At 62.7% G+C, this 114,234-nt stretch carries 102 protein-coding genes and 1 tRNA gene; 50 read left to right on the top strand and 53 right to left on the bottom strand.

Annotated elements, in window-relative coordinates; genetic code table 11:
* Positions 1–11: 11 nt before the first annotated feature.
* A complete protein-coding gene (locus M2368_RS09520; RefSeq protein WP_498724399.1) occupies positions 12–812 on the top strand; it encodes an oxygenase MpaB family protein in 801 nt (266 codons plus the stop codon).
* Between the two features lie 12 nt (positions 813–824).
* Here M2368_RS09520 and M2368_RS09515 read toward each other — a convergent pair whose 3' ends face one another.
* Positions 825–1,310 carry a DUF6328 family protein gene (locus M2368_RS09515; protein ID WP_105656337.1) on the bottom strand — a complete coding sequence of 162 codons (486 nt, stop codon included), beginning with the start codon at positions 1,308–1,310 and terminating at the stop codon, positions 825–827.
* A 152-nt stretch (positions 1,311–1,462) separates the two neighbouring features.
* Between M2368_RS09515 and M2368_RS09510 the strand changes: the two genes are divergently transcribed.
* Complete coding sequence (locus M2368_RS09510; RefSeq protein WP_498724398.1) at positions 1,463–1,843, top strand: hypothetical protein; 381 nt, start codon at positions 1,463–1,465, stop codon at positions 1,841–1,843.
* A 53-nt stretch (positions 1,844–1,896) separates the two neighbouring features.
* Positions 1,897–4,353 (top strand): excinuclease ABC subunit UvrA, encoded by a 2,457-nt coding sequence (locus tag M2368_RS09505; RefSeq protein WP_332730763.1) that lies wholly within the window; start codon positions 1,897–1,899, stop codon positions 4,351–4,353.
* 7 nt (positions 4,354–4,360) lie between these two features.
* On the opposite strand, the gene panD is transcribed toward M2368_RS09505, so the two are convergent.
* The 4 genes from panD to M2368_RS09485 form a co-directional block, all read right to left on the bottom strand.
* Positions 4,361–4,783 (bottom strand): aspartate 1-decarboxylase, encoded by a 423-nt coding sequence (gene panD, locus M2368_RS09500; RefSeq protein WP_332503325.1) that lies wholly within the window; start codon positions 4,781–4,783, stop codon positions 4,361–4,363.
* Positions 4,784–4,893: 110 nt separating this feature from the next.
* On the bottom strand, positions 4,894–6,435 hold the full coding sequence (gene hutH, locus M2368_RS09495) for a histidine ammonia-lyase (RefSeq protein ID WP_133834003.1): 1,542 nt from the start codon (positions 6,433–6,435) through the stop codon (positions 4,894–4,896).
* Positions 6,436–6,604: 169 nt separating this feature from the next.
* Entirely contained in the window at positions 6,605–7,183 is a 579-nt protein-coding gene (locus M2368_RS09490; protein ID WP_498724397.1) for a DUF3060 domain-containing protein, read from the bottom strand.
* A 273-nt stretch (positions 7,184–7,456) separates the two neighbouring features.
* Complete coding sequence (locus tag M2368_RS09485; RefSeq protein WP_133834002.1) at positions 7,457–7,870, bottom strand: hypothetical protein; 414 nt, start codon at positions 7,868–7,870, stop codon at positions 7,457–7,459.
* Between the two features lie 379 nt (positions 7,871–8,249).
* On the opposite strand from M2368_RS09485, the gene M2368_RS09480 reads away from it, so the two are divergent.
* Complete coding sequence (locus M2368_RS09480) at positions 8,250–8,759, top strand: Dps family protein (protein ID WP_133834001.1); 510 nt, start codon at positions 8,250–8,252, stop codon at positions 8,757–8,759.
* A gap of 78 nt (positions 8,760–8,837) precedes the next feature.
* On the opposite strand, the gene hutU is transcribed toward M2368_RS09480, so the two are convergent.
* Both hutU and M2368_RS09470 read right to left on the bottom strand, forming a co-directional pair.
* The gene (gene hutU, locus M2368_RS09475) at positions 8,838–10,514 is read right to left on the bottom strand and encodes a urocanate hydratase (protein ID WP_105661944.1); all 1,677 of its coding nucleotides are present in this window, start codon (positions 10,512–10,514) and stop codon (positions 8,838–8,840) included.
* 130 nt (positions 10,515–10,644) lie between these two features.
* Positions 10,645–11,859, bottom strand: a complete 1,215-nt coding sequence (locus M2368_RS09470; RefSeq protein WP_332487599.1) for an ROK family transcriptional regulator — start codon at positions 11,857–11,859, stop codon at positions 10,645–10,647.
* A gap of 158 nt (positions 11,860–12,017) precedes the next feature.
* Here M2368_RS09470 and M2368_RS09465 point away from each other — a divergent pair, with 158 nt between their 5' ends.
* From M2368_RS09465 to M2368_RS09435, 7 genes are all read left to right on the top strand, one after another.
* On the top strand, positions 12,018–12,758 hold the full coding sequence (locus M2368_RS09465) for a sugar phosphate isomerase/epimerase family protein (RefSeq protein WP_332503319.1): 741 nt from the start codon (positions 12,018–12,020) through the stop codon (positions 12,756–12,758).
* A 5-nt stretch (positions 12,759–12,763) separates the two neighbouring features.
* A complete protein-coding gene (locus tag M2368_RS09460) occupies positions 12,764–13,876 on the top strand; it encodes a Gfo/Idh/MocA family protein (RefSeq protein WP_332487602.1) in 1,113 nt (370 codons plus the stop codon).
* Positions 13,877–13,922: 46 nt separating this feature from the next.
* Entirely contained in the window at positions 13,923–15,275 is a 1,353-nt protein-coding gene (locus M2368_RS09455; RefSeq protein WP_498724396.1) for an ABC transporter substrate-binding protein, read from the top strand.
* Between the two features lie 95 nt (positions 15,276–15,370).
* Entirely contained in the window at positions 15,371–16,363 is a 993-nt protein-coding gene (locus M2368_RS09450) for a carbohydrate ABC transporter permease (protein WP_105656350.1), read from the top strand.
* Positions 16,356–17,195 carry a carbohydrate ABC transporter permease gene (locus M2368_RS09445; protein WP_105656351.1) on the top strand — a complete coding sequence of 280 codons (840 nt, stop codon included), beginning with the start codon at positions 16,356–16,358 and terminating at the stop codon, positions 17,193–17,195. The genes M2368_RS09450 and M2368_RS09445 overlap by 8 nt, the downstream gene beginning before the upstream one ends.
* 18 nt (positions 17,196–17,213) lie before the next feature.
* Complete coding sequence (locus tag M2368_RS09440; protein WP_498724395.1) at positions 17,214–18,320, top strand: Gfo/Idh/MocA family protein; 1,107 nt, start codon at positions 17,214–17,216, stop codon at positions 18,318–18,320.
* A 13-nt stretch (positions 18,321–18,333) separates the two neighbouring features.
* Complete coding sequence (locus M2368_RS09435) at positions 18,334–19,344, top strand: sugar phosphate isomerase/epimerase family protein (protein ID WP_498724394.1); 1,011 nt, start codon at positions 18,334–18,336, stop codon at positions 19,342–19,344.
* 7 nt (positions 19,345–19,351) lie between these two features.
* Here the strand turns inward: M2368_RS09435 and M2368_RS09430 are convergent, their stop codons facing one another.
* The 4 genes from M2368_RS09430 to cobA all read right to left on the bottom strand — a co-directional run bounded on the left by M2368_RS09430 (position 19,352) and on the right by cobA (position 23,401).
* Entirely contained in the window at positions 19,352–20,125 is a 774-nt protein-coding gene (locus M2368_RS09430; RefSeq protein ID WP_498724393.1) for an IclR family transcriptional regulator, read from the bottom strand.
* Positions 20,126–20,326: 201 nt separating this feature from the next.
* Positions 20,327–21,235, bottom strand: a complete 909-nt coding sequence (locus M2368_RS09425; RefSeq protein ID WP_105656354.1) for a carbohydrate kinase family protein — start codon at positions 21,233–21,235, stop codon at positions 20,327–20,329.
* Between the two features lie 46 nt (positions 21,236–21,281).
* A complete protein-coding gene (locus tag M2368_RS09420) occupies positions 21,282–22,382 on the bottom strand; it encodes a uroporphyrinogen-III synthase (RefSeq protein ID WP_498724392.1) in 1,101 nt (366 codons plus the stop codon).
* A complete protein-coding gene (gene cobA / locus M2368_RS09415; RefSeq protein WP_498724391.1) occupies positions 22,382–23,401 on the bottom strand; it encodes a uroporphyrinogen-III C-methyltransferase in 1,020 nt (339 codons plus the stop codon). The genes M2368_RS09420 and cobA overlap by 1 nt, the downstream gene beginning before the upstream one ends.
* A gap of 290 nt (positions 23,402–23,691) precedes the next feature.
* On the opposite strand from cobA, the gene M2368_RS09410 reads away from it, so the two are divergent.
* Entirely contained in the window at positions 23,692–24,366 is a 675-nt protein-coding gene (locus tag M2368_RS09410; RefSeq protein WP_105661935.1) for an alpha-ketoglutarate-dependent dioxygenase AlkB family protein, read from the top strand.
* On the opposite strand, the gene M2368_RS09405 is transcribed toward M2368_RS09410, so the two are convergent.
* Positions 24,363–25,241: an endonuclease/exonuclease/phosphatase family protein gene (locus tag M2368_RS09405; RefSeq protein ID WP_498724390.1), complete on the bottom strand. Its 879-nt coding sequence runs from the start codon at positions 25,239–25,241 to the stop codon at positions 24,363–24,365. The two genes, M2368_RS09410 and M2368_RS09405, sit on opposite strands and share 4 nt — an antisense overlap.
* Positions 25,242–25,449: 208 nt before the next feature.
* Here M2368_RS09405 and M2368_RS09400 point away from each other — a divergent pair, with 208 nt between their 5' ends.
* A complete protein-coding gene (locus M2368_RS09400) occupies positions 25,450–26,676 on the top strand; it encodes an MFS transporter (RefSeq protein ID WP_105656358.1) in 1,227 nt (408 codons plus the stop codon).
* Between the two features lie 8 nt (positions 26,677–26,684).
* Here the strand turns inward: M2368_RS09400 and M2368_RS09395 are convergent, their stop codons facing one another.
* Entirely contained in the window at positions 26,685–27,110 is a 426-nt protein-coding gene (locus tag M2368_RS09395) for a VOC family protein (RefSeq protein WP_105656359.1), read from the bottom strand.
* A gap of 190 nt (positions 27,111–27,300) precedes the next feature.
* On the opposite strand from M2368_RS09395, the gene M2368_RS09390 reads away from it, so the two are divergent.
* Positions 27,301–27,376 (top strand) — tRNA-Ala (locus M2368_RS09390).
* A gap of 134 nt (positions 27,377–27,510) precedes the next feature.
* The gene (locus M2368_RS09385; RefSeq protein WP_105656360.1) at positions 27,511–28,083 is read left to right on the top strand and encodes a dihydrofolate reductase family protein; all 573 of its coding nucleotides are present in this window, start codon (positions 27,511–27,513) and stop codon (positions 28,081–28,083) included.
* Between the two features lie 16 nt (positions 28,084–28,099).
* Here the strand turns inward: M2368_RS09385 and M2368_RS09380 are convergent, their stop codons facing one another.
* The 9 genes from M2368_RS09380 to M2368_RS09340 all read right to left on the bottom strand — a co-directional run bounded on the left by M2368_RS09380 (position 28,100) and on the right by M2368_RS09340 (position 38,218).
* Positions 28,100–28,687: an NADPH-dependent FMN reductase gene (locus M2368_RS09380; RefSeq protein ID WP_105656361.1), complete on the bottom strand. Its 588-nt coding sequence runs from the start codon at positions 28,685–28,687 to the stop codon at positions 28,100–28,102.
* Positions 28,688–28,744: 57 nt separating this feature from the next.
* Complete coding sequence (locus M2368_RS09375; protein WP_105656362.1) at positions 28,745–29,161, bottom strand: cupin domain-containing protein; 417 nt, start codon at positions 29,159–29,161, stop codon at positions 28,745–28,747.
* A gap of 2 nt (positions 29,162–29,163) precedes the next feature.
* Entirely contained in the window at positions 29,164–29,937 is a 774-nt protein-coding gene (locus tag M2368_RS09370; RefSeq protein ID WP_498724389.1) for an IclR family transcriptional regulator, read from the bottom strand.
* Between the two features lie 31 nt (positions 29,938–29,968).
* Positions 29,969–31,321: an MFS transporter gene (locus M2368_RS09365; RefSeq protein WP_498724388.1), complete on the bottom strand. Its 1,353-nt coding sequence runs from the start codon at positions 31,319–31,321 to the stop codon at positions 29,969–29,971.
* A gap of 193 nt (positions 31,322–31,514) precedes the next feature.
* Positions 31,515–32,768 (bottom strand): aminopeptidase P family protein, encoded by a 1,254-nt coding sequence (locus M2368_RS09360; RefSeq protein WP_498724387.1) that lies wholly within the window; start codon positions 32,766–32,768, stop codon positions 31,515–31,517.
* Between the two features lie 295 nt (positions 32,769–33,063).
* Positions 33,064–34,689, bottom strand: a complete 1,626-nt coding sequence (locus M2368_RS09355) for a BCCT family transporter (RefSeq protein WP_286134063.1) — start codon at positions 34,687–34,689, stop codon at positions 33,064–33,066.
* A gap of 121 nt (positions 34,690–34,810) precedes the next feature.
* The gene (locus M2368_RS09350; RefSeq protein WP_332487631.1) at positions 34,811–35,605 is read right to left on the bottom strand and encodes a creatininase; all 795 of its coding nucleotides are present in this window, start codon (positions 35,603–35,605) and stop codon (positions 34,811–34,813) included.
* 371 nt (positions 35,606–35,976) lie between these two features.
* Entirely contained in the window at positions 35,977–37,431 is a 1,455-nt protein-coding gene (locus M2368_RS09345) for an HNH endonuclease (RefSeq protein ID WP_498724386.1), read from the bottom strand.
* A 127-nt stretch (positions 37,432–37,558) separates the two neighbouring features.
* Complete coding sequence (locus M2368_RS09340; RefSeq protein ID WP_105656368.1) at positions 37,559–38,218, bottom strand: GntR family transcriptional regulator; 660 nt, start codon at positions 38,216–38,218, stop codon at positions 37,559–37,561.
* Between the two features lie 151 nt (positions 38,219–38,369).
* Between M2368_RS09340 and glyA the strand changes: the two genes are divergently transcribed.
* The 6 genes from glyA (at position 38,370) to purU (ending at position 45,747) form a co-directional block, all read left to right on the top strand.
* Positions 38,370–39,686, top strand: a complete 1,317-nt coding sequence (glyA, locus tag M2368_RS09335; protein WP_498724385.1) for a serine hydroxymethyltransferase — start codon at positions 38,370–38,372, stop codon at positions 39,684–39,686.
* 2 nt (positions 39,687–39,688) lie between these two features.
* Positions 39,689–40,906, top strand: coding sequence for a sarcosine oxidase subunit beta family protein (locus M2368_RS09330; protein WP_038991586.1), 1,218 nt, complete (start codon positions 39,689–39,691; stop codon positions 40,904–40,906).
* Between the two features lie 11 nt (positions 40,907–40,917).
* On the top strand, positions 40,918–41,217 hold the full coding sequence (locus M2368_RS09325; RefSeq protein ID WP_105658900.1) for a sarcosine oxidase subunit delta: 300 nt from the start codon (positions 40,918–40,920) through the stop codon (positions 41,215–41,217).
* Positions 41,214–44,111, top strand: a complete 2,898-nt coding sequence (locus tag M2368_RS09320; protein WP_498724384.1) for a sarcosine oxidase subunit alpha family protein — start codon at positions 41,214–41,216, stop codon at positions 44,109–44,111. The genes M2368_RS09325 and M2368_RS09320 overlap by 4 nt, the downstream gene beginning before the upstream one ends.
* Positions 44,104–44,712 (top strand): sarcosine oxidase subunit gamma, encoded by a 609-nt coding sequence (locus M2368_RS09315; protein ID WP_498724383.1) that lies wholly within the window; start codon positions 44,104–44,106, stop codon positions 44,710–44,712. Before M2368_RS09320 ends, M2368_RS09315 begins: the two co-directional genes overlap by 8 nt.
* Positions 44,713–44,886: 174 nt before the next feature.
* A complete protein-coding gene (purU, locus tag M2368_RS09310) occupies positions 44,887–45,747 on the top strand; it encodes a formyltetrahydrofolate deformylase (protein WP_332488049.1) in 861 nt (286 codons plus the stop codon).
* 4 nt (positions 45,748–45,751) lie between these two features.
* Here the strand turns inward: purU and M2368_RS09305 are convergent, their stop codons facing one another.
* Positions 45,752–45,985, bottom strand: coding sequence for a hypothetical protein (locus M2368_RS09305; protein WP_332488047.1), 234 nt, complete (start codon positions 45,983–45,985; stop codon positions 45,752–45,754).
* 1 nt (position 45,986) lies between these two features.
* Positions 45,987–47,177 (bottom strand): S8 family serine peptidase, encoded by a 1,191-nt coding sequence (locus tag M2368_RS09300; RefSeq protein WP_332488045.1) that lies wholly within the window; start codon positions 47,175–47,177, stop codon positions 45,987–45,989.
* Between the two features lie 186 nt (positions 47,178–47,363).
* Here M2368_RS09300 and M2368_RS09295 point away from each other — a divergent pair, with 186 nt between their 5' ends.
* Positions 47,364–48,569 (top strand): NAD(P)/FAD-dependent oxidoreductase, encoded by a 1,206-nt coding sequence (locus tag M2368_RS09295; protein WP_498724382.1) that lies wholly within the window; start codon positions 47,364–47,366, stop codon positions 48,567–48,569.
* Between the two features lie 50 nt (positions 48,570–48,619).
* Entirely contained in the window at positions 48,620–49,069 is a 450-nt protein-coding gene (locus M2368_RS09290) for a universal stress protein (RefSeq protein ID WP_332488041.1), read from the top strand.
* Here the strand turns inward: M2368_RS09290 and M2368_RS09285 are convergent.
* Positions 49,066–49,419: a CHY zinc finger protein gene (locus tag M2368_RS09285; RefSeq protein WP_332488039.1), complete on the bottom strand. Its 354-nt coding sequence runs from the start codon at positions 49,417–49,419 to the stop codon at positions 49,066–49,068. The two genes, M2368_RS09290 and M2368_RS09285, sit on opposite strands and share 4 nt — an antisense overlap.
* Positions 49,420–49,590: 171 nt before the next feature.
* Here M2368_RS09285 and M2368_RS09280 point away from each other — a divergent pair, with 171 nt between their 5' ends.
* Positions 49,591–50,970, top strand: a complete 1,380-nt coding sequence (locus tag M2368_RS09280; protein WP_498724381.1) for an MFS transporter — start codon at positions 49,591–49,593, stop codon at positions 50,968–50,970.
* Positions 50,971–51,291: 321 nt separating this feature from the next.
* Positions 51,292–51,834 (top strand): P-loop NTPase family protein, encoded by a 543-nt coding sequence (locus tag M2368_RS09275; protein ID WP_483561844.1) that lies wholly within the window; start codon positions 51,292–51,294, stop codon positions 51,832–51,834.
* Positions 51,835–51,841: 7 nt separating this feature from the next.
* Here M2368_RS09275 and M2368_RS09270 read toward each other — a convergent pair whose 3' ends face one another.
* Positions 51,842–52,771 (bottom strand): LysR family transcriptional regulator, encoded by a 930-nt coding sequence (locus M2368_RS09270; protein WP_105658889.1) that lies wholly within the window; start codon positions 52,769–52,771, stop codon positions 51,842–51,844.
* Between the two features lie 141 nt (positions 52,772–52,912).
* Between M2368_RS09270 and mmsB the strand changes: the two genes are divergently transcribed.
* The 6 genes from mmsB to M2368_RS09240 all read left to right on the top strand — a co-directional run bounded on the left by mmsB (position 52,913) and on the right by M2368_RS09240 (position 57,755).
* Positions 52,913–53,857, top strand: a complete 945-nt coding sequence (gene mmsB, locus M2368_RS09265) for a 3-hydroxyisobutyrate dehydrogenase (protein ID WP_483561846.1) — start codon at positions 52,913–52,915, stop codon at positions 53,855–53,857.
* Positions 53,812–54,222: an alcohol dehydrogenase catalytic domain-containing protein gene (locus tag M2368_RS09260; RefSeq protein WP_498724380.1), complete on the top strand. Its 411-nt coding sequence runs from the start codon at positions 53,812–53,814 to the stop codon at positions 54,220–54,222. Before mmsB ends, M2368_RS09260 begins: the two co-directional genes overlap by 46 nt.
* A 30-nt stretch (positions 54,223–54,252) precedes the next feature.
* Positions 54,253–54,957: a zinc-binding dehydrogenase gene (locus tag M2368_RS09255; RefSeq protein ID WP_498724379.1), complete on the top strand. Its 705-nt coding sequence runs from the start codon at positions 54,253–54,255 to the stop codon at positions 54,955–54,957.
* 31 nt (positions 54,958–54,988) lie between these two features.
* Positions 54,989–56,053, top strand: coding sequence for an ROK family transcriptional regulator (locus tag M2368_RS09250; protein ID WP_332499328.1), 1,065 nt, complete (start codon positions 54,989–54,991; stop codon positions 56,051–56,053).
* A 70-nt stretch (positions 56,054–56,123) separates the two neighbouring features.
* On the top strand, positions 56,124–56,933 hold the full coding sequence (ppgK, locus tag M2368_RS09245; RefSeq protein WP_426733607.1) for a polyphosphate--glucose phosphotransferase: 810 nt from the start codon (positions 56,124–56,126) through the stop codon (positions 56,931–56,933).
* A gap of 6 nt (positions 56,934–56,939) precedes the next feature.
* A complete protein-coding gene (locus tag M2368_RS09240; protein ID WP_133834900.1) occupies positions 56,940–57,755 on the top strand; it encodes a Cof-type HAD-IIB family hydrolase in 816 nt (271 codons plus the stop codon).
* Between the two features lie 104 nt (positions 57,756–57,859).
* Here M2368_RS09240 and M2368_RS09235 read toward each other — a convergent pair whose 3' ends face one another.
* The 3 genes from M2368_RS09235 to M2368_RS09225 all read right to left on the bottom strand — a co-directional run bounded on the left by M2368_RS09235 (position 57,860) and on the right by M2368_RS09225 (position 60,579).
* A complete protein-coding gene (locus M2368_RS09235) occupies positions 57,860–59,026 on the bottom strand; it encodes an amidohydrolase (protein ID WP_105658906.1) in 1,167 nt (388 codons plus the stop codon).
* 70 nt (positions 59,027–59,096) lie between these two features.
* Positions 59,097–59,816 (bottom strand): hypothetical protein, encoded by a 720-nt coding sequence (locus tag M2368_RS09230; protein ID WP_105658885.1) that lies wholly within the window; start codon positions 59,814–59,816, stop codon positions 59,097–59,099.
* Between the two features lie 22 nt (positions 59,817–59,838).
* Positions 59,839–60,579, bottom strand: coding sequence for a DUF5058 family protein (locus tag M2368_RS09225; RefSeq protein WP_105658905.1), 741 nt, complete (start codon positions 60,577–60,579; stop codon positions 59,839–59,841).
* 223 nt (positions 60,580–60,802) lie between these two features.
* Here M2368_RS09225 and M2368_RS09220 point away from each other — a divergent pair, with 223 nt between their 5' ends.
* The 5 genes from M2368_RS09220 to M2368_RS09200 all read left to right on the top strand — a co-directional run bounded on the left by M2368_RS09220 (position 60,803) and on the right by M2368_RS09200 (position 68,992).
* Positions 60,803–62,257: an amidase gene (locus tag M2368_RS09220; protein WP_105658884.1), complete on the top strand. Its 1,455-nt coding sequence runs from the start codon at positions 60,803–60,805 to the stop codon at positions 62,255–62,257.
* A 24-nt stretch (positions 62,258–62,281) separates the two neighbouring features.
* Positions 62,282–63,478 (top strand): CaiB/BaiF CoA transferase family protein, encoded by a 1,197-nt coding sequence (locus tag M2368_RS09215; protein WP_105658883.1) that lies wholly within the window; start codon positions 62,282–62,284, stop codon positions 63,476–63,478.
* Positions 63,442–65,037 carry a carboxyl transferase domain-containing protein gene (locus tag M2368_RS09210; RefSeq protein ID WP_498724378.1) on the top strand — a complete coding sequence of 532 codons (1,596 nt, stop codon included), beginning with the start codon at positions 63,442–63,444 and terminating at the stop codon, positions 65,035–65,037. Before M2368_RS09215 ends, M2368_RS09210 begins: the two co-directional genes overlap by 37 nt.
* Positions 65,034–65,996, top strand: a complete 963-nt coding sequence (locus M2368_RS09205) for an Lrp/AsnC family transcriptional regulator (protein ID WP_286134385.1) — start codon at positions 65,034–65,036, stop codon at positions 65,994–65,996. The genes M2368_RS09210 and M2368_RS09205 overlap by 4 nt, the downstream gene beginning before the upstream one ends.
* Positions 65,997–66,256: 260 nt before the next feature.
* Positions 66,257–68,992 (top strand): aminotransferase class I/II-fold pyridoxal phosphate-dependent enzyme, encoded by a 2,736-nt coding sequence (locus M2368_RS09200; RefSeq protein WP_426733612.1) that lies wholly within the window; start codon positions 66,257–66,259, stop codon positions 68,990–68,992.
* Positions 68,993–69,164: 172 nt separating this feature from the next.
* Here the strand turns inward: M2368_RS09200 and M2368_RS09195 are convergent, their stop codons facing one another.
* From M2368_RS09195 to M2368_RS09175, 5 genes are all read right to left on the bottom strand, one after another.
* Positions 69,165–70,406 (bottom strand): serine hydrolase domain-containing protein, encoded by a 1,242-nt coding sequence (locus M2368_RS09195; RefSeq protein WP_400343777.1) that lies wholly within the window; start codon positions 70,404–70,406, stop codon positions 69,165–69,167.
* Positions 70,396–72,021 (bottom strand): biotin carboxylase, encoded by a 1,626-nt coding sequence (locus M2368_RS09190; RefSeq protein ID WP_105658878.1) that lies wholly within the window; start codon positions 72,019–72,021, stop codon positions 70,396–70,398. The genes M2368_RS09195 and M2368_RS09190 overlap by 11 nt, the downstream gene beginning before the upstream one ends.
* 226 nt (positions 72,022–72,247) lie before the next feature.
* Entirely contained in the window at positions 72,248–73,651 is a 1,404-nt protein-coding gene (locus M2368_RS09185) for an NAD-dependent epimerase/dehydratase family protein (protein WP_498724377.1), read from the bottom strand.
* A gap of 174 nt (positions 73,652–73,825) precedes the next feature.
* Positions 73,826–75,331 (bottom strand): sodium/proline symporter PutP, encoded by a 1,506-nt coding sequence (putP, locus tag M2368_RS09180; protein WP_498724376.1) that lies wholly within the window; start codon positions 75,329–75,331, stop codon positions 73,826–73,828.
* A 136-nt stretch (positions 75,332–75,467) separates the two neighbouring features.
* Positions 75,468–76,430 carry a LysR family transcriptional regulator gene (locus tag M2368_RS09175; protein WP_133834891.1) on the bottom strand — a complete coding sequence of 321 codons (963 nt, stop codon included), beginning with the start codon at positions 76,428–76,430 and terminating at the stop codon, positions 75,468–75,470.
* Between the two features lie 233 nt (positions 76,431–76,663).
* Here M2368_RS09175 and M2368_RS09170 point away from each other — a divergent pair, with 233 nt between their 5' ends.
* On the top strand, positions 76,664–80,182 hold the full coding sequence (locus M2368_RS09170; protein ID WP_332488009.1) for a proline dehydrogenase family protein: 3,519 nt from the start codon (positions 76,664–76,666) through the stop codon (positions 80,180–80,182).
* 73 nt (positions 80,183–80,255) lie between these two features.
* Here M2368_RS09170 and M2368_RS09165 read toward each other — a convergent pair whose 3' ends face one another.
* The 5 genes from M2368_RS09165 to M2368_RS09145 form a co-directional block, all read right to left on the bottom strand.
* Positions 80,256–80,855: a hypothetical protein gene (locus M2368_RS09165; protein WP_332488007.1), complete on the bottom strand. Its 600-nt coding sequence runs from the start codon at positions 80,853–80,855 to the stop codon at positions 80,256–80,258.
* 59 nt (positions 80,856–80,914) lie between these two features.
* The gene (locus M2368_RS09160; RefSeq protein WP_332488005.1) at positions 80,915–82,087 is read right to left on the bottom strand and encodes an ABC transporter permease; all 1,173 of its coding nucleotides are present in this window, start codon (positions 82,085–82,087) and stop codon (positions 80,915–80,917) included.
* Entirely contained in the window at positions 82,084–82,965 is an 882-nt protein-coding gene (locus tag M2368_RS09155) for an ABC transporter ATP-binding protein (protein ID WP_332488003.1), read from the bottom strand. Before M2368_RS09155 ends, M2368_RS09160 begins: the two co-directional genes overlap by 4 nt.
* Positions 82,966–83,044: 79 nt before the next feature.
* Positions 83,045–83,710, bottom strand: a complete 666-nt coding sequence (locus M2368_RS09150) for a response regulator (protein ID WP_105658871.1) — start codon at positions 83,708–83,710, stop codon at positions 83,045–83,047.
* On the bottom strand, positions 83,707–85,077 hold the full coding sequence (locus M2368_RS09145; protein WP_332502674.1) for a sensor histidine kinase: 1,371 nt from the start codon (positions 85,075–85,077) through the stop codon (positions 83,707–83,709). The genes M2368_RS09150 and M2368_RS09145 overlap by 4 nt, the downstream gene beginning before the upstream one ends.
* Positions 85,078–85,226: 149 nt before the next feature.
* Between M2368_RS09145 and M2368_RS09140 the strand changes: the two genes are divergently transcribed.
* Positions 85,227–85,778, top strand: coding sequence for an acyl-CoA thioesterase (locus M2368_RS09140; protein ID WP_332487999.1), 552 nt, complete (start codon positions 85,227–85,229; stop codon positions 85,776–85,778).
* Between the two features lie 44 nt (positions 85,779–85,822).
* Here M2368_RS09140 and M2368_RS09135 read toward each other — a convergent pair whose 3' ends face one another.
* Positions 85,823–86,449, bottom strand: a complete 627-nt coding sequence (locus M2368_RS09135) for a phosphoribosylanthranilate isomerase (protein ID WP_332487997.1) — start codon at positions 86,447–86,449, stop codon at positions 85,823–85,825.
* Positions 86,446–87,432, bottom strand: a complete 987-nt coding sequence (locus M2368_RS09130; protein WP_400343805.1) for an acyl-CoA thioesterase — start codon at positions 87,430–87,432, stop codon at positions 86,446–86,448. Before M2368_RS09130 ends, M2368_RS09135 begins: the two co-directional genes overlap by 4 nt.
* 118 nt (positions 87,433–87,550) lie before the next feature.
* Here M2368_RS09130 and M2368_RS09125 point away from each other — a divergent pair, with 118 nt between their 5' ends.
* Genes M2368_RS09125 through M2368_RS09115 form a run of 3 tightly spaced genes read left to right on the top strand, consistent with a single transcriptional unit; the run spans position 87,551 to position 92,877 of the window.
* Positions 87,551–89,290, top strand: coding sequence for an ABC transporter ATP-binding protein/permease (locus M2368_RS09125; RefSeq protein ID WP_498724375.1), 1,740 nt, complete (start codon positions 87,551–87,553; stop codon positions 89,288–89,290).
* The gene (locus M2368_RS09120) at positions 89,290–91,050 is read left to right on the top strand and encodes an amino acid ABC transporter ATP-binding/permease protein (RefSeq protein WP_498724374.1); all 1,761 of its coding nucleotides are present in this window, start codon (positions 89,290–89,292) and stop codon (positions 91,048–91,050) included. The genes M2368_RS09125 and M2368_RS09120 overlap by 1 nt, the downstream gene beginning before the upstream one ends.
* A 60-nt stretch (positions 91,051–91,110) precedes the next feature.
* Positions 91,111–92,877: an FMN-binding glutamate synthase family protein gene (locus tag M2368_RS09115; protein WP_105658864.1), complete on the top strand. Its 1,767-nt coding sequence runs from the start codon at positions 91,111–91,113 to the stop codon at positions 92,875–92,877.
* Here the strand turns inward: M2368_RS09115 and M2368_RS09110 are convergent.
* The 4 genes from M2368_RS09110 to M2368_RS09095 all read right to left on the bottom strand — a co-directional run bounded on the left by M2368_RS09110 (position 92,874) and on the right by M2368_RS09095 (position 95,822).
* Positions 92,874–93,938 carry an enoyl-CoA hydratase/isomerase family protein gene (locus M2368_RS09110; RefSeq protein WP_332728263.1) on the bottom strand — a complete coding sequence of 355 codons (1,065 nt, stop codon included), beginning with the start codon at positions 93,936–93,938 and terminating at the stop codon, positions 92,874–92,876. The genes M2368_RS09115 and M2368_RS09110 overlap by 4 nt on opposite strands.
* A 59-nt stretch (positions 93,939–93,997) precedes the next feature.
* On the bottom strand, positions 93,998–94,903 hold the full coding sequence (locus tag M2368_RS09105) for a LysR family transcriptional regulator (protein WP_105658862.1): 906 nt from the start codon (positions 94,901–94,903) through the stop codon (positions 93,998–94,000).
* 46 nt (positions 94,904–94,949) lie between these two features.
* Positions 94,950–95,210 (bottom strand): hypothetical protein, encoded by a 261-nt coding sequence (locus M2368_RS09100; protein ID WP_332487986.1) that lies wholly within the window; start codon positions 95,208–95,210, stop codon positions 94,950–94,952.
* A 135-nt stretch (positions 95,211–95,345) separates the two neighbouring features.
* Positions 95,346–95,822 carry an Lrp/AsnC family transcriptional regulator gene (locus M2368_RS09095; RefSeq protein WP_133834920.1) on the bottom strand — a complete coding sequence of 159 codons (477 nt, stop codon included), beginning with the start codon at positions 95,820–95,822 and terminating at the stop codon, positions 95,346–95,348.
* 243 nt (positions 95,823–96,065) lie between these two features.
* Here M2368_RS09095 and M2368_RS09090 point away from each other — a divergent pair, with 243 nt between their 5' ends.
* Both M2368_RS09090 and M2368_RS09085 read left to right on the top strand, forming a co-directional pair.
* Positions 96,066–97,304, top strand: coding sequence for an MFS transporter (locus M2368_RS09090; protein WP_332498725.1), 1,239 nt, complete (start codon positions 96,066–96,068; stop codon positions 97,302–97,304).
* Between the two features lie 21 nt (positions 97,305–97,325).
* Positions 97,326–97,808 carry a hypothetical protein gene (locus tag M2368_RS09085; RefSeq protein ID WP_332487982.1) on the top strand — a complete coding sequence of 161 codons (483 nt, stop codon included), beginning with the start codon at positions 97,326–97,328 and terminating at the stop codon, positions 97,806–97,808.
* Here M2368_RS09085 and M2368_RS09080 read toward each other — a convergent pair.
* The 3 genes from M2368_RS09080 to M2368_RS09070 form a co-directional block, all read right to left on the bottom strand.
* Positions 97,795–98,787, bottom strand: a complete 993-nt coding sequence (locus M2368_RS09080) for an LLM class flavin-dependent oxidoreductase (RefSeq protein WP_332487981.1) — start codon at positions 98,785–98,787, stop codon at positions 97,795–97,797. The genes M2368_RS09085 and M2368_RS09080 overlap by 14 nt on opposite strands.
* Before the next feature lie 126 nt (positions 98,788–98,913).
* Positions 98,914–99,117: a cold-shock protein gene (locus M2368_RS09075; protein WP_013349999.1), complete on the bottom strand. Its 204-nt coding sequence runs from the start codon at positions 99,115–99,117 to the stop codon at positions 98,914–98,916.
* A 294-nt stretch (positions 99,118–99,411) separates the two neighbouring features.
* A complete protein-coding gene (locus tag M2368_RS09070; protein ID WP_332487976.1) occupies positions 99,412–100,929 on the bottom strand; it encodes an MFS transporter in 1,518 nt (505 codons plus the stop codon).
* 134 nt (positions 100,930–101,063) lie between these two features.
* On the opposite strand from M2368_RS09070, the gene M2368_RS09065 reads away from it, so the two are divergent.
* Together M2368_RS09065 and M2368_RS09060 are read left to right on the top strand one after the other, a co-directional pair.
* Entirely contained in the window at positions 101,064–101,618 is a 555-nt protein-coding gene (locus tag M2368_RS09065; RefSeq protein WP_105658857.1) for a TetR/AcrR family transcriptional regulator, read from the top strand.
* A 17-nt stretch (positions 101,619–101,635) separates the two neighbouring features.
* Positions 101,636–102,892 carry an MFS transporter gene (locus M2368_RS09060; protein ID WP_105658856.1) on the top strand — a complete coding sequence of 419 codons (1,257 nt, stop codon included), beginning with the start codon at positions 101,636–101,638 and terminating at the stop codon, positions 102,890–102,892.
* Here the strand turns inward: M2368_RS09060 and M2368_RS09055 are convergent.
* Entirely contained in the window at positions 102,889–103,545 is a 657-nt protein-coding gene (locus tag M2368_RS09055) for a trimeric intracellular cation channel family protein (RefSeq protein ID WP_105658855.1), read from the bottom strand. The two genes, M2368_RS09060 and M2368_RS09055, sit on opposite strands and share 4 nt — an antisense overlap.
* A 59-nt stretch (positions 103,546–103,604) precedes the next feature.
* Positions 103,605–104,144: a DUF1697 domain-containing protein gene (locus M2368_RS09050; protein ID WP_332487973.1), complete on the bottom strand. Its 540-nt coding sequence runs from the start codon at positions 104,142–104,144 to the stop codon at positions 103,605–103,607.
* Positions 104,145–104,219: 75 nt separating this feature from the next.
* On the opposite strand from M2368_RS09050, the gene M2368_RS09045 reads away from it, so the two are divergent.
* Positions 104,220–106,169, top strand: a complete 1,950-nt coding sequence (locus tag M2368_RS09045) for a S9 family peptidase (protein WP_498724373.1) — start codon at positions 104,220–104,222, stop codon at positions 106,167–106,169.
* Here the strand turns inward: M2368_RS09045 and M2368_RS09040 are convergent.
* Positions 106,166–106,576 carry an RNA-binding S4 domain-containing protein gene (locus M2368_RS09040; RefSeq protein WP_133834871.1) on the bottom strand — a complete coding sequence of 137 codons (411 nt, stop codon included), beginning with the start codon at positions 106,574–106,576 and terminating at the stop codon, positions 106,166–106,168. The genes M2368_RS09045 and M2368_RS09040 overlap by 4 nt on opposite strands.
* A 43-nt stretch (positions 106,577–106,619) precedes the next feature.
* Positions 106,620–106,916: a hypothetical protein gene (locus M2368_RS09035; protein WP_286172318.1), complete on the bottom strand. Its 297-nt coding sequence runs from the start codon at positions 106,914–106,916 to the stop codon at positions 106,620–106,622.
* Between the two features lie 129 nt (positions 106,917–107,045).
* Between M2368_RS09035 and M2368_RS09030 the strand changes: the two genes are divergently transcribed.
* The 3 genes from M2368_RS09030 to M2368_RS09020 all read left to right on the top strand — a co-directional run bounded on the left by M2368_RS09030 (position 107,046) and on the right by M2368_RS09020 (position 110,950).
* Positions 107,046–109,490 (top strand): Tex family protein, encoded by a 2,445-nt coding sequence (locus M2368_RS09030; protein WP_498724520.1) that lies wholly within the window; start codon positions 107,046–107,048, stop codon positions 109,488–109,490.
* Positions 109,491–109,635: 145 nt separating this feature from the next.
* A complete protein-coding gene (locus M2368_RS09025) occupies positions 109,636–110,136 on the top strand; it encodes a ferritin (protein WP_133834868.1) in 501 nt (166 codons plus the stop codon).
* A gap of 100 nt (positions 110,137–110,236) precedes the next feature.
* Entirely contained in the window at positions 110,237–110,950 is a 714-nt protein-coding gene (locus M2368_RS09020) for an SH3 domain-containing protein (RefSeq protein WP_133834867.1), read from the top strand.
* Positions 110,951–110,967: 17 nt separating this feature from the next.
* Here the strand turns inward: M2368_RS09020 and M2368_RS09015 are convergent, their stop codons facing one another.
* Positions 110,968–111,633: a LuxR C-terminal-related transcriptional regulator gene (locus M2368_RS09015; protein WP_166650865.1), complete on the bottom strand. Its 666-nt coding sequence runs from the start codon at positions 111,631–111,633 to the stop codon at positions 110,968–110,970.
* 406 nt (positions 111,634–112,039) lie between these two features.
* Here M2368_RS09015 and M2368_RS09010 point away from each other — a divergent pair.
* Positions 112,040–114,234: choice-of-anchor G family protein (locus M2368_RS09010; protein ID WP_498724372.1), on the top strand; the 2,195-nt coding region annotated here is incomplete at its 3' end.

Below are 114,234 nucleotides of genomic sequence, written 5' to 3'. Positions count from 1 at the left end.
GAATGGGGGTCATGACGCAAAGGAACCTGGCCGCAGAGAACGGCGAGCCCTTCTCCCGCATCGCGCCGGAAGCCGGGCTGCTGCTCGGAGCGGGCCGAGCCATCTTGCTTCAGCTGGCCCACCCGCAGATTGGCCGGGCCATTGCCGAGCACTCTGATTTCGCCGCCAACCCGCTCAGCCGGCTGATTCATACCCTCGGCTATATCTATGCATTGAGCAATGGCACAGCAGAACAGCAGCGCAAGATCATCGCCCATGTGGACGCGGCGCACCGGCCCATTCGCGCAACGCGTGACGAGGGCAGGCCCGCGTATTCTGCGCTGGATCCCAGGCTGCAGTTGTGGGTGGCGGCCACGCTCTATGATTCGGCCCGCGTGATTGCCGGCCAGATCCTGGATGAAATCAAGGCCGACCAGGAAGAGCTCTACCTGCAGTACGCACGGCTCGGTGAGGCCTTGCAGATGCCGGTCGACTACTGGCCGCAGGACCTCGGCGGCTTCGAGCAGTACTTTGCGCAGAATCAAGCGAAGCTGGAAGTCACCAACCAGACCCGGGCGCTGGCCCGCGAACTTTTCGAAGCACGCAATGCCCCATGGTGGGTCCGGATCGGCATGCCGTTGATGCGCGACGTGACCATCGCCCAGCTGCCGGCCCCGGTGCGCGAAGGCTTCGGCTATCGCCTCACCGGGAAAGCCGCGCAGCGCAACGCCCGCGTCATCGCCGTCGCCAGGGCCGCCACGCGGCTGCTGCCGCGAGCCCTCAGGCATGCGCCAATGCGGCTGATATTGCGCCGCGTCGACAAGATGGCCTAGCCGGCCCGAAGCCTAGTGCCCCGAGCCGTTCTCGGGTCCAACCCGGATCAGGATCCGTGGCAGCGCCACCAGCAGGAACAAGGCCACCAGGATCAGTGGCCCTCCGATCCAGGCCCCGATTTGCCAGCCGAAGAGCACCTGCAGCACAAACCAGACGCATCCCGAGACCAGCAACCCCACGCCGATGCCCACGATCTTCACGATGGCGTGGCCCAAGCTGACCGTCTGCTCCTTGAGCCGCTGTCCGAAGAGATACCGGTGCACGGCCACGGGGGTGATCAGCAGCAGAATCAGCACAGTGGCCGCCACCAGCAAGATGATGTAGACCACCTCGTCGGTTCGGCTGAGCATCTCGAACCTCGCCTGGAAGGGCAGGACGACCAGGAAAGCAGCCAGGATCTGCACACCAGTTTGCATCACCCGCATTTCCTGCAGCAGCTCGTTCCACTGCCGGTGCGGTGCGCCATCGCTGGTATCGGGGTGGGAACGCTTGATCATCACTGTTCTCCTCGGCCTCAATCCGCCAGCTGGTTGAACCCCGCCGGCTCAAACGACTATGCCAAGCAATGCCGGTGCAGGCAAGAGCTTGCTGGCCCGCCGGGCCAAACTGTAGGTCGCGGCCGGTACATTCGGGAGCCAAGCAGAATTCGATGATGGAGGAGCAGATGGAACCCGATGGCGCCGCCGGGAGCAGCATTGATGTGTGGTCGATGCCCAGCCAGGGCCTGGCCTGGTGCGATTGCGGCAAAGGCCATGAACTCACGGAGGAGATCGTGCTCCAGGCTATGGCGGCAGCCGGATTCGGACCCGGCCGGCCGCTGGCCCATGGACAGCTGGCCGAGCTGATTGCGGATCTCTGGCACTACTCACAGGTCTGCCGGTTCTTCCACCTGGCCGTGGAGCAGGCGGCGATGCGTATCCACGGGAAGGTCGATGAAATCTACCCGTGGGAACACGGTACCGATATCGTTGGATACTTCTCGAAGACCTGGCAAGGATGCCCCGACGCGGCCTGCCAATCAGAAGGGTGAGCGCGCGAGGTGCGAATTGAGTTCGCCCCGTGCAGGCGCATAGTGTGGGAAAGATGAAGAGCTTTGCATCCTTCCGGGCACCTGCCGACCATGACGGATTCATCCATGTGCGGGGTGCCAACGAGAACAACCTGGACAATGTCGAAGTGCGCATTCCGCGCGATTCCATTGTCGCCTTCACCGGGGTCTCCGGTTCCGGGAAATCTTCCCTGGCCTTCGGAACCATCTTCGCTGAATCCCAGCGCCGATTCCTGGAATCGGTGGCTCCCTACGCGCGGCGCCTGATCGCCCAGGGGCACACTCCCAAGGTGGAATTCATCTCCGGGCTGCCACCGGCCGTGGCCCTGCAGCAACGGCGTGGTGCTGCCAGTTCCCGTTCCACCGTCGGGACCCTGACTACGCTGTCCAACTCCGTGCGCATGCTGTTCTCCCGCGCAGGAACCTACCCCCAGGGTGCGGCGAGGCTGGATTCGGATGCCTTTTCCACCAACACCGCGGCCGGCGCCTGCGCGCAATGCCACGGTGCGGGAACGGTGCATTCGGTCAGCGAGGAATCGCTGGTCCCGGATTCCTCCCTGAGCATCAGGGACGGCGCGATTGCGGCTTGGCCCGGCGCCTGGCAGGGCAAGAACCTGCGGGACATCACCACGCACCTGGGCTACGACATCGACGTTCCGTTCCAGCAGCTGCCCGCGGAAACACGGAAGTGGCTGCTGTTCACCGAAGACCAGCCAGTCGTGGAAGTCACCCCGGAACGGGATCGCGTCGCCAAACCGTACAAGGGCCGGTTCTGGAGTGCCGAACGCTACGTACGGCACACGGTTGCGACCTCGAAGAGCGAGAACCTGCGGTCCAAGGCGCTGGCTTTCATGCATTCGCAGGATTGCCCGGCGTGCTCGGGGACGGGATTGCGCCCCGATGCGCTCCAGGTCACCTTCGACGGCCTGGATATCGCGGAATTCAACGGCAAGCCGCTCAGCTCCCTGGCCGAGCTCTTGCGCCCCTTCGCGGCTGATGCCCAGGCAGAGGCGCAGGCCGAAGTCGCGAGCATCATCAGCGCCGACCTGCTGGGCCGAATCCAGGTGCTGGTCGAGCTCGGGCTGGGATACCTGAGCCTGGACCGCGCCACCCCGACGCTGTCGCCGGGGGAAATGCAGCGCCTGCGCATCGCCACCCAGCTGCGCGCGGGACTGTTCGGCGTCATCTACGTGCTCGATGAGCCATCGGCCGGACTGCACCCGGCCGATGTGCAGCCGCTGATCGAGGTGCTCGATGCGCTCAAGGCCGAAGGCAACTCGGTGTTCGTGGTGGAGCACAATATGGATGTGGTCAGCCGTGCGCAATGGATTGTCGATGTCGGCCCGGGCGCGGGCAGCAACGGCGGGCAGGTGCTCTACAGCGGAGAAGTTTCCGGGCTGTCCGGAATTGAGGGATCCGTGACCCGGCGCTTCCTCGATCCCGGGCCTGCGCCGCGCCGCGAGCCGCGCGAAGCCCAAGGATGGGTGCAGCTGCGCGGGGTGAACCTGCACAACCTGGACGACGTGGACGCCGCGTTCCCGCTGGGGGTCTTCTGTTCGGTCACCGGCGTGTCGGGATCGGGCAAGTCCAGCCTGGTCTGCGGTGCCCTGGCCCAGGCTGCGGGCGGCCCGGTGCTTGCCGGGCCGGAGGATCCGGAGGCGGCGGCGGACCGCGCGGTGATCGCCGAGGTCACCGGCGCAGACCAGCTAAGCCGCGTAGTGCTCATGGACCAGAAGCCCATCGGGCGCACGCCCAGATCCAATGTCGCAACCTACACGGGCCTGTTCGATGCGGTCCGCAAGGCTTTCTCCGAGCTGCCGCTGTCCAGGCAACGCGGCTACAGTGCCGGACGCTTCTCCTTCAACGTTGCCGGCGGGCGGTGCGAGAACTGCCAGGGCGAAGGCTACCTGGAAATCGAGCTGCTCTTCTTGCCAGGGACCTACGGGCCATGTCCCGAATGCCGCGGAACCCGGTACAACCAGCAGACCCTGGACGTCGAATACCAGGGCAAGAACATTGCCCAGATCCTGGAACTGGACGTCAGCCAAGCCGAAGAATTCCTCTCCGGAATCCCTTCCGCGGCACGGGCCCTGGCGACCCTGCGCGAAGTCGGACTGGGGTATCTGCAGCTGGGCCAGCCAGCTACCGAAATGTCCGGCGGCGAAGCCCAGCGCATCAAGCTGGCCACCGAACTCCAGCGCCAGCGCCGCGGGCACACGCTCTATCTTCTCGATGAGCCCACCACCGGACTGCACCCTGCCGACGTGCAGCTGCTGGTATCGCAGCTGCAGCAGCTGGTCGACCAGGACAACACCGTCATCGTGGTGGAACACCAGATGGATGTGGTTGCCGCAAGCGACTGGGTGATCGATTTGGGGCCGGCCGGCGGGGATGGCGGCGGGCGCATCGTTGCCGAGGGGACCCCAACGGCGGTGGCGCAAGACAAGGCCAGCAGAACCGCGCAATACCTTGCGCGCCGGCTGGCCTTGTGAAGCTGGACTAGTTGCTGTTCAGCAGTGCGTACGGCGGGGTCTGCACCCCGTCGGCCACCGCTTCGGCAGGATCATCGCCGAGGTGGATGATCTTGTTATCGGCATCCACATGCACCACGCTCGGCACATAGCCACGAGCCTCGGCGTCTTCCATCTGCGCATAGCTGATCAGGATGACCAGGTCCCCGGGGTGCACCAGATGCGCTGCCGCACCATTGATGCCGATGACCCCGCTGCCCGGCTCGCCGGCGATGGTGTAGGTTTCCAGGCGGGCGCCGTTGGTGATGTCTACGATGCTGACCAGTTCGCCGGGCAGGATATCCGAGGCTTCGAGCAGCTCGGAGTCAACGGTGACCGAGCCTACGTAGTGCAGGTCTGCCTGGGTGACAGTTGCCCGGTGGATCTTGGACTTGAACATGGTGCGTTGCATTAGACGATTCTTTCACGCGAGGTAAGTGGTTTCCCGGTATCCAAGCTTACGCCTCTTGCGCGCAGATGCCCGGGCATTGTCCGGCACCCCACACAGTTGGCCGCGAACGGCTACTTTGGCAGATGGGTTTCCAGCACGCGATGCACTTCCCCGGAGGCCAGCAACTGGCAAGCAGCTTCCAGCTCGGCAGAGAGGAAACGGTCCTCGCCCGGACCTGCGACCTTGGTGCGCAGCAGCTCCAATACGGCGCCGGTAGCCGGGCCAGGCTGCAATGGCTGGCGCAGATCCAGGGCTCGACCGGCAATCAGCATTTCAATTGCCAGGATGCGGCGCAGGTTGGCGACCGAGGTGCGCAATTTGCGCGCCGCGTGCCAACCCAGGGAAACATGGTCTTCCTGCATCGCTGATGACGGGATGGAATCCACGCTGGCCGGTACGGCCAGACGCTTGTTCTCCGCGACCAGTCCGGCCTGCGTGTACTGGGCGATCATCATGCCCGAGTCCACGCCCGGGTCATCGGCAAGGAACGCTGGCAGGTCGCGGGAACGAGCCGGGTCGAGCATGCGATCGGTCCGGCGTTCTGCAATGGATCCCAGGTCAGCTACGGCAATGGCCAAGAAGTCCAAGACGTACGCCACGGGCGCACCGTGGAAGTTGCCGTTGGAAGTGACTTCACCCGATGGCAGCACGACAGGGTTATCGATGGCTGCTGCCAATTCGCGGGTGGCGACCAGGCGGGCATGGGCGATGGTGTCGCGTACTGCGCCGGTAACCTGCGGGGAGCAGCGCAGCGAGTAGGCATCCTGCACGCGGCCGTCGCCTTCGCGGTGCGAAGCGACAATGGGGGAGCCCGAAAGGAAACTGAACATGTTTGCAGCACTGCGGCCCTGGCCCGGATGCGGGCGCAGCGGTTCGTGCAGTTCAGCACGGAAGACCTGGTCGGTGCCCAGCTGGGCTTCGACGCTCATGGCCGCGGTGGCATCGGCAATGTCTGCGAGCTCTTCCAGGTCTGCCAGTGCCATCAGCAGCTGGCCGAGCATGCCGTCGGTGCCGTTGACCAGCGCCAGGCCTTCCTTCTCCGCCAGTTCGACAGGTTCCAGTCCTGCTTCAGCAAAGAGCTCCGGCACGGGGCGCTTCACGCCTTCGCGGTCAGTGGCTTCGCCTTCGCCCATCAGGACCAGTGCGCAGTGGGAGAGCGGAGCAAGGTCTCCTGAGCAACCCAGCGAACCGTACTCACGCACCACCGGGGTGATGCCGGCATTAAGCAGTCCAACCATGGTTTCCAGCACTACCGGGCGCACGCCGGTGCGGCCCGAGGCCAGGGTCTTGGCGCGCAGGAACATCAGCGCGCGCACCACTTCGCGCTCAACTGGGTCGCCCATGCCGGCTGCATGCGAGCGGATCAGCGAACGCTGCAGTTTAGCGCGGTCCTCGGGAGCGATGTGGCGCGTTGCCAGGGCGCCGAACCCGGTGGAAATGCCATAGACCGGGGTGTCGGCTGAAGCCAGGGCATCAATGTGGGCGCGGACTGCTGCCAGTTCTTCAAGAACCTGAGGCGCGAGGCTAATCTGCGCGTTGTGCCGGGCTACCGCAATCACGTCATCGGCGGTGGCGCCAGCTAGGTCCAGGGTTACGTGCGGGGAAGTAGCCATGATTTTCAATCCGTTCTCTACGCTGCAATGAGGTCTCTAATCTCCATTGTTCGGCAGAACGAGTTTGCACGGCACTGATATTCGGGTCATCTGTCCGAAATGCCAGACAGTGCCCTGGAGGGAGAAAAGAACGGACCTCCAATTGGAGGCCCGTTCAGGGGTTCCGGTTTCAGAAGATGATGCCTTCGAAGGCTTCCTCGCCAAATTTGTTGGACGAGCCGTTGTCCGTGACCTTGGCGTTCTCGTTAAGGGATGCGGCAGAATTGCCGATGCCGCTAAAGGTTACGTGCTTGATGTTCTTGACCGCTGCGATATTACCGCTGCCGTCCAGCTCAAGATTCTTGATGTGCGGAGCGACGATCATGTTTCCGGAACCAGAGACGGTGACGTTCTGGCAATCGCCGATGAGCTTCAGCATTTGACCCATTTCAGAGATATCCATGCCGCCCGTGCACCTGATTTCGGTCGCTTGCGCATCGAGGAAATCATAGACGGACTGGAAGGTGCTGTCCGCAGGTGCCTTCGGAACATTGGGAGTACCAGTAGAAGCGCCTTCTGGGGCTTTGGAGCTTGGGGTGACGCTGCCTTCGATAGGCCCGGCGTTCTCCGGTGCCATGCTTTCTTCTGCTGGTGCGCTTGTCTCTTCGCTGGAGGGTTGGATGCTCACGCAACCTGCCAGTGCGACTGCAAGGATTCCAACCGCCAGCGGCCCAGCGAGGCGTTTGGTAATTTTCGAGAACATAACCATCCTGTCAATCGAACCGGCCAGCGCATTTGGACACGCGGTATAGATACATTCTGCGTTGAATGACGATAAATGACCAACGCGAACGGCTCAGGAACGAATGAGTTCTCGTGCCCCGGGAGCACGCAACCATGCAATTTGCTGACGATTCCGTGCGGGGACAAAAGTAATCGCTTCACCGCTTGCCCAGTGCAAGCAGTGAAGCGATTACTAGTGCCCAGGGGGAGAAGGGGCACGATTTGAGCCGGCAGGCGAACCTACCGGGCTATTTGGTTCCTAGAATCCTTCATTCCGCTCTTCGGAACCAAACTGGCTTTCATCGTTTCCATACGATTGGCCATCGGACTGCTGTCCGGACTGGCTTTCGCCGCCAAACGATTCCTCACCGGATTCGTTGCTATCGCCGTAGGACTGCTGCTCCGACTGCTGTCCGGACTGGCTGTCGCTGCCGTAGGACTGCTGTTCTGACTGCTGGCTTTCGCCGCCACCGTAGGACTGCTGTTCCGACTGGCTGTCATTGCCGTAGGACTGCTGGCTTTCGCCACCGCCATAGGACTGCTGTTCTGACTGCTGGCTTTCGAATCCGCCATTGTCATTTGATCCGAAATCTGAATTGGACTGGCTTTCGAAGCCTTCAGATTCGTTGTTGTCGAAGTTCCCGAACTGCTCGTTTGCATCCTGCTCAGACATGCTGTCCTCCGTGGGTCGGTGGTTCCTGACTTGCCCTACGCTATGCGTAGAAAAAGCCCGGTTCAAGGATTTCGGGGAAGCTCAGGGCCGCTGGAAACCCGCAGTTAAGCCAATACCCATGGTGTTCAGAGACTTCGGCCAATATTCACTACTGCGTGCTAAAGGAATCGCCATTCCCGGGAACCCGAGGGACAAGGAGGATTTTCCGCAGCTGCCATGGCGGCTTCTGGAATTGCTCAACAGGCGCGAAGAGAAAGCTGAACGTTCTCCGAAAGAATTGTCCATCCGGTCGGAATCTGCCCGGTAAATCGATAGTGTCCAGACTGGGACACCGAGAAAGGTCTTGCCCCAAGCGTCCATGACAACGTAAGGAGAAGCATTGGCTAATTCGAAGAAGACTCCAGCAAAGAAAACTGATCGCGAAAACGCAGAAAACGGGTTCGTGGCTCCGGAAGTGCTGCGCGAGTCCTTGCAGACCGTGCTGATCCAGCTGCTGGACCTGCAATTGGTGGGCAAGCAAATCCACTGGAACGTCGTTGGTCCCAACTTCCGCGACCTGCACCAGAACCTCGACGAAATCGTTGACATCGCGCGCCGCGGCTCGGATGAAATCGCCGAGCGGATGCGAGCTTTGCATGCCACTCCGGACGGGCTGGCAGCAACGGTCACGAAGTACACGAAGCTGGAACAACCCGTGAATACCGAAATCCTGACCACCAATGCAGTGGACATGGTAGTCAAGGCACTGCAGACCACTGTGGGAGTCATGCGAGAGGTCCATGACCCGGTGGATGAAGCGGATCCGACCACCGCCGATATCCTGCACCAGTACATTGCGGATCTGGAGCAGCAAGCCTGGTTTATCAGCGCGGAAACCCGCAAGCCGTAAACCGGGCCGCGTGGTCCTGGAATTGAATAAATAGCCTGAGGCACCACAATCAGTGGTGCCTCAGGCTATGTGCGCGTCCTACTTCTCCTGTGCGGCCATCGGGATGCGCACGCCGCGCTCAGCGGCAACTTCGGCGGCGCGTTCGTATCCGGCATCGACGTGGCGGATGACGCCCATGCCCGGGTCATTGGTCAGCAGTGCCTCCAGCTTCGCGGCGGCCATTTCGCTGCCGTCAGCCAAGGAGACCTGGCCGGCGTGGATGGAACGGCCCATGCCCACGCCACCGCCATGGTGGATCGAAACCCAGGTGGCACCCGAACTGGTTGCGGTCAAGGCGTTCAGCAGCGGCCAGTCGGCCACGGCATCGGTGCCATCCTTCATGGCCTCGGTCTCGCGGTACGGCGAAGCTACCGAACCCGAATCCAGATGGTCGCGGCCGATCACGATAGGTGCAGAGACCTTGCCTTCGGCGACCAGCTGGTTGAACAGCAAGCCGGCCTTGTGGCGCTCGCCGTAGCCCAGCCAGCAGATGCGCGCCGGCAGGCCCTCGAACTCCACGTGCTTCTGTGCGGCATCCAGCCAGCGATGCAGGTGCTGGTTTTCCGGGAACAGGTCCTTCAGCGCCTGGTCGGTGACCTTGATGTCCTCGGGATCCCCGGACAGCGCTACCCAGCGGAACGGGCCCAGGCCTTCGCAGAACAGCGGACGGATGTAGGCCGGGACGAAGCCCGGGAATTCGAAGGCGCGGGTGAAACCGCCCTTGCGTGCCTCGTCGCGGATCGAGTTGCCGTAGTCGAAGACCTCCGCGCCGGCGTCCTGGAATCCCACCATCGCCTCGACCTGCGCGGCCATGGCGGCCTGGGCTTTCTTGGTGAAGCCGGCCGGATCGGCTTCGGCTTCGGCGTGCCATTGGTCCATGGTGTATTCCACCGGCAGGTAGCTGAGCGGATCGTGGGCACTGGTCTGGTCGGTGACGATGTCGAAGGAGAATTCTCCAGCTTCGTGGCGCTTGAGCAGCGCCGGGAAGACCTCGGCGGCGTTGCCGACGTAGCCCACCGACAGCGGGCGGCCTTCGGACTTGGCTGCCAGGACTTTGCCCAGCGCCTTGTCCAGATCCAGCTCGACCTCATCGAGGTAGCGCTTGGAGGCACGGCGGCGCAGTCGGGTTTCATCCACGTCAACGATCAGCACGGCACCGCCGTTGAGGGTCACGGCCAGCGGCTGGGCGCCGCCCATGCCGCCGCAGCCGCCGGTCAAGGTCAAGGTTCCGGCCAGCGAGCCCTTGAAGCGCTTCTCGGCGATCGCGGCGAAGGTTTCGTAGGTGCCCTGCAAGATGCCCTGGGTGCCGATGTAGATCCACGAACCGGCGGTCATCTGGCCGTACATCATCAGGCCTTCGGCTTCGAGCTTGCGGAAGTGCTCCCAGTTGGCCCAGTCGCCAACGAGGTTGGAGTTGGCAATCAGCACCCGTGGTGCCCACTTGTTGGTCTTGAAGACGCCGACCGGCTTGCCGGACTGCACCAGCAGCGTCTCGTTCTCTTCCAGGTCCTTGAGCGTCTGGACGATCGCATCGAATGCCTCCCATGAGCGGGCTGCCTTGCCGGTGCCGCCGTAGACCACGAGATCCTCGGGGCGTTCGGCAACTTCCGGATCCAAGTTGTTCATCAGCATGCGCAATGGGGCTTCGGTGGCCCAGGACTTGGCGGTCAGTTCGGTACCGCGCGGGGCGCGGACAACACGTGGTTCGTGGCTCATGGCAATTCCTTACGATGTAACGTAGCTAACTGATTCCATCATTGGCTATCGGCCATGGCTTGGGTACCGGGGAATAGGCAGAGCTGTCCGGTATTTCAGAATCGGAGGAATTTCCGGTTGCCTCCAGCTCCTAGGTGGCGGGGATCAGCGCCAGCGCGCTGCGTTCGATGGCCTCCGGGCTCAGGGCCTGGCTGATGGCGATCATGCTGGCTCCGCGCAGGGCTCCAACTTCCCAGCTGCGCGAGGTGCGGATCTGCAGGTGCTGGGTGGACAGTGGCGCTCCGCGCTGGTAGACCACCTCGCGGATGCCTGCCAGCAGGTGCTCTCCGGCGGCGGAGATCCGTCCGCCGACCACGATCAGCGACGGGTTCAGCAAGCTCACGCTGGCAGCCAATACCTCGCCCAAGTCGCGGCCGGCTTGGCGCACTGCATGGATCGCTTGGATGTTCCCCGAGTTCACCAGGGCGACCACATCGGTGTTGCTGTGCGCTTCGATGCCCTGCGCCCGCAACGCGGTGGCAATTTTGGGTCCGGCAGCTACGGCTTCCAGGCAGCCTTCATTGCCGCAATGGCAGTAGATGCCATCGCCGCGGCGGATGCGCACGTGCCCGATATCGCCGGCTGTACCCTGCGCTCCGCGTTGCAGCAGTCCTCCGGAAATGATGCCCGAGCCGATGCCGGTGGCCAGCTTGACGAAAATGAAGTCCTCGCTGCCGGTCTCCAGCTGGTCCTTCTCGCCAATGGCCATGAGGTTGACGTCATTGTCCACGACTACCAAGGCGTCCAGCTGCTGCTGGAACCAAGCGGGGATGTCGAAGTCGTCCCATCCGGGCATGATGGGCGGATTGGCGGGACGGCCGGTCTCGAAATTCACCGGCCCTGGCACTCCCATGCCTATGGCAATGACATCGTCACGGGTGCGGCCCAGCGAATCGAGCAAGCCATCGGCCAGATCCATCGCGGTCTGCAAGATCGCCACCGGGCCGTCGGCGAAGGAAATGGGAGCCTGGGATTGCACTAGGGGAGTGGGGGCCAGATCGGTCAGGGCAACGCGCAGGTGGCTGGCTCCCAGATCGACGGCCAGCACCAGGCGGGCATCGGGGAGCAGGGCAAGCCGCTGGGGAGGGCGGCCTCCGGTGGACGCGCCATCCGCGATGGTGCCAACCAGGCCCAGCTGGATGAGCACGTCGAGGCGCTCTTGCAGGGTGGAGCGAGCCATGCCGGTCAGGGCGGCAAGGTCCGTGCGGCTGTGCGCGGCACCGTCCATGAACAGTTGCAAGACGTCGCCTGCCCCACTGGCGCCGCGGGCGAATTGCATGCTTTGGGGGCTCGAAGGATTGGCCATGAACCCAGTAAAACACAGCAATGGACGCGAAGCCGAAACACTTTATGAGAATGTCGACATACTTCTATTGACTATCGACAAAAGTAAAACTAGTCTCAAGGTGTGATGCAAGTCATGAGCATCTGGATCGCACCCACCACTTCTTTCAGGAGACGCCTTTGCCTGCCCACGACCTATCAATCCAGCTGTACACGCTGCGCGAGCACATCGCAGAGAACCTGGCCGCGACGCTCGAACGCGTAGCTGGCATCGGCTACACGCAAGTCGAGCCGTACAACTTCGTGGCCCGCGCTGACGAGTATGCACTGGCGCTGGCCGAGAACGAACTCAGCGCGCCAACGGCGCACGCACCGCTGCTCTCCTCGGACTACGACGAGGTCTTCGCCGCGGCCGGCAAACTCGGCATCAGCACCGTCATCGATCCGTTCATCCCGGCGGAGCAGTGGCAGGATGCCGAGTCCATCGGTGCCATCGCGCAGAAGCTCAACGCCGCCTCCCGGCGCGGGGCCGAATACGGCATCAGGGTCGGCTACCACAACCACGACTGGGAGATCTCCAGCAAGATCAATTCCAAGACGGCCCTGGAATACCTGGCTAGCCTGCTGGACCCGGAAGTCGTCCTGGAAGTGGACACCTACTGGGTTGCCGTGGGCGGCGCCGATGTGCTCCAGCTGCTTGAAGCGCTGGCACCCCGCGTCGTAGCCCTGCACATCAAGGACGGGCCGAAGTCCAAGAACCACAAGGAACAGGTTCCAGTGGGCAGCGGATCCATGCCGATCGACCAGATCATCGACGCCACCAACGGCATGCTGCATGTAGTGGAACTCGATGACTTCGCAGGCGACATCTTCCAGGCCGTGTCCGAAAGCCGCGCCTACCTCGTAGCAGAAAAGAACTAGGGACTATGGAATTTCAGAATCAGCCCATGGGCGTGGGCATTGTCGGAGCCGGCACCATCAGCGACCAGTACCTGGAGAACCTCACCGCATTCCCGGACCTCGCCGTGCGGTTCATCGCCGACCTGGATACCGAACGCGCAGCAAGCCAAGCGCGCAAATGGTCCGTGGAAGCCTCGGGAACCTACGCCGAATTGCTGGCCCGCGAAGACATCCAGATCGTCGTGAACCTGACGATCCCGGCAGTGCATGTCGAGGTAGCCCTGCAGGCGGTGGCCGCCGGCAAGCACGTCTGGGGCGAGAAGCCCTACGCGCTGGACCGCGAATCCGGACGGCAGCTGGTCGAAGCCGCCAAGGCAGCAGGAGTCCGCGTCGCCGTGGCCCCGGATACCATCCTGGGTGCGGGCCTGCAGACCGGCCTGCGGCAGATTGAAGCAGGCGCCATCGGCACCCCGCTTTCGGGCCTGGCCATCTTCCAGGGCCCCGGCCCGGAATCCTGGCACCACAGCCCGGAATTCCTCTTCGCCCACGGCGCGGGACCGCTCTTCGACCTCGGGCCCTACTACCTGACCACCCTGGTGCGGGTCTTCGGCCCGGTAGCCAAGGTTGCCGCCCTGGGTTCGCAGGCCCGCGCGCAGCGGGTCATCGGTGCAGGCCCCAAGGCCGGAACCAGCTTCCCGGTCGAGGTCCCAACCCACGTCGGAGCGCTGCTCTCCTTCGAATCCGGGGCCAGTGCGCAGTGCATCTTCAGCTTCGACTCCAAGCTCAAGCGTGCAGGGTTCGTGGAGATCTCCGGAACGGAAGGCACCGCGCAGCTGCCGGATCCGAACGAATTCACCGGAGACACCATCCTGCACCTGGAGGACCAGGAGCCGAGCGTTGTCACCGCCCAAGGATCCACCTACGGGCGCGGCACCGGCGTTGCCGAACTCGCCCAAGCCATCCGCGAGGGACGCAAGGAACGCGTGCCCGGCGAACTGGCGTTCCACGTCCTGGACATCATGGTCTGCGCCGCGGAAGCAATGGAATCGGGAGCATTCATCGACGTGGCCTCGACGATCGAGCCCATCGCGCTGCTGGACCCAGCCTGGGATCCTTCGGCTCCCGGCATCCTTGCCTGAAGCACCACCCCTTGACAGCATCACCCGCACCTGAAAAGGAATAAACATGTCTGCACCACATTTCAAGAGCAAGCTGGGGCGCTTCACGGCGATTACCTCCATCGCAGCGTTGTCGCTCAGCGGCCTGGCCGCCTGTTCCGGCTCGGCTTCCGGCTCCGGCTCGGAAGAAGCCGGCGGGACCATCACCTACTGGGCTTCGAACCAGGGCAGCTCAGTCACCCAGGACGAGGAGATCCTGGGCGAATCCATCAAGCGGTTCACCGAGGAAACCGGCATCGAGGTCGAGCTGGAAGTCGTTCCCTGGGCCGACCTGTACAACCGCATCCTCACCGCCGTTTCCAGCGGCGAAGGGCCGGACGTGCTGAACATCGGCAACACCTGGGCCACCACCTTGCAGGCCAGCGGCGCCTTCGTCCCCTTTGAAGGCGAGGCGCTGGAAGCCATAGGCGGAGCCGAGAAGTTCGTGCCGGTAGCCCTGGCCACCGGCGGCGCCGAGGGCCAGGCCCCAACCTCGCTGCCGTTGTATTCCATGGCCTACGGCCTGTACTACAACACCAAGATGTTCGAGGAAGCCGGCATCAAGCAGGCTCCGAAGACCTGGGATGAATTCTTGGCCACCGCCAAGAAGCTGACCAAGGATACCGACGACGACGGCAAGGTCGACCAGTACGGCTTCACCTTGGCCGGACAGCGTACCGCCAATAATGCCCACTCCGCATTCATCCTGGGCATGCAGAACGGCGGCGAGCTGTACACCACGGACGGCAAGCCGGACTTCACCAATGATGGCGTCGTCAGCGGCGTCAACGACTGGATCCAGCTGATGGGCGAGGACGGCGTGGTCTCCAAGTCCAACGCCGAGATCAATGACGGTTCGGTGCTGCCAGGGGAAATCATGGACGGCAACGCCGCCATGTTCTTCGACCAGGCCCCGGGCAAGTCCTTCAATGCCGCGGACTTCAAGGACTACGCCATGGCGCCCATCCCGCTGAAGAACGCCGATGCCACCGGGCTGGAAGCCACCCAGTCGCTGGTTGCCGGCATCAACGTGAGCGTCTTCGAGAACTCGGATAACAAGGATGCCGCCCTTGAATTCGTGAACCACCTGCTCAGCGTCGATGAGCAGAAGAAGCTGAACGCCAAGTACACCTCGCTGCCATCGGTCACCGAAGCTTTCGACGACCCGGCCTTCGACACCCCCGAGCAGCAGGCCAAGAAGGAGATCCTGGCCAATAACGCTGCCCCGATGCCGCTGTTCCCCACCGAAGGGCAGATGGAATCCCTCGTAGGCGAGGCCATCGCCAAGCAATTCGCCAGGATTGCCCAGGGCGAAAAAATCACCGAGGCCGATGTCCGCAAGGCATTGGAAGACGCGCAGAAGCAGATGCCGGCTAGCTAGCGGCCCGACACGTTGCACTGGCCGCGGGAGCGGACCTCCTTGCGCCCCCGCGGCCAGTTGCAGCACCCAAATTCGTTTTCATGAAAGGAGACCGAATGTCGGCGCCAGCCCAGACACCGCCTCGAATCAGCGAACCGCTCAAGCCCCGCGACGCTTCAAGGGCGATCAAGCGCAGTTCAATCAAGCGCGACCGGTTCTTCCCCTATGCGCTCTCAGCTCCCGCGGCATTCCTGGAACTGCTGATCCACATCATCCCGATGCTGCTCGGCGTATGGATCGCCTTCCTCTCGTTGACCCAGTTCTCCATTGCCAACTGGGTCAAGGCCCCGTTCGTGGGACTGCAGAACTTCACCACCGCGCTGGACCCCAACGGTCCGATCGGTTCCCAATTCTTCGACGCCCTCGGGCGCACCTTCCTGTTCACCTTCCTGGTAGTGGCAATCGCCTGGAGCCTTGGCATCTTCGCCGCGGTCTTGCTGGCATCCAAATTCCGCAGCAACGGATTCTTCCGCACCCTGTTCCTGGTGCCCTACGCACTGCCAAGCTACGTCACCACCATCGCCTGGGCGTTCATGTTCAACCAGCGCGATGGCATGGTCAACCGCTTCCTGGTCGAAGACCTCGGGATCCTGGAGGAAGGGCCGTTCTGGCTATTGGGCGGGAATTCCTTCTTTGTCATGGTGGTTGTCGCCGTCTGGCAATTCTGGCCTTTCGCTTTCCTGATGCTGCTGGCCGCCCTGCAATCCATCCCGAACGAAGTCTATGAAGCCGCTTCCCTGGATGGAGCCAGCCTGTGGAAGCAGTTCACCAGGATCACCCTGCCAATGATCAAGCACGCCAACGTGGTGCTGCTTTTGATGCTGGGACTGTGGGTGTTCAACCAGTTCGACATCCCCTACCTGCTCTTCGGCCCGGTGTCCCCGGAAGAAGCAACCCTGATTTCCCCGTTGATCTACCAGCAGTCCTTCAACAACTGGAACTTCGGCGTGGGTGGCGCCTTGAGCGTCGTCCTGCTGATTGCCCTGCTGATCGTCTCAGCGTTCTACATCCGACTTGTCATGCCGAAGGGAAAGAGCATCGATGATTGAGACCCGCGGCTTCCGCATCCTGCGAGTTTTCGGACTGGCCTTCATCACCCTGATCATCGTGCTGCCGCTCTACGTGGTGCTCACGACCTCCATCAAGCCCCTCAAGGATGTGCGCGGCGCCTTCGAGTGGATTCCCTCGGAAATCACGCTGGCCCCGTACCTGGATATCTGGACCACGGTGCCGCTGGGCAAGTACTTCGCCAACTCGTTGATCGTGACCATCAGCGCCACCATCCTCTCGGTTTCCATCGCGATCCTGGCCGCCTATGCGCTCTCGCGCTTCGACTTCCGCGGGGCACGGTCCTTCCGGCTGATCGTGCTCTCCACCCAGATGTTCCCCGGCATCCTGTTCCTGCTGCCGCTCTTCTTGATCTTCACCCAGCTGGAGCGTGCCGTGGGACTGCAGCTGAACGGAACCTACCTGGGGCTGATCGTCACCTACATGACGTTCTCCCTGCCATTCTCCATCTGGATGCTCACCGGCTTCTTTGCCGCCATGCCCAAGGAACTGGAAGAGGCGGCCATGGTCGATGGACTTGGCCGGCTCGGCGCACTGCTCAAGGTGGTCTTGCCGGTAGCACGCCCGGGGATCATCGCGGTGTCGGTCTACTGCTTCATCACTTCCTGGAGCGAAGTGCTCTTCGCCAGTGTGCTCACCAATTCGGACACCAGGACGCTGTCCATCGGCTTGCAGGCCTACGCTTCGCAGACCGATGTGTACTGGAACCAGATGATGGCCGCCTCGGTGGTGGTATCGATTCCGGTGCTGGTCGGTTTCCTCTTCGCGCAACGGCACCTGGTCGCAGGCTTGTCCTCCGGCGCGGTCAAGTAAGAAAAGACAAGGAATTACATGTCCCAGTTGAACAGCCAGCAGGCTGCACCGGCCATGCAGGAACTGAAGGTCGGCGTCATCGGCGGCGGCTTCATGGCCCGGACCCACGCCGATGCGATCCGCCGGGCAGGCGCCCAGCTCATCGGGGTGCGGTCCAACGGCGAGCAATCCACCCGCCAAGCGTCGGCCGCCCTGGGCGTGCCCGGTTTCGGCAGCGTCGAAGCGCTGCTCGCCCAATGCGACGCCGTGCATGTCACCTCGCCCAATGCGTTGCATGCCGAGCAGGCAGCCTCCGCACTGGCAGCTGGCCTGTCCGTTGTTTGCGAGAAGCCGCTGGCGACCAGCGCCCGGGAAGCCGGCGAGCTGGCCTTGCTGGCATCGCGTTCCCGGGCCGTGGCTTCGGTGCCGTTCGTCTACCGCTACCACCCCATGGTGCGGCAGGCCCGGGCCCACGTGCAGGAAGGGAAACTTGGCCGGCTGCTGACCGTGCGTGGCCAGTACCTGCAAGATTGGATGCATACGGTCAGCGACAGCAACTGGCGGGTAGAACCAGCCAAAGGCGGGCCTTCGCGGGCCTTCGCGGACATCGGTTCGCATCTGGTGGACCTGCTGGAATTCATTGCGGGGGAGCGGATCGTTCGGCTGAACGCGACCACCTCCATTGCCCATAAGCAGCGGGGCGCCGTGGACGTCGATACCGAGGATGCTGCTGCCTTGATTGTGCAGATGGCTTCGGGAGCCATCGGCACGCTGATGGTGTCACAGGTCAACGCAGGCCGGAAGAACGCCTTGACCATCGAGTTGTCCGGAGACCGGTCGGCGCTGGAATTCAAGCAGGAAAAGCCGGAAGAACTGTGGATCGGCAAACCCGACATGTCCTCGATCCTGTCCCGCCAGGCCGCTGATCTCAGTCCCGACGCCGCACGCTTGTCGGTGGTACCCGCAGGACACCCGATGGGCTACCTTGATGCTTTCGCCGCTTTCGTGGCCGACACCTACGCGGCGATCCGTGGCGAAGCACCCGATGGGCTTCCAACTTTTGCCGATGGCGCCCGCGCCTGCCGTTTGACCGATGCCGTTCTGGAATCGGCTGATTCCGGGGACTGGATCGACACCGATGACTAGAGGAGAAACCACCATGAACGCGACGCATCCAGTGACGCTTTTCACCGGCCAGTGGGCTGATATGCCCTTCGAAGAAGTCGCCCGGCTGGCTTCCGAATGGGGTTATGACGGATTGGAAATCGCAGCCAGCGGTGACCACCTGGACCTCAAGCGTGCCGACGAGGATCCGGCCTACCTCCAGTCGCGGCTGGAAATCCTGGACAAGTACGGGCTGAAAGCCTGGGCGATCTCCAACCACCTGGGCGGCCAGGCTGTCTGCGATGATCCAATCGACTTCCGCCACCAGGCCATCCTGCGCGACTATGTCTGGGGCGATGGGGATGGGGAAGGCGTCCGCCGGCGGGCCGCCGAGGACATGAAGCGCTCGGCCCGCGTCGCCCGCAAGCTCGGTGCCGATGTAGTGGTTGGCTTTACCGGCTCGAGGATTTGGCAGTACGTCGCGATGTTCCCGCCGGTTCCGGGCGAGGTCATCGATGCAGGCTACGAGGACTTCGCGGATCGCTGGAATCCGATCATGGACGAATTCGATGAGCAGGGGGTGAAGTTCGCGCTGGAGGTGCACCCATCCGAGATCGCCTACGATCACTGGACCACCGTGCGCACCATGGAAGCAATCGGCCACCGCGAAGCGTTCGGGCTGAACTGGGATCCAAGCCATATGTTCTGGCAGGGCATCGACCCGGTCGCATTCATCACCGACTTCGCCGACCGCATCTACCACGTGGATTGCAAGGACACCCGGATGCATCATCCCAACGGGCGCAATGGCATCCTGGGTTCCCATCTCCCGTGGGGCGATCCCCGCCGGCGCTGGGACTTCGTCTCCACCGGCCACGGAGACATCAACTGGGAAGATGCCTTCCGCGCACTGGACTTCCACGGGTACAAGGGCCCCATCTCCATTGAATGGGAAGACGCGGGAATGGACCGCTTGCACGGTGCGAAGGAAGCTGTGGGCTACATCCGCAGCCTCCTGTTCAAGCGCCCCGAAGCGTCCTTCGACGCGGCATTCTCGAACCAGTAGCACCTGGCTAGGAAGGACGCTTGCCCTGCACCCGCGAGGTAATCACCGAAGCGGTGGCGCGGATCTGCAGCAGGAGAGTCTCCCACTGCTCTTCGGGGACACGATCGGCCAGGAAGGTGACAGCAACGGCGGCCACCGGCCAATCGCTGGAATCCCGGATTTCTACCGCGAGCGAGTGGAAATCCGGGGTGACATCCCCGCGCTCTACGGCATAGCCGCGCTGCGTGCTCTGGTCCAGCTCGCGGCGCAACTGCGAGTAGCTGGAGATCGATGACTCGGCCACTCGCTCCGTGAAGCTGGCAGCACCGGGGTAGAGCGCACGCACCTGGGATTTGGGCAGCGCGGCGAGAATTGCCCTGCCGGATGCGGTCAGGTGCGAAGGCAGGCGAACACCCACGTCGGTGACCAAGGATGGCCGGCCCTTGGCGCGTTCTTCGACAATGTAGAGAACATCGGAACCATGCAGCACGGCCAGGTGGGCGCTTTCCTCGACCTTGTCGACCAGCTGGGCAATCAGCGGGGCACCCAGCCGTGCCAGCGGTTCCTGGCGGGTATAGGCGCTGGAAAGCTCAAAAGCGGAGACACCCAGACCATAGGATTTGTCCTCTGGATAGTGGGTGATGAATCCGTGCTCCAGCATCACGTTCAGCAGCTGGTAGACACTGGATCGAGGAAGCTCCAGCAACGTGGCGATCATTGCCGCCGGAGTCGGGGTCTTCCTGCTGGCCAGCAACCTGAGGATCCGCAAGGTGTTATCGGCCGCTGGAACCTTGCTGCCCATGGGGCCTCCTCAATGAATCGTGCATAGTGCTCTGCAAGGAACTCTAGCAACCTGGTCAGCGGTTTCCTTCGATAGTCCAGGCTGCTGGGCTGGCTGCCGGCGGATAATGCTAGTCACCCACAACGAATGAAATAAATAGTCGCTGGGACCAACGCCATTCCAGGCGGAGATCCCAGCGACTATCGGCCAGAAATGAAAGGTCTAGCGCGTCGTGGAACTGAGGAAATGATTCAGCTCGTCAAGGGTTGGAGGATTCGCCCCGGCGCGGGACACGGTGATTCCCGCGCACACCGAAGCGATCTGCATGACCTTCTCCAGCTCGACGCTGTCCAGCTGCGTGCCATCGCGAAGGGACTTGGCCAGCGAGCTGTCCAAGATGGCGTGGAGCAGCCCGGCCATGAACGCATCACCGGCGCCGACCGTATCTACGGTACGCACCGAAATCGAGGGAACCATGACCTCGCTTTGCCTGGTCCGGGCCTCGGCTCCGCGTGCGCCGAAGGTAATGATCGCTAGCGATGCCCCGCGCTCCAAGAAGTGCTCCAGGATGCGATTGGTGTCCCATCCCGGATAGAGCCACAGGGCGTCTTCGTCACTGAGCTTGACGATATCCGCCAACCCGGCCAGCTTCTCGATCTGCTTGACCGATTCTGCCCGGTCCTCGACCAGCTCCGGGCGCAGGTTCGGATCGAAGCTCAGGATCTGGCCCGGTGGGGAAGCCTCGAAAGCCTCATGGATTCGAGCGGCACTCGGACCCTGGAATGCTGCAACGGATCCTGAATGGAACAAGGTGGCTTGGGTCGAAGCCATGCTCTGCAATTTGCAGTTCAGCTGGAACTCGTAGTTGGCATCTCCGGACTCGTCCAGCACGACGGTGGCGCTGGAAGTCTGCGCATCGGTGTGTGATCCGGCTGCGAGCTGAACGCCTGAGGCCGCCACATGTTCGGCGATCAGCCGGCCATGCTCGTCATCGCCGATGTCCGTCTGGAGCAGGACTTCGTGGCCCAATCGGCCCAGTCCAACAGCAACATTCATCGGGGAACCGCCGGGATGCGCCACACCATCGACGATATCGACGAGGGCTTCACCGGCAACCTGAATATTAACCATGACATCGATCCTACGTAACCCGGAGGGAAAAAGCCCATCGGGGCGATCATACGTTCAGCCTGTACCCACGTTTGATGACCGTGGCGATGATTTCCGGTTGCGGCAACGCCTTGCGCAGCCGGCTCAGAGTCATATCCAAGGCATGCTTGGAACTGGCTTCCGGAAGTGCGGCCCCTAGTTCGTCGCGGGAGAGGACGCTGCCGCCCGCCTCGATCAGCGCGCGCACCAATTCGGCCTGCCCGGGCGTCAATTCGCAGTTTTCGTCCTGGACTGAGAGGGTGCGACCGCGCAGCTGCACCTGGCCGTGGACTGTTTGCGCCTGCAACGTGCCCAGCGAGGCCAGATGCACCACGAGCTGGCCGATCATGGCACCCATGCGATGGCGCTCGGGAACCAGCGGGCAGATGCCCGCCTCGATCAGCGGGGCAGCAGTCACCGGTCCAACGGTGGCCACCGCGACGCGCTCGGCCAGTGAGCGCAGCAGAGCGGGCAAGCGATTGCGCGCCTTGGCAGCGGCGAACAGCGCGTGCACGCTCGGCGCGCTGGTGAAGGTCACCGCGTCGAAGTGGGCGGCGCACAGGCCCTCCACCAAAGCAGAAATCCCGCTATCGCTGCTGGTGTCCTGCCAGCGGTAGGGCTCCACCTTCAGCACCCGGCGAGCGCCCAGCTCGCGCAGGCTCTGGGGCATTCCATGGTCGGAATCGGCATGAAGCTGCAAGGCGACGGTGGCGCCCTGGAGCTTGCCCTCCAACAGTTCCAGCATGGAGGCGCTGCGCCCGTCCTTGGCCACGGCGGCCGGCTCCAGGCCCAGCGCCTTGACGGCGCCATGGGCTTTGGCCCCGCGGACGTAGAGCTGTGCCTGCCCGAGCGCTGCCAGCAGCTCGTCGCCAATGCCGGCAGCCTCGGAGGTATCAACCCAGCGGCGCAGTCCGTAGGCGGTCGTAATGACGGCTACCTGCGGACGGACCTCAATCAGCTTTTGCGTTTGCGCGATCAGTTGCTGCTCATCGTCCAGCGGGGCGAGCTGGAGCAGCGGAGTATGGGTCACCTCGGCGCCGCGGCGTTCGAAGGCTTCGATGAGTTCTGCGGAACGGCGGTCGCTGGTGACGGCCAGCCGGAAGCCGGCCAAGGGTTTGGGGCTGCTCATCAGGCCACTTCCAATTGCGCTGCCAGCGTGGCTGGCTCTTCTTGCGCTGCCGCGTTCACCAGGGTGGCCGGCAGTCCAGCGACTTCACCGATGACAATGACTGCAGGGTTGGAATGGCCGCGGGCTGTTTCGGCGAGATGGGCTAGCCGGGTGCAGCTGGTGCGCTGGATGTCGGTGGTGCCGGATTCGACGATGGCGCATGGCATTTGCGGGTCCATGCCGACCCGGTGCAACCCGGCGACGGTCTGCTCGATGGTGCCCATGCCCATCAGGATCACGATGCTTCCGCCCAGCTTGGCCAGATGGTCAAGCTGCGCATCGCTGAGTGGATCGTGGGCCGAGACCACGGTGAACATGGTGTTCACCCCGCGGGCGGTGACCGGGATGCCGGCTGCTGCCGGCACGGTGATGCACGAGCTCAGTCCCGGGATGACGCTGATCGGGATGCCCGCAGCGGTAGCGGCCGCGATTTCTTCGAAGCCGCGGCCGAAGACGAAGGGATCTCCGCCCTTGAGCCGGACTACGGCAGCGCCACCGCGGGCCGCTTCGATCATCAGGGCTTCGATATCCCGTTGGGTGAGCTTGTGGTGTCCAGGAAGCTTGCCGACGTCCACGATTTGAGCTTGCGGTGCGAGAGCGGGCAGGTGCGCTGCGGGACCGAGCCTGTCGGCGAAGACGACTTCTGCTTCGGCCAGGGCCCGCACGCCGCGCAGGGTCAGCAGGTCCAATGCGCCGGGGCCGCCACCGAGCAGGGTGATGGATCCGGCCCGGGTCGCTGGTCCAAGGTGCATGACGGGAATGCGCGCGGCCTGCACCACCGAGGCGAAGCGCAGCGGTTCGGCATCGCAGATCACCAGCAGGCCGGCTTGTTCCAGCAACTGTACTGCCTGGAAGGGCCCGTCGGCGGTGAGCACCGTGGCGCCCTCCGCCCGGAAGCGCAGCGCAGTATTTTTGCTCCCGGATTTACTTCCAGCGATCAGCACAGTGCATCCGCGCAGTTCGAGGTCGATGCCAATCATGGTTTCCTTGATTCTGCTCGAGTTTCTAGGGGTGACATGGGATTCTCCTTGAACTAGTGGATGCACCCAGCTTAGGCGCCCAGGTTTTCCCGGAGGTATCGCAAATGTTTCAAGCGCAATAATTCGAGTAAAGGTTAACCTTTTCGAAATGTTCGCGAGGGTAAGACGAAACACAAAGTCTCTAATGTAAATATTGTTGCGAGGCACCGGCCTGGCTGATCCTGCAAAGTTCAGTGAGCGAATACGCGGGAGACTTGCCGAGTTCTGCCTGCAACGGGCACGCTGGGAACATGGAATCCCTGTTCGACGACAGTGCACTGCCCCGTAGCGGGGGAGCCTTGCGCCCAGGAGCCTGGCACTTGCCGGGGTGGCTGGACGCGCCCGCGCAGCAGTGGATCGTCCGGCGCTTCTTCGAATGGGGCAGCGGGCCTGTTCCGCCGCACCGCACAGCCGTCAACGGCCATCCGATGAGCGTGCAGAGCTTGTGCCTGGGGTGGCATTGGAGCCCGAACCGCTACTCCAAGACCGCTGACGACCTGGACGGGCAATCAGTGGCGCCCATGGAAGACTGGCTGGTCCGCTTGGGCAAGCAGGCGGTCGCAGAAGCTACGGGGGACCTGCAGCGCGCGCAGGACTACCAGCCCGATGCGGCTATCGTGAACTACTACGACGTGCAGGCCGCCATGGGCATGCACCAGGATGCGCAAGAGCGCATCAACGCCCCGGTGGTTTCGCTGTCCATCGGCGATTCGGCAACATTCCGCCTGGGCAATACCGAGAACCGCAACCGGCCATGGCAAGAGATCCGGCTGGCTTCGGGGGACCTGTTCGTCTTCGACGGCCCCTCACGCTTCGCCTATCACGGGGTGAGCAAGATCCATGCCGGGACCGCACCTGCAGGCCTGGGCCTTGGCGGCGGACGCATTAACATCACGCTGCGCCAGACCGGGCTGGAAAGGAACTAGTTCCCCAGATCGATCGTGGCAGCGAGCGCGTAATGATCGGAATCGGCGATTTCCAGCCGCTCCAGGCCTGCTGATTCGACGCCGCGTAGCATCACATGATCGATGCCGAGCATCGGGAACAGGGACCGCGGCCAGGTCAGGGCCAAGCCCCAGTCGCTGTAGTGGGCTTCCTCCAACTGGTTAGCGACCGGCGCGAAGTGGCGGTCGGAGCTGGTGGCGTTGAAGTCTCCGGCGGCAACGATCTTCGGAGATTCGTCATCGGCGAGGTAGCCGGCCAAGGAAGCAAGCATCATGTCCCGCTCGTGATGGCCGGTAGGCCTGGCCGACGCCGCATGCACAGCGTACAGGCGGACATCCCCTTTTTCGCTGGCCACGTCCACCCGCAACGCGCGGTCCCAACCCAGCCCCAGATCCAGGGGCTCTGGATTCTTCAGCGGAGAGGCGCTCCACACGCCTACGGTGCTGACCATGTAGCTGTAAGGATGGGATTGGGCGAGCTCGGCGGTGATTCCCGGCTCCTGGCCTTCACCGATTTCCTGCAGGGTGATGACCTGCGCGCCGTTGGCTGCCAATTCGCGGGCAGCCTGCACGCCCGCAGACTCGTGGACGTTTTGCGTGGCAACCAGCAGGGAAGCTTCTGGTGCGCGCCGGTCCGAAGGCAGGAACGCCGGCCCGAAGAGCACAGCCCAAACAACGACCGGTACGAGCAGGCCGATGAAGCTGATGCGTCCGCGCACCACCAAGGCCATCAGCAAGAGCACTGGAATTCCGAGGCCCATCCACGGGGCCAGGTTATCGACGATCAATCCGAGACCCAGGACATCGGGGATCTGCTGGTGGAACACCATTAGCCCGGCCAGCGCGAGACAGAGCATGACAAAGAAGAACCTCGCGATTATTCGCGAGGCCGACAGGCGATGGTGCGATGAATGAGGCATAGGACTTAATACAGTGGCACAAAATACTGTGGGATTCGTAATTTTCCGCTCGGGGATTGCCACTGTCGCCCGATGCAGTCACTACGATGGATAAGAGCGCCGAGGGAGCCGCTTCCCAAGACCCTGCCATGAATTGAGAAATTGAATGACTGCCTATGTATCTGGCGGAAAACTACTGCTGGCAATTGTTGCCTTGGCCATGGGCGGCGTCGGCATCGGTGTCACTGAGTTTGCCATGATGGGCTTGCTCCAGGAAGGTGCCGCCGATCTGGAAGTGGGCTATGCGCAGATGGGCCTGATGATCAGCGCCTACGCAATCGGCGTGGTGGTGGGCGCCCCGGTGCTCACTGCGCTGGCTGCCAAGATCCCGCGCAAGCGTGCGGTGCAGCTGCTGATTCTCTTCTTCACGCTCGCCAACCTCTCCTCATTCTTCGCTCCGGACTACAACACCATGCTGGTGACCCGCTTCCTTGCAGGCCTGCCGCATGGGGCCTACTTCGGACTGGCCGGTGTGCTTGCCGGCAGCTTGGTTCCGGCCACGATGCGCGGACGCGCCATTGCCTGGGTGATGCTCGGGCTCTCGGTGGCCAACGTTGCCGGTGTCCCGTTGGTGACCCGGCTCGGCCAGGAATACGGCTGGCGTTCGATGTTCCTGGTCGTCACTGCGATCGGCGTGTTGACCGCTGTGCTGATTAGCTTGTTCGTCCCATGGCGCAAGACCGATGCCGGGGCGAGCATCCGCCGCGAGCTGACCGCCTTGAAGAGTGCCCAGGTGTGGCTGGCGATGCTCACCGGCATTGTCGGCTTCGGCGGATTCTTCGCGGTGTACTCGTACATTTCGCCCACGCTGACCGAAGAAGCAGGACTGCCAATTGAGCTGGTGCCGCTGGCTTTGGCGCTCTATGGCGTAGGCATGGTCGTTGGTTCGCTGGCCGGTGGCAGGCTTGCCGACTGGTCGATCTTCGGCGCGATCAAGCTTTCTTCCGTTTTCATGATCGCCACCATGCTGATTTTCGCTGCCGTGACCAGCTGGGTGGTTCCGACGATGATCATGGTCTTCGTGATGGGCGCAGTGGGTTCCCTGCTGATCCCTGCGTTGCAGACGCTGCTGATGGATTCGGCCCCGCATGCGCAGTCGCTGGCTGCTTCGCTGAACCACTCGGCGCTGAATGTTGCCAACGCGCTGGGCGCTGCCCTGGGTGCCGCGGTGATTGCCGCCGGTTACGGCTTCCGCGCCCCATCTGTGGTTGGCGCTGGGCTGGCCGCCTTGGGCCTGCTGATCGCGTGGATAACCCAGATCCGCGCGAAGAAGGTGGGCCTGCTCGTAGGCCGCGAGGCTTTGGAAGCCCGCGAGCAGGCGCGCACCCACTAGCGCTTCGGCTAGCTGGCCAACGCGGTGATGTTGAACATCCAGACCACGCCGAACTTGTCGCGCAGCTCGCCGAAGGAGTCGCCCCACGGGGCCCGCTCCAATGGCATGTTGATCTGGCCGCCTTCGCCCAATCCTTCCCACCACCGGGTCAGGGTCTCCGCGTCGGCTCCGGCCGTCCCGTCGCTGCTTAGCGCGATCACGCCATTGCCCCGGACGTCCATTTCGGGCGGGGTGTCCGAGGCCATGAAGTGCAGGCCGCGTTCAACGAATAGCGAGGAGTGCATAATCTGGTCGGCAACGGCCGGATTATTGTCATTCATGCCTTCTTGGAAGGTCATCATGGAAAGCTCGCCACCGAGTACCTGGTGGTAGAACTCCATAGCTTCTTTGGCATCTCCGGCGAAACGCAGGTATGGGGTCAGTCCGATGGTCATGGGATTGCGCCTTTCGAAGGAATGGGTGGGGCCGGCAGGTCCCGACCCATATTCTTCCACTTGGGGAGCACCGTGTGAATAGAGGATTGTGACCAGCGTCTCGAACAGCCGATTTGGAGTTTTCGGCAGTGCTCCGGTAAAGTTTTATCTCGGTTCAGGGGTTGTGCAAGCCACTGGAATCACCTCGTTTGGGGGTATGGCGCAGTTGGTAGCGCGTCTGCATGGCATGCAGAAGGTCAGGGGTTCGAATCCCCTTACCTCCACCAAATGGAAAAAAACCGGGAAACATCAGAAATGATGTTTCCCGGTTTTTTCGCATTCTCCCAAGTTCCCAACAGGCCATGCTGTAGGGTTGGCTCAATTTCCCAGACGATTCCGTCTTCGAGCCAAGGGAGAATCAATGAGAGAACTAACCTACTTCGTTGCAGTGAGCTTGGACGGGTACATTGCCGGTCCTCACGGCGAATTCGATGCATTCGCGGTGGCTGGCGACCACGCGGCGCCCATCTGGGACCGCTACCGCGGCACCGCGCCGACCCAGCTGGCAGAGTCGGCTGGACTGCCTATCGAGGGGTGCCCTTTCGATACGGTGCTGATGGGATGGAATACCTACGCGGTCGGCTTGCCAGCACTGCCCAGCCCGTACTCGCATCTGAGACAGATTGTTTTCACGCGCGAGCACTCTTCACCTCCAGGAAGCCAAGAGGTGCAGTTCACCAGTGCGGATCCGCGAGAGGTCATCGGGGAACTCAAATCCCAACCGGGTGACGGCATCTGGCTGTGCGGCGGAGGGCAATTGGCCGCCAGGCTCCGGCCGGACATCGACAGGTTGGCCCTGAAGGTGCAGCCGGTGATGTTCGGGTCGGGTATCAAGCTCTTCGGGGACACAGGGTATGCCCCGGATCGCTGGAGGCTGGAGAACATGCAGTCTTTTGCCTCCGGAGTCTGTCTTGCCGAGTACTCGCGCGGCTAGTGGACGTTGGAGGCGGCTACATTCCTTCGTCTCCGATATGACCCGCAGCTGTCGCATCGAGCACACGCTCAACGAACGCCGCGTATTCGCCCATGTAGTGGGCCAGGAACTTCTCGGTGTCCGGGTTGCTGATGCTCCCGTCCTCGCCGAAGTCTTCGGGACGGTACTGCAGGTAGACCTCGGGGGAGTTCAGCTGCGGGGCATCCAGGAAGCTGAGGACGCTGCGCATGCTGGACTGCATGACCGCGGTACCGATGGCTCCGACCGAAGCGCCGAGCAGGCCGGTGGGCTTGCGGGCGAAGGAGTTGGTGCCCCAGGGCCGCGAACCCCAGTCGATGGCATTTTTCAGCGCACCGGGAATTGAACGGTTGTACTCCGGGCTGATGAATAGCAGGCCGTCCGAGGCCTCGATGGCGGTCTTTAGCGCGGTCCCGGCTTCGGGATAATTATCATCGTAGTCAGCGCTATACAAGGGCAGATCGCTGATCGGGATTTCCGTGAAACTGAGGTTTTCAGGTGCCAGGGCTATCAGGGCCTTGGACAGGACGCGGTTGATGGAGTTCGTGGCGAGCGAACCGACGAAATAGCCGATGTTGTAATCCATGGAACCACTTCAGCACCGGGGTGAGGGGTGGCAAAAGGCCCTCGGGCAAACTCCCAGCTAAGCCAGGCCGCCTGGATGACCGCGCTGCGCAATCTGGTGCGAACCGAAGTCCGAGAAGTCGGCGGCGCCCGGCGGGCCCCAAACAGTGAGCACGCGCAGGTCCGTGCCGCCGGGATTGCACAGGTCGTGGTCCACTCCGGCATCGGCCAATACGCTGTCGCCGGGACCGAGCTCGTATACGCGCTCGCCGACCCGCATCCGCGCCCGGCCCTCGATCACCTGGTAGAACTCCTGCAAAGCTCCCTGGCCCTCGTGGCGATGGAAGCCCTCGAAGCCGCCTGGTTCTATCACCCAGGTCTGGATGGCTACCGGCATCCCGGTGTGCCCGGCGAAGTGGTGGCTGACCTTCATGGCTGAGCCTTCGTGCATCCGGTAGTCGAAGGCATGGGCATCGCGCGCTTCAAACGGATCCATGGCTATCCCTCCGCCTGGTATCCCAGCCTGGTGCTGATTCGCCTTGCTGCGGCACGGGTGCTGGAGCAAAGCTGCTCCAGCTCATCGGCGCCGATGCGGTAGAACGGAGCGGCGGTCATGGCGCAGGCGACGAGTTCACCGCGGTGATCGAGAATTCCTGCGGCCACTCCGACCTCCTCGGCGGAGGTCTCGCCGTAGTTGACCGCGTAGCCCCGCTCGCGTACAAGATCCAGGCGTGCCTGGTATTCGGCGGGGGCCGTGCCGGCAAGATCGATCTCTCCGTTGGAGATCAGCTCCGCGCGGCGTGCTGGATCCTCATTGGCGAGGAATACCTGGACGGTAGCGCTCAGCCCCGAACGGTACCGCGACCCCATGACCGAGGTGTGCTTGACCAGATGGGTTGAAGGCAGCTGTTCTACCGAAATCGACTCGCTGCCGTCCCAGATGTTCAGTACAGCGGTCTCGCCGGTAGCTTCACGCAGATCTTCCAGAATGGGGTAAGCCACCTGCCGCACGTCCAGGTTGGCAAGCAATGGTCCGGCAATGGCAATCAGTCCGACACCCAAGCGGTACTTGCGGGTTTCCTCGTCACGATCCACAACGCGTTCCTGCTCAAGGGTGGCCAGAATACGTGAGACGCTGGATTTGTGGAGGCCGACCTGCTCCGCGATTTCGGTGACGCCGACTACCGGGCGCTCAACGGTGAAGCAACGGAGCACATCGAGCACGTTGACGATCACCGAGGTACCCCGGGTTTCATTGCGAATTTCAGTCATTTCCCCTCCTGAGTTGCTACTATCCTACGGCTCAAACCAGTGGCTTGCGGCTGGTTTCGACCGAGCAAGCCACCGCCACCAGCGAAATCACGGCTGCGCCCATCAAGTACCAGCCGGGGGCAAGGACGTTGCCGCTCGTGGCAATGAGCAATGTGGCCACGAATGGCGCGGTTCCGCCAAACAATGCATTCGAGAGGTTGAACGACACTGCGAATCCGGAATAGCGGACCTTGGTGGGGAACATTTCCGCGAGGTAGCTCGGAAGGGTCCCGTCGTTGAGCGTGAGCATTGCGCCGAGCAGAATCTGAACCAGGACGATGATCAGGAAGTTTCCCGATTCCAAAGCCATGAAGGCAGGAACGGTGAACAGGATGAACAGAATCGATGCGCTGATCAAGACACGCTTGCGTCCGAAGCGATCCGATAGCATGCCCGTGACAAAGATGAATCCGACGTAGGCCAACAGCGCAACGGTCGTTGCCAGGTAGGAACGGGTGGCGTCGAGTCCGAGCTCTTCGGATAGATAGGTCGGCATGTAGGAAAGGAGGACGTAGAACCCGACGGCGTTCAGCAGCACTGCGCCCGCAGCCTGGACCAGCTGGCGCCAGTGGTTTTTCAGCAACGACCCGACTGGGGATCCCTCAGGAGTGGAGGACTCGGATGCTTCAAGGAAAGCCGGCGAATCCTCCAGCTTGGTGCGGATATAGCGGCCAATGAGCCCCATGGGCGCGGCCAGCAAGAACGGTATGCGCCATCCCCAGGACTCCAGATCCCCGGTTGACAGCAACCCTGTCAGCCCGGCGGCCATCAGTGAGCCGAAGAGCAGGCCGGTGGCAGTGCTCGCCGGAACCACTGCCGCGTACAGGCCGCGCCGGTTGGCCGGCGCGTACTCGACCAGGAAGGCGGAGGCGCCGGCATACTCGCCGGCGGCAGAGAAGCCCTGGACCAGACGCAGGGCCAGGAGCAGCAGGGGCGCGCCAAAACCGATGGATGCGTAGCCGGGGAGCAGCGCTATGCAGAAGGTGGCACCGGTCATCAGCAGGATCGACCACGACAGGGCTTCACGCCGGCCGATCTTGTCGCCCAGATGCCCCCATATGAACCCGCCGACAGGGCGGACCAGGAACGAGATGGCGAATACCCCGAAGGTCATCAGCAAACCAGCCTGCGGATCATCGCTGGGGAAGAACACTGCGGCGATGGTGACGGCCAGGTAGCCGTAGGCCGCGTAGTCGAACCATTCCACGAAGTTGCCGATAAAGCTGGCAGCGATCACCTTGCGGCGGGTCTTCGCGTCAATGGTGCGGGACGGGGCCACGCCGGTGGCCGCTGCGGCCGTGGTTCCGGTGGGGGCTTGCGATGGGGAGTTGCTGGAATGGTTCATGGGGTGAAACCGCCTCTGGAGGGCAACGGCTTTGGCCAGTGCTGGCTTCTTTGCCGCTGGAATGATGAAGTGTTCCGGCAGACCGGTGGGTGGTCGTCGGTTCTAGGCGCAGCCCCCGTGCTTGCTGCGCATCAGATGGTTAAAGCAGCCGTGGGGCGGGGTTCGGGCCCCGCCCCACGGTTATCGCTTGCCCTTAGGCATCGATGATGTTGTTCTGCGGGCCGAAACCGAACTTGGTGATGTTCTCGACGCCACCGTCCTCGCCGATGACCAGGATGTCATGCTCGCGGTAGCCTCCGGCACCTGGCTCGCCATCAGCGACGGTGATCATTGGCTCCATCGAAACGACCATGCCCGGCTCCAGAACAGTCTCGATGTCCTCGCGCAGTTCCAGACCAGCTTCGCGGCCATAGTAGTGCGAGAGCACGCCGAAGGAGTGGCCATAGCCGAAGGTGCGGTTCGGGAGCAGTCCGTGGGAGATGTAGATTTCGTTCAGCTCCGCTGCGATGTCCTTGCAGACCGCTCCGGGCTTGATGAGCTCCAGGCCACGCTTGTGGACCTCGACGTTGACGTTCCACAGTTCCAGGCTGCGGGCATCCGGCTCGCCGAGGAACAAGGTGCGCTCCAGAGCGGTGTAGTAGCCGGAGGTCATCGGGAAACAGTTCAGCGAGAGGATGTCCCCGCGCTCCAGCTTGCGGGTGGTGGCCCAGTTGTGGGCGCCATCGGTGTTGATGCCCGACTGGAACCAGACCCAGGTATCGCGCACTTCGCGGTGCGGGAAGGTCTTGGCAATCTCGTGCACCATCGCTTCGGTGCCGATCAAAGCAACTTCGTATTCGCTAATACCTTCGCGGATGGCGGCCTTGATGGCTTCGCCGCCCAGGTCGCCGATGCGCGCACCGTGCTTGATGACTTCGATTTCCTCGGCGGACTTGATCATGCGCTGGCGCATGGCGTCCTGCGAAACATCTACCAAGGCCGCACCGTCGAAGGTGTCGGCGATCTGCTGGCGGGTGCGGCCCGGCAGGAAGTCGTCTTCCACGCCGATCCGGCTCGCCTTCACTCCATCGCGCTTGAGCGCTTCCTGCAGGCCGTAGAAGAAGTTGTCGCGCTTCCAGTCGGTGTACACGATATTGTCGCCGTAGCTGGTGCGCCATGGCATCCCGGCATCGATGTTCGCGGTGACGGTGGTCGAGTTGCTGGCGGTGACCACCAGGGCGTAGTTGCGGCCGAAGGTGGTGTACAGGAAGTCCGAGTAGTACTTGATGCCGTGGTAGCTGGTCAGGATGACTGCGTCCAGGGACTTGGCGGCCATGATCTGGCGCAGGCCGGTCAGGCGGCGCTCGAACTCCGCATCCGAGAAAGTCAGTGGCTGCTTGGTGCCGTTGTGCAGCGTCTTCAATCGCGCCAGTTCGGAAACGTTGGTGGCGATGTTGGCGGTAGTCATGGTTTTGGCTCCTTGTGGGAAATCAACTGTCAAGGGAGGCCGGCCCAATCAGATGGATTGCGAGGATTCATGGGAATCGCCGGAGAAGAATTACGTGTTGCGCTCACTGCAACGCCGTTGCAACTAGATTATGTGTGCCCTGCGTCACTGTCAAGAGCGGTTGTGAAATCTTTTTCTGCAGTGCACAAGATCGGAATTGACCTGCATGAATATGAAAACCACCAGGTAATGGAGAAGGCCGCGAAGCTCATAATGACGAGCATCGCGGCCTTCATGCCGATGCGGGTTCTACCGCTTAGTTCTGTTGGTGCTGTCCTGGTTCTTCCTTGAGGATCGCTCCGCCGCCATCGGGGTCGGCTACGAAGACCAGATTCGGGTCGGGGTTGTTGATGTCCTTTTCCAGTTGCTTGATCGCCTTGTCTCGTTTGAGCAGCCTGCGGATCAAATTGATGATCATCAAAATGATCACGAAGGAGAACGGGAAGGCGCCGATGATGGTGCCCGTTTGGACTGTATCCACCACCGCGGTTCCGCCCATGGTCAGCAGCACAGTGGTCACCGTCGCGACAGACAGCACGAGGACTACACGGAAGACTGGACCGGATTTGCCCGGGGCGGAGACGAATTCACTGAGTGCGTAAATGCCAGAGTCCAAGGATGTCACGTAGTAGGTGGCCACCAGGATGGTGGAAACAACTAGCAGGACCGTGCCGACGACAGGCAAGGAATCAAGCATGACGAACAAGCCGGAGGAAGTGTCCCCGGCGACTGCACTGCTGATGCCGCGATCAGTCTGGTCATCGTAGTAGAGTGCTGCGGAGCCGATCACTGCAACCCAAACCATCACGATCAATGAAGGAATGATGGTCACGCCGAGAACGAATTCGCGGATGGTACGGCCACGCGAAATGCGGGCAATGAATCCGGCCACGAATGGGGAGAAGGCAATAACCCAGCACCAGATGAAGACCGTCCACCAGCCATTCCAGCTGTCTTGCCATGAATCCAGGGTGTTGGCGGCCAATCCTGAATCGGTCCACAGGCTCATATTCGCGAAGTTCGTGAAGAAGCTGCCAAAGGTCTGGGACAGATTCGAGATGATGTACAGCGATGGGCCGAAAACCAGCACCGCTGCGATCAGCACGATACTGAGGATCGAGTTCAATCCGCTGATCCGTGCCATGCCCTTGCTGATGCCGACGATAGCCGAAATAGAGGTGATGCCAGCGAAGATCAGAATGACCATGAACCACATCATTGGGCTGGCGGTTAATCCAGTGAAGGAAGTCAGTCCGGAGGTGAACTGCATGGCTGCGAATCCGAAGGAAGTAGCCAGGCCGAGTACGGTCGCGATAATTGCCAGGAGCTCAACGATGACGCCGGCTCCGCGTCGCGACCAGCGGGGCAGGATATCCACGGTAGCCTCGCGAAAAGTCAACGTCTTGCCGAGGTTGTGATGCGAGTAGGCCAAGCACACTGCAACGGCGCAATACATGGCCCAGGCGGTCAAGCCCCAGTGGAAGTAGGTCCAAACAATGGCCCCTTCTTCGCCGCCACCGTTTGGCCCTGCCGGGATCACGGGATTTTCATCGCGCAGCATAATTGGTTCGGCAACTGACCAGAAGATCAAGCCGATGCCTTGGCCGCAAGCGAACAGCATGGAATACCAAGCGAATTTGCTGTGCTGCGGTTTGGCGTTCGGGCCGCCGAGACGGATCTTGCCTACTCGGCTCATGGAGAGCCAAATGCACACCACCACGGTGAAAACTGAATACAAGATGAAGAGCCAGGTGAATTTTCCGGTGACGAAAGTGCGCATTTCGGAAATCGCGGCTGAGGCGGCTTCCGGATTGGACAGGACCCAAATCATCACGGCGATAATCAGTACTGGCGGGATTACGCGAATGAGCAGTCGATCCATGGGAGGTATGTGCCGCCCCATGAAACGTGGTACCTCAACTTGCTTCTTATTCTCCTCGGGCGTCCGGGGTTCTTTCGCGGACTTTTTCCTGTCTTGGGATGTCGAGCTATCCACCGACATGCTATTTCACCTCGATGCTGATGTTGCCCAGCAGCAGCTCGCCTTTGAGCGCGTCGGCAACTTGGTTTGTGACGGTCTCGAATAGCAGCTGTCCGCGATCTGCCGTGGCGCCCTTCGCAGAAGAGAGGCAACCGCTGTCCGGAGTGCGTGAAGGATCCTCCGGGAAGATGTCATAGGGCGTGAGCTTTGCTGGCGGGTGGTCGACAACCCGATCCATGTTTACCAGGTGCGGGTGGAGCAGGAGCATCAAGGAAGTTTCGAGGATGCCTCCGTGCTCAATGTCCCAGCCGAGGAAGCCGTCGGGGAAGACCTTGGCTAAGGTTTCCTCATCGACAAAGTCCCAGTAGGACAGCAGGATGGCGCGCGACGCCGCGCCGGCGGCTCGGCACTTGGCTACTGCGTTGTCCAATCCCTCGTAGATGAACTGGTAGTTCTCGAAGTGCCCGTTGAGGACGACAACATTATCGAAGCCCTGGGAGATGAAGGAGGCGACTACGTCCTCAACCATCAGGCTAAGCGACGAGCCGCCGAGGCTGGTTGTGCCTTTGCGGTGGTTACCGCCGCCGGAGCGGGGCTGGGATTTGTACCCGTAGCTCAACGCCGGCGCAACCAAAGCACCTGTGCGCTGCGCGACGGCTTCTGCGATGGAACGCGAGAGCATGGCATCTACGCCCAGTGGCATGTGCGGTCCGTGCTGTTCGGTCGCTCCGGCCGGGATGATGATGGTGGATCCGGTACGCGCTACGTTCTCGGCGTAGGTCTGGGCATCGAGTTCGTCAATGAATACTGAGTGCATGGAATTCTCCTGAACCCCTGGGGCAAGCGATGCCGCAGGCGGGAAAGATTCTGTATCGGAGGCTGGTTGCAAGATGCGCAACACTGTTGCACTGAATCATTGCAGTGGCTTGCATCACAGTCAAGCTTCGTGGTGAAAATTTCCTCCGGCGGCTCTCGCTGGCTCGGCATCCGCTCAATGGGAGGAAAAGAGGAGGTGCCAAGCCAATGCGGTAACGAGGTGCCGGCTTGCGAGGTGCACGAAATTCGAAGTGTTGCGCGGCGGATGCATGCCAGGCGGTTTGGATTAGCGCGTCAAGCAGGGTTGAGCCGGCGTGATGCGTGGTTGCGTAGTAGCGGCGAGCGGTGCGGATGATCGGTTTAGCTCGCCGCTCATGGATCCGGCTGGTCGGGTGGATGCTTCAGCCGTTCTTTGAGTTTCTGCAGCCATGTTCCGTCGCGCATCAGTTGCGGGAACGGCTTGTGCGCGTATCCCGTGGCCGGTGGCGCGGTGGATTCGTAGGACATGGCCGAGCCGGGGCAAATGGTGATGCTGTGCCCGTTGCCGTAGGCCGTGTATTCGTACCAGCCGGCGGCTTGCTTGGCCTTGTTGCAGGCCGCGCAGCGGCCATCGCCGTTGAGGACCGTGGTCTTGCCGCCGCGGGCGTATTGCTTGACGTGGTCTATTTCCTCCACGATGCCGTCGCAGAACGGGGTGCGGCAGTGCCGGTCGCGTACGGCGATGAACTTCTTGAGCTTCTCCGGGAAGAGCCGTGCCTTGGAGTCCATGGAGACCAGTTCCTGGTCGCCGGGGGCGGTGTAGAAGCGGGCGAGTTCGGTGCGCACTTCGATTTGCTCGATGTTTTCGCGGGTGACTTTCGCTTCCATCTGCTCGAAGCTCAGGTCGTTGGGGATCTGGTGCCCGCCGATCCATTCACGCACGCTCTGGGCAGGGATATAGCCGTAGCCTTCCAATAGCGCTGGTTCGCGTTCCCCGGCGAACAGGGCCCGGTCGGTCATGATCACGCCGACGTTCAAGGCGACGGGCATCTTGGAGGGCTCGCCGATCATCATGTAGCTGAACAGCAAATCGGCGCGGATCTGGGTGCGGGTGCGCGGGTCGCCTTTCTTGCGCAGGGTCTTGGATTCTTCGTCCAGATAGCGCTTGAGGCACATTCCGGGCAGCAAGGGGTATTCGCCGCGGATCTTGATACAGCCGCGCTTCTGGTCGATTTCCAGGGTGAGGTGGCGGTCTTCCTCGACGGTTTTCTGCTTGATGGATTCCTGATCCGAGGTGTAGGAAAGGACGAACTTGCGCACGGTTTGAGTGATTTGGCGGGTGCCCATGGAGTCGAACATGTCGGGGTTCTGGGCAAAGTACTGGTCGAATTCGGTGCGGCGCTGGGCTCTGAGGTCCTGGAGCGGGGTCAGGATGGCCTGGGTTTGCGCTTCGGTGAATTCTCCGCGGGAGCAGGCGGCGGCCAGGTGAGGTGTGTCTTCGAAGAGGATGCGGCAGTTGACCAGGTAGTTGCGCATGCCGTGCGGAGATTGCTTGCGGGCCAAGGCGACGCAGGCGGCGGCGCCGCGGGTTTGGTCATCGAGGTGGACGCCGCGTTCCTCGTGGTCGCGCGCGAAGCTCTTCTCGATCTGGTGGGAGAGGCAGGCCTGCCGGTAGCGGATGTAGGAGGCTAGTGCTTCGAGGCCTTCGATGGCGTGGGCGCAATCGGCTTTGGTGCCGTGTTCTTCGAGCTGGACGAGGTCGTCGTTCAGCTGGTCCAGATGCAGGTCGAAGGCATCTGGGGGTGCTGGTGGGGTGAGGCCGTTGCCGTGCGCCTTTGCTTCGGACATGTTCTAATTATACTTCTCTTATTCGAACATGTCTTCGACTTTTTGAGATGAGGATAACTATCTTTGCACCAGAGGAAGTGGTGGATCCATCCACTCGGCCACAACGGGGCTAGCGGCTCGGGGCCGGCTAGAGGACCGATCGCACCGATTTCTCGAAATGGACAATATGCTCCAGCGCCAATTTGTGCGCCAGCTGCGCGTGCCCGTCGAGGATGGCCTGGAGCAGTGAAACGTGCTCCGCGATGTGCTCGTCGATGCTCGGCAGGCGGTCCAGGGCCATGCACCAGATGCGGGTGGCCAGATTGTCCAGACGGATCAGCGTCTGTTCCAGGTGATGATTGCTGGCTGCCTGGTAGATCAGCCGGTGGACCTCCAAGTCATTCTCCATGAGCGTGCGGCGAAGGTTCTCGCCCGAGAGCCGGCTAACCGCTTCAAGGGTCGCCTCGATGCCGGCGCGCGCGCTGCCGCCGCGCAGGGCCGCCGCTTTCGCCGCGGCCAGGGGCTCAAGGACTTGGCGGACCTCGGTGATATCGGCCAGCTCCGTGATGTCGACCCGGGTGGCGAAGGTGCCGCGGCGCGGGTAGGAATGCACCAGGTGGTCGACCTCCAGGCGCTTGAGCGCTTCGCGCAACGGTGTGCGGCCTACGCCAAGTTCGGTGACCAGCTGGGCTTCGTTGATCGGGTCACCAGGGGCAATGTCCATCATGATGAGCCGGTCCCGCAGAACCTGGTAGGCGCGTTCAGCCATGGATTCGGCACCCATGGGAAGCTGCGTGGTGGTTGTCATCTCGCCTCCGATTTCTGTGGTCTATTCTGCATGATTGTTCCTCGGTGAAGTAATTTCGGATTACCCATTGACCGGGCTGTGACTTCCATCATACAGTGAAACGCAGATTGATATATCAGTTGTCGGCAATTCATACATTTAGGAATGGGCAATGGCACAAGCTTCAACTCTCGCGGCAGAATCCCTGACCGCGGACCTCGCACATCTCGACCCAGAAGTCGCGCAGCGTATTGACGCTGAGCTGGCTCGCCAGCAGCGCGGCCTGGAAATGATCGCTTCGGAGAACCACACTGCGCAGGCAATCATGCAGGCGCAGGGTTCGGTACTGACCAACAAGTATGCCGAGGGCTACCCGGGCCGCCGCTATTACGGCGGTTGCGAGGAAGTTGATGTCATCGAGACGCTGGCTATTGAGCGGCTCAAGGACCTGTTCGGGGCGACGTTCGCTAATGTGCAGCCGCACTCGGGTGCGCAGGCCAACGCGTCGGTGTACCACGCGCTGGTTCGCCCGGGCGATACCGTGCTGGGGCTGAACCTGAACCACGGTGGCCACCTGACCCACGGCATGAAGCTGAACTTCTCGGGCCGCTTGTTCAACATCGTTCCTTACGGTGTGGACGAGGAAACCTATGAGGTGGACATGGACGAGGTGGAGCGCCTTGCCATTGAGAACCAGCCGAAGATGATTGTTGCTGGCTGGTCGGCGTACCCGCGCCAGCTGGATTTCCAGCGTTTCCGCGAAATCGCGGACAAGGTCGGCGCGTACTTGTTCGTGGATATGGCGCACTTCGCTGGCCTGGTGGCAACCGGGTTGCATCCTTCGCCGGTCCCGCACGCTCACGTGGTGACTTCCACGACGCATAAGACGCTTGCTGGTCCTCGTGGCGGCATTATTCTCTCGAATGATGCGGAGATTGCGAAGAAGTTGAACTCGGCGGTGTTCCCTGGCCAGCAGGGTGGTCCGTTGGAGCACGTGATTGCTGGCAAGGCGGTGGCTTTCAAGATTGCCGCTTCGCCGGAGTTCAAGGAGCGCCAGGAGCGGACCTTGGCTGGTGCCCGCATCTTGGCTGAGCGCTTGACCCAGGAAGATGTTGTGGCCAAGGGCATCAGCGTTTTGACTGGTGGCACGGATGTTCACATGGTGCTCGTTGACTTGCGTAATAGCGAGTTGGATGGGCAGCAGGGTGAGGATCTTTTGGCTCAGGTGGAGATCACGGTGAACCGCAATTCGGTTCCGTTTGATCCGCGCCCGCCAATGGTGACCTCAGGGTTGCGCATCGGCACCCCGGCACTGGCGACCCGCGGCTTCTCTGAAGAGGCATTCGCCGAGGTTGCGGAGATTATTGCTCAGGCGTTGATTGCCGGAGCCTCTGGCGATGTTTCGGCGTTGCCTGGCTTGAAGGATCGTGTGCTGGCGTTGGCTGAAGCCCACCCACTCTACCCAAATCTCAAGAAAGTAGCGGAATAATCATGGCTGATTTGCTCCCAGAACACCCGGAATTCCTCTGGAACAATCCGGAACCGAAGAAGTCCTACGACGTAGTCATCGTCGGCGGCGGCGGGCACGGCCTGGCCACCGCCTACTTCCTGGCCAAGAACCACGGCATCACCAATGTGGCCGTGCTGGAAAAGGGCTGGCTGGCCGGCGGGAACATGGCCCGCAACACCACCATCATCCGTTCCAACTACCTCTGGGACGAGTCGGCAGGCATCTACGAGAAGTCGCTGAAGCTGTGGGAACAGCTGCCCGAGGACCTGGAATACGACTTCCTGTTCTCCCAGCGCGGCGTGATGAACCTGGCCCACACCCTCGGGGATGTGCGCGAATCGGTGCGCCGCGTGGAAGCCAACAAGCTCAACGGCGTGGACGCCGAATGGCTGGACCCATCGCAGGTCAAGGAAGCCTGCCCGATCATCAACGTGAGCGACAACATCCGCTACCCGGTCATGGGAGCCACCTGGCAGCCGCGCGCCGGCATCGCCAAGCACGACCATGTGGCCTGGGCCTTCGCCCGCAAGGCCAACGAAATGGGCGTCGACATCATCCAGAACTGCGAAGTCACCGGCTTCATCAAGGATGGCGAGAAAGTCACCGGCGTGAAGACCACGCGCGGCACCATCAACGCCGGCAAGGTGGCCCTGGCCGGTGCCGGGCACTCCTCGGTGCTCGCCGAAATGGCCGGCTTCGAACTGCCCATCCAGTCCCACCCGCTGCAGGCCCTGGTCTCCGAGCTGTTCGAGCCGGTGCACCCGACCGTGGTCATGTCCAACCACATCCACGTCTACGTCTCCCAGGCGCACAAGGGCGAACTGGTCATGGGCGCGGGCATCGACAGCTACAACGGCTACGGCCAGCGCGGCGCGTTCCACGTGATCGAGGAGCAGATGGCCGCGGCGGTGGAGCTGTTCCCGATCTTCGCCCGGGCGCACGTGCTGCGCACCTGGGGCGGCATCGTGGACACCACCATGGACGCCTCGCCGATCGTCTCCAAGACCCCGATCCAGAACCTGTACGTGAACTGCGGCTGGGGCACCGGCGGGTTCAAGGGCACCCCGGGCGCCGGCTTCACCATGGCGCACACTATCGCCCACGACGAGCCGCATGAGCTGAACAAGCCGTTCAGCCTGGAGCGCTTCGAAACCGGCCACCTCATCGACGAGCACGGCGCAGCAGCCGTCGCACACTAGGAGCAACCGCCATGATGCTGATTGATTGCCCGAACTGCGGGCCACGCAACGAGAACGAATTCAAGTACGGGGGAGAAGCCCACGTGGCCTACCCGGCGGACCCGAGCGCCCTGAGCGACAAGGAATGGTCGCGCTACCTGTTCTACCGGCAGAACAAGAAGGGCATCTTCGCCGAACGCTGGGTCCACTCCGGCGGCTGCCGCAAGTGGTTCAACGCCCTGCGCGACACCGTCACCTATGAATTCAAAGCCGTCTACCGTGCCGGCGAAGCACGTCCAGAAATCCAGGCCACCGAAGGAGGCACCCGATGAGCCAGTCCCAGCGCCTTTCCGCCGCGCAGAGCGCCGGCGCCCGCATTAACCGCGAGGAAGCACTGGCCCTGAGAGTGAACGGGCAGCAGCTTTCCGCCTACCGCGGCGACACCGTGGCCAGCGCAATGCTGGCCGACGGGCTGCGTTCATGCGGCAACTCGCTGTACCTGGCCCGCCCGCGCGGCATCTTCGCCGCCGGGGTCGAAGAGCCCAACGCGCTGGTGACCGTCGGCGCCCGGCACAGCCAGGACATCACCGAATCGATGCTGCCTGCCACCACCGTCCCGGTCACCGACGGGCTGGACGCCACCTTGCTTTCGGGCCTGGGCGTGCTGGATCCGAACGAGGACCCCGCCTACTACGACCACATCCACGTGCACACCGACGTGCTGGTGGTCGGCGCCGGTCCGGCCGGCCTGGCCGCGGCCCGCGAAGCCTCGCGCTCCGGGGCCCGGGTGATGCTGCTCGACGAGCGCGCCGAGGCCGGGGGCACCTTGCTGGACACCGCCGGGGAGCAGATCGACGGCCTGGACAGCAGCCAGTGGATCGAGCAGGTCACCGGCGAACTGGCCGCGGCCGAGGAAACCACCCACCTGCAGCGCACCACCGTCTTCGGGTCCTACGACGCGAACTACCTGATCGCCGCGCAGCGCCGCACCGTGCACCTGGACGGACCGGCCGGGCCGGGCGTTTCCCGCGAACGCATCTGGCACATCCGCGCCCAGCAGGTCGTGCTGGCCACCGGCGCCCACGAGCGCCCGATCGTCTTCGAGAACAACGACCGCCCGGGCATCATGCTTGCCGGCGCGGTGCGCAGCTACCTGAATCGCTACGGCGTGCGCGCCGGGCAGCAGATCGTGGTGGCGACCACCAACGACTCGGTCTACCCGCTGGTCTCCGAGCTGGCAGCCACCGGCGGGGTGGTTGCAGTCATCGACGCACGCACCACCGTCTCCGCGGCCGCCGCGGAAGCAGTGGCCGCCGGGGTCACCGTGCTGACCGGCTCCGTCGTGGTGGACACCGAGGCCGACGCCTCCGGCGAGCTGTCGGCAGTGACCGTCGCCGAGCTGGACGAGCAGCGCAACCTGGGTGCCCCGCAGCGCTTCGAGGCCGACGTGCTGGCCGTGGGCGGCGGCTTCAACCCGGTGGTGCACCTGCACTCCCAGCGCCAGGGCAAGCTGGACTGGGACACCGCAATCCATGCGTTCGTCCCGGCCGCCGCGGTGGCCAACCAGCACCTGGCCGGCGCGGTCACCGGCCGCTTCGACACCGCCAGCGCGCTGAGCACCGGGGCCGCCACCGGCGCCGCGGCAGCCAGCGCAGCCGGCTTCCAGCGCATCGCAGAAGTACCGCAGGCGGTAGCCGTTCCGGCCGGGGAAACCCGCCCGGTCTGGCTGGTGCCCTCGCTGAACGGCGATGACGCGGCGAACTACAAGACCCACTTCGTGGACCTGCAGCGCGACCAGTCCGTGGCCGACGTGCTGCGCGCCACCGGCGCCGGCATGCAGTCCGTGGAGCACATCAAGCGGTACACCTCGATCTCCACCGCCAACGACCAGGGCAAGACCTCGGGCGTCGCGGCGATCGGCGTGATCGCCGCGGTGCTGGGCATCGAGAACCCGGCACAGATCGGCACCACCACCTTCCGCGCACCGTACACCCCGGTGGCCTTCGCCGCCCTGGCCGGACGCACCCGCGGGCAGCTGCTGGATCCGGCACGCATCACCCCGATGCACTCCTGGCATGTGGAGCACGGTGCCGAATTCGAGGACGTCGGCCAGTGGAAGCGCGCCTGGTACTACCCGCAGCCGGGCGAAACCATGGACGAGGCCGTCTACCGCGAATCCGCCGCGGTCCGCGCTTCGGTGGGCATGCTCGATGCCACCACGCTTGGCAAGATCGAGATCCGCGGCAAGGACGCGGCCGAGTTCCTCAACCGCATGTACACCAACGGCTACACCAAGCTGAAGGTCGGCATGGGACGCTACGGCGTGATGTGCAAGGCCGACGGCATGGTCTTCGACGACGGCGTGACCCTGCGCCTGGCCGAGGACCGCTTCCTGATGCACACCACCACCGGCGGCGCCGCCGACGTGCTGGACTGGCTGGAGGAGTGGCTGCAGACCGAATGGCCTGAACTGGACGTCACCTGCACCTCGGTGACCGAGCAGCTGGCCACCGTCGCGGTGGTCGGGCCGAAGTCCCGCGAGGTCATCGCGAAGCTGGCCAGCTCGGTGGACGTGTCCAACGAGGGCTTCAAGTTCATGGCCTTCAAGGACGTGGTGCTGGACTCCGGGATCGAGGCGCGGATCAGCCGCATCTCCTTCTCCGGCGAACTGGCCTTCGAGATCGCCATCCCTGCTTGGCACGGGCTGCGCGTCTGGAAAGACGTGTACGCCGCCGGCGAGGAATTCAATATCACCCCGTACGGCACCGAAACCATGCACGTGCTGCGCGCCGAGAAGGGCTTCATCATCGTCGGGCAGGACACCGACGGCACGGTGACCCCGCAGGATGCCGGCATGGAATGGGTGGTCTCCAAGCTCAAGGACTTCGTCGGCAAGCGCTCCTACAGCCGCGCCGACAACGTGCGCGAGGACCGCAAGCACCTGGTTTCGGTGCTGCCGGTGGACAGCTCGCTGCGCCTGCCCGAAGGCGCCGCGCTGGTTGCCGCCGACGCGCTGGCCACCGATGGCATCACCCCGATGGAAGGCTGGGTCACCAGCTCGTACAACTCGCCGGCCCTGGGGCGCACCTTCGGCCTGGCGCTGATCAAGAATGGGCGCAACCGCATCGGCGAAGTGCTCAAGACCCCGGTCGGCGGCCAGCTGGTCGACGTCCAGGTCTCCGAACTCGTTCTCTTCGACCCGGAAGGAAGCCGCCGTGATGGCTAACGACACCCTGATTGACACCGACGTGCGCCGCTCGCCGGCGCAGCACCTGGCAGCCCAGATGCAGGCGGCCAGCGTCGCCGGCCGCGTGTCCCTGCGCGAAATCGCCTTCACCACCCAGATCTCGCTGCGCAGCGCACCGGGCGGGGCAGCCCACACGGCGCTGTCTGCGGCCACCGGCGTGGGCCTGCCCGCCACGGTGGGCGAGGTGGCCGGCGACGTGTCGGGCACCGCGGTGCTCTGGCTGGGCCCGGACGAGTTCCTGGCCACCAGCCCGGAGAACACCGAGCTGGCAGGTGCGCTCGCCGCGGCCCTGGGCGATGAGCCCGGGCAGGTGGTCGACCTCTCGGCCAACCGCTCGGTGCTGGAACTGGAAGGCCCGGATGCGCCGCTGGTGCTGCGCAAGAGCTGCCCGACGGACCTGCACCCGCGCGCTTTCGGCGTGAACCAGGCGATCACCACCTCGCTGGCGAACATCCCGGTACTGCTGTGGCGCACCGGCGAAACCAGCTGGCGGATCTTCCCGCGCGCCTCCTTCACCGAGCACACCGTGCACTGGCTGATCGACGCCATGGCGGAGTTCGCCGTACCACCGGTGGCCTAGCCGCACCGGCTGATCCGGCCCCGTCCCGACGCCGGGGCGGGGCCGGACTGGCCTGTATCAGCAAACACGCAAGCACAAGCATGCACAGCAACAATCCGGCCAGTTCGTGGCGTTCGGACACCGGCTCTGGCACAGTGCTGTTTAACCCGCTAGCCGAAAGGACCTGAAGCAATCATGAGCGAGCAAATCCGCCACGTGCTGACCCTGCAATGCCCCGAGGGAATGGGGATCGTCAACGCGGTCACCGGATTCCTGCTGAAGCACGAACGCACCATCGTCGAGCTCAAGCAATTCGACGACATGGCCGCCGGCCGGCTCTACCTGCGCGTGGACTTCGCCGGCGAGGGGCAGGCCGACCTGCTGGAGCAGATGCGTGCAGAATTCGCCGAGCTCGCCCAGCAGTTCGAAATGGACTGGCAGCTGCGCGAACGCGGCCAGAAGACCAAGGTGCTGATCATGGTCTCGAAGTTCGACCACTGCCTCAACGACTTGCTCTTCCGTGCCCGCACCGGCGAATTGCCGATCGAGATCGTCGCGGTGGTCTCCAACCACCCGGACAGCCGGTCGCTGGTCGAGTGGCACGGCATCCCGTACTACCATGTGCCGATCTCCAAGGAGACCAAGCCGCAGGCCGAGGCGGAGCTGCTCTCGCTGATCGCCAAGCACGAAGCGGAGCTGGTGGTCCTGGCCCGCTACATGCAGGTGCTCTCCGACGAGCTCTCGCGCGAGCTGACCGGCAAGACGATCAACATCCACCACTCGTTCCTGCCCTCTTTCAAGGGCGCCAAGCCATACCACCAGGCCTGGGAGCGCGGCGTGAAGACCGTGGGCGCCACCGCCCACTACGTGAACTCCGAGCTGGATGAGGGCCCGATCATCGCCCAGCAGGTCGTCGAGGTGGATCATACCTTTGGCCCGCAGGACCTGGTGGCCGCCGGCCGCGACACCGAGTGCAAGGCGCTGTCCAATGCGGTGCGCTGGCACTGCGAGGGCCGGGTCTTCCTCTACGGGAACCGCACGGTGATCCTGCGCTAGCTAGCTAGCGCTCCTCGCCGATTGCCCGGTAGTGCTGCTCGGCATCCACCGATTCGACCGCGTCGAGCTCCCGCAGCGCTGCGGCCACCTGCTCGCTGCCCTCGCCAATAATCTGGCCCAGGGCAGCGAGCACTTGCTTAACCTGCAGTCCGCGGGCTTGCAGCTCATCAACGATGGACTCGGGGGCCACCGTGGCCACCACGGTGATCACATAGATATGCACTGTGTCGCCGCACATCCTATTGGCCTTCCGTGCTGGCGGGGGCTTGGGCCAGCCCGGCACCGGCATCCTCGGCCGGCAACGGGATATCGCGGGAGGTGGACAGAAGCTTGTCCCACAGCTCCTGGGCACGCAGCCCGGTGGATTCGGCCAGCAGCGCTGCCACGCCAGCCACATGCGGGGTGGCCATGGAGGTGCCGCTGATCGTGTTGTAGCGTTTTTCTCCCGGCCAGGCAGAATAGATGTCCACGCCGGGGCCGGCGATATCCACTGCGCCGCCCTGGGCATCCAGCGCCTGCGCCGAGAAATCGGCAATGGCCAGGGCCGAATCCACTGCAGCCACCGCCATGATGTAGGGGCTGTTGGCTGGCGCGCCGACGAATCCCGGATTCCCGGCGGAGCGCTGCGCGTTGTTGCCGGCGGCGGCCACGATCAGCGAGCCCAGCTCCAGGGCGCGCCGTCCCGCGGTGACATAGGGCGGGTGCACGGTTTTCACGTCGGCGCCCAGTGACATCGAGATGACCTCGCACTTGTTTTCCAATGCCCAGTTGATTCCGGCCAGGATCGTGGAGTCGGAACCCGATCCGTTGCTGCCCAGCACCTTTCCGGCAAAGATATTGGCCTCGGAGGCGACCCCGTAGCCCGGTCCCTGCTGCGGGTCGCGCGGACCGCAGGCCGTGCCGATGCAGTGGGTGCCATGCCCATGGCCGTCGCTGGCGTCCTCGCCATCGACAAAGGACTTGGCATCCACGGTGCGGCCGGCGAAATCCGGGTGCGCGCTGTCGAAGCCGGTATCCAGCACAGCCACGTTGATTCCCTTGCCCGTGTAGCTGGACAGCGATGCGCCCACCGCCTGCAGGCCCCAGGTGAATTCCACGGTGTCCGCGAACGAGGACTGGCCCGGGACCTTGGCGGCATCGGGCAGGATCCGGTACACCAGTTCCGGCACCACGGAGGCCGGCAGCCGATGCCCGGCGCAGCGCTGGCGGAAGTCCTCCAGCTGCTCGGTGCCGCTGGAGACCACCGCGATGCCCAGCATCGGGAAGTATTCGCTGGTGGAGTAGCCCTGCTCGGCCAGCAGCTGGGGCAGTTCGGTGTCGCGTTGGACTTGGGCCAGGCCAGGGGCGCCGGCAGCTGGCTGGTCGAAGACGAGCACGTAGCGGCCCGGGACTTCAGCGGCTTCGGTGCTTTGATGGCGGGACGTGTGCATGGCTGGCTCCTAAGCTGGTTTTCCGAGGTACTTGGCACCTTACCGGCAGCCAGCGGCAGTTGCGCCCCAATGGCCCGGAATTATCAGGATCCCCCTAGTAATGCCCGGTTCTTCCGCCGGCTCTTGCCAGCGCGATGCTCGCGTGCCACGATCGAGGTATACCGCCTTCGAGGAGTTGGAGACAGCATGGAATCGATCGTCATTGCCGGTGGCGGCCTGGCCGCCGCTACTGTTGCCAGCGAATTGCGAGAGCGCGGCTATGCGGGAGCGCTGACGCTGATCAGCGAGGAAGCCGAGCTTCCCTATGAGCGTCCGCCGCTGTCCAAGGGGTTCTTGCAAGGCAAGGACGATCCTGCCTCCTTCACGGTCCACGACGGCCCCTGGTATGAACGCCACGATGTCGCCCTGCGCCTGGGGGTCGCAGCGATCAGCATCGAAACTGCCAGCCAGCAGGTGCTGCTGGCCGATGGCAGCGCGGTGGACTACGACCAGCTGGTCATGGCTACCGGGTCGCGGGCCAGCGTGGGCGGGCAGAATCCGATGCCCGGCTACGACCTGCCCGGAGTGCACGTGCTGCGCACCGTGGCCGATGCGAAGTCGCTGCGTGCAGAACTGACCGAGGGGGCGCAGGTGGCGGTCATCGGCTCGGGCTGGATTGGCATGGAAGTGGCGGCCACCGCCCGCCAACGCGGTGCGCGCGTCACCGTTTATTCCCCGTCCGAGGTGCCGTTGGCCAAGGTTTTCGGCGAACGCTTCGGGCACTACCTGCTGGAACTGCACCAACGCCATGGCGTGGATGTGCGCACCGCACGAGCCCAGGGCATCGAGCAAGTGGACGGGCATCTGCAGGTGCTCTCCGACGCCGGCTCGTCGCGTGCCGACGTGGTGCTGCTGGCCATTGGCGCCCGCCCCAACTTGCAGCTGGCGCAGACCGCCGGGCTGGAAGTGGGTTCGGGAGTGGTCGTGGATGCTTCGCTGCGCAGCAGCAATTCCAAGATCCTGGCCGTCGGGGATATCGCCCAGGCCTTCAATACCAGGCTGCAGCGGCAGCTGCGCGTTGAGCACTGGGACAATGCCATCCGCCAAGCCAAGCTCGCCGCGGCCACGCTGATGGGCGTGGAAGAATCCTACGACTGGCTCCCGTATTTCTTCACCGACCAATTCGATCTGGGGATGGAATACGTCGGGCATAATTCTCCCGATGACGCCTCGGTGGTCCGCGGAAGCATCGAGAGTGGAGAGTTCTTGCTGTTCTGGCAGGACGGCCAGAGGATCACGGCGGCAGCCAACGTGAATATCTGGGATGTCAATGACACCCTGCGCGGGCTGGTTGGTCGGGAAATTGCCGCTGATCGGCTGACGGACCAGGCCATGGAGCTCAAGGATTTGTGAACCGCAGTTTCTTCGACCGGAACTGCCAATAAGGGAAGCGGGTAGAGCTGATGAGCACTATGGTCATGGGTGTGGAATCGGGCATGTCCCCGGCGGTATTTGCTGCGGCCGGTTCGCTGGCACGCGGGCTGGATGCACGATTGGTGTGCATCCACGCTGATTCCGGGCGCCTGATTACCGACAAGCTGTCCGAGGGCGACCTGCTGGCTTCGGCCAGCCCGGTCTCCGAGGAACTCGCCTGGGAAATCACCTCGGTGATTACCGGTGTCGAGCTCGAGAGCTATACCGTGGCCGGCGACCCTGCCAAGGTGCTGGCCGCGGTAGCCGAGCAGCTCGATGCGCAGATGATCGTCGTCGGCACCCGCCGTCCGGGGATCCGCAGCAAGATGGCCCAGCTGATGGACGGGTCGATCGCCGTGGCGCTGGCCCACAAGCAGCATCGTCCGGTGCTGGTGATCCCGCAGCAGCCTGCCCAAGACAACGAGTTGCCCTGGGACTAGCTGGCTGGCTTCATCTCGAAGTACAAGTCCAGATGCAATTTGCAGCCAGGATTGAACAGGGCCTGGCAGTTCGGGCAGGAAGTGGCATCGAGGTACTTCGCCGGGCTCAGCTGCGTGCTGCAGACCCCGCAAAGCACGGCGGGTTCATCGAACCGGTCCGCCGGCCACGGCGTTGCCTCGTGATGGGCCAGTTCGCCATGGCATAGGTGGCAGGGGTAGAAGGTGGCGCAGCAGTCGTGCTTCAGTGCGATCACATCGAACAAGGAGTGGTAGTGGGCGCAACGGGTTTGCGCATCCATGCGCACGCCTCGCAACGCCACCTGGTGCACGGGGTTTTCCCAAGCCGTCATCCTCGACCTTTCATGCAGCCGCCGCTGCGTGTGCAAAAATGCACGCTGAATGTGCAGAATCCGCCTCCCAGTATGCCTCGTTTCGCCTATCTTTCGCGATGTGATCTAGGTCATACTCGCTGATGAGGCCGGTTCCAAAGGGGGGACTGGCGTGGGCGGAAGGAACGCACAGTGGCAAGCGAAACGTCATCGAAGGCCGAGCGCAAGGGATTGCGCCGGGTCGTAGCAGCCTCCATGGCTGGCACCGTCGTCGAATGGTATGAATTCTTCCTCTACGCGACCGCGGCAACCCTGGTCTTCAACAAGATCTTCTTCCCGGATACCGGCAACGATCTGGATAACATCATCAAGGCCTTCCTGACCTACGCGGTCGGTTTCATTGCCCGCCCCATCGGAGGCATCGTCTTCGGCCACTTCGGCGACAAGTACGGGCGCAAGCACCTGCTGCAGGTGGCGATCGTGCTGGTCGGCGCAACCACCTTCCTGATGGGCTGCCTGCCCACCTTCGACTCCATCGGCTATGCCGCACCGATCCTGCTGATCGTGCTGCGCTTCGCCCAGGGCTTCGCCGTGGGCGGGGAATGGGGAGGCGCGGTGCTGCTGGTGGCCGAGCACGCGCCGAACAAGGAACGTGGCTTCTGGTCCTCCTGGCCGCAGGCCGCAGTGCCGGTGGGCAACCTGCTGGCCACCGTGGTGCTGCTGGTGCTCTCGGCAACGCTGAGCGAAGCGGCCTTCCTGGCGTGGGGCTGGCGCATCGGCTTCTGGCTCTCGGTGGTGATTGTGGTCGTCGGCTACTACATCCGCACCCGCGTTTCCGATGCCCCGATCTTCAAGGAAGCCAAGGCTGAGCTGGAGCAGAACGCGGCAGCCGGCTACGGCGTGGGCGAAGTCTTCAAGCGCTACCCGCGCGGGGTGTTCACCGCCATGGGCCTGCGCTTCGGGGAGAACATCATGTACTACATGGTGGTGACCTTCTCCATCACCTACATGGCCACCCAGCTGGACATGGACACCTCCACGATCCTTGGCCTGATGCTCATTGCCCACGTGATCCACGCGATCCTGGTGCCGATCGTCGGCCGTTTCACCGACACCCTCGGCCGCCGCCCGGTCTACGCCACCGGCGTGGTGCTCATGGCCGTCTGGGGCGTGGTGGCCTTCCCGCTGTTCAATACCGCCAACGATGCGGTCATCCTGGCCACCATCGTGCTGGGCTTGGGTGTGCACGCGTTGATGTACGCCGGGCAGCCGGCCATCATGGCCGAGATGTTCCCGACCCGCATGCGCTACTCGGGCGTCTCGCTGGGCTACCAGGTCACCTCGATCGTGGCCGGGTCCATGGCCCCGATCATCGCAACCTTCCTGCTCAAGGTCTACGGATCCTGGGTTCCGGTGGCCGGGTACATCGTGTTCGCCGCCCTGGTCACCCTGGTGGCGGTGTTTTTCATGAAGGAAACCAAGGGGCTGGACCTCGGTGAGATCGACGAGGCGGACCGGCTGGCAGTGAACGGCGAAAAGGCCGCCCGCGACGAACTGAAGATTCAGAAGTAAGCCGCAAGATCCAGCACGACGCCGAAGACCAGCTCCACGGACGGGGCTGGTCTTGGGCGTGTTCAGCGACCTGCGGGCGGGCCATCGGCTTGCGCCGCCGTTGCCGATCTGCGAGTCTGGCAGCCAAGAAGGATGGGGTTTGAGTGGACATCACTGCCCCCAGCATGATGCGATTGCGAGGTGCATGGGCAGATGGGAATCGAGTACCTGTTGGCGTTCCTGTTCGGTGTTGGCTTCATTGCCGCTTGCGCTTCATACGGGCGGCGCCGGAGCAGCCGGAAGAATGATGAAAAGTAGCCAAGGTTGCCGCCGGGGCTCTGGATGAAGCGGTGCAGGCTGCATATCTTCGGTGCCAGCGGCAGTGGCACCACGACCCTCGCGCGCGCCGTGGCCGATGCCTGGTCCGTGCCGCATGCCGATAGCGACGACTACTTCTGGGTTCCCACCGATCCGCCATACCGCGAGCAGCGTGCGCCGGCTGCCCGAACCATGCTCATGAACCAGGTCTTCGTTCCGCGCAAGGCTTGGGTACTGTCCGGATCAGTGCAGGGATGGGGAGAAGAAGTCCTGTCGCAATGCGATGCCTTCGTTTTCCTGGCGCTGGATCCCCAAGTGCGCCTGCGCCGTCTTGCAGAACGCGAGAAGCAGCGCCTGAGCGGGCAATCCCTGGAACTCGGAGCCCTGGAACAATTCATGGCGTGGGCAGCTGGCTACGATGACCCGGACTTCAGCGGACGCAGCCGCGCCCGCCATGAGGCGTGGCTGGAGAACGAAGCCCGTCCGGTGCTCCGGCTGGACAGCGCCCGATCAGTGGCGCAGCTGCTGCAGGCCATCGTGGACTGGGAACCGGCCGGGCCACGGTGAACGGCGCCTAGCCGGAGGACAAGTTGTACGCCGGGAATGGCGGGATGAACCAGTCTCCGGCGGTGGCTGCATCATTGAGCGCACGCACCGTTTCCTGGACCGCGCGGCTGCGCAAGGCTTCTTCGCGTCCCACCAGCCAGTACTCGGACTGGTAGGTGAACTGGTCATGGAGCACCGGAACCATATTCGGGTAGTGCTCCGAGAGGAAAGTGGGGAGCAAGCCGATGCCTGCATGGTTCATGGTGGCCGCATATTGCACCGCGATGCTGGTGGAGGAAATCGCGCGGTGCATCGGCGGCAAGGCGGCGGTGGCCTCGTCGAGCTTGTCCACCGTCAGCGCGGTGTCGATGTAGTAGTTCAGGCTATGCCCGGCCAGATCGGCAACCTGTGCCGGGGTGCCGTGGGCTTCCAGGTACTCGGCCGTGGCGTAGAGCCGCAGCTCGTAATCCAGGAGTTTCGTGGAGGCCGCCTTGCGGACGCTGGGTTCGCCAATGACAATCTCCAAATCCATGCCGGTCCGCGTCTGCCGTGCACGGGTGGTTTCCGAAACGATCTCGAAGACCAGTTGCGGATGCTTTAGCTGGAGCTTTGCCAGGGCCGGAGCCGCCAGGTGGGCGCTGAAGGCGTCGGGAGCGGCGACGCGCACATGGCCGGCCAATGCACCGGTCTCCTTCTGGGAGCCGATGGCTTCCACAGCCTGCTCGATGGCTTCCGCGCTTGACATGGCCCGGCGCCCCAGATCCGTCAGTTCCCAGCCGTTGGGAGAGCGCGTGAGCAGGTGGCCGCCCATGGCTTTTTGCAGTGCGTCGATGCGACGGGAAATCGTCGAGTGGTTCACCCCGAGAACATTCGCGGCGGCGGTGTAGCGGCCCAGGCGTGCAACGGTCAGCAGGGCAATGAGGGATTCGAGATGGCGGTAATCGATCTGACGGTCCATGGTCCACAGTCTGCCACGCCTCGTGTGCGCTAGCGCACACTAGGCCTGCGCAATTGGCGTGCCCAAGTGCATTGAGTCTGGCACGCCGCGCCCCCTACGCTGGCCTGACAAGGACAATACTCAAGGACGAGGGGTGTGCAGATGAGCACGTACGCATGGATTGGCCTGGGCAACATGGGCGGACCGATGACCGCGAATCTGGTGGCCGCAGGGCACACCGTGCGCGGCTACGACCTGGACGAGCAGGCCTGCGCCGCCGCGGCCGGCGGCGGAGTCCAGATAGCCGGATCGATCGCCGAAGCCATGGACCAGGCCGACGCCGTGTTCACCATGCTGCCCAAGGGAGCGCACGTGCGCGCGGTCTATGAGGGCGACGCCGGCATCTGGGCCAACGCCAGCAAGGACATGCTGCTGCTGGATTCCTCCACGGTGGACATCGAAACTTCCCGCTACATCCACGCGGGCTCCGCGCAGCGCGGACTGCACTTCGTCGATGCCCCAGTCTCCGGCGGCATCTCCGGAGCCGCGGCCGGGACCCTGGCCTTCATGCTCGGCGGGGCACCAGAACTGATGGAGCGGGCCACCGGATTCATCGCCCCGATGAGCGGGAAGACCATCGTCGCCGGGGGCCCCTCCATGGGCATTGCCGCCAAGATCTGCAACAACATGATGCTGTTCATCGACCTGATGGCCAGCGCCGAAGGCTCCCAGCTAGCCGAAGCCCTGGGCCTGGACCCGGAAGTCTTCTGGCAGATCGCCTCGGTCTCCTCGGGACGCTCCTGGGCGCAGCAGACCTGGTACCCGGTGCCGGGCATCATCGATACCGCCGCGGCGAACAACAATTTCGAGGCCACCTTCCGCACCGACTTGGCCCGCAAGGACATCGGGCTGGCCCTGGACGCGGGCGCAAGCACCGGGGTGCAGCTGCCGGCAGCCAGCTTGGCCCGCGAGCACTTCGACGAACTGATCGAGCAGGGACTGGGGGACAAGGACTGCTCGCTGATCGTGAAGAACCTGCTGCCAGAAGGTGGCGTGCGCGGGTGGAACCCGGAGTCGGCCCAGGCCAACCAGCCAACCGCGGGCTGAGTATGCGCCAGATCCATGCCGCGGTGCTTGAGCGCCGGGAGAACCAGCGGCCCTATGCCGAGCACCGGCCGCTGGCGATGCGCCAGCTGCAACTGGAAGAACCCGGGCCCGGCGAAGTGCTGGTGCGCATCACCGCGGCCGGACTGTGCCATTCGGACTTGTCGGTGATCGACGGGAACCGGCCTCGTCCGCTGCCGATGGTGCTGGGCCACGAGTCAGCAGGCATCGTCGAGCAGGTGGGTGATGGGGTGGATCTGGACATCGGCCAGCAGGTGATCTCGGTCTTCCTGCCCCGCTGCGAGCATTGCGAAGCGTGCGCCAAGGGCGGCAAGCTGCCGTGCAGCGCCGGCACCGCGTCCAACTGAGCAGGGACCCTGCTGACCGGCGCTCGCCGGTTGGCCCTCGATGGCCAGCCGGTCCATCACCACCTCGGCGTCTCGGCCTTTGCCGACTATGCGGTGATGGATGCGCGCAGCCTCATCCCGGTGGGCGCGGACGTTCCTGCTGAAGTGGCCGCGGTGCTGGGCTGCGCGGTGCTCACCGGCGGCGGTGCACTGCGCAATGCCGCCGGGGCAACCGGCGACCAGGATGTCGCCATCGTCGGCCTGGGCGGGGTAGGCATGGCCGCCTTGCTGGTGGCCGCGGGGCAAAGGAGCACCGGCAGGATCCTGGCCGTTGACGCCAATGAGGACAAGCTGGCCACCGCGCTGGCATTGGGCGCCGATGAAGCCTGCACGCCGCAGGCCCTGGGGCAGCGCACCGCCGAAATCGTGATCGAGGCCGCGGGGCATCCGCGTGCCTTCGAAACCGCCTTGCAGGCCACCGGCGTGGGCGGAACCCTGGTGACCGTGGGGCTTCCGGCTCCGGGCGCGATGAGTAGCATCGAGCCCCTGGGCCTGACCGCAGGAGCACGCACGATCATCGGCAGCTACATGGGTTCTGCTCTGCCGAAGAAGGATATTCCCTACTACGAGCAGCTCTGGCGCTCCGGCAAGCTCCCTGTGGAGAAACTCGTGGAAACCAGGCCGCTGGCCGAGGTCAACGACGCCCTGGATGCACTAGCCGAGGGACGGTCGGTGCGCCAAGTTCTGCTGCCCTGAAATCAGGGCAGAAGGCCAGTAGGATTGGTGGGTGACTGATTCCACTGCGGGGCCCCGTGCCCTGGCAACGCTGACTGACATCCGGGTATTCGATTACCTTTGCCAAGCCCCGGCGACCCGTACCCAGATCGCTGCGGATCTGGGGATCTCCAAGCCTACCGCATCGCAGGCGATCTCGCGCCTGCAGGAGAACGGGCTGGCCTCGGCCATCGAGCGGGACAACGAGCCCAAGCGCGGCCGCGTTCCCGAGCACTATGCGCTGGACAGCGGCTTCGGCCACCTGCTGGCACTGTGCCTGCAGGCAGAATTCCTGCAGGTCCGCGCCACCGACCTGGCCGGAAAGACGCTGGTGGACCGCTTCTACCCGCTGACGGCGCAAACCACCGCCGCGCAGGTAGAGCAAATGGGAGCCCGCGAGATCTCCCGCGTGGCCGCTGAGCTCGGCTCCCCATTGCTGGCCGGGGCCGTGAGCCAGTCAGCCCCGGTGCAGCGCGATGGCGGGCTGCGAGTCCTGGCCACCCCGATTTTCCCTTCCTCCGGGGCCAACCTTGCCGGCCAGTTCGCCGGCGGGGTTCCGGTGCTGCTGGATAACGACGTGAATTGGATGGCCCTGGCAGAAGCCGGGGAGCTGGCCGGTTCCTTGATGATGATCTACATCGGTTCCGGCCTGGGCGCAGGCCTGGTCATCGACGGTGCGCTGCACCGCGGCAAGCACGGCACCGCCGGCGAGCTGGAGACCCAGCTGGTAGGCACCGCGAACCTGCGCGATGCGCTCGGCGAGGCCGGGATGTTCCAGACCCGCGTGCTCTGGGAAAAACTGGCCGATGAACGGAACTGGCCAGCCTTCCTGTCTCCGTTCGGCCGCGTCCTGGCCAACCTGATCGGCTTCGTTGATCCGCAGCGAGTGGTGGCGATCGGCCCGGGGCTCACCCCGCAATTGTGCTCGGCGCTGGAAAGCGAACTGAACAGCCTGCTGCCCAAACCGGTTCATGTTCAGCTTTCCACCTTGGGAACCGAGGCCGCGGCACGCGGCGCTTTGGCCGGCGCCAGGGAGCTGGCCTTGGCCAACTTATGGGAAAACTACCGGGTACGTTGACCAAAGTGATCCAAGCTATATATTGTAAAGAGTCCTTAAAATTTTATTTGCTTCACCGGGGAGACCACTGATGGCACCATCTGACGCATCGGCATCCATGTCGCAGTTCGCTGCCATCGGCCTTGATCTGGGCGGCTCGTCGATCAAGTACGGATTGGTTGGAACCGACGGCAAGCTTGTTGAGAGCACCTTCAGCAAGGCAGCTACCCCTGAGGGCGCGCATCCGGATGCTGTCGCCCAGGTGATGGCGGGCATCGTTGCCGACCTGCAGGAGCTCACCGGCGACGAGCTGGCAGGAATCCCCGCTGGCGTCACCGTGCCTGGCATCGTCATCGACGGCGTCGTGCACTCGGCGGCCAATATCGACAAGGCCTGGATCGGCTTGGACGTCACCGCCACCTTCAGCGCGATCCTGGGCCGCGACGTCTTTGTGCTCAACGACGCGGATGCCGCCGGCGTGGCCGAGGTCTACGCGGGTGCCGGAGCCGAACATGGCAAGCCGGTCAAGGGCAGCACCTTGCTGCTGACCCTGGGCACGGGCATCGGCTCGGCCTTCTTCCGCGACGGCGTGCTCTTCCCGAATGTCGAATTCGGCCACCTCGAAATCGACGGATTCAATGCCGAGAGCAAGGCTGCCGCGCGAGTCATGCACGAGGAAAACCTCAGCTGGGAGCAGTACATCGCCCGCCTGCAACGCTACCTGTCCCACGTGGAATTCCTGTGCAGCCCGGATTTGATCATCATCGGCGGAGCGATCTCCGAAGACCACGAAAAGTTCCTGCCGCAGCTGGAACTGCGAGCCAAGATCGTGCCTGCCCAATTCAACAACGCCGCCGGGGTACTGGGCGCTGCGCACCGCGCGCTGAAACCCGGCAACTAGGAACCTATGCATACGATTGACCCGAAGGCCCAGATCAAGCTCGTCGCCGTTGACATGGACGGCACTTTCCTGGACGGCGAAGGCAAGATCCCCGAGGCATCGTGGGCTGTGATCGACAAGCTCCAGGCCCGCGGCATCAAGTTCGTGCCAGCTTCCGGGCGCCAGTTCGCGACCCTGCGCGAGCAGTTCGCCCCCTTGGGGGAGATCGCGATCATTGCCGAGAACGGGACCGTCGTGATGCACGGCGAGAACGAGATCTACTCCAACATCATCGACCCGCCATCGGTAGCCGCCGTCATCCAGGCCGTGCGCGGGCAAGCGGCGCTGGATGCCGGATTGGTGCTGTGCGGACGCCGCACCGCCTATGTGGAGCGCGCCGATGAGCAGTTCGCCAACGCCGTGGCCCCGTACTACCGCGCCGTGCAGGTGGTTGAAGACCTGGCCCAGGTCGAGGACGAGATCATCAAGATGGCCGTCAACGTCGGCACCGGCGCCGTGCAGGAAATGGCGGCAGCGCTGCAGGTGCCGCTGCAGGTGGTGATCTCCGGCAGCCACTGGGTGGATGCCATGAACCATGGCGTGCACAAGGGACTGGCCCTGGCAGCCTTGCAGGACAAGCTGGGAATCAGCGCGGATGAAACGGCAGTTTTCGGCGACTACCCCAATGATCTGGAAATGATCAAGGCCGCCACCTACTCCTTCGCCATGGCCAATGCGCATCCGGTGGTGGCAGAAGCCGCGAACTTCACCGCGCCTTCCAACCTCGAGCACGGTGTGCTGCAGGTGCTCGGCGCCTACCTCGATGGGCGTACCCGGCTCTAGCCAAACCGGCAAGAACATTCCGAAGGCCCGGGCGGAAGGAGTGTTCCTCCACCCGGGCCTTGGCATGCCGCCGGCGGCGCGATCGACTTGGGAACCGGAGTCCGCTACCTGGCCAGGTAATGCCCCAGGCCCGCCAGCGCGGCGCGAACCCCTGTTGCCAGGGAAAGCTCGTAATCAGGCAGGAAATACGGCGAGTGGTTCACCGGTGGCGCCTCGTCACGGGGCAGGAACCCGCCGAAGAACCAGTAGACGTACGGCACCGAAATCTCATCTCCCAGAGCCCCGAAATCCTCGGATCCCATGGCAGCGGGCAGGTCGACAACTTTGCCTTCCCCGAGTTCCCGGCTCAAAGCCTCCTTGACCTGCTCGGTGTGGCCCGGATCATTGTGCAGCTTGGGGAAGGAATTCAGCGTTTCGATCTCAGGTGCCGGAGCATTCGACGCGGCGGCTTCGGCGCTCACTATGCGTGAGACCCCATCCAGGATTTGGGTGCGGGTCTGCTCATCGAAGGTCCTGATGTTCAAGGTGAATTCGGCGCGATCCGGGATGATGTTCTCCTTCAACCCGGCGTGGAACGAGCCGCAGGTGAGCACCGCAGGAGTCTGAGGGTGCAATTCCCGCGAAACCAGGCTCTGCAGGCGCGTGATCGTGTGCGCGCCCTGGACGATCGGGTCGATGGAGTCTTGCGGCTGTGAGCCGTGGGACTGCTTGCCGTGCAGCGTCACCTTCAGCGAATCAGCCATTGCCATGGCGGGGCCGCTGGTCAGGCCCACCGAGCCCGCGGCGAAAGGAAAGACATGCTGGCCGAGGATGACCGAGGGTACCGGGGCCTTGTCCCACAGTCCGTCTTCGAGCATGGCCCTGGCACCAGCGCTGGTTTCCTCGCCGGGCTGGAAAATCCACACGATGGTTCCGTTCCACGCCCCCGTCTGCTCGGCGAGCCGGGCAGCGGCGGTCAGCGCCGCGGTGACATGGGTGTCGTGACCGCATCCGTGCATGACCGGGACGTCAGTGCCATCGGCCAGCTGGCCGCGAGCTTCCGAAGCATAACTGGCTCCGGTATCTTCCGCGATGGGCAGGCCATCGGTATCGGCGCGGAACCCTACCACAGGCCCCTCGCCATTGCGTTGGATGCCGACGACGCCGGTACCGCCGCAGACGAAGTTCTCGATTCCCATGGTGTCGAGTTGCTTGCCGATATAAGCGGCGGTCGCGCGTTCCTGCATTGACAGTTCGGGATTGGCATGCAGGTGGCGATACATTTCGTGCATAAGCTCGGCTTGCTCGCCAGTCAGGACGGTTTGCAATGCGCCAGCGGGTTGGGTATTCAAAGTGACTCCTTTAGTCAGCAACGGGCGTGTGGACTGCTTTGCGATCGCGCACGATCCACGAAACGATGATGGAGAAGAGCACAACCAGGGCTGTGCCGAACAGGGCCAAGGATGGAACCAGCGGGATGACCACGAAATACATGGTCAGCGACAGCACGATGGCAACTATGGTCGGGCGAACCTGCTTCATGGCGACGATGGCCTGGACAAGTACCGCTCCCATCAGGGAGGGCAAGATGTAGATTCGGGCTACCTCGATCATGTCGTTTGGAATGATCGAGACCAGCCAGGACCCGAAGATCCCCACGAAGACCAGCAGGCTGGTCAGGTGGACGGTGGCCGCGCCGCCGATGGCCATCACCGAGGCCAGATCGCCGCGCCTGGTGCCGGGCTTGGCATTGATCGCGGACTGGGCCACGATGGCGGCAGGCAGCAGCTTGTTGGAGATATTGCCGATCATGAAGGCCTGGTACATAGCTGCCGAACCCAGGATCGGGAAATAAGTCAGTGGTTCGACAAACCAGAAAATTCCGAAGGTGGCCGCAACGGCGGCGAAGGCGACCCAGATCATCGAAGGGCTGATGTCGAGGTCCGTGAAGAATACGAGGTAGATCGGGCCGAGCAGCGAGAGGATCAAGCCGGCTGTCATGGTCAGTGAACCGTAGCGTGTGGTCTGCTGCTCGAAGCGGGCCATCGAGGCGTCCGCAGTGGTCATTGCTGGTGAGCTCATGGGTTCTGTCCTTTCTAATTCGCTATGCGGTGTGCATCAGGTAGCCGGCGGTGATCGAGATCAGGATCGCGAATCCCAAGGCCCATTCCTTGAGCCATTTGGCTTGGAGCACTTTGGCCAAGAAGAGGAACAAAGCCATGGAGGCTGCCGAGATCAGCACCAGCGTCATGTGGATGCTGGACTTGGGAATTTCGGCGATGGTCAGCATGCTGAACGCTCCGAGCAGGGCTGCGGTGGGGATCAGGGCCATGGCCGCTGGGTTGCGCTTGGCCAAGGACTTGCCGCCGCGTTTCAAGACCGGGGTCAGCAGCAAGGTGCAGAGCATCCACATGCCTCCCGATAGGCTCATGGCCATGAAGGCCACGGCGAAAACTTGTTGGGTGTAGGTATCCCCGCCGAGCATCGAGCCCATGGATTGGGCTGCCAAGTTGGCGCTGGCCGTTTCCGTGGAGGCCGAGCCGATCAGCCCGATGCGGACAAGAACGGCTGGCGTTCCGAACAGAGCCAGTAATGCGATGGCGACCAGCACCACCGAGAGGGATGGCCCGATCGAGGCGACGGCACCGGCACGGAAGGCTTCCTTGACTTCGCGGACGGGCATATCGACATGGGGTGCTGCGGCCTTGGCAGCACGGACATAGAGAATGGTCTGGACGAAGATCACGGCGAAGACGCCCAGAGCGCAGAACCACAGGAAAGGGCTGTTGGCGACGGCCCAGATGTCAGTTGAAACTGGATCGCCGGCTGCAAGGGGGAAATGCATCGGAACTCCTTCGATATTCACCAGCATGATGTGATGCCGGTCTCATTGAATTCAAGGTTCCTCCTATTGGAGGCCTTCGGCAAGGAATGTCGGAATTAGCCATATTTATGGCGAGATCCCCCAAAATGGCGAGTTTTCTTGAGGAGTATTCCATTTGCGGCCAACGTAGACGGAAGATTGTGACACATATCGCAATGCAGTCATCCTTTAGAAAGGCACGGCCATGAACGAGATCCAGCAATTGAGCGCCACGGAGCTCACGGCAAAGATCCGCAACCGCGAGTTGTCGGCGCGTGAGGCCTTGGAGAGCCATATCCAGGCAATCGATGAAGTTAACGCCCAAATCAACGCCGTGGTCATCACGGATTTCGAACGCGCGCGAATTCTCGCTGCTAAGGCCGATGAAGCCACGGCGGGAAACGAGCCGACTGGAGTGCTCCACGGTCTGCCGATGACGCACAAGGACACGTTCAACACCGCCGGCTTGCTGTCCACCCAGGGGTCGCTGGCATTAAAGGACAACGTCCCAGAGCAGGACGACTTGCAGATCGCCCGACTGGCAGCAGCAGGCGCGATCAGGACGGGGAAGACCAATGTCCCGGAATTCGGAGCCGGATCGCATACCTTCAATGAATTGTTCGGCACCACGACGAATCCCTATGCGGTGGATCGATCGGCAGGAGGCTCCTCAGGCGGCGTAGCCGCCGCGGTCGCCGCTAGGATCCAGCCGCTCGGTGACGGCTCAGACATGGGCGGTTCGCTGCGCATTCCGGCCAGTTTCTGCAATGTCATTGGTTTCCGGCCCTCCTACGGGGTCATCCCGCTGGAGGCGGAATCCAATGCCTACTCCTGGCTGGCCCGTTCGGGACCGATCGCACGCACAGTGGAGGATATCGCGCTGTTCATGCGAGCCAGCGCAGGTGACGACAGGCTTCCGACCCCGAACAAGCTCTCAGCCAGCGATTTCGGCACTCCCGAACCAGAATTGCGCGGAGTCCGCATCGGCTATAGCTTCGATTTCGGGATCGGTGTTCCGATCGAGCGCGAGGTCGTAGAGGTATTGCATCGCCAACTCTCGGTTTTCGAGGCCGCTGGCGCAATTGTCGAAGAGGCGTGCATTGACTTTACCGATGCCGACGAAGTCTTCGGCAACACCAGGGCCTTCGATTTCGCCACTAATCTTGGCGGACTAGTGCGGAGCCACGGCTCGCTGATCAAGCCCGAGGTCCTCTGGAATGTCAAGAAGGGGACGGACCTCGACGGAGAAGCCATGATTTCGACGATGGCGGCCCGAACCCGGCTGGAACGAGCAGTTCAGCGCTACTTCTCGCGCTACGATCTGTTCCTCTCCCCGGCAACCCAGGTCTTGCCCTTCGACGCAGCGCAGCGCTGGCCTGAGCAAATCGCTGGAACCCGCGCCGAGACCTATCTGGACTGGATGCGATCTGCCTGCCTGCTCTCGGCCACGAGCCTGCCGGTCATCGCCATGCCAGGAGGCTTCACCGAGTCCGGGCTTCCGGTGGGATGGCAGCTGGCGGCGAATCACTACAAGGACGCCCAGCTGCTCAATTGGGCTGCCGGCTACGAGGAGCAGAACCGCTTCGCGGACGTGATGCCGGTTCTGGCCACTGATCCGCAGTCGGTGGCCGTCAATGCAGTCAAGACCGCCAGCGCCTGATACCGGAATTCTAGAGAGGCAAATATGAACAAGGAACAGCACAGCACCGGACCGCTGTCCGGGTACACCGTCATCGACTTGTCGCGGGCCTTGGCTGGACCGCATGCCACGATGATGCTTGGCGATCTGGGAGCCCGAGTAATCAAGGTGGAAAATATCCAGGGCGGCGATGACACCCGAGGCTGGGGTCCGCCCTTCGTCGGGCCGGAGGAGGACCGCCAATCGACCTATTTCCTCTCGTGCAACCGCAACAAGGAATCCATTGCCCTGGATCTGAAGAGCCCCGACGGAATCCAGACCCTGCGCAGCCTGCTGACGCAGGCCGATGTCCTGGTAGAGAATTTCCGCCCCGGAGTGCTGGACCGGCTCGGCTTCGACGATGCAGCCCTGCAGATGATTAACGGAAAGCTCGTGACCCTCTCGATTTCCGGCTTCGGCCATGACGGCCCTGAAGCCTGGCGCAGCGGATACGACCAGATTCTGCAGGGCGAGGCCGGGCTGATGTCGCTGACCGGTTCCGGACCGGAGGACCCGCAGAAAGTCGGCGTTCCCATCGGAGACCTGCTGGCCGGGATGTATGGATCCTACGGCGTGCTGGCGGCCCTGCTGGAACGCGAGCGCACGGGCAGAGGCCAGCATGTGCGCACCTCGCTGCTCGCATCGATCATCGGAGTGCATGCCTTTCAGGGCACCCGCAGCACGGTTGCAGGACAGGTTCCGCGCGCCCAGGGCAACCACCATCCATCCATCGCGCCCTATGGACTGTTCCGCAGCGCCGATGGCTTTGTGCAAATTAGCGTGGGCAGCCCGAAGCTCTGGGATTCACTGGTGGCGGCATTCCAGCTGCCAACCGAGGGGTTCGAAACCAATGAGCATCGCGTCGAACGGCGTGACGAGCTCATCGAAGCCATCGAAGAAAAGTTCAAGCGCCACGGTACCAGCCAGCTGCTGGAAATGCTCGGTGAAGCCGGCGTCCCTGCCGGCATCGTCAGAACCCTGGATGAGGTGTACGAATGGGACCAGGTGCGCTCGCAAGGCCTGGCATTGAATGTCCAGCACCCGTTGCTAGGGGAGCTGACTCTCCCAGGCGCGCCGCTGCGGTTCTTCGAGGGCGGCAAGGAAGTCACCCGGACCGGGCACTCCGCTCCGCCACTGCTGAACCATGACGAGCAGCGGATCCGGGAATGGCTCAAGACCCGCGCGCAGCAGGCGGTGCGTTGAGTATGGTGCAGGAGAAAATCGAGCACATCAGTGCACAGCACATGATCGACCAGGTGCTCGATGTGGGCAGCTTCGAGAGCTGGGATGAGCCGGCGGATTATTCTTTTGCCGATGACGCCTACCGGGCCCAGCTGAAAGAAGTCGCGCGCCGTTCCGGGGCCGACGAAGCGGTACTGACCGGATCCGGCACAATCAATGGCCGCAAAGTGGCCGTCGTCCTCTCCGAATTCGGATTCCTGGCCGGATCAATTGGCCAGGGCACCTCCCGCAGGATTGCTTCGGCATTCGAAAAAGCCGCCGCATTGGGACTGCCGGTACTGGCTTCCCCGGCCTCGGGCGGAACCCGGATGCAGGAGGGAACCCCTGCGTTCGTGTCGATGGTGCACATCACGGCCGCGGTTAGGGCGCATTCTGCTGCCGGGTTGCCATACCTGGTGTACCTGCGGCATCCCACCACCGGAGGGGTTATGGCGTCGTGGGGATCCACCGGGCACATCACCATCGCACAGCCCGGTGCCCTGCTGGGATTCCTTGGTCCGCGCGTGTACGAGACCATCTACGGCAAACCCTTCCCGCAGGGAGTGCAAGTCTCCGAGAATCTCCACAAGCACGGGCTGATCGACGCCGTGGTCCCGGTCCATGAGCTGGGCGGGCTGGTCAACCGGGTGCTTGCAATCATCGCCCCGGGAGATCCGATCGACTCGATTGCCGGCTACCCCTTGGCAGATGACCGGAGACTCACCGAATCCCAGGTGTGGGATGCCATACTCGCCACGCGCAAATCCCGACGCCCCTCGGTGCGCCACGTCATCAAGTACGCCGCCAGCGATGCGTTGCAGCTTTCCGGGAGCACCGAAGGGGAAAGCGATCCGCGGATGTACCTGGCGCTCGCGCGCATCGGGGGCCAGCCGGCGGTGGTCATCGGCCAGGACCGGTCGCGGATAGACCACTCCGAAAACCTCGATCCGCTGGGGCCTGCCTTCCTGCGCGAAGCCCGGAGGGGGGCGCTGCTGGCACAGAATCTGGGCATAGCGATGCTCACCGTGATCGACACCGAAGGAGCGGCGCTGAGCCGTGAGGCCGAGGAAGGCGGCATGGCCGGGCAGATTGCCCGCTCGCTGAGCACCTTGGTGGGCATTGGCGTTCCGAGCGTTTCGCTGCTGCTGGGCCAGGGCACCGGAGGCGGCGCACTTGCCTTGCTGCCGGCTGATATCTCCATAGCCGCAGCAAACTCCTGGCTCTCCCCGTTGCCGCCGGAGGGAGCCAGCGCGATCATGTACCGGGACACGGAGCACGCCGCACCGTTGGCTTATGCCCAGAAAACCGATGCATACTCGCTGCGACGTGCGGGGATAGTACAGGTGATCGTCCCCGAGGAGTATGATGTGACCACCGCTCCGAAGCGCTTCTCGCTGGAAGTCGGAGCGGCAGTGTCCACGGCGCTTGCGCAGCTTGCGGCGACAGATGCCGCGCAGCTGCCTGGCCGGCGCGCGCTGAAGTATGCATCGATTGGCCGGCCGAAAACGGCCAACCAGGAGGTGCGGGACGCCGCTGGATGACTAGAACAGAGGAACGGATGATCGAGCTGAGCACGGTGCAACGCCGCATCATTGCCGCCCTCCAAGTGGACGGGCGAGCCACCTGGCGGAAGATAGCTGCCGTGCTTGACCTGCCTGAACGCTCGGTCGCCCGCCATGGCGCGTGGTTGCTGGAGAATGGGCTGGTTACGGTTGCGGCGATCCGCCACCGCGAGCATTCGCTGCTGATCGCGTGCACTTGCGCCCCGGGCACCGGGCGGATTGCCAGTGAATCCTTGTCTTCCCGGCCGGATACCAGCTTTTCCTACCAGGTCACTGGCCGGGAGGATCTCGTCGTGGAAATGCACTACAACGGAGATGTGACCGAAGTGCTCTCCCTGGAACTGCCTGCTACGCCGGGGGTCTCGTCGATTGTCGTGTATCCGGTGTTGAAGTACTTCAAGACGATCCGCGGGTGGCGCCTGGGATCCTTGAAGCCCGCAGAAGAGCTTGCCTTGCAAAAGGACCCGGATGTCACGAGCTGGCGCATCCAGCCGAACCTCAACTCCAAGGACGAGCAGATCATCGATGCTTTGCACGATGACGGCAGAGCCAGCTTCGAGTCGATTGCCCGCCGGGTGGCGATGAGCGAGACCTCTGTTGCGCGGCGGATCGATTGGCTCCTATCCACCGGGCAGATCGCCATTCGCGCCCTGGTTGAGCCCCTGGCCGTGGGGTTGCCGGTCGAGGCATTGCTCTGGGTTTCGACGACGCCATCCCAAGTCGAAAAATTGGGCCAGCGACTCGCCACCCGACCGGAAGTTCGCTATGCAGCGGCCGTGGCCGGGGATTGCCAGTTGGTGGTCGACGTGACGGTGGCCAACCAGGCCGAGCTCTATGACTTCATTTCCCACAGCGCCTGGGGGAACTCGATGCTGCAAGTTAAGGCCTCTCTGGTGGTTAGCGCCCGCAAACGCGGTGGGCGGCTGATCAGTAGCTGAACCAGACCAGGAAACCGCGTCGTGCAGCACCAGAATTCAACTGGAGTCCAACTCGTCTTTGGCCGCTGTTCGCCGCTGGGCCCAGGAAGGTGAACGGCAAGTGAACACTTCCCCGAAAGGCGATAATAATGCGTAATATCGCCTCAACGGTTCGGAACCGCTTCGGAAGTGGCATAGTCTCACGATACCGGGCGGCATGGCTTCGCTCGCGCTGTTAACAACCAGTTAACGCTGCAGGGGTGAAAGGAATACCGGCAACCGTGAGCAAGAGGTTGACCTACGGGACGAACCAGGGAACGGCTACGCCTGAAAGCGCGTGGCGCAAACGCAAGGACGCGTGGGAGCACTTGGGCTATGTGCTCAGCGAGATCTCTTCTGAATACCAGGAGGAAGACCGCCGCACGGAGCACGAACTGGAGGCCGGCCGGTTGCTGGGGCTGCTGGCAGCCATAGAACCGTACTGGGCGAATCCCGGCATCGAATACTTCAACGAGGTTTCCCGGCTCATGTCCGGCGGGCAGTACGAAGATGCCATGAAGCTGGTCTACCAAGCGAACCAGACCTTCAGGACGCTGACCCAGTACATTGACCTTGAAGGCCATGACGAGGCGGAACAGGATCCATCCCAGCTGGGCAACGGTGCACCTGGCAACGCCAGGGTGCAGGCCCCGATGGTGGAAATCCTGCTGGTGGATAATGGCCCGGCGGAGGAGATCGAGCTTTTCAAGGAAGAAATCGCCGAACAGCGCCAGCGCACCGATCCGTTCCACTACAACTTCGTGGTGGTGCCCAGCGTGGAAGACGCCCTGGCCGCGATCCTGATCAACCCCGGCATCCAGTCCGTCGTGCTGACCGCCCGCTTTGATGTGCGCACGCGTCGCCGGCTCTCCTCGACGCTCAAGAATTTCATAGCCCGGCGGATGGAAGGCTACTTCCAATCCACCAGGCAGATCCAGGGCCTGCTGGATCTGGAAAACATCCTCGATGAACTGCGCCCCGAAGTCCCGGTGTACCTGATCGCCGGGGTCGCCCTGGAATCGATTGCCCACGAGATCACCGGGCGTTTCCGCCGGATCTTCTCGCGCAATGACCGGATGGATCTGCACCTGTCGATTGTCTCGGAAGTGCTCGAACGCTACCAGACCCCGTTCTTCAACGCGCTGCAGAAGTACGCCAAGCGGCCTGGCGGGGTTTTCCACGCCATGCCGATTTCCCGTGCAGGTTCGGTGCAGAACTCCCCATGGGCCAGGGACCTGGTGGACTTCTATGGCAAGAACCTGCTGCTGGCCGAAACCTCGGCCACCTCCGGCGGGCTTGATTCCCTCCTGGACCCGCAAAGTTCCATCAAGAAGGCCCACGAGCTGGCGGCCCGGGCTTTTGGCAGCCACCGCACCTACTTCGTCACCAATGGCACGTCGACCGCCAACAAGATCGTGCACCAGTCGATTCTCGCTCCGGGGGACATCGTGCTGGTGGACCGTAACTGCCACAAGTCCCACCACTACTCGCTGGTGCTCGCCGGGGCGAACGTCAGCTACCTGGAGGCCTACCCGCTCAACGAGCATTCGATGTACGGGGCGGTGCCGCTGGAGGAGATCAAGGGACGGCTGCTGCAGCTGCGCCGCGAGGGCCTGCTGCACAAGGTCAAGATGCTGACCTTGACCAACTGCACCTTCGACGGGATCATCTACGACCCGCGCCGGGTGATGGAAGAATGCCTGGCCATCAAGCCGGATTTGGTGTTCCTCTGGGACGAGGCCTGGTTCGCCTTCGCAGGATTCCACCCGGTGTACCGCCAGCGCACCGCCATGACCGTGGCGGCCGTGCTCGAAAAGCAGCTGGAGACCGCGGATTACCACCAGCGCTACGCCGCGCAGCGTGCGGCCCTTCCATCACCGGGCACCGTGGAGCACCCGGAGAATGACCAGGCCTGGCTGGAGACCCGGTTGATTCCGGATCCGGAGCAGGTCCGCTTGCGGGTGTACTCCACGCAGTCCACGCATAAGACCCTGACCTCCTTGCGCCAGGGCTCGATGATCCACATCTACGACCAGGATTTCGCGGTGCGCAACCTCAACGCCTTCCGCGAGGCCTACATGACCCACACCTCCACCTCGCCGAACTACCAGATCCTCGCTTCGCTGGATATCGGCCGCCGTCAGGCGGAGCTGGAAGGCTACGCGCTGGTGCAGCGCCAGGTCGATTTGGCGCAGTCGATTTCGCGGGCCATGGCGCGCAACGAGCTGCTGGGCAAGTATTTCAAGATCCTGCATTCGACGGACCTGATCCCGCAGAAGTACCGCCAGTCCACCACGCAGAACCCGGTGCGCGACGGGCTGGCAGCCTGGGACGAAGCCTGGGCGGAAGACGAGTTCGTGGTCGACCCCTCGCGCCTGACCCTGGACATCAGCCGCACCGGCGTGGACGGGGACACCTTCAAGCACGAATACCTGATGGATGGGCATTCGATCCAGGTCAACAAGACCAGCCGCACCTCGGTGCTGCTGATGACCAATATCGGCACCACCCGTTCGGCCGTGGCGCACCTGATCGAGGTGCTGGTGAAGATCGCCGAGGAACTGGACCGCAAACGCCGGCTGGATGGGAGAGTGCTGGCACTGGGCAAGAAGCCTGCGGCCGAACAGATTCCCTTGCCGGACTTCAGCGCCTTCGCTCCTGAATTCGCAGGAGGCGGTGGAAGCGGGGACATGCGCTCGGCCTACTACCTGACCTACCAGGACCCGGCGACGCATTTCCTGTCCTCCGCGCAGATCCGCACCCAGCTGGTGAACGGAGAACGCGTCGTGTCGGCGGTATTCGTCACCCCGTACCCGCCGGGATTCCCGGTGCTGGTCCCCGGCCAGGTCATTACCCTGTGCATTCTGGATTACATGGACCGGCTCGATACCAGAGAGATCCACGGCTACCACCAGGACCTGGGCTACCAGGTGTTCACCTGCGAAGCCCTGGAACAGGTCGCGGAGCAGCAGCCCTGAGCGGGTTGAGCGGATTGCCTTGAACGCAGCTTGCGGACCCACCCGGCATCCCCGGGTGAGTTCCGGCTTCCGCGGCGAAGAACGCTGCACGCAAGAACAGGTGCCGTCATGAACCGAAAGGCCCTGATCCGCGCACCGAATGCGCAAATCAGGGCCTGAGTCCCGAGCAGCCCTAAGGCTGTATTTTCCGTCCGGCCAGATGCGCCGAGATCGCCTCGAACGCACGAATGGTCGGGAACAGCTTGGAAGCATCCTGCGGCAGCGGCCAGCTGGAAAGCTTGACCGCGACCAGCTTGGTCGCCGGATCCATATAGATCATCTGGCCATGGATGCCCAGGGCCACCGCGGCCCCGGTGGCAGGGTTCGGGAACCAGATCTGGTTCCGGTAGTGCCCGCCGGGCATCATGTTGTCGCCCGGGGACTGGGCGAACGCCTGGACCAGTGCGGGATCGGTGGCGAAGGTGTCGGCGATCCATGCCTCGGAGAGAACCTGCTTGCCGGTCAGCGCACGCCCGCCATTGACATAGAGATGGCCGAAACGCGCCAAATCGCGCAGGCAGGCGTTGAATCCGCCGTCGAACATTCCGGTGCCGAATTGGTCAACGCCCATCACCAGATCCTGCTGGGCACCGAGCTTGGACCAGACATAATCCGAAAGCAGCTCCTGCAGCGGGGCGCCGCCGGCGGCTTCCAGCACCCAGCCCAGGGCGTCGGTCTCGCAGGAACGGTATTCGAAGACCCCGCCGTGCGGTCCCTTGGCCTGCAGGGTCAGCAAGAACTCGTACATCCCGATAGGCCCGATGCCGCCACGCGACGGGGCCCAGCCGATGGCCTCCTCCAGCTGGCGCACCTCGGCATTGGGATCCAGATACTCTTCGGAGAATTTGATCCCGGAGCGCATATCCAGCAGGTCGCGCACCCGGGCGCCGGCATAGCCGCTGCGTTCCAACGCCGGCACGTAGGTGGCTACCGCCTGCTCGGCATCAAGCATTCCGGCGTCCACCAGCGCCCCGGCCAGGGAACCCACCAGGGTCTTGCTGACCGACATCAGCAGATGATCGGTCAGCGACGTCATGGTGTTGTAGTACTTCTCCCAAAGGATCCGTCCATTGTGCATGACCAGCACGGCGTCGGTATTGGTCGCGTGCATTACCCCGCGCACGGTCAGCGCCGGGTCGGTAATGCTCGCCTTGGCCACTTCCAGTTTGCCCAGCTTCTCCTCGGCCAGGTGCAGTCTGACGATCGGGCCATCGCCGCGCGAAACCTTCACGGTGGGATGGATCCTGGCGATGTTCTGGAATGAGCGCTTGATATTCTGCGGGTACTGCCAGGTGGCGATGTTCAGCGCCTTGCTGGGAGGACCTGCCAAGTTGGCCGCCATGTGCCCGGCGGCATCAGTCGCTTCAGTTGCCATGCTCTGATGGCGGAACGTCAATTCCCTTGTATTGGGATCGGATACAGGAGATGAAGTGCTTGGCATCGATGCTGAGCTTGGTTTTCTTCTTGCCTTCGTACTGCAGCTTGGCCTTGGTGACCAGGACCCCAAGATCGGCTCCCTTCCATCGGTAATCCTCTACGCCGTAGATGCGCAGGAAGAATGCTTCCTTGTGGGTCTGTAGCTGGTGCCAGTCCAATGCGGAACGGGAAAATTGCAGCTTGCCGCGCGAGTCGAGGTAATAGTTTCCGGTGCGTGGGGCATGGGTGATGTACTGCAGGATGTCATCGGTTTCCTTGATGATCATGTGGCTCCAGACATCAGCCCCGCTCATCTCTTCCCAGCGAGCATTGATCTCGTCAACGTCCAGCTCGAATTCCACATCAAGGAATTCAAGCAGGTGGAAGAGGAACAGCGGCACGTCGGCATAGGCTCCGGCGGTGACGTTGGTGATGGCGCTGGCCCCGGAGATGCGCGGGTTCAGTTCGCCCAGGTACACCTCGTCGGTGTCGGTGTCCACCAGCACGTCCACCTCGAAGAAGCCGCGGTAGCCGGTGTCCTTCAGACCGTTGCCCACCTTGCGGACCAGATCGATGGCGCGCGAACGCTGCGAGTCGGTGACCACATCCGGGTGCATCTCATTGCCGCACCAGCCGCCCTTGTACGGAGTCAGTTCCTTGTAGCCGGCCAGTTCGGTCAGGATCGGCCCCACCACCGTGCCGCATTCGGTCAGCACTGCCTCAACGGCTACCGGCTGGTTGTTGATGCGCTTCATGATCTTGAGCTGTTCGCCGATGATGTTCTTGGCATGCGCCTTGAACTGCGCCTTCGAGTCGATGAAGAAGGTCGTCTTGCCCGAATCCCCGTAGGGGGTCTGGACCACCAGGTCCTTGCCCAGGCCGGCTTCCCCGGCCAGTTCCATGAGCTCGTCGTAGTTATCGGCGGTGCCCAGCACGTTGGGCACCGATGGTGCGCCGGCGGCATTGCCCAGCTTGGTGGTAACGATCTTCGAGTCCAGTTCGGTGCGCAAGGCGGCCGAGGGCAGGATCAGGTCGTAGCCCAGTTCCTCGCAGATTGATTCGGTTTCCTCGTCGAAGAAGACCATCGCGATCTTCGGCCGGGGACCGCCCGGGGTGCACTGGGAATCGATGTATTCGCGGACCTCGGAGTTCTCCAGCAGCCAGTTGTTGATCTCTTCGGCGCTCTGGAAATCGACATAGGGCTTCTCGGCGGGGGTGAAGACCCGCGGGTGGTGGCCGTCCCAGCCGTCGTAGTAGGTGATGTAGCTGAATTTGCGGACCCATCGGTCAAGGCCCAGCAGATTGACCGGGGTGGCGCCGAGGAAGAAGATCGGAGTGGTATTGGTGCGGAAGAAATGGCGAACTTCGCTCATGTTCTTCAGCTTGCGGTCCATGCGCAGGACCTTGGCCGGGAGATTCGCGGGTTCGGACTCGTTGTAGGCCGCGTCGACGGCGACGTTGGCGCTGAGCTGATCGGTAACAACGCGCGCCTTGTGGCGCAGCTTGTCCAGATCGCTGGGTTTGGGCATGCGGTGGCGAGAAGCCGGGGCGTGGGCTTCAAGAATGTTGGCCATGATGTGGAGATGTCCTTTGAAACTGTCCGAAGAAGGGCGGTTGCACGGCACAATGCGTGACAGTTTCATGCTCAGCGCTCATCGTAAGCACCGGCACACGTTCTGCTTAACGCGTGGTGAACATTGAGCCCGCCCCCGCCGCTGCGGCTTGTGACGTGGCATGCAACGGCAGGTTCGAGCCCAAAGCGAGGTAAAGGTTACTCCTTATTGCGGCAGCTGGCGGCCGCTAGCCAGCCACTGTCGAGGCGAAATCCAGCTGCTGGAATTCGAATCCGGCCTGCTGCAGGACTTCGCTGGTGACCTTGCGGCCGGTCAACGCGACCCGGGCATTGGTTCCCATGACCGCGGCGCCGATCTTGGGCAGCACCGACCCAGTGGGCAGGCCAGGCAGCCCAGCGATGGATCGCAAGGCGGCCATGACCTCGGCATTGCGCAGCGGCTTCGGGCTGGCGGCATGCACCAGGCCGGCAGGGATGGAGGGCTCTTCGAAGCCGAGCAGGCACCGGATCAAGCGCAGCCAGTCTTCTAGCCCGATCCAGCTGAACCACTGCTTGCCGTCCCCCAGGGGACCACCCATGCCGGTATTCACCAGCAGGTTCAGCGGGCCAAGCAGGGGAGCGTCGGGGTGCATCACCAGCGAAGTGCGCAAGAGATAGCGCTGTTCGGCGTTGACCGCGGCTTCGGAGAAGGCCTGCTCCCAAGCCGAAGCGACCCCGGTCATTTCCGGCAGGGCGCGCTGGTCGCTGGGAACGGGGCTGGACTCGGTCAGCTCTTCCTCGCCGGCGTCACCGAAGATGGCGGTGGTGCTGGCCTGGATCCAGGTGGCCAGCTGGGGCGCCGAGGCTGCGGCTTCGGCCAAGGTCTTGGTGGAGGCCACACGCGAGTCGGTGAGCGCTGCGATGTTCTCCGGGGTGTTGCGCTTGTCGACGCGCTCGCCGGCCAGATTGACCAGGTGCACCGGATTCTTGCTGGACAGCGCGCGGGCCCAGGGCCCCTGGTGCACGCCATCCCAGCTGTACTGCTCGGCAGGGAAATCGTTTTCTGGGTTGCGGGTCAGCACCGATACTGAAATTCCGCGGCAGACCAGATCGGCGACGAGGTTGCGGCCAAGGAATCCGCGACCACCGGAGATCACCACATGGGCATCGCGCTTGCGGTGCGCACCCGGGGCGATGATCCGGTACAGGCGGGCCGCCGCGATGGCGAAGTCCTTGCACAGGGCGTTGGCCACGGTGAATTTGAAAGCGGTGGTGCCCGGGCCGTTGAGCTCAGCGGTGAAGTGCAGCACGGATCCGTGCTCATGGGGCTCTACCTGCCAGCGCAAGACCATTTCACCGGCCGGCTGCGGTTGGGTGAATTCCACCATGAGGGTGTCCTGGTTGCGCCGGGTGATGGAGCCCGAAGGCGCGGTGCTGCGGTGCAGCGGGCCGAAGAACTTGCCCGGCGGCAGCAGGTCCACCTTGGTGCCCACGCCGCGCTGGTCGTCATGCACGACGAAGCCGTCGAAGCTCTTCATCCACTGGCCGGTCTGCGACAGGTTGCCCACGATCGAGTAGACGGCCTGCGGGTCAGCGGCCAGGAACTGTGACTCGGTGCGCTGCCAGTGCGTGAATTTACTCGTGGTGCTCATCTTGGAATAGTTCCTTCCAGCTCGGTTTCTCGGGCATAGCTCTAGGCTACTGTGCCCGGTGCACTTCGGCAGGATAGACATCGAAGCCTGCCTGAACTGTTACACCAGGGTCCGGGAACGGGAAAAGCTCCCTTGGTCCATGCGGACCAAAGGAGCTTTGCATCGGGGCGTTGGCTAGGCGGTAACCTTCGCGCCGACTTCCTGTTCCATTTCGGTGAACTCGGCATCGATGGTCGGGTTCGGGCGGTAGGTTGCCCGGGAAACCAGCCATGCGACAACCAGTGCGGCGAGGAAGCCCGGGACGATCTCGTACATGGCCGAGGCCAGCACGTCCACGTTGCCCCAGATGAACACCACGACGGCGCCGGTGACCATGCCGGCGAAACCGCCCACGGCGGTCAGCTTGCGCCAGTACAGGGCCAGCAGGACAACCGGGCCGAAGGCGGCGCCGAAGCCCGCCCACGCGAAGGAAACCAGCTCAAGGATGGAGGAGTTCGGGTTCAGCGCCAGCAGGGCGGCGATGACGGCCACCAGCAGCACGCCCGAGCGGCCCAGCATGACCAGGGCCTTGGGCGAAGCCTTGCGGCCGGTGATGTTGTACAGGTCCTCCACCAATGCCGAGGAGCAGACGATCAGCTGCGATGACATGGTGGACATGATGGCCGCCAGCACCGCGGCGAGCACCAGGCCGGCGATCAGCGGGTGGAAGAAGATCTGGCTCAGCAGCAGGAAGACAGTTTCGCTGCTGGCCTTGTCCAGCGGCTGATCGGCGAAGTACGCGACGCCGATGAACGCGGTGGCGATGGCGCCCAGGGTGGTCAGGAACATCCAGCCAATGCCGATGCGCCGTGCGGTCTTCGCTTCGCCCGGGGTGCGCAGCGCCATGAAGCGCACGATGATGTGCGGCTGGCCGAAGTAGCCCAGGCCCCACGCTGCGGTGGAGAAGATGGCCACGGCGGCCAGGATCGCGCTGTTGTCGCTGAAGGAGGAGTACAGGTTGAACGCTTCGGGATTGACTTCGGTGACCTTCGAGGTAATGTCCCCGATGCTGCCGATCTGGATGACTGCCACAATCGGCACGGCAATCAGCGCGGCGAACATCAGCAAGCCCTGGACCATGTCGGTCAGGGACGCCCCGAGGAAGCCGCCGAACAGGGTGTAGAGCAGGGTGATTCCTGCCACGAAGAACATGCCCGCAAGGTACTGCCAGCCGAAGGAAGCCTCGAAGAACTTGCCTGCAGCCACCATTCCGGAGGATACGTAGAAGGTGAAGAACACCAGGATGATCACCGATGCGCCGATGCGCAGCAGGTGGCTGTTGTCCTTCAGGCGCTTTTCGAAGAAGCTCGGGATGGTGATGGCGTTCTGCGAGATCGCGGTGTAGGAACGCAGCCGCGGAGCGACGAACTTCCAGTTCAGCCACGCGCCGATGAGCAGGCCGATGCCGATCCATGCTTCGTGCAGGCCGCCGAGGTAGATGGCGCCGGGCAGGCCCATGAGCAGCCAGCCGGACATGTCGGATGCGCCTGCGGACAGGGCTGCGACCCACGGCTTCAGGCCGCGGTCGGCCAGCATGTAATCGTCAATGTTGTTGGTGCGGCGATATGCAATATAGCCGATGCCAAGCATGGCGGCCATGTAAATTGCGATCGCAATCATCTGGAAAGTCTGGTCGGACATTTTTCCTCATTACCGTTTGTGCCTGGGGCTTTTCTCAGCCGCCATAGGCGCGGATTTCTGTGGTGCGAGTCACCACTATGGCACTAATTCTCCGGTTTGTCGCCGGGTGCCATTTGGTCTGTGATCATTCTGTTATCTAGTCGACCGTATCGAAGTCTGCAGGGGTAGCCAAAATCGCGGAGTTGCTTGCATCACTCATTCCGGGCTGCGCGTGCAGCGATTTGCGCACCGCGCGGATGGCCGGGGACTGGGTGGAGGAATGCCGCATGGCGGTGAAGATGGTGCGCTCCGGAGAGCCGGGAAGATCCACCGTGCGCAGGCTGCTGCGCTGGTCGCGCAGGACCAGCTCTGGGAGCATCGCCACGGCGTTGCCCGAAGCGACTAACTGCACGTGAGCCTGCAAATCAGCGGTTTCGTAGCGCAGGTCCGGCTCGAACCCTGCAAGCCGGCAAGCCTGCAGGGCCCAGTGCCGGCTGGCGGCACCCGCGGGTTCCACCACCCAGGGCAGTGAGTTGGCATGCTCCAAGGTGTGCACCCGGTCGAATTCTGCATTTCCGGCCGCGCCTCGTGCCGGCAAGGCCAGGCGGATCGGATCGTGAGTCAGAACACGCCGATCGAGGTTGTCGTAGTGCGGCGCGGAATGTCCCGAGTACTGCTCCGCGACCACCAAATCGAAACTTCGGCTGCTGGTTTCATTCAGCGCGTCGGCTGGTTCCTGCTGGCTCATTTCCACCCGCAGATTGGGGTGCCTGGTGCGCAGTTCGCGCAGTACCGGCGGCATGAGCCGGAGCATGGCCGTCTGGAAAACCGCTAGCCGGACGGTTCCGGACACCGTGGACATGGCCGCGGACAGGTCCGCTTCGGCGCGTTCCATGGAATCGAGCAGCTCTTCGGTGTGGGCCACCAGGATCTGGGCCTGCGGGGTGAGCTTGAGGGTGCGTCCGGTGCGCCGCAGCAGCTCCACCCCGGTTTCGGTTTCCAGCTGGCTCAGCTGCTGCGACACGGATGAGGGGGAGTAGCTCAGCGCGTCGGCCACCTCGGCAATGGTTCCGCGGATATGCAATTCGCGAAGCAAGCGCAATCTTCTCAGTTCAAGCACGGTTTTCCCGCCATTCAGTTAATGGGGACTCACGGAGTCCAAATACTTCGGCAAAACCGAACGAACATCTTCGGCTTTGTTCACTTTTGCTTAAGACAATATAGGTTCATACTCGATCTTGCACACAGCTTTTCCTAGCGGCCCTCTGGCAGCAGCAGGCCGCCGGATTAGCCACAACGACATCAGCGTTCGGTGCCGAACCACAAGTACGAATTGCATCGAAGGGACCACCAGTGTCTTTCACCTCCACCCAGCACGTAGTGCCAGCCGCACTAGATGCCGACGGCAACCCGCTCACCTCGCCGGCCGAACTCGCTGACGACGTCATCAAGCTGGTGCGCCGCTGGCTCACCGAAGCTTCCGACTACCCCGTAGACGCCGCCGCCGCCCGCCTGGCCGGAGTGCTCAAGGACCCCAAGGGCCTGGACTTCACCGTAGGCTTCGTCGATGGCGTGATCCGCCCCGAAGACCTGAACGTCGCGGCAGCCAACCTCAAGGCGCTGGCTCCAATGGTTCCAGGCTTCCTGCCCTGGTACATGCGCAAGGCCGTCGCCGTTGGCGGCGCCATGGCCCCAATCGTGCCGCAGGTAGTTGTCCCCATCGCCCGCAAGGTCTTGCGCGAGATGGTGGGCCACCTGATCATTGACGCCTCGGATGCCAAGCTGGGCGGCGCGATCTCCAAGATCAAGCGCGAGGGTGTGGATCTGAACGTCAACCTGCTCGGCGAAGCCATCCTCGGCGAAGGCGAAGCGGCCCGCCGTCTTGACGGCACCACCAAGCTGCTGGAACGCGATGACGTGGACTACGTGTCGATCAAGGTCTCCTCCACCGTCGCCCCGCATAACCACTGGGCGTTCGATGAAGCCGTGGAGCACATCGTGGAAAAGCTGCAGCCGCTGTATAAGCTGGCTGCCAACAGCCCGAAGAAGAAATTCATCAACCTGGACATGGAAGAGTACAAGGACCTGGAGCTGACCATCGCGGTCTTCACCAAGATCCTGTCCAAGCCCGAATTCAAGGACCTGCCCGCCGGCATCGTGCTGCAGGCCTACCTGCCAGATGCCCTGGGCGCGATGATCCAGCTCCAGGAATTCTCCGCGGCCCGCGTGGCCGAAGGCGGCGCACCGATCAAGGTCCGCGTGGTCAAGGGCGCCAACTTGCCAATGGAAACCATGGAAGCTGACATCCACGGCTGGCCGCTGGCCACCTGGCACACCAAGCAGGACTCCGACACCAGCTACAAGTCCGTGCTGGAGTACGCGCTGCGTCCGGAACACGTGAAGAACATCCGCATCGGCATCGCCGGGCATAACCTCTTTGATGTCGCGCTGGCTTGGCTGCTGGCCAAGTCGCGCAACGCCACCGACGGCATCGAATTCGAAATGCTGCTGGGCATGGCCACAGGCCAGGCCGAAGCGGTGCGCAAGGACGTCGGCTCGCTGCTGCTCTACACCCCGGTGGTGCACCCGCAGGAATTCGACGTGGCCATCGCCTACCTGATCCGCCGCCTCGAAGAGGGCGCCAGCCAGGAAAACTTCATGTCCGCAGTCTTCGAGCTGGCCAAGAACGAGGCCTTGTTCGAACGCGAGAAGAACCGCTTCCTCGCATCCCTGGAAGCCATGTCCAACGTGGTCCCTGCCCCGCATCGCGTGCAGAACCGCCAGATCCAGGATCCGTCGCTGAGCACCCGCGTGGCCGGTTTCGCCGACGGCTCCACCGAATTCTTCAACACCCCGGATACCGACCCGGACCTGAACCAGAACCGTGCCTGGGGACGCGAGATCCTGGCCAAGATGCAGGAATCGCCGCTGGGCAAGGAACTGGTCAAGAACAACACCCTGAACAGCGCCGGCGAACTCGACGAGTCCATCGCCATGGGCGTGGATGCCGCCGCCGGCTGGCAGCAGCTGGGCTCGGCCCAGCGCGCGCAGATCCTGCACCGTGCCGGCCTGCTCTTCGAGGAGCGCCGCGCCACCTTGCTCGAGGTCCTGGGCTCCGAATGCGGCAAGACCATTGACCAGGGCGATGTGGAAATTTCCGAGGCCATCGACTTCGCGCACTACTACGCGGAACTGGGCCGTGAACTGGATACCGTGGATGGAGCGAAGTTCGTCCCGTCGAAGCTGACCGTGGTCACCCCGCCATGGAACTTCCCGATGGCGATTCCGGCCGGTTCCACCCTCTCGGCGCTGGCCGCCGGTTCCTCGGTGATCATCAAGCCTGCCAGCCAGGCCGCCCGCGTGGGCGCTGTCATGGTGCAATGCCTGTGGGATGCCGGCGTGCCCAAGGACGTGCTGCAGCTGGTCTTCGTGGGCGATCGCTCCCTGGGCCAGCAGCTGGTCTCCGATGAGCGCGTGGACCGCCTGATCCTCACCGGCGGCTACGAGACCGCGGAACTGTTCCGCTCATTCCGCAAGGACCTGCCGCTGCTGGCCGAGACCTCCGGCAAGAATGCCATCATCGTCACCCCGAACGCCGACCTGGATCTGGCTGCGCGCGACGTCGTGCAGTCGGCCTTCGGCCACGCCGGCCAGAAATGCTCGGCAGCCTCGCTGGTGGTGCTGGTGGGCTCGGTGGCTGAATCCCGCCGCTTCAACAACCAGCTGATCGATGCGGTGAAGTCGCTGAAGGTCGGCTACCCGTGGAACCCCGAATCCCAGATGGGCCCATTGATCGGCGAGCCGGGCGAAAAGCTCAAGCGCGGCCTGACCACCCTGGGCGCCGGAGAGCGTTGGGCCATTGAGCCGAAACAGCTCGATGACTCGGGCAAGCTCTACTCGCCGGGCGTGCGCTACGATGTGGCCCGCGGCAGCGAGTACCACAAGACCGAATACTTCGGCCCGATTCTCGGCGTGATGACCGCCAAGACCCTGGAAGAAGCGGTGGAGATCGTCAACGAGGTGGACTACGGCCTGACCTCGGGCCTGCATTCGCTGGATTCGGCAGAGATGGGCTACTGGCTGGAGAACATCCAGGCGGGCAACATCTACGCCAACCGCGGCATCACCGGTGCCATCGTGCAGCGCCAGCCATTTGGCGGCTGGAAGAAGTCGGCCATCGGCGCAGGCACCAAGGCCGGCGGCCCGAACTACCTGGTCGGCATGGGCTCCTGGGTGGACGCCCCCGCCACGCAGGGCGCGGCGCTCTCGGCATTCGACCAGCGCCTGCTGAACACCGCAGAACTGGATTCGGAGCAGGCGCAGTGGCTGGGCTCGGCACTGGCCAGCGACAAGCTGTGGTGGAACAACGAGTTCAACCAGGCCAAGGACCGCTCGGGGCTGGTCGCCGAGCGCAACATCTTCCGCTACCGCGCGGTTGACGTGACGGTGCGCTTCGAAGAAGCCACCAGCGGCCACGGACTGGCCGAGGCGCTGCGCGTCATTGCCGCCGGTGTCACCGCAGGTTCCCGCGTGATCTTCTCCGCTGACGTGCAGCTGCCGTTGGGCGTGCGCAACCTGTTGGCCGAGAACTCGGTCACCGTGGTGCGCGAAGACGCTGCTGCTTTCGCCGCCCGTGCTGCGAAGCTGGCTGCGAAGACCGGTCCGGAGTCCGCTGCCCGCATCCGCCTGATCGGCGGCTCGATGAAGGCTGTCGCCGAGGCAGCCAACGGCAAGCCGGATGTGGCCATCTACGCATCGCCGGTGACCGCTGCCGGACGGGTGGAGATGCTTCCGTTCCTGCATGAGCAGGCGGTATCCATCACCGCTCACCGCTTCGGCACCCCGAATCACCTCAGTGATTCGCTGATCTAGCAGGCAAGCGCATAAAGCAGTGGCCAGCATCCATTTATTTGGATGCTGGCCACTGCTTTATGCCGGATGCTCTTTACTTCTTGCGTACCTTGTACTTGGCGACCAGAATATCCGCGGTGGCGGAGAGGATCGCCGGAAGAATGTAGCGCGCCAAGGTCACCAGGGTAAAGGCGAGTACGGATCCGCTGGCCGAACCAGCCACGGACAGGGCCGCAAATCCCAGGCCCACCGCGGAGAGCAGGCCGACGATCCAGCCAGCGAGCTTGCGGGGACGCAGGACGAACCAGCCAACTAGCGAAAGCACCGGCAGGAGCAGGCCCCAGACGGTGAAGTAGCCGGTGTACATCCCCTGCAGATCCAGCGCGGAGACCAAGAACCAATCGCCATACTCCACGGTGTCCAGTACCGGCAGCTTCAGCAAGATGTCCAGGACCAGCGACAGCAGGACCAGCAGCATCGCGAAGACCTTGGTGTCCTTGCGCGCTTCGAGCAACCAGAAGCTGCCGATGGCCACGAGCCTGATCACCCACAAGGCGATCAGGGAGAGCAGGCTGCCGCCGGTGACATAGTCGGCGGTGGACAGCAGCGTGGATCCGGTGACGCCGGCGATCAGCACCAGCCAAACAATGATCAGGCGGGCCGGCAGATGCAACAGTGGTTTTTCTTCGCTCACTTAGCCAAGTCTAATGAAGCTGGCTGTGCAATCCCTTTTCCTGTTCTTGGCAGGCGGGCTCAGACCTCGAGTTTCAGTGCCTTGCGCAAGGTCAGCGCGCCACCGGTGTGCATCACTGCCCTGCCGTAGATCTTCTCGGCAAACAGCAGCACGAGCCAGCAGGCAGCCAGGAGAATTGCCAGCGAAAGAATCGGCTCCCAGAAAGCTACCTCGCCGGAGAGCAGGCGGCTAGGCATTGCCGCCGAGGAGACGATAGGAATGTACGAAGCGACCACCAGGAAGCTGCCCTTGGCATACAACCCGATAAACAGCACCGCCATCAGGAGGCCCACCACGGGCCCGCTGGATTGCTGCAGATCCTCGGTACGGGTAGCCAAGGAGCCCAACGCTGCCCAGATCCCGGCCAGAAGCAGGAAACCGCCGAAGAAGAACACCACGAACCACCCGGCCACCTGGGTGACAACTCCGAGGAACGGGATCTGGATCGGGGAAATGTAGGCAGCCAGCAAGCCAATGCTGAGGAAGGCCAGGAGCTGGATCATTGCGAGAACGACATTCCCGATGATTTTTCCTGCCAGCAGCTGGCGCAGCCGGATGGTGCTGGCCAGGATCTCGACCACGCGGTTCTGCTTCTCCTCGATGACCGAGTTGGCGATGGGCATGCCGAAGAGGAATGCGGCCATGTAGAAGAGGAATGAGAAGACCAGCGCCATGGCACTGGCCATCGCGGCCCGTTCGGAATCGCCATGGAGCTGATCGAGAATGAGGTCCTCGTTATCGGGCAGGCTAGCTGATTCCAGTCCGGCCTCGGCCAGCAGCTGATCGGTCTTCACGGTTTTCATTGCTTCGCGGACCAGAGAACTGAGCTCTTGGTCGACCGCGTTGAAACCGGTCAGCGTGAATTCCTGCGCATCGGCCGAACCGGACAAGGTCGCGTTCAGCCGCTCAGCGGATAGCTGTTGCTCCGCCTGTTCAGGAGCGAGCCTGGAAATGCTCAATTCCACGTCTTCGGGGCGATCCTGGATCACCTGCTCCAGCACCCGGAAACTGGCATCGTCGGTGGCAGCCACGGCGAAATTCGACGTGCGATTGGCGAGGAATCCGGTAACGGCGACCGATCCGATGATGAACAGCAAGGTCACGATGGTGCTGATGATGAAAGCTTTGTCGCGCAGCTTGGTTTCGACTTCGCGCAAGGCGACAATGAGCCATGGAGCCGTGGTGGTGTTCACTTGATGATCTCCCGGTAGATGTCGGCCAGCGAAGGGCGATGGATTGCGAACTCTGCGACGGGCCCGCGGCTCATGGCGGTGGCGAGCACGCGTTGGGCATCGGCTTCGGAATCGAAATTCACCAATGCGTCATGGCCTGAAATATCGATAACGGTGACCCCCGGTTCATTGCGCAGCCAGCCCGTGTCGGAGCCCAGGGACAACCGGTGCCGGGATGCCTGCGTCGCACGGAGCCCGGCTGCCGATGAATTGGCCAGGATCCTGCCGTCCTGGATGATCACCAGATGGTCCACCAGCACATCGAGCAGATCCAGCTGATGCGAAGAGAAGAGCACCGGTACGCCACGCGCTGCATAGTCGCGCAGGATGGAGCTCATTGCGTCCACCGCGATCGGGTCAAGTCCGCTGAAAGGTTCGTCGAGGATGAGCACGTCGGGTTCGTGCAGCAGTGCTGCGGTGACTTGCACGCGTTGCTGGTTGCCCAGGGACAGGGATTCGAGTTTCGACTTGGCGCGGTCAGCCAAACCAAAACGGGCCAGCAGTTCCATGGCCCGTTTGCGTGCTCCGGAGCGGGACAGGCCATGGAGCTGTCCGAGGTAGACCAGCTGGTCAATGACCGGCTGCTTGGGATACAGGCCGCGTTCCTCGGGCATGTAGCCGAAGTTGGGGCGGGTGGCTCCATCGAGCGGTTGGCCGTTGAGCGAAACAGAACCGGAATCGGCGCTGAGCAATCCCATGATGATGCGCATGGTGGTGGTCTTGCCGGCACCGTTGGCACCGACGAATCCGGTGAGCGCGCCGCCAGGTACGGTGAAGCTGATGTCATCGAGCACCAAATTCTGTGCAAATGACCGTGACACATGGTTTAGCTCAAGCATGTTTTCCTCTGCCAAGTATTGTTTCTACTCATCAGCTTAGGAAACTAAGCAGCATTTGCGCTCCGTCTGGAGAATGAAACTATTGGATGAGTCCGGCGCGGTGGGCGAATAGCACGCCCTGCACCCGGTCGCGCAGGTGCAGCTTCGCCAACAGGTTCGACAGGTGGGTTTTCACCGTGGCTTCCGAGAGGGAGAGCACTGCGGCGATTTCCTGGTTGTTCTTGCCCTGGGCCAGTTCGCAGAGTACCTGGCGTTCGCGTTCGGTGAGTTTTTCCAGCTGCTGGGCCTCGGTAGTTGCCGCTGCCGAATCCGCGGCAGGGACCGCGCCGGTGCCACGCTGGATGAGCTTGAGCGTGACTTCGGGGGAGAGCAGCCCGTGGCCGGCGGCCACCTGGTGCACGGCGGCCACCAGCATTTCAGGCTCTGCATTCTTGAGCAGGAACCCGCTGGCCCCGGCATCCATGGCCTCGAAGAGGTAGTCGTCGCGGTTGAAGGTGGTCAGCACAATGACCTTGGTCTGGGTGGTGCTGGCGATGAGCTTCGTGGCTTCGATGCCGTCCATCTGCGGCATTTGGATATCCATCAGCGCCACCGTGGGGTTCAGCTCGCGAACCATTTCCAGGCCCGCTTGGCCGTTGCCTGCCGTGCCGATGACCTGGATCTGCGGATCGGTTTGCAAGATCAGTTTCAGCGACGAGAGGATCAGCGACTGGTCATCGCAGATCACCACGGTAATTTTGCTCATGTTGCCAGTCTAGTTGCCGCGTCGGAAACCACGCGCAACCGGGCCCGGGTACGCCAGCCGTGCGGAATGCGCGGGCCGATTTCCACCAGCCCGTGATGCAGCTTGGCGCGTTCGCGAATGCCACGCAGGCCGTAGCCGCCACCGGCGGAATCCGGCCGGGGACGGCCGCTGTCGGTGACCTCGACTTCTATCCATGCGCCATCGGCATCGGTTCCCGAACGCAGCGACAAGGTAGCTGTGCGGGCCGTGGAATGCGCACGGACATTGGCCAAGGCTTCGCCGCTGATGCGGTAGAGCGCGAGCGACAGGCCTGCCGGCAGGGTGGAAATGAAGCCGGGCTGGTGTTCATCGCGGGAGATCTGGATGCTCAGTCCCTGGCGTTCATTGGCTGCGATCAGCTCATCGAGCTGCGCCATGGAGGGTTCGGGGTTCCGTGCCCCCTCAGCGCTGTTCGGCGAATCCTCCGGTCCGCCGTGTTCGCGCAATACGCCCAGCAGTGCCCGCGTTTCGCTGACTGCACTGCGTGCCGAGGACTCGATGCCGCGCATCAGTTCGATGGACTGCTGGGGATCGCGCTCATGCACCATGCGGGCGGCCGAAGCCTGGATTCCCACCGAGGCGATGTGGTGGGCAATGACATCGTGCAGCTCGCGGGCGATGCGCAGCCGTTCCTCGTTGACCGCACGGTCTGCCAGCTGCTGGGACTGGTCGGCAATGCGCTGGGCCTGGGTTTCCACTATTTGGCTGGCGTAGGCATTGGTCCAGCTGACCATGCCCAGGAAGATCGCGCCGCCGAAGTACAGCAGGTTCATCAGCAGGTTGTAGAAGATGAAGGCCGTTGACGTCGGCAGCACGCCTGCTGGATCCTCGACCATGGAAGTTCCGGTGGCCGTGAGCAAGTCGGAGGTGAAGAAGGTGACGATCACCCAGGTGGCCATGAACAGCAGCACCACGCTCATCGCTATCCACAGTCCCCGGCGGTTCTTCGACCACGTGACCGCGGTGTAGATGCCGATGAAATAGGCCAGCTGCGCGCAGAGCTCCATGCCGACTTGGTAGGTATTTTCGCTTCCGGCGCCCACGAAGGCAGCCGAACCGATGAGCATCATGGTGATGGGCCAGCGCCGGCGGAACATCAGCGGCACGATCAGGGACACAAGCACGAGATAGGCGAGAAGTGGATCGGGCGCATTCTCTTGCTCGGTCAGGGAGAGTAGCAGTTCGTGCATGGCCAGCGCCAGCAGGAGGAAGCCCGAAGCGACGATAATGTCGCGGCGCAAGCTCTTCTTATCCGGAGACGGACGTTCCCAATCCACCGGAGGCAGCGTTGGGAGCCTCCGGTGTACTAGCTCGGGGAGTCGGTACATGGTGTTCCTTGATCATCTCGTTGGCCAGGCATTGGAAACGACTTTACCGGTCTGCGGTTTTCCGGGCATGAGCCTGGAGGCTTACCCCTGGCGTTGACCCGGGAGGAAATGCGCTAGGCAGAAAGGTTACTAGGCAGTAATGTGATGGTATGCACATGATTTTCCGAATCCTCATGGTTTACCTGAACAGCAAGAAGGCTTCCAAGCTGTCGATGTTCGACACCAGCTCAGTGGGCATGCGTGCCACGCTGACCGATATCGACTTTGCCGGCCACATCAACAACGGCATGTACTTCTCGATCTTCGATCTCGGACGCTTCGACTTGATGTTCCGTTCCGGTGTCTGGGACATCATGTCCAGGAATAAATGGGTTCCGGTCGTGCAGACCGAGACCATCACCTTCCGCAAGTCGGTGCGCCTGGGAACCAAGTTCTCCCAGGAAACCCGGCTGATCGGCATGGACGACAAGTGCATCTTCTTCGAGCAGCGCATCGTCGTGAAGGGCGAAATCTACGCTCGCGCCTATGTCGCCACCCGGATGACCTCGAAAAAGGGTGCGGTTTCCAACAAGGAAATCCTGGCAGCAGTCGGCTTGGAACTGCCAGCAGACATGGTGCTGCCCGAGTGGCTGCACCAGTGGCGCCAGGACGGAGCGCTGCCCAGCACCCGCAAGCCGGCCCCGCACAATTGGATCCGCTGAATCAATTCACTCGCGCAATTCCTGCTGGACCGTGCCGGGGGGACTCAACGTGCGGGAATCGGCGAAGCCTTGGCCGCATCAATGAACATGGCGATCAGTTCGGGATCCTTGACTCCGCGCGATGATTCGACGCCGGAGGAGACATCGGCGCCGAAAGCGCTGGACGCAGCCAAGGCATCAGCGACATTCTGCGGGGACAGTCCGCCGGCCACCAGCCAGCGCCGACCAGCGGCCAGATCCTTCACTGCCGCATAATCCCAGCTTTCGCCGCTGCCGGGGACCGAGGCGTCAATGAGCAGCAGATCTTCGCCCCAATCGGCAAACTGCTCCTCCGGGTCATCGCGCCGCACCGCGCGGATGACCTTGAACCCGGCCTCATGGGCGGTGCTCACATCCTTTGCCGTGCGCTGCCCGTGCAGCTGCACCCAACTCACGCCGGCTTGCGCCGCAAGCTGAAGCACCGTCTGGATCTCTTCGCCGCGGAATACCGCCACGGTGGCAATGCCTGCGGGAACCGCCTTCACCAATGCGGCGGCGCGCTGCGCGGAAATTTCCCGGGCACTGGGCGTGAGCACGAACCCGATGGCGTCAGCGCCATGGGCCGCAGCGGTTTGCACGTCCTGGGCCGTGGACAAGCCGCACACTTTGACGAAGGGCTTTGCTGCACTCACTTCGCGTTCTCCTTGGCCATATGGATTGGGGTGTAACCGCCAGGCGCGTTGGCGCGGATGGCCAACAAGTCGCGGGCGTGATTCCACAGCCGCTTGTCCTCCCCGGTGACGGGCACCCAGGGCTTGACCGGAACAGCGGTGCCGGTTTCATCGCGGGTCACCATCACGGTCAGGCAGTAGGTCGTCAGCTGCATTTCCCGGGTCTTCGGATCGCCAGAGCGCACATGCACCGCAACGTGCATTCCCTTGTTCCCGGTGTAGACCAGGCGCGCCTCCACCTCCACCAGGTGGCCGATCAGCAGCGGGCGGTAGAAACGCACGCCGCCGGAGAACACCGCAACGGTTTCCTGCTGGCAGTAGCGGGCCGCGCACAGCTCAGCGGCATCGTCAATCCACTTCATCACGATGCCGCCGTGGACCTTGCCGCCCCAGTTCACATCGGTGGGCGCCGCCAGGAAGCGCAGCGTCACGCGTTCGGCGGTTCCCTCATCGGTGTATACCTGATCGTTCATGGACGCGACGATCTGCTCGCGGATCTCAATGCGCGCCAGCGCATTCTCGCGCATTGCGATTTCCCGGGCCGTACCCGGGGTGAACGCCGGAACCGGGGTTGGCTTCCCATTCTCGCCGACGGCTACGAAGATCACCAGGCAGCTGCTGGACTTCACCGGCCGCAACTCGCGCGGATCGCTGAAGGACACCTCGGTATGGATGTGCATGGAGCTGGTTCCGGTGTACACCACCGAAGCGGTCACTTCCACCAGATCCCCGGAGTGGATCGGGTCTTCGAAGTGGATATTTCCTACATAGGCGGTGACGCAATAGCTGGAGGACCATCCCACCGCCGCGGCGTAGGCGGCCTTGTCGACCCACTCCAGAACGGTGCCCGCAGGAACAATCCCGGTGACATCGACGTCGGTTGGTGCCGCGAGGAATCGCAAGGTGACAGAATGCGGACGTTGTTTCAGCTCCGGGGTGCTCATGCACTCCAGTTTCGCGCACAACGCGCATCACGGGCAATGTATGACGCTTCACGGCCCAGCCTGGCCGGCAAGCCCCACGGCGCGGAACTGCCGGTGTGCTCTGCCCTAGGATAGGAGGGTGCGTAGGGTCTTTGGAATATTTTCGGCTGCAACAGCCATCGTGGTGGCACTGAGCCTCAGTGCCGCGGCCGGAACCGCCGGCTTGGTGATCGTCGTGGGCCAAGGCCTGGATGAACTCATGGCCCATCGCCCGCTGGGCACCCAATGGTATGCCAGCGCCTTCGGCGAACTGCTGATCATGGCGGTTGCCACCTTCTTGATCCCGGTCGTGATCTCGCGCAACACCCTTGACCTGACCGAGTACCACCGCATGAAGCTGCTCAAGCACTATCTGTCCATCGGCCCGCTGGCGGTGCGCGCCTCCGGCGATGGGGAGCTGCTGCATGCGGCGATGGACTCGGTGGAGCGGTCCGTGAAATACCGTTCCAGCTTCATCGGGCCGGCAATCTCCGCGGTAGCCACCCCGGTATTGATCCTGTGCTTCATCGCCTTTGCCATCGACCCGCTCAGCGCACTGGTACTGCTGGTTCCCACCGCGCTGGTCCCGGTCATCGTCCTGGGCTTCCAGCGGCGCTTCGGCTCCTCGAACGGAGAGTACCGCCGAGCCCAGGGCATCCTCTCGGCGACCTTCCTGGACGCACTGCGCTCGCTGGGCATGCTCAAGCTCAACGGCGGCAGCCGGTGGATGGGATCGCGCATCGAGCAGGCCACCGAACGCGTACGCCAGCAAGTGATGAAACTGCTGGCCCGCAACCAGTTGATCTTGCTGGTCATCGATTCCAGCTTCGCCGTGCTGCTGCTCGCCAGTGCCGCCCTGCTGGCCTGGTGGCGCGCCAGCTCCGGGGCCATCACCCCGGGTTCTGCCCTGTCACTGGTGATCCTGAGCTTCCTGATGCTCGCCCCGGTCAACTACGTCGGCAGCTTCTTCTACATCGGGATGACCGGCAAGGCCGCCGAGAAGAAACTGGCCGAAGTCGCCGACATCCCCATGCACCGTTCCATGGCCAATCCGCTGCCCGTGGACCTGCGCCACCGTGATCTGATCCTGGAAGAAGTCAGCGCCAGCTACGACAGCGGGCACCACGCGCTGGACAAAATTTCCTGGCATTTCCCGGCCGGTTCGCGTACTGCCATCATCGGCCCCTCGGGCAGCGGCAAGACGACGCTGCTGCGCGTGCTCCAGGGCCAGCTCGAAGCTTCCTCCGGCACCATCCGCGATGCCCGGCAAGCCATGGGCCCGGCAACCTTGAAGGCCAATACCGCCGTAGTGGAACAGCACGCCACGCTCTTCGGCATGAGCCTGCGCGAAAACCTCCTGCTCGGTGCGCCCCGGGCTGCCGACGGCGAACTGCTCCTGGCGCTGCGCCAGGTCGGCATGGGAGCGTGGTTCGAGGCGCAACCCGGGGGATTGGCGCAACGCCTGGGCGAGGGCGGGGCACGGCTTTCTGGCGGCCAGGCCCAGCGCCTGTCGCTGGCCCGCGCCCTGCTGGCGCAGCGTCCCGTGCTGCTGCTCGATGAGCCCACCAGCGCCTTGGACGTCCAGACCGAGGCGGACGTGCTGGGAACCCTGCGCTCCTTGGACCGCAGCACCACGGTCATCACCGTCACCCACCGGCTGGGGTTGCTGGCCGACTACGACTATGTTCTGGTCATGGACCACGGACAGCTCATCCAGGCCGGACGCCGTGACGAGCTGCTGGCCGCCGACGGCTATCTCAAGGAAGCCATGGACGGATTCCGCCAACGCGCTGATGCGCTGCATGCCAGTGGCCGGAGCCAGCTGGGGGAGGGGAACTAATGCGCACGCAGAAAATCTCCACTATCAAAACCGTCGCCTGGCTGATTGGCAGCACCAAGGACCTGCTCCCGCCGCTGCTGCTGGCCTGCGTGCTGGCCTGCGCCACTCGCCTGGCTTCGCTGGGTATCTACGCCGTGGCCGGGTTCGGCCTGGCCAAGGCCCTGCACCTGGGCGGTGAGCAGCTGCCTATGGTCCTTGGCTGGGGACCGCTGATCGCTGTGGTCATCCTGCTAGGACTTATCAAGGGCGCGGTGCGCTACCTGGAGCAGTATGTAGGGCACCGGGTGGCCTTCCTGTCCCTGGCGCGGCTGCGCAACCGCATGTACCAGGCATTTGAACGCCAAGCGCCCTTCGCCGCGGACAGCAAGAATTCCGGCGGCATGCTCGCCAAGGCCACCAGCGACATCGACAAGGTCGAAGTGTTCTTCGCCCACACCCTGCCCCCGGCCGTGGCGGCAGTGGCAGTCAGCGGCCTGGCAACCTGGGGAACCTGGGCGGTATTCGGCATGCAACCGGCCCTCGTGCTGCTCGCCGGCTATGTGCTGATCGGGCTGGCCATCCCGGCCATTGGCGTCGGCGCCCTGCGCCGTACCGCGCGGGCCACCGCCAGTGCTCGCGGCACCCAGAACCAGCTGCTGGCCGACACGCTTGCCGGCATCGACGTGATTCACGGATTCAATGCCGGCAAACCCGTCATGGCGCGGATGCGCGAAAGCCTGCACGAAAGCCGGCAAGCGGCGCGATCGGCCGGAACCCTGGGCGCGGTACGGGCCACGCTGACACAGCTGGTGGTCTGGGGCAGCCTGCTCGCGCTCTTTGTCCTGCTGGGAACCGCCGGGCAGTTCGGCACGCTGATCGTGCTGTGCTGTGCCCTGGTCCCTTCCTATGAAGCGGTGCGCGCGGTAGACGGGTTCATCCTGGGCCTGCAGGATTCGCTGGCCAGCGCTCGCCGGCTGTACGCCACCGCGATAACCAGCCATCCGGTTTCCGAACCCGCCAACCCGGTTCCCCTTCCTGCTTCCGGCACCTTGCGCGTGGCGGATCTGTCGGTTGACTTCGAGGGCCATCGGGTAGTTCGCGGCGTGGATTTCGAACTGGAACCAGGCTCCCTGCTCGCACTGGTGGGCGAAAGCGGCTCCGGCAAATCGTCGGTCGCGGCAGCCCTGGTGCGCTCGGTGGAAGCTGCCGGCACCGCCAGCTTCGGCGATGTGCCGCTGGAGGCCGCAAGCTTGGCGCAGCTGCGCACCCGGATCATCCTGGTCTCACAAGAGGCGGTGATGATCCGTGGAACGCTGCGCGAGAACCTCTTGCTGGGTGCGGAAGGGATCAGCGACGCCGAGATGGAGCAGGTCCTCGATGAACTGGGCATGGGTTCCTGGCTGCGCCAGCAGAAGGCCGGATTGCAGACCCGGTTGGGGGATCGCTTTGCCCGGCTTTCCGGTGGCCAGCGCCAACGCGTGGCCCTGGCCCGGGCGCTGCTTCGCAACCCCGCGGTATTGATCCTCGATGAATCCACTAGCGCCCTGGATGCACGCAGCGAACAGCTGGTCCTGGAAGCAGTGGAACGCCGCCGCGGTGAAGGGATGGCGGTGCTGATGATCAGCCACCGGCTATCGATCCTGGCCCGGGCGCAGAACGTGCTGGTGCTCCATGAAGGAGTGGTGCTGGAACGCGGTGCGGCGCCAGCGCTATTGGCCGATGGGCAATCCTTGTTCTCCCGCATGGCCGTGCGCGAAGCGGACCGGATTTTGCCAAGCTGATCCACGCCCCGCCCAATGGATGGAACTGACAAGGCAGCGGGGAGGTACTAGGCTCGCATCATGATGCGAATAGTGGTTCTCCTGTTCCTGGCTGTCCTATTCACTGGCTTCGTGGTGACCGCAATCCTTGCCGGCACCTCCGGGGAATGGGTGTGGTGGATCCTCGTCGTGCTCACCGGTTTGCTGGTGCTTCTGGGCATCAGGGACCTGCTGCAAAAGAAGCATGCGATCCTGCGCAATTTCCCGATTGTCGGGCACGCCCGCTACCTCTTCGAATTCATCCGCCCCGAGATCCAGCAGTATTTCATTGAGCGCAATACCGATGGCCGTCCTTTCAACCGCGACACCCGCTCGCTGATCTACGCGCGGGCCAAGGGCGCCGATAGCCATAAGGCTTTCGGCACGGAGCTGAATGTCAATGAAGTCGGCCACGAATACCTGCTGCATTCGGCAGCTCCGGTGGCCCCGGTAGCATCGCAGCACCGCGTACGGGTGGGGTCCAGCCAGTGCTCGCAGCCCTATGAGATTTCGCTGATGAATATCTCCTCGATGAGCTTCGGCTCGCTTTCTGCCAACGCCGTGCTGGCGATGAACAAGGGCGCCGCGATGGGAGAATTCGTCCATGAAACCGGTGAGGGCGGGCTGACCAAGTACCACCTGGAATACGGGGCCGACTTGTTCTGGGAAATCGGTTCAGGCTACTTCGGCTGCCGTACCGAGCAGGGCCGCTTCAACCCCGAAACCTTCGCTGCCAAGGCGAACCATGAAAGAGTCAAGGGCATCACCATCAAGCTCTCCCAGGGCGCCAAGCCCGGGCTCGGCGGCGTGCTGCCGGCTGCCAAGGTCACCGCGGAAATCTCCGAGGCCCGCGATGTCCCGATGGGCGTGGACTGCATTTCACCGGCCAGCCACGCAGAATTCTCCACCCCGCGCGAATTGATGCACTTCGTAGCGAAGCTTCGCGACCTCTCCGGTGGCAAGCCAGTGGGCATCAAGTTCTGCGTTGGTTCCCGCACCGACGTCATGGCCCTGTGCAAGGGCATGCTGGAAACCGGCATCCTGGTGGACTTCATCACCATTGATGGCGCTGAAGGCGGCACCGGAGCTGCGCCGCTGGAATACGAGGACCATGTTGGCGCCCCGCTGACCGAAGGCTTGATGCTGGTGCACAACACCTTGGTGGGTGCCGGACTGCGCGACGAAATCCGCCTCGCCGCGGCAGGCAAGGTCGCCAACGGCTCCGACATCATCAAGCGGCTGATCCAGGGAGCGGATTTCACCTTCTCGGCGCGTTCCATGATGATGGCCACCGGCTGCATCCAGGCCCAGCAGTGCCACACCAACCACTGCCCCGTAGGCGTAGCCACGCAGAACAAGCGCCTGATGCGTGCCCTGGATGTGGAGGACAAGGGCCACCGCGTCTACAACTACCATCGCTTGACCGTCACCGAATGCGCGCAGATCATGGCATCGATGGGACTGACCAGCCCGGAGCAGCTGAACACCCGGATGCTGCGCCGCCGGGTGAACCTGCAGTCCACTCGCTCCTACGCTTCGCTGTTCCAGTGGTTGCGTCCCGGCGAACTGCTCGAGGATATTCCAGGTTCCTGGATGGAAGACTGGGATGAAGCAGACGCGGACCACTTCGGCGAGCATGCACCGCTGGCCTACACCGCGCCCAAGAGCGTGGATATCACCCCGTCGGTGGTTCGCGAACCAGCCGATGCAGTGAACGCACCGCGCATCGAGCCCAGGGATTCAGCCAAGGTGCGCCCGGTGCATGCAGATGTCACCCGGCCAGAAGGCAAGCCGGGAGCTGACAGCTAGCCTTCCGAATCAGCAGCCAGAGACCGCAACACCTCGTGGTCCACTTCCTCCAGCGAAGCCGGAATCCACGTGGGGTTGCGGTCTTTGTCGATGACCTGGGCACGGATGCCCTCGGCAAGATCGGCACGGTGCATCAGGTAGCGAGCCAGGCGCAGTTCGCGGTCCAAGGCCGAACGCAGGTCCTGCTCCTCACGTGCAGCCCGCACGTTGTAGAACGCGCTGGCCACGCTGGTCGGGGAATTCGCTGCCAGCATCTGCGCGGCACGCTGCGCCGAAGGATGGACCATCTGCTCCAAGCGTGCCAAGACTTCCTGCGGGGTGGCGGCACTGAAAGCATGATCGATCCAGCCGCGGTCCAGTTCCAAGGCGAAGGACTCGGGCGCACCGTGCATGACCTCGATAGCCGCCGCGATCTCTCCGGCATTCAGCCCCGCGAACTCATCGAGCTCATCGAGGATGTTCTGGGCGAAGTCCTCGGTGACAACGGCATCGGCAAAACCGAGAAGTACGGCATCGGCACCGGTGAAGGACTGCGCACTCATTGCAAAGAACTCGCCGAAGTGGCCCGGCGCGCTGGCCAGCAGGTGGCTGCCTCCCACATCCGGGGTGTAGCCGATCTTCGCTTCGGGCATTCCCATGGTGGCGTTCGCGGTCACCAGGCGCACCGGTGCGTGCGAGGCCAGGCCGATGCCCCCACCCATGGTGATGCCATGGGCCAAGGTGATCAGGGGCTTGGGATAGGTGGAGATCAGGTAATCCAGTTCGAATTCTCTCGCGAGCAGATCGACGAAGTCCTGATGGCGTCCGGTGGTGACTGCTGCATGGAAATCGGCGATATCTCCGCCGGCACAGAAGGCGCGTTCGCCGCGGCCGGTGAGCAGCACCAGCGAAATCGACGGGTCCACGGCCCACGCACGCAGCACCCGGCCCAGCTCGGTGAGCATTTCCAGGGTCAACGCATTGAGCTTGCTGGCACGGTTCAGCTCGATGTGGCCGATTGGTCCATGCACGGCCGAGATGACTACGCCATCGCTGGAAGATGCAGGGGTCTGGTTCTCCACCGGGACATTCCTCTTTCTTGGGACGGATGCAGGCACCAGTGGCGCCGCGGCGCAACGAATCAGCGGGAGAGCACCTGGGCGAGCCGGTCCAATACCAGCGCGGCCTTCGGCTTCTTGGAATTCTCCGGTTTCAACGCGAAGATGGAGCGGGCCAGGCGAATCTCGGGGGCATCAACTATGCGGATGCCTTCCGGAGCGTTGGCCATGGCCAGATCGGGAACCAGGGCGGCGCCCAGTCCCGAGGAAACCAGGCTCAGCGACGCATTGAAGTCGTCGCAGTAGGCAGCCACCTGCGGGTGGATGTTGTAGGAAGAGAACAAGCGCGAAATCAAGGTGGCATCCGAGGTGCCCGGGTGGTGGAAGATCCATGGCCATTCGGCCAACTGGTCCACGGTCAGCTGGGCGTCTTCAGCGATGGGCCAGGACGCCGGGATCACTACCCGGAACTGGTCATCGCCCAACCAGGTGCGCTCCAGGGACGCTGGCCACGACAGTCCGCCGGGTCCCACCTGGAAGATCAGTGCGAGGTCGAGGTCGCCGCCGGTGCCAAGGCCTGCGACAGTTTGCTGGGGTTCGCCGATCCACAGGCGCAGGTTGATGCCCAAGGAGGACCAATCCGGTGCCTTGAGGATCTGCGGCAGCGCGTAGGTCGCCAGCGAGGGGAAGATGCCAAGCTTGATTTCCTCAAGGTCGGTAGCTTCGGTGGAGATGGTGGCGACGTCTGCCATGAGGGCGTCGAGGTCGGTGAGCACCCGTTTGGCATGGCGCACCATGCGCAGGGCGCCTGGCGTCGGGGTGATGGAGCGTGCGCCGCGCAGGAACAGCGTGGTACCGGTGCTTCGCTCCAACGCTGTCATCTGCTGGGAGACAGCGCTGGCCGTGTAGCCCAAGCGGGTTGCGGCCGTGGCAAAGGAACGATGCGCCACCACTTCGAGCAATGTGCGCAGATGAACTGGATTAATCACTTCTAAAGTCTATGGCCTTTAGCCAAAGATTTGCTTAGCCCACGGCCTAGAGTTCGTCCTCAAGGTCAACAAGCTCTGTGCTTTCCTCGTCGTCATCGTCTGCGGCGAATTCGTTGTCGAGCTGGTCTTCGGTTTCCAGGTCATCGTCGTAGAGGTAATTGCGTTGTGCCAGCGGGTCGAGGTTGCGCATGGTTTCCGGCATGTCGCTTGAGCCCTCGTAAGCCTGGGAATCGCGTCCGTCATCCGGTTCGTAGATGTCGTTGCCGAACTCCGGCGCAAATTCTGTGGTGTCGAAATCCTTCGTCATTGCGTACTCCTTCGTCGAATACGAGGGATCCGCCGGAAGCCGGGGATTTACCTCGTGACTTCTCGTATCACCAGAGTAGGACGCTGCTTCGGGAAACGAAAGACTTGTTTTCTGCAGCTGACAGTGAATGACTTCTCAGTGGTCATGTTCGGCATAGTGCTCCAGCAGGGGAGCGGCACGGTAGGCCAGGTGCGTATGGAGCGCGAAGGTTGTTTCCGAACGGGTGACGCCCTTGACGCGCAGGATCTGGCGCAGTGCTGATTGCAGCTGGTGGGTGTCGGTGGCGATGAGCCGCACCCAGAGATCTCCACGTCCGGAGGTCTCGTGGATTTCCAGCACGCTGGGGATCTGGCGCAGCGCGGTGACCACGGTATCCAGATCGCGGTGGTTCACTTCCAACGTCACGAAGGCCAGGACGTCGTAGCCGAGCTTGCTCAGATCGATGTCGCGGCCGCCGTCGCGGAGGATTTCGGCGCGCTGCAAACGGCGCAATCGCGACTGCGCTGTGTTGCGCGCAACACCGACCTCATCTGCGAGTTCAGAGATTTGGATGCGGGGATCCTTGATCAGTGCGAGCAGCACTTTCAGGTCTACATCGTCTAATCGCACTATATGCTCACTCCGGGTTATCTGCGGGGACAAAATTTTGAACAATCTGCTCAAATGCTAGCAAGAAATCTCTCTCGTTGCTTTCAGCAGGCGGATATTAGTGAGTGAACGCTCTGTTGTAGTAGACAAACGCAAGCAGAACGCTCAACTAACCGGTGGGGCAGCGAGTGGCCCCACCGGTAAAAACTCTTTCTGGGCATTCTTCGTGCCCAGCTGGTCTGGACTACTTTGATCCCGGGAGTGAATTTGTCGGTTATCAGCGAGCTGCGCATGCAGCCAATGAACCATCGCGTACTCTCCTGGAACCCCGGGCTGACCGCTCGACTGGTGATCACCGTGTCCGTCAGCTTCCTGCTGCTGGTCGGAGCCAACCTGGCCACCCCGCTGTATCCGGCACTCCAATCCGAATTGCACCTTGGCGCCATGGGAACCACCGTGGCCTTTGCCAGCTACGTCTGTTCGCTGATGCTCTTCCTATCCACCGTGGGGCATTGGTCGGATCATATCGGACGCCGTGCGGCGCTGGTGATCGCGGTCGTTGTTTCCTTCGCTGGAACCCTGGTCTTCGGATCGGCCGGCAACCTGCTGGAACTGTGCCTTGGCCGTGGTTTGCAGGGCGCCGGTGTCGCGCTGGCTACCGGTGCTAGCGCCGCGGCCCTGCGTGAACTTCTTCCTGCGCGGCCTGAGTGGGCTTCGCGCTTCACCCTCTTGGCCTCATCGGGCGGTGTCGCCTTCGGACCGGTCTTGGGCGGGCTGCTGGCTCATCTGCCTGGCGGGCGCACTACCGTGTTCATGGTGCAGGCGTTCTTGCTGCTGCTGGTCCTGGTCCCATTGAGCACCCTGCAGGCCCGTCCGGCCATTGCGCTGGCTGAGCGCGGACAGCGAAGCAAGGCCCTGGCCCCACGCCGCTTGGGCGTCCCCAGCTCGGCCCGGGCACCGTTCTGGCTCGCTGCCCTCGTTGGCTTCTTGAGCTTCGCCATCTTCGGCTTCGTGCTGTCCTTGGCACCTGGCTACTTCGCCCAAGCCTTTGGCCTGGATTCGGTGCTGGTCATTGGCCTGATTGCCGGCCTGCCCTTGGGCATATCCGCCCTGTCGCAGCTGGTCGTGCGCGGCGGCAAGGCCTTGCTGCCTATCGGTCTGGGATTGATGGCGGCCTCCACCGTAGTGCTGGCCGTGGCTGCCGAGCATCGCCAGCTGCCATGGGCCATCGCGGCATTGGTATTCGTGGGCCTGGGCCAGGGCATGGCCTTCCGCACTGCTTTCGCTCAAGCGGTGGACGCGGTCAACGACAAGCAGCACGCCCAAACCGTGTCCACCATATACCTGGTGACCTACCTGGGCAGTGCTGTTCCAGTCATCGCGCTGGGCTGGGCCGTCGGGGTCTTCGGGCAGCAGCAGAGCATCCTGGTCTTCTCCATCGGCTGCGCCGTGGTGGCGGCAGTGCTAGCCGTCTGGGCACTGGCAGGACTGCGCAAAGTACGCTAGAACCGGGCGTACTGTGGAGGCATGACTAGTCCCCTTCCAGCGCCTGCTAGCCGCGGCGCACAGTGGGCCGTGGCTGCACGCATCTACATTCCTGCACTGTGGCTCGGCCTGATCATCGGCATTTCATTCATCGAGGCACCACTGAAATTCACCGCACCCGGAATCACCATTCCCTTGGGACTGGGCATTGGACGCCGCGTCTTCTTCGCCATGAACATGGTCGAGATCATCTTCTTCATTGCCCTGGTGGCCGGGTCGGCCAAGCGCGCTGCCGGCAAGGCCTGGGGCTGGGGCGTAGGGCTGGTCGGCCTATTGCTGCTGATTAAAACCGCAGCGATCCGCCCGGGCCTGTCTGCGCGTACCGATGCGGTGCTTGCAGGAGTCTCCGATGGCGGATCGCTATGGCATTACGCCTATATTGGCGTGGAATTCTCCTTGACCCTCGCTCTGGTTGCGCTGCTGCTGATGGCAGCCAAGCGCTGGATCAGAATTACCGGGCGCTAGCCAGCTGGCAGGCCTCGGCGGTAATCATCACCGATTCGAGTCGAGCGTGCTCCTCGGTGGGGTAATGGATGGTGATCAGTTCATCTGCCTGAGCTGCCGAAGCGAAGTGGCGCAGGTATTCGGCAACCTGTTCTCCGGTGCCCACCGCGGTGTAGCGCATCATGTCCAGGATCTGCTGCGCCTGCGGAGTATCCATGAGCATATCGATCTCCGCTTCGGTGAATTCCTTCTTCGCGGAACGGCCGATGAAGCTTGACACGCGATGGCGCTTGGCAACGTCCAGCAGTTCATGCGCTCGTTCAGCCGTTTCCGCAGCCAGCACGCCTACGCCGGCAATGACATACGGCTCAGCCAGTTGCTCTGAGGGGGTGAACTCCTCGCGGTAGATGCGGATCGCTTCATGCAGCGCAGCCGGTGCGAAATGCGAGGCGAAGGAATACGGCAGTCCCAGCTGGGCGGCGAGCTTGGCACCGAAGAGCGATGAGCCCAGTATGTACAGCGGAACGTTGGTTCCTGCTCCCGGGGTCGCCTGAACGGTAGGAACCTTGGATTCGCCGGCGAGATAGGCCTGCAGCTCCAGCACATCGTGCGGGAAGGAATCGGCGGCCGACGGGTCGCGGCGCAAGGCACGCAGGGTGGTCATGTCGGTACCCGGTGCACGGCCCAAGCCCAAATCGATGCGGTCGCCGTAGATTTCGGCCAACGTGCCGAACTGCTCGGCGATCACCAGAGGGGAGTGGTTCGGAAGCATGATGCCGCCCGAGCCGAGGCGAATCTTCTCGGTGTGGTGGGCTATGTGGCTGATCAGCAACGAGGTCGCGCTGGAAGCAATGGTGGGCATATTGTGGTGTTCCGCGTACCAGACGCGTTCATACCCATGGCGTTCTGCAGTTTGCGCCAAGCGGACGGAGGACTTGAAAGAGTCGGAAATAGTTGTTCCGGGTTCAACCGGAGCAAGATCCAGAATAGATAGCTTCACACTGGGTACAACCGGTGGCGTACGGGAAGTATTCCAGTAATTTCGGCCTCAAACGCAAGGAACGGCTATCCGCAGTGCGGATAGCCGTTCCTTGGCTAAGTCTGGCGTTAGCGCCAAAGACCTTCTTTAGAGAGCGCGAATGTCTGCAGCCTGCAGACCCTTTGGACCCTCAACAACTTCGAACTCCACCTTCTGGCCCTCGTCCAGGGTGCGGAAACCCTGGGTCTGGATTGCAGAGAAGTGTGCAAAGACGTCTGGATCGCCGCTGTCTGGAGCGATGAAGCCGAAGCCCTTTTCAGCGTTGAACCACTTGACGATTCCGGTTGCCATTTTCTTATTTGGTCCTTTCAGACGTTTCTCGCCGGTTTAGTTGGCGAGCTTGGTTGTAATCTGCGCATCCTCCGAATTCCAGGATGGAGAACGGATAATGCGAAGCAGCCAAGTCATTCACTTCACGTCTAGAAGGGGGCTCGCGTCAACCGAGGTGGTACGACATTCACAAACTTCTAACGGGTACTTCGCGAATTACTTTGGAACTACATTGCCTAGCCTACGTGTTTGGTGACGACAAATGAATAACTTTGAACCAATTAATCAGAAATTTGGTTAAGCGGTGAGCCGAGTTCACCGAAATGCCGGTTTGATGACGCGGAATACGACCACGGCAGCGATCAGGGACAACGCCGCGGCGATGCCGGATGTCAGCAGGACTCCGTGGTCGAAGGCCATGGCTGCGGAGCCCAGCAGAGCTTGCGCATCGGCGGCGCTCAAATCGGCGGCGACCTGGTGCGCTCCGCCCAAGGTCTCGCCGGCAGTTTGCAGCTGGGCATCGGTCAGCGAGCTGGGCGCGAGCAACCGCGAGGTGTAGACCGTATTCAGGATGGTACCGAGCACTGCAATGCCCAGTACCGAGCCCACTTCGTAGGCGGTTTCCGAGATCGCCGATGCCGCGCCGGCCTTGGAAGCGGGTACTGCGGAGAGCACCATGTCATTGGACAAGGTCTCGGTCATGCCGATTCCCGTACCGAGGACAGCAAACGCGGTCATGAGCAGGAAGGAATTGGATCCCTCCCCGGCCAGGATCACCAGCAGGTAGGCGACCGCGGAGAGGATCAGGCCGATGGCCATGATGTTCGGCGTGCCGAAACGGCGCGAGAGCGCCACCGAGAGCAATCCGAAGCCCATGGTCAGCACCAGGCCCGGGGTCATCCACAGTCCCGCCACCAGCGGGGAGAACCCTGCAATGAGCTGCAGATGCTGGGAGACGAAGTAGATGAAGCCCACCAGCGAGAAGATGCCGATCAGGTTGACCATCAACGCGCCAGAGAACAGTGCGTTGCTGAACAAGCGGACATCGAGCATCGGCTGTTCGGCCTTGAGCTGCCGGCGTACGAAAGCCGCACCGCAGACAATGGCCAGGACGATGGCCGCGGCCGAGAAGTACCACGGGGCAGTTACCGCAGTCTTGATGGCGTAGACAAAAGGCAGGAGGGTGAAGACCACCAGCAGGATCGAGAACGGATCCACGCGGCCCGGGTTCGGGTCCTTGGATTCGGGAACAAGGATCATGCCGCCGATCAGCAGGGGCAGGAGCATTGGCACGGCCATCAGGAAGACCGAGCCCCACCAGAAGTGCTCGAGCAGCACGCCGCCGACAATGGGGCCAAGCACAGCACCGCCGGAGAAGGCCGCCGCCCACACCGCAATGGCGGTCCGGCGTTCGGTATCATCCGGGAAGATATTGCGGATCAAGGACAACGTGGCCGGCATGAGCATTGCGCCGAAGACGCCAAGCAGGGCACGGGCGGCCACCAGCTGGGTGGCATCCGTGGCGAAAGCGGCGAGGGCGGAAACCAGCGCGAAGCCGGTCGCGCCGATCAGCAGCAGCTTGCGCCGGCCGATGCGGTCACCCAGTGAACCCATGGGGACCAGCAGCCCGGCCAGGATCAGCGGGTAGATGTCGATAATCCACAGCAGCTGGTTCCCCGAGGGGGACAGGGCTCCGGTGATTGCCGGGACCGCGAAGGAAAGCACGGTGTTGTCGACGGAAATGAGCAGGACAGGGAACAGCAGGACCACCAGTGCCGCCCAACGGCGCGGCTTGCTGAGCACTGTAACGCGTTCGGAGATATTCGAGGTCATGACGTTCGCCCTTGGATAGGTAGTGGAATGCGCGGGGATTTGCCCGCAATTGTTAACTGTACCGTCTAGACGGTATAGTTACAATTGTTGGTAAAGTCAGATCGATCACGAACTACACCTTGGAACGGAGAACTATGGCTCGCCCACCTGCTGCCCGCGGCAAAGTGCTTGACGCCTATATCGCGCTCTTGTGCGAAGAGGGGGAGCGGGCAGCCACGCTGGATGCCACGGCCGCACGCGCCGGAGTCTCCAAGGGCGGGCTGCTCTACCACTTCGCCTCCAAGGATGCGCTGGCGGACGCGGTCATCGAGGCCGCGGAGGAACATGTTGCCCGTGATGTCGAGGGGATGCGCACCTCAGCGGAAGGGGCGTCCGTTTATTACGTGCGCACCAGCGCGGAAGTCGATACCGAATTGGATCGGCACCTGGTGGCCCTGCAACGCCTGGCCCAGGCCGGGGTCAAAGCCGCGACGGAAAAAATCGAGAGCACCAATGAGCGCTGGTACCGGTGCATCCTGGATGAAGTCGGCAGCAAGGACATCGCGCATTTGGTGATGCTTGCCGGCGAGGGGCTCTACGCGAACCTGGCACTGCCAGGGACTTGGTACGAGCGCAATTTTGATGGCGAGCTCAATCGCTTACTAGAGTTGGTCTCGAGAATAAAAAAGTTGGGAAACCTCAACGAATAGCGAGCAGGTAGAAATCAATGAAGAACAAGAGCGTTGCTTCTCCAATCAGAGGACGAGTTGGAGCGTTGCTTGGCATCCTGCTGCTGGCACTGTCCCTGCGCGCCGCAGTGGTGTCAGTATCCCCATTGCTCTCCCGCATTGAAGCGGATATCGCGTTCACCGAGTTCACCACCGGCCTGCTGGCAATGCTCGCGCCCATTGCTTTCGCAGTCTTCGGACTGCTCACTCCGCGGCTGATCAAGGCTTTCGGCCTGGAAAAAACCCTGATGATCTCGCTGGGCCTAGCTGTCATCGGCCAGGTAGCGCGGATCTTCATGCCCGAGGTCTATTCCTTCCTCGCCCTGTCCATCATCACCTTGGCTGGCTACGGCATGGGCAATGTGGTGCTGCCGCCGTTGGTCAAGAAGTACTTCCCTGACCGTATCGGCATGGTCACCAGCGGCTATGTCACGATGCTGGCCATCGGCACCTGGATGGCCCCTCAGTTCTCTGTTCCACTGGCCAATCTCAGCGACTGGAAGATCTCCATTGGTTCCTGGGCCGCCCTGTCGGGCATCGTGCTGGTGCCATGGCTGGTGCAGCTGCTTGCCGACCGCGGGACACAGCGCCCGGATAATCCCGTCCACGCCAGCGGGCATCCGCAACCTATCGCCAAGATCAACCCCTGGAAGTCCAAAGTGGCTTGGGGCCTGGCAATTTTCCTGGCCGGCAACTCGGCGCAGACCTACGTCTACTTCACCTGGCTTCCGCCCTACCTGCAGAACCGCGGCCTCGACGAAATGGCAGCTGGCAACATGCTGGCGCTCTTCGCGATCCTCGGCCTGCCGGTCAGCCTGCTGGTTCCGCTCTGGGTGCCTCGGCTGAAGCACCCGATCATTGCAGTCCTGGTCTTCACCTCGTGCTGGATTGCCGGGCACCTTGGCATCTACCTGTCGCCAACGCAGAACACTGCGTTGTGGATCTGCCTGGCCGGCCTCGGGCAGGGCACCTTCGCGATTGCGCTGCTGATGATGAACCTGCGCTCGCGCACAACCTACGGTTCAGGCGTGCTTTCGGGCTTCGCCCAGGGCCTTGGCTATGCCGGTGCCGCGGTGGTTCCCATGCTCTTCGGCGTGGTGCAGAAAGCCACCGATTCATGGGGTGCGGCCTTCTCGATGCTCGGCGGCTGCGTCATCGTGATGCTGGTCGGCGCGATCATCATCAACCCGCCGCGCACCATCGAAGATGATTCTCCAGGCACCGAGGACCTGGGCAAGCTCGAGCGCATCGACTAGAAGTGGCGCTGCGGACCCTCGCTGGACGGTGGCGTGGGGCGGGAGCGATGCCAATGGCCCGCGGCCAACGGGACCGACCAGCCGAAGCGGATGGAAGCCACGCGGATGGCAAAAGCCAAGGCGGCAATGCCGGCGCCCACCGGAACGTTCATCAGCCCCAGATGCCAGGCCACGGCGGTGAGCGCGGCACCCACCATGGCGGCCAACGCGTAGATATCGCGCGGGTTGAACAAATCAGGGGTGACGTTGGAAATGACATCGCGCATCAAGCCGCCGCCTACGCTGGTGATGACACCAAGCAGGACCGCGGTGACCGGATTGAAGTCGTGTTCCAGGGCCTTGAGCGTACCGGTGACGCAGAACAGGCCCAGGCCTGCCGCGTCGAATAGCTGGACCAGGCGGTGCAGCTTCTGCACCGCGGGGGTAAACGCGTAGACGCACAGCGCCGCGAGCACCGGAGGCACAAAGTAGACCGGATGCGCGAAAGTCGCCGGGGACTGATTGAGAATCAAATCCCGCACCACTCCGCCGCCCAGACCGCAGACCCCGCCGAGGAAGGCCGAACCGAGCAGATCGAAGCCACGGCGCGCGGCCATCAATGAACCCGCGACGGCGAAGAAGAAAATGCCAATGAGCTCGATCAGGATGTACATTCCGGGCCTTTTGCAGGTCAATCAGTGGGTCAAGGCTCAATTATTGCTCACCGGCGATCTCAGCCAAGAATCTTGGCGAGCTTGACCAAGGTGTTGTGGTTACGGGTCGTCACAATGCGTTGCTTTGCCTGTGCGGCCATGAGCTTCCCGATGGGATTCGCGGTGCTTTCGCCCTTGCGGACAATCCACGCTACGGCACGGCCCTGGACCAGGTAGGCTCCTGGCTCAGCGAGTCCCTGGATAGCGGCGCCCACCGCTTGGGCATCCTCAGCCGATTCGCAGAGCGTGAAGTAGCGATGGTGTTCGCTGGCCGGATCAGGCAAGGGCAGCGGGAAGGGCTGGGACAGCTGCTGGATTTCCGCGACGGTGCAGACAAGCGTGGGAATCGGCCGCTGGTAGTGCCCGGCCAGAACCGCATTGCAGTGCTCCTGGACTTCCAACGGATCAGAACTGGATGCGCTGAGCACCGCATTGCCGCTGGCCAAAAGGGTTTTCACGTCGGTGAAACCAGCAGCGAGAAGCAGCTGGGCCAGGTCCTTCATCAGGACCTTGACCCCACCGACATTCACCCCGCGCAGGAATACGGCGTATCTAGTCATGGATCAATCCAAGCGCATCGGATTGATGCTTGTCGAGGGTCGTTATGAGTCATAAAGATCGCTAGGATCAAGAATATGCCTACGCACTTACCCTTTGGATCATGGCCATCATCGATTTCCGCGCATGACGTCGCTGCCGGAACCAAGCCGCTGGGCGGAGCCTGCTTCTTCTCGGACAAGCTCATTGTCCAGGAAGGCCGTCCTGCCGAAGGCGGGCGCATCACGCTGATGGAGTACGGCACCGACGGCACTGCCGGTGCAGAGCTCATCCAGGCACCATTCAACGTGCGCTCCCGGGTCCACGAATACGGTGGCTCCAGCTGGATGCTCATCGAGGGCGGCACCTCGGCAATTGTTTTTGCGAACTTCGCTGACCAGCGGGTTTACCGGCAAACCGTAGGGGCGCACGATGCCGCGGCCCTGACCCCCGCCAGCGGAATCGACGCAGACCCGCAGCTGCGCTTCGCCGAATTCACCCCTGGTCCAGAAGGCAGCATCCTGGCCATCATGGAAGACCTGCGGGCAGAACCAGTACGCCACATCGTGCAAATCCCCCTGGACGGCAGCGCAGCCGAGGACCCGGGCAAGATCCGCATCCTCAGCGCCCCGGCGCGATTCGTTGCAGCGCCACGGCTGAACCCCGCGGGAACCCGGCTGTCCTGGATCAGCTGGGAACATCCGAATATGCCGTGGGACTCCACCGAGCTGCACCTGGCTGACTTCACCGAAGAAGGCGTACTGGAGGACACCGTCATTGCCGGTGGAGCAGAAGTCTCGGTCATGCAGCCGGAATGGCTCGATGATGACCAGTTGGCTTTCATCTCCGATGCCAGTGGTTGGTGGAACCCCTACCTCTACCAGGACAGCTCGGCACGCACCACCCGGCTGGTTGACCGTGCCGCAGAATTCGCCGGCCCGCTCTGGCAGGTGGGCACGCGATGGTATCTGGCAGAAAGCGCCCGCACCCTGCTGTGCTCCTACGGCACCGGCACCACCAAGCTGGCACGCTTGCACGCGGACACCGGGGGATTGGAAGACCTCGCGCTGCCATTCACCGGCATCCGCCCGTTCGCGCTGCGTGACGGGTGGCTGCTCGCCGGCACGTCCTCGATGACCCAGGGCGAAGAAATTACCTTGATCAACCTCGGCACCTTGGAACACCACCCGGTGACCCGTGCGATTGCGCAGCTGCCGGATCCAGCGGCGCTTCCGGAGGTTGAAGAGTTCGAGTGCAAGAACCTCGCCGGCCAGTCCGTCCACGCGTTGCTCTACCGGCCTTCCCAGGAAGGCTACGCAGGAATGGAGGGCGAACTGCCGCCCTTCGTCACCTTCGTGCACGGCGGCCCGACCAGCCAGGCTTCCCCGACGCTCAGTGCCACGGTTGCCTATTACACCTCGCGCGGGATCGGGGTAGTCGACGTGAACTACGGCGGCTCCACCGGCTATGGCCGCGAGTACCGCAACCGCCTGCGCGGGGCCTGGGGCGTAGTCGATGTTGCCGATACCGTCGCGGTGGTCAACGCGCTGGTAGCGCAGGGCATTGCCGACCCCGCACGCATCGGCATCGAAGGCGGCAGCGCCGGCGGGTGGACCGTGCTGTGCGCGCTGACCTTCTCCAATGCCTTCACCGCGGGCATCAGCCGCTACGGTGTTTCGGATCTGGTGGGCCTGGTGCAGGACACCCACGACTTCGAATCGCAGTACATGTTCACGTTGGTCGGACCGTACCCGGAAGCTGCCGATCTGTACGAGAAGCGCGCGCCAATCAACCACGTGGCGAAGATTTCCTGCCCCGTATTGCTGTTGCAGGGGGATGAAGACAAGGTGGTGCCGCCGGCGCAGTCCCAGATCGTGGCGGACGCGCTGGCCGAACGCGGCATTGCCCATGCCTACATTCTCTTCGAAGGAGAACAGCACGGGTTCAGGAAGTCGGAGAACATCATCAAGGCGTTGGAAAGCTCATTGGCCTTCTACGCGCAGATCTTCGAATTCCAGTCGGACGTTCCTGCAATCGTGCTGTCCTAGGACAGATCAGGACCTGGATCCGGGGCCTGCCAGGAATCCCGCAAGCGATCCATTTCGCGGCGGTCCTTCTTGGTGGGCCGGCCGGCGCCGCGTTCGCGGATCGGCACCTGGGGAATGACCAGGCGTTCGCGCGGCGGGGTGTGGTCGATGTAGCATTTTGCGGCAACTGGCGCGCCGACGCGCTTGGAGATCAGCCCGCTGACTTCCAGCTCGCGGTCGAAACCGTCTTTGCGCACACGGATGCGATCACCGGAGACAACGGTTTGCGACGCCTTCACCGGATCGCCGTTCAAGCGAACATGTCCGGCACGGCAGGCAGTGGTCGCGGACGAACGAGTCTTGTAGATGCGTACTGACCACAGCCACGCATCGAGACGTACTTTGCCGCTTCTTGGAATTTCGACCATGGGAAAATTCTAGATCAGCAGGTGGCTAGTGCCGCTGAAGCTGCTAAACCGTAGCCTCGTCGCAAATCCCGATCAGGCGCTGCTGCAGCGCTTCGGGTGCTTGGTCTCCTGAATTTGCGAGCTCCTGGAGCACATCGACCAAGTCTTGCGGCAGGCCACCGCCCTGGACCGACTTCACAATGGACGAGAGGACACGAAGTTCGCTAGCGTCAATGGTGCCGTCCTGGACCGGTGCGCAGGCCTGGCGCACGATTTCCTTGGACGCTGCATCGGTCAGCTGGTTAGCCGCGTCGGCCGCGGTGTCTTCAACAAATGCGCATCCGGTGCTCAATAGCGCCATACACGAAATCGCAACGAGTGCTGTTGCCTTTCGAACTTTCTCAATCCCCATAACAATAAATCATAGCCATGGAGATTGAGTTTCTGCTGAATGCCAACCGAGTCGATCATCTGAAGATCGGATGGCATGATGCACAATGGATCGGTGACTAGCGAGCAGAAGAACACCGCAAATGACAGCGCAACGGGGCAGCAAATCATTGCCCAACTGGCCCGGGAACTCTCCGAGGAATCCGCGGTAGCCCCCTGGCAGATCAAGGCAGCGATCGAGCTCCTGGACTCCGGATCCACCGTTCCCTTTATTGCCCGTTACCGCAAAGAGGTTACCGGCATGCTCAGCGACAGCCAGCTGCGCCTGCTCGAAGAACGGTTGCGCTACCTGCGTGAATTGGAAGACCGCCGCGCAGCTGTACTGGAAGCCATCGCCGAAGCCGGCAAGCTGACCGACCAGCTTGCCGAAGCGATTCGCGCCGCCAGCACCAAGGCGGAACTCGAAGACCTGTACTTGCCATTCAAATCCAAGCGCCGCACCAAGGCCCAGATTGCCCGCGAGGCTGGCCTGGAACCCTTGGCCGATCTGCTGCTCGCGGACCCAATGACGGATCCGGTGCAGGCAGCTGCCGACTACCTGAACCCGGATGCAGGATTTGCCACCGACGCAGATGCGCTTTCCGGCGCGCGTTCCATCGTGACCGAGCGCGTATCCCAGGATGTCGTTCTCGCCGGTGAACTGCGCGAACGCCTGTGGAACACCGGCAAGATCGGTGCCAGCGTCGCCTCGGGCGCCACCGCAGAGGGCCAGGGAAAGTACTCCGATTACCTGGACTATGTGGCACCACTTGATCGCTTGCCATCACACCGGGTCCTGGCCCTGCTGCGCGGTGAACGCGAAGGCGTGCTGAATCTGCAGCTCGCTGAAGCTGATCCACGCGACGAGCGTGCCTTGGACGAAGCACGCAGCGCCTACGAGAACGCTATCGCCTCCTCCCTGGGGCTGAACGTTCCCACCGGTGCGCCGGCTGCCAAATGGATTGCGCAGACTGTGCGTTTGGCGTGGAAAGCCCGCCTGCTGACCCGCTTTGAATCAGACCTGCGCTCGCGCTTGTTCGAGGCCGCTGAAGACGAATCGGTGAAGATTTTCGCGGCGAACCTGCGCGATGTGCTGCTGGCGGCGCCGGCCGGGAACAAGGCCGTGCTGGGCTTGGACCCGGGCCTGCGCACCGGTGTGAAGGTTGCAGTGGTGGACCTGACCGGCCAATCGGTGGAAACGGCAACGATCTATCCCCATGCGCCAGCCAATAAATGGAATGAATCGATCGCGGTACTGGCCAAGCTAGCCCAGAAGCACGGCACCACGCTGATTGCGGTAGGCAATGGCACAGCGGGGCGCGAAACAGACCGACTAGCTGCCGAGGTCATCAAGGTGCTTGGCGGCGAGGGCGTCAGCAAGGTCATCGTCTCGGAAGCCGGCGCTTCGGTCTACTCGGCCTCCGAGCTGGCAAGCCAGGAATTGCCGGATATGGATGTGTCGCTGCGCGGCGCGGTATCGATCGCCCGCCGCTTGCAGGACCCGCTGGCCGAGCTGGTGAAGATCGATCCGAAGTCCATCGGCGTGGGCCAATACCAGCACGATGTCACTGCCTCGAAGCTGGACCGCGCGCTGGATGCGGTGGTCGAGGACTGCGTGAATGCCGTAGGCGTCGATGTGAATACCGCATCCCCTGCCTTGCTGGCCCGAGTAGCCGGCGTGGGGCCGCTGCTGAGCCGCAATATCGTGGATCACCGTAACGCCAACGGCCCTTTCGCTACCCGCAAGGATCTGCTGAAGGTACCGCGTCTGGGAGCCAAGGCCTTTGAACAGTGCGCGGGCTTCTTGCGCATTACCGGTGGCAAGGAGAAACTCGATGCTTCCTCGGTGCACCCCGAAGCTTATGTCCTGGCCAAGACCCTGCAGAGCAGCGCTGAGGCGCAGGGCCGCCGGCTTGAAGAGCTGAACCCGCAGGACTTCGCCACGGACCAGTTTGGCGAGCCAACCATTCGTGACGTGATTGCCGAGTTGCGCCGTCCTGCCCGCGACCCCCGTGGCGAGTTCGTGACGGCCACGCTCAAGGAAGGCGTCGAGACCATCAAGGACGTCAAGCCGGGGATGGTCATGGAAGGCACCGTCTCCAACGTTGCGGCCTTCGGTGCGTTCGTGGACCTGGGCGTCCACCAGGACGGCCTGATCCACGTCTCGGCCATGAGCAGCAAGTTCATTTCGGATCCTCGCGAAGTGGTCAGCTCCGGCCAGATTGTCAAGGTCAAGGTGCTGGAAGTGGATACCGTGCGCAAGCGCATTTCGCTGACTCTGCGACTGGATGACGAACTGCCTGCTGCTGGCGCGGAGGCCAGGAATTCCGGGCCAGGCGAACGCAAGGGACCGGGAGCTGGCCGTTCGGCGCGCCCGGGCCAGAACCGCACTGGGCAGAGCCGCACTGGGCAGAACCGCAAAGCCGAGCCCGCGCAGGGCAAACCGGCTGCACCGGGCAACACCGCGATGGCCGAGGCGCTGCGCAGAGCAGGACTGGGCAAGTAGGTTAGCATCGTATCGGCATGCCTAAGTTAGGTTAGTATCGGCTACATTAACTCGATCCCAACTTGGGATGATTCCCTAATTCAGGTTTGACTAAGTGAGTCCGAACTTCGGTGACAAGGTGGCAAAACAGGTTTAGTCTGATGACATGGAACTTACAGGAAAACTGGCAGAAGCCTTCAGCACCCAGGTAACTCTCGAACTAACCGCAGCAACGGTTTACCGTCAGCTGGCAGTTGAAATGGACGTATTGAGCCTTCCCGGCATTGCTGGCTGGTTCCGTGCCCAGGCCGGCGAGGAAATCGTGCACGCGGAAAAGTTCATGACCCACATGACCGACCGCTCGGCCCACCCGAAGATTGGCGAGCAGCCTGCCCCGACTGTGAATGTGAACAGCGTTGCAGATGCCTTCGCGGCTTCCTTGGCTCACGAGCAGAAGGTCTCCGGAGCGATTCGCGAGCTGTACCGTTTGGCACAGACCGAGGGCGACATCGACTCCCTGCCGCTGCTGCACTGGTTCATCGATGAGCAGGTTGAAGAGGAAGCCACCGTTGGTGAAATCCTGGATCGGGTCAGGATGATCGGCAACGATGGAAGCGGCCTGCTGCGACTGGATGCAGAGCTCGGCTCGCGTTCTTCCGCATCCTAGGAGGCGGCGAAGCACGCATCTTCTAAAAATGGAATAAACTTAGGGAAGCAACCGGTGGTTGCTTCCCTAAGTTTTTTCATTTGAGGTGGTTGTGAACCAGGTGGGCTATCCACATCAGTCGGCTCGGACGTCGTCCATTGCCAATACCCACCGGACGACTGCCTCGCTCAAGCTGCGCAAGGGCGCCGGCCGCCACTACGTAGTGCAGAGCCATTTGGAGCACGGCACAGAGCTGGTCCTGATTGAGGTCAACGGCTCGTGGGCGCATGTTCTCGTGCACCAGATCTACGGTTGGCTGCCGAATATCTATCTTGAAGCGATCCCGGCGGTCTTTGACGAGCCGGTAGTTGCCGAAGACGATGACGAGCTGGCCGAGCCAGTTCTTTCACGCTATTCATTGATCGAAGCCACCCATGCGACGACGGCAACGTTGAATCTGCGCAAGGGCAGCGGCACTGGGTATCCGGTGCTCAAGGTCATTGACCAGGGGTCCAAGGTCCGCTCGATGCTCCAGCAGGGATTGTGGTCCCAGGTGCAGTGCGGCAAATTGCTGGGCTGGGTTCCCAGCATGTACCTGCAGGAGATTCCCTCCCGTCCAGCCAAGGGCGGGCTGATCGCCGTCCCCAACCAGCGGGCACTGACCACCATCGGACTGAACGCGAGACGCGGTCCTGGCGACCATTACTCGCTGGTGCGGATTCTTCCGGCCGACACGGCCGTGGTCATCGTTGCGCGCCAGGGCGCGTGGCGGCAGATTGACCGTGACGGCGAAGAAATGTGGATCCCTGCCAGTCAGCTTCGCACGGTGTACTGACCAGATTCGATTCTGTTTCAGGCGATCTGCAGATCTGCAGACGAAACCAATCCGGATTCTGTCGCCACTACTGCCAGCTGCACACGATTGGTGACGCTCAGTTCCTCCATGATGCGCGCCAAGTGGAGCTTCACCGAGCCTTCGGAGATGTGTGCGATACGGGCGATCTGAGAATTGGTGAGCCCGGCCGCGACCAGGCGCACCAGGCTCCGATCGCGGTCGCTGAGCTTGCGCACGACGGATTGCTGGCCTGAGCGGCGCACGATTTTCGCGGTCGATTCCCAGCCGTCCGACGGCTGGGCAAAAAGTTGGTAGCCTGCAGCGAGCATGCGCAGTGCGCTGGGCAGTTCCGCGCTGATGGAGCTTTTCGAGATCAGCCCCGAGCTGCCAGCATCGTAGGCCTTGGCGATATCGTCCCGCTGGTATCGGGTAGCCAACACCACGATCTTGGTATTTGGTGCACTCTCGGAGATTTCGCGGATCGAGGAGAACAGATCCGTCCCATTCAGCGACGATTCCAGGATGACGAGGTCCGGCTCCAGCTCGGCTGCAGCTTGAACGGCCTCGGACATGCAATCCGAAACATGCTCGATCACCATGTCGCTGGCCTCGGCTAAGACGCCAGCAATCCCGGCCCGTGAGAAATGGTCACTATCAGCCAGATGAATACGGATATGAGACATACAAGAATCCTCCATCACTACGAACTGGAATTGTCCTGGCCAATCCTTCCTAACCCGTTCTGAGGCGGGGAAAGCTAGCAGGTGATTCACAGTCTATGGCCAACTAGTCAAATCCCTTGGCTTGACAGATAGCATTGCAAGGTTGTTGTCATATTGTTACATCACTGTTTGGGTAAATTTTCATGTCAGTGGTTGTAAGTGCATTATTTCCTCAAATGGCAGGAAGTTAAATTACTGTTCAGTATTACCTGCTGGCCATCGAATCTGACCGTGTGGCCAAGAAGTTTGACCTGAGTATGCAAAGAAATGGCTGAAAGAAACCTGTGAGTCGGGGTTCGTCCAGCATAGGGTCAAATAGGAGCTCTTTGGGGTTCCCTAGATCACAACCAACTTTTGGAGGATAGTGGTGCAAGCAAATAATTTGCCACCTAAGAATGGCAAGAAACCGCGTGCCGCACGCCGCGTTCTTGCAGGGGCAGTCGTTGCCAGCCTATTCGTGGCTCCTACCGTAACTGCCGCATACGCGGCACCTGCTGACGGCTCTGAAGCCCTGGGTCGCGTACTGGATCTGAACTTGCTGGACATTCCTGTTGCTGACGCTGGTTTTGCCTATGCTGGCAATCCAAGCGCGCCGGGCCCAGTTCATAATCCACTAAACGTTGAAGCTTTGGGTGCTCTGAACCTCAACTTGGGTACAGGACTCAGCAACGTGCCATTGATCAACGGTGACGGCACTGGACTTCTGACCTTGGGTGAAGCTGGAGTTCTTAGCTCGTACGCCGAAACCCCGAGTGTGACTAGCGCGAAGGCGGGAGCAGGCGCAGTCAGTGCTGATGGAACCATCGGTCTCGACGGCACTAACTCGGGCGATATGACTGCGAACGTCGACTTGACCCGATTGCTTGGTCAACTCGGTGTAGACGGATTGACCGACCAGATTGTCGACGAAGCATCGTTGGAGATCGGCGCGTTGGGCTCAACCGCTGACAAGACCGACGGCACCTTGGATACGCAATACCTAGTCGCAGGCGCGTCTGCCACCGTTAGCAGCCCTGCAGTCGAGGGCTTGACTAGCGCGCTAGGCGCCGTTGTCGATGATCTTGGTACGACACTCAACACTGGTTTGTCGACTGAAGGTGTACTGGGCACCATTACTTCTGGCCTTGAAGCAATTGATATCGATCTGCGCCCTCTCGCGCGTATCGGTGTCACAGATTCAACGGTTGCCCTTAATGGTATTGACGCGGCTTTGTCGCAAGTCAAGAACGACGTACTGACTGGCGTCGTCACTTCTGATACTGGGCTGGTAACCATTGATCTCGGGTCAGGCGACATTAGCGTTGACCTTTCAAAGATCACTACTGGCGGACTCAATGGTAAGCCTGCAAATTATGAAGTGCTAAGCACCACGGCAGTTCAGGAAATTGCAGATGAGATCACTCTTGCACTTTCGAATTTAGTAACGGATCTTCGCGACAGTATGGTTGCGGCGCTTGACCAAATCGACATCGTGGTAAATCTTGGCCTAGAAGCGCGTTTGCTACTTCCCCTGGCATCAGGTACCGCAACCGTAGAAGGAAGCGTTGCTAGCTTCTTGGGATTAGTTGAAGACCAGCCGACGACGAACGTCGATCTGACTCTGGCGGGACTCGACCTCGGAGCCCTTATTACTCCTTTGGCCACTGGTGTAGTGGATGTCGTGGGCAGTGCCTTGGGTACCTTGGTCAATCCGGTAATTGACGGACTGCCTGGCGTCATCACCGGAATCGTCAATGGCGTAACGGATCCTCTGGAACCAGTAGTTGAAGGGGTTCTCAACGAGATCGTTGAGATCACCGTCAATGAGCAGGGAACCACTGTAATCGACGATCCGGATAGCGAGCAGGATTCTACGGAGGCTGGCGACTACGTTGCTGCGCTTTCGGTGACGCTGCTGCCTGCAATGGGTGATAGTGCAAACAAGATCTCGTTTGCACGTTCCGAAGTACGAGCTGCGGATGAAGCATCAGTCATCATCACTTCCCCGGAAAATGGTGCACAGATTCCGGAAGGCGAAGTCGTTACCGTTGAAGGTTCTGCTCAACCAGGCAAGACCATCACCGTAACGCTAGATGATTTGACCGAGGAAGCCATCGTTGGCGAAGACGGGACTTGGACCGTCGAGTTTGAAGGCGTGACTCCCGGTGAAAAGACTGCAGTAGCGACTGACGGCGACGATGATGCGAATTCTACGGACGAAGTCACTTTCGAAGTAGTTGCCGCAGCGGTTGATGCTGACGCTACCGATGCTGATGCAGTTGATGCTGACGCTACCGATGCAGTTGATGCTGACGCTACCGATGCAGTTGATGCTGACGCTACCGATGCAGTTGATGCTGACGCTACCGATGCAGTTGATGCTGACGCTACCGATGCAGTTGATGCTGACGCTACCGATGCAGTTGATGCTGACGCTACCGATGCAGTTGTTGCTGACGCTACCTATGCAGTTTATGCTGACGCTACCGATGCAGTTGATGCTGACGCTACCGTTGCAGTTGATGCTGACGATACCGATGCAGTTGATGCTGACGCTACCGATGCAGTTGATGCTGACGCTAC

Source organism: Arthrobacter sp. JUb119 (assembly GCF_024807995.1).
GTDB lineage: Bacteria > Actinomycetota > Actinomycetes > Actinomycetales > Micrococcaceae > Glutamicibacter.
Note: the sequence above shows the minus strand (reverse complement) of the source record. Positions and strands in the feature narration are given on the sequence as shown.

Bases quoted from the DNA above. Each gene is read 5' to 3' on its own strand.
- M2368_RS09435 (WP_498724394.1), top strand. From the start codon at position 18,334: ATGAACGCGACGCATCCAGTGACGCTTTTCACCGGCCAGTGGGCTGAT.
- M2368_RS09360 (WP_498724387.1), bottom strand. From the start codon at position 32,768: ATGACTACCGCCAACATCGCCACCAACGTTTCCGAACTGGCGCGATTG.
- M2368_RS09520 (WP_498724399.1), top strand. From the start codon at position 12: ATGACGCAAAGGAACCTGGCCGCAGAGAACGGCGAGCCCTTCTCCCGC.
- M2368_RS09365 (WP_498724388.1), bottom strand. From the start codon at position 31,321: ATGAACCATTCCAGCAACTCCCCATCGCAAGCCCCCACCGGAACCACG.
- M2368_RS09450 (WP_105656350.1), top strand. From the start codon at position 15,371: ATGTCGGCGCCAGCCCAGACACCGCCTCGAATCAGCGAACCGCTCAAG.
- M2368_RS09345 (WP_498724386.1), bottom strand. From the start codon at position 37,431: ATGTCCGAAGCAAAGGCGCACGGCAACGGCCTCACCCCACCAGCACCC.
- glyA (WP_498724385.1), top strand. From the start codon at position 38,370: ATGGCACAAGCTTCAACTCTCGCGGCAGAATCCCTGACCGCGGACCTC.
- M2368_RS09075 (WP_013349999.1), bottom strand. From the start codon at position 99,117: ATGGCAACCGGAATCGTCAAGTGGTTCAACGCTGAAAAGGGCTTCGGC.
- M2368_RS09440 (WP_498724395.1), top strand. From the start codon at position 17,214: ATGTCCCAGTTGAACAGCCAGCAGGCTGCACCGGCCATGCAGGAACTG.
- M2368_RS09235 (WP_105658906.1), bottom strand. From the start codon at position 59,026: ATGCACGAAATGTATCGCCACCTGCATGCCAATCCCGAACTGTCAATG.
- M2368_RS09340 (WP_105656368.1), bottom strand. From the start codon at position 38,218: ATGACAACCACCACGCAGCTTCCCATGGGTGCCGAATCCATGGCTGAA.
- M2368_RS09230 (WP_105658885.1), bottom strand. From the start codon at position 59,816: ATGAGCTCACCAGCAATGACCACTGCGGACGCCTCGATGGCCCGCTTC.
- M2368_RS09215 (WP_105658883.1), top strand. From the start codon at position 62,282: ATGAACAAGGAACAGCACAGCACCGGACCGCTGTCCGGGTACACCGTC.
- M2368_RS09375 (WP_105656362.1), bottom strand. From the start codon at position 29,161: ATGGATCCGTTTGAAGCGCGCGATGCCCATGCCTTCGACTACCGGATG.
- panD (WP_332503325.1), bottom strand. From the start codon at position 4,783: ATGCAACGCACCATGTTCAAGTCCAAGATCCACCGGGCAACTGTCACC.
- M2368_RS09290 (WP_332488041.1), top strand. From the start codon at position 48,620: ATGAGCACTATGGTCATGGGTGTGGAATCGGGCATGTCCCCGGCGGTA.
- M2368_RS09400 (WP_105656358.1), top strand. From the start codon at position 25,450: ATGACTGCCTATGTATCTGGCGGAAAACTACTGCTGGCAATTGTTGCC.
- M2368_RS09425 (WP_105656354.1), bottom strand. From the start codon at position 21,235: ATGGTTAATATTCAGGTTGCCGGTGAAGCCCTCGTCGATATCGTCGAT.
- M2368_RS09405 (WP_498724390.1), bottom strand. From the start codon at position 25,241: ATGCTCTGTCTCGCGCTGGCCGGGCTAATGGTGTTCCACCAGCAGATC.
- M2368_RS09330 (WP_038991586.1), top strand. From the start codon at position 39,689: ATGGCTGATTTGCTCCCAGAACACCCGGAATTCCTCTGGAACAATCCG.
- M2368_RS09355 (WP_286134063.1), bottom strand. From the start codon at position 34,689: ATGGATCGACTGCTCATTCGCGTAATCCCGCCAGTACTGATTATCGCC.
- M2368_RS09320 (WP_498724384.1), top strand. From the start codon at position 41,214: ATGAGCCAGTCCCAGCGCCTTTCCGCCGCGCAGAGCGCCGGCGCCCGC.
- M2368_RS09190 (WP_105658878.1), bottom strand. From the start codon at position 72,021: ATGGCCAACATTCTTGAAGCCCACGCCCCGGCTTCTCGCCACCGCATG.
- M2368_RS09455 (WP_498724396.1), top strand. From the start codon at position 13,923: ATGTCTGCACCACATTTCAAGAGCAAGCTGGGGCGCTTCACGGCGATT.
- M2368_RS09030 (WP_498724520.1), top strand. From the start codon at position 107,046: ATGCACAATGGATCGGTGACTAGCGAGCAGAAGAACACCGCAAATGAC.
- M2368_RS09300 (WP_332488045.1), bottom strand. From the start codon at position 47,177: ATGCACACGTCCCGCCATCAAAGCACCGAAGCCGCTGAAGTCCCGGGC.
- M2368_RS09395 (WP_105656359.1), bottom strand. From the start codon at position 27,110: ATGACCATCGGACTGACCCCATACCTGCGTTTCGCCGGAGATGCCAAA.
- M2368_RS09035 (WP_286172318.1), bottom strand. From the start codon at position 106,916: ATGGCGCTATTGAGCACCGGATGCGCATTTGTTGAAGACACCGCGGCC.
- M2368_RS09430 (WP_498724393.1), bottom strand. From the start codon at position 20,125: ATGGGCAGCAAGGTTCCAGCGGCCGATAACACCTTGCGGATCCTCAGG.
- M2368_RS09185 (WP_498724377.1), bottom strand. From the start codon at position 73,651: ATGAGCACCACGAGTAAATTCACGCACTGGCAGCGCACCGAGTCACAG.
- hutU (WP_105661944.1), bottom strand. From the start codon at position 10,514: ATGAGCCACGAACCACGTGTTGTCCGCGCCCCGCGCGGTACCGAACTG.
- M2368_RS09385 (WP_105656360.1), top strand. From the start codon at position 27,511: ATGAGAGAACTAACCTACTTCGTTGCAGTGAGCTTGGACGGGTACATT.
- M2368_RS09295 (WP_498724382.1), top strand. From the start codon at position 47,364: ATGGAATCGATCGTCATTGCCGGTGGCGGCCTGGCCGCCGCTACTGTT.
- M2368_RS09130 (WP_400343805.1), bottom strand. From the start codon at position 87,432: ATGAGCACCCCGGAGCTGAAACAACGTCCGCATTCTGTCACCTTGCGA.
- M2368_RS09050 (WP_332487973.1), bottom strand. From the start codon at position 104,144: ATGACTAGATACGCCGTATTCCTGCGCGGGGTGAATGTCGGTGGGGTC.
- M2368_RS09370 (WP_498724389.1), bottom strand. From the start codon at position 29,937: ATGACTGAAATTCGCAATGAAACCCGGGGTACCTCGGTGATCGTCAAC.
- M2368_RS09055 (WP_105658855.1), bottom strand. From the start codon at position 103,545: ATGTACATCCTGATCGAGCTCATTGGCATTTTCTTCTTCGCCGTCGCG.
- M2368_RS09445 (WP_105656351.1), top strand. From the start codon at position 16,356: ATGATTGAGACCCGCGGCTTCCGCATCCTGCGAGTTTTCGGACTGGCC.
- M2368_RS09490 (WP_498724397.1), bottom strand. From the start codon at position 7,183: ATGGTTATGTTCTCGAAAATTACCAAACGCCTCGCTGGGCCGCTGGCG.
- M2368_RS09115 (WP_105658864.1), top strand. From the start codon at position 91,111: ATGATGCGAATAGTGGTTCTCCTGTTCCTGGCTGTCCTATTCACTGGC.
- M2368_RS09025 (WP_133834868.1), top strand. From the start codon at position 109,636: ATGGAACTTACAGGAAAACTGGCAGAAGCCTTCAGCACCCAGGTAACT.
- M2368_RS09410 (WP_105661935.1), top strand. From the start codon at position 23,692: ATGGAATCCCTGTTCGACGACAGTGCACTGCCCCGTAGCGGGGGAGCC.
- M2368_RS09195 (WP_400343777.1), bottom strand. From the start codon at position 70,406: ATGGCAACTGAAGCGACTGATGCCGCCGGGCACATGGCGGCCAACTTG.
- M2368_RS09155 (WP_332488003.1), bottom strand. From the start codon at position 82,965: ATGCTTGAGCTAAACCATGTGTCACGGTCATTTGCACAGAATTTGGTG.
- M2368_RS09070 (WP_332487976.1), bottom strand. From the start codon at position 100,929: ATGACCTCGAATATCTCCGAACGCGTTACAGTGCTCAGCAAGCCGCGC.
- M2368_RS09060 (WP_105658856.1), top strand. From the start codon at position 101,636: ATGAAGAACAAGAGCGTTGCTTCTCCAATCAGAGGACGAGTTGGAGCG.
- M2368_RS09120 (WP_498724374.1), top strand. From the start codon at position 89,290: ATGCGCACGCAGAAAATCTCCACTATCAAAACCGTCGCCTGGCTGATT.
- M2368_RS09065 (WP_105658857.1), top strand. From the start codon at position 101,064: ATGGCTCGCCCACCTGCTGCCCGCGGCAAAGTGCTTGACGCCTATATC.
- cobA (WP_498724391.1), bottom strand. From the start codon at position 23,401: ATGATTGGCATCGACCTCGAACTGCGCGGATGCACTGTGCTGATCGCT.
- M2368_RS09015 (WP_166650865.1), bottom strand. From the start codon at position 111,633: ATGTCTCATATCCGTATTCATCTGGCTGATAGTGACCATTTCTCACGG.
- M2368_RS09040 (WP_133834871.1), bottom strand. From the start codon at position 106,576: ATGGTCGAAATTCCAAGAAGCGGCAAAGTACGTCTCGATGCGTGGCTG.
- M2368_RS09100 (WP_332487986.1), bottom strand. From the start codon at position 95,210: ATGACGAAGGATTTCGACACCACAGAATTTGCGCCGGAGTTCGGCAAC.
- M2368_RS09325 (WP_105658900.1), top strand. From the start codon at position 40,918: ATGATGCTGATTGATTGCCCGAACTGCGGGCCACGCAACGAGAACGAA.
- M2368_RS09150 (WP_105658871.1), bottom strand. From the start codon at position 83,710: ATGAGCAAAATTACCGTGGTGATCTGCGATGACCAGTCGCTGATCCTC.
- M2368_RS09145 (WP_332502674.1), bottom strand. From the start codon at position 85,077: ATGTACCGACTCCCCGAGCTAGTACACCGGAGGCTCCCAACGCTGCCT.
- M2368_RS09510 (WP_498724398.1), top strand. From the start codon at position 1,463: ATGATGGAGGAGCAGATGGAACCCGATGGCGCCGCCGGGAGCAGCATT.
- putP (WP_498724376.1), bottom strand. From the start codon at position 75,331: ATGTCCGACCAGACTTTCCAGATGATTGCGATCGCAATTTACATGGCC.
- M2368_RS09515 (WP_105656337.1), bottom strand. From the start codon at position 1,310: ATGATCAAGCGTTCCCACCCCGATACCAGCGATGGCGCACCGCACCGG.
- M2368_RS09420 (WP_498724392.1), bottom strand. From the start codon at position 22,382: ATGAGCAGCCCCAAACCCTTGGCCGGCTTCCGGCTGGCCGTCACCAGC.
- M2368_RS09380 (WP_105656361.1), bottom strand. From the start codon at position 28,687: ATGGATTACAACATCGGCTATTTCGTCGGTTCGCTCGCCACGAACTCC.
- M2368_RS09315 (WP_498724383.1), top strand. From the start codon at position 44,104: ATGGCTAACGACACCCTGATTGACACCGACGTGCGCCGCTCGCCGGCG.
- M2368_RS09045 (WP_498724373.1), top strand. From the start codon at position 104,220: ATGCCTACGCACTTACCCTTTGGATCATGGCCATCATCGATTTCCGCG.
- hutH (WP_133834003.1), bottom strand. From the start codon at position 6,435: ATGGCTACTTCCCCGCACGTAACCCTGGACCTAGCTGGCGCCACCGCC.
- M2368_RS09285 (WP_332488039.1), bottom strand. From the start codon at position 49,419: ATGACGGCTTGGGAAAACCCCGTGCACCAGGTGGCGTTGCGAGGCGTG.
- M2368_RS09140 (WP_332487999.1), top strand. From the start codon at position 85,227: ATGCACATGATTTTCCGAATCCTCATGGTTTACCTGAACAGCAAGAAG.
- M2368_RS09240 (WP_133834900.1), top strand. From the start codon at position 56,940: ATGCATACGATTGACCCGAAGGCCCAGATCAAGCTCGTCGCCGTTGAC.
- M2368_RS09270 (WP_105658889.1), bottom strand. From the start codon at position 52,771: ATGGACCGTCAGATCGATTACCGCCATCTCGAATCCCTCATTGCCCTG.
- ppgK (WP_426733607.1), top strand. From the start codon at position 56,124: ATGGCACCATCTGACGCATCGGCATCCATGTCGCAGTTCGCTGCCATC.
- M2368_RS09205 (WP_286134385.1), top strand. From the start codon at position 65,034: ATGACTAGAACAGAGGAACGGATGATCGAGCTGAGCACGGTGCAACGC.
- M2368_RS09460 (WP_332487602.1), top strand. From the start codon at position 12,764: ATGGAATTTCAGAATCAGCCCATGGGCGTGGGCATTGTCGGAGCCGGC.
- M2368_RS09220 (WP_105658884.1), top strand. From the start codon at position 60,803: ATGAACGAGATCCAGCAATTGAGCGCCACGGAGCTCACGGCAAAGATC.
- M2368_RS09505 (WP_332730763.1), top strand. From the start codon at position 1,897: ATGAAGAGCTTTGCATCCTTCCGGGCACCTGCCGACCATGACGGATTC.
- M2368_RS09470 (WP_332487599.1), bottom strand. From the start codon at position 11,859: ATGGCCAATCCTTCGAGCCCCCAAAGCATGCAATTCGCCCGCGGCGCC.
- M2368_RS09210 (WP_498724378.1), top strand. From the start codon at position 63,442: ATGGCTCAAGACCCGCGCGCAGCAGGCGGTGCGTTGAGTATGGTGCAG.
- M2368_RS09305 (WP_332488047.1), bottom strand. From the start codon at position 45,985: ATGTGCGGCGACACAGTGCATATCTATGTGATCACCGTGGTGGCCACG.
- M2368_RS09275 (WP_483561844.1), top strand. From the start codon at position 51,292: ATGAAGCGGTGCAGGCTGCATATCTTCGGTGCCAGCGGCAGTGGCACC.
- M2368_RS09485 (WP_133834002.1), bottom strand. From the start codon at position 7,870: ATGTCTGAGCAGGATGCAAACGAGCAGTTCGGGAACTTCGACAACAAC.
- mmsB (WP_483561846.1), top strand. From the start codon at position 52,913: ATGAGCACGTACGCATGGATTGGCCTGGGCAACATGGGCGGACCGATG.
- M2368_RS09350 (WP_332487631.1), bottom strand. From the start codon at position 35,605: ATGCACTCAGTATTCATTGACGAACTCGATGCCCAGACCTACGCCGAG.
- M2368_RS09225 (WP_105658905.1), bottom strand. From the start codon at position 60,579: ATGCATTTCCCCCTTGCAGCCGGCGATCCAGTTTCAACTGACATCTGG.
- purU (WP_332488049.1), top strand. From the start codon at position 44,887: ATGAGCGAGCAAATCCGCCACGTGCTGACCCTGCAATGCCCCGAGGGA.
- M2368_RS09085 (WP_332487982.1), top strand. From the start codon at position 97,326: ATGACTAGTCCCCTTCCAGCGCCTGCTAGCCGCGGCGCACAGTGGGCC.